Origin of the sequence: Clostridium sp. (assembly GCF_029258205.1) — a bacterium.
Classification (GTDB): Bacteria; Bacillota; Clostridia; order Clostridiales; family Clostridiaceae; genus Sarcina.
Window position 1 is genome coordinate 57672 of sequence record NZ_JARHZJ010000026.1, and the last position, 83064, is coordinate 140735.

Here is an 83064-nt window from a genome sequence, read left to right on the forward strand (position 1 = left end):
ACTCAGGCAAAATATTTTTTTATACAAGCAAAGAAGAATCAAAGAAAAGAGAGTATTTATCTTTATTATTTAGAGAAAAAGAAATAAATTTTGTAATTGGAAATAAGAATGAAATAGAAAGTTTAATTGAAGATTGTTATGGTGGGAAAAGTTTTTCTAATGATAAATTTCTGGATGAAGAGTTAGTAAGTCTTATATCTTTAGGGATAGAAAAAAATGCTAGTGATATTCATATTGAGCCGTTAGAAGAATATGCTAACATTCGCTTTAGAATAGATGGAACATTAGTTTTAGTTAAGAGAATAAAGAAAAATCTTTATGAAAATTTAGTCAATAAGATAAAGTTAAAAGCTGATATGGACATAAGCGACAAATTAAGATGTCAAGATGGTAAGGTATCATTTAAAAATCATGGATATGATTGTGACTTAAGAATATCAAGTATTCCAAGTGCTTTTGGTGAAAAGTTAGTAGTTAGAATTTTATATAAGAAAAATGAGTTTATGAATATTGATAATTTGAGTTTAATGGAAGAGCAAAAGAATAAAATTAATAAACTTTTAAAATTGAAACATGGAATGGTAGTTATAAATGGGCCAACAGGAAGTGGAAAATCAACAACCCTATATGCATTATTAAATTCAATAGATAAAGAAGGGATAAATATAAGTACTATAGAAGATCCAATTGAATTTACCATAGCAGGAATAACACAAACAAATGTTAATGAGAAAGTTGGATTAACCTTTGCTAATGGATTAAAGCATATATTAAGACAGGATCCAGATGTTATATTAATTGGAGAAATAAGAGATGAGGAAACTGCTAAAATTGCCATAAGGGCTTCCATAACAGGGCATAAAGTATATTCAACAATTCATGCTAACAGTGGAAATGAAGTTTTTAATAGATTATTAGATATGGGAGTAGAAGGATATTTAGTAAAAGAAGGAGTAAGTTCAATAATAACTCAAAGATTAGTAAGAAAAAGTTGTGAAAAATGTAAAGTTAAGATAGAACTAAAAAATGAATTAATTGAAAATTTAAAAGGTGTAGAATTAAGTTTAAAAACTTACTATAAAGGAACTGGATGTGAAATTTGTAATTGGACAGGTAATAGTGGAAGAAAAGCAATTTGTGAAATTATATTTCCAAGAGAGCATAAAAGTACAGAAGAGATTGTTTGGGGAGAAGAACTCTTAAAGTCATGTTTTACATTAGTTAAAAAGGGAGAAATATCTTTAGAAGAATATTATTTGTTAAAGGAATGTGAGGGGTTAGATGTTTGGGTTTAAAGATGAAGCTTCATACATATGCTTAAATTTAAGTACATATGTAAAATCAGGAATGTCTATAGGACGATCATTAGAACTAATAAAGAATACTGTGAAAGATAAGAAATACAAAGAATCCTTAAAAAGAATTGAGAAAAAGGTTTTAAATGGAGATTCTTTATCAAAGGCTTTTGAAGATGAAGGTAACTTATATCCAGATTTAATGAAAGATATGATGAGGATTGGAGAAGAAAGTGGAAACTTAGAAGGTGTATTGGAGAAGTGTGCTAGAAATATATTAGCTGAAAAGGAAATAAAAAATAAAATTGCTAAATCCTTGAGATATCCAGTTTCACTTCTTATAGGTTTAATTATTATGATTTTTTGTTATGTAACTTATATTTTGCCACAGTTTGCAGATATGTATGAGTTAAGGGAAGTTGAAGGTTCTAAGATTATGACTTTGTTAAATAATTATATTAAGTTTGTAGAAGAAAATCCAAATGTTGAGGTAATAGTTTTTTGCTATTTTTTATGTATATTAATTTCACTTTATCTATTATTTAAAGTAATAAGCTTGGAAAAAATATTAGAAAACATAGAATTATATAGCATGTATTATGAAATTAGAATATTATTTTTAATAAACATGATATTAAATAGTGGAATATCTCTTAATAATGCTTTGAGTGTCTTTGAAGAAAGCTTAAGTGATATAAAGCTTAGAAAATATATTAAAAGTATAAATGAAGAATTAACAAAAGGATCTACTTTAAGTAATAGTATAGGGAAAATAAATGTTATTTCTCATGTATCAAAGGGATTTTTAATAACTGGAGAAGAAAGTGGATTGTTTAGTAAAAATGTTGAAGAACTTTTGAAAATAAGAGAAAAAGATTTTGATAGGGTGTTAAATAAAACTGTTGGGAAAATAGAGCCAGCAATGTTTATTATATTAGGATTTGTTATTTCAGCTATGATGCTTTTAATTTTAATACCTACCTTTGAGGGAATGAAATATGTATAGAAAAAGAAAAGGATTTACTCTTAGTGAAGTAATAATATATTTAGGAGTAACTTCTCTTATTTTAGTAATACCAACATCATTTATGATTATAAAAGATAGAGGTTATGAATTAAAAGTTGAAGGTGAAATAAGTAAGATTCATGATTTTTTAATGGAAGCAAAACAGTTATCTAAGAAAGATAATTTATATGGGGAAATAATTTTTGACATATTAGATAATAAATTAATCTATCAAAATCAGATTAGGACTACTTCTTTGAGGTTAGATTCAGTTAGAGTAAGTTTCAATAGAAATAATTTAATTACTATAAATGAGACCGGTATGATTAGTATAGCTGGTACTATAACAATGATTGATAAAAATAATAAGAAAAGAGAAATAACAATAGTTCCAGGTTTGTGGAAAATTAATGTTAAGTGATTCATGAGGAAATATAAATATGGAAGATGAGAGATATAAAAAGAAAGGATATCTATTAGTAGATATAGTTTTAGCATTGGCATTAGTATCAATACTTTTCTTAGGAATAGGAAAAAGTTATAGAACTTATATTAACAATAACTATTATATTAAAGAGAAAATAAAAGTAGTAGAAATTATTAATTCTTTAGCTATGGAGCTAAAATATAATACATCCTTTGAAGATTTAAGACGTATTGATAGTGGAATATATAAAATAGATGATTTAAATGTAAATGATTTAATAAACAATGATATTGAAGAAGTTCTTAGAAAAAATTTAATTCTAAATAGTGAGCGAAATTATGGTTTAGGCTGGACTATTAATATAATCCATGTTGATCAATATGAAAGTATTATTAATATAATTTATAAAAATGAAAAACCATATATAAGTGAAAATAAGGAGGTGAAAATATACAAATTTTTAGAAAAATCTCCTCAAAAATTAGAAAAACTATTTCAAAAAGAAGAAGAAAAGCATATTTATTAATTGAACTATGTATTTATTTAGGTGCTTTAGGAATTATAACCTTGAGTTTAACAAAGAATTTGATTTTTTATGTTAAGGAGTATAAAAGATTTATTCCAAAAGAGAAACAACTAAATTATTTGTTAGATGCAGAGATGTACTTAAATCATAGGTTTTGGGATAATATGGTTGAAGATATAAAGATAAATAAAGATAAAGACTATATTGTAGTTAAATTTTGGAGAAATGGTATGGTAGCAGAAGATAAAATAGAAATAATAAAAAGTAAATTATATGTTTATTATAATTATACAGAATATGGAGGAAATTATTCACCTGCGCTTATAGAAAATATTGAAGAATTTGATGTGGTAGAAAAGGAAAATTTGTTTTATATAAAATTAAAGGTTAAAAATCAAGAAGAAAGGGTATATTGTTATGAAAAGGTGTAAGGGATTTGTATCTATAGAGGTTATGTTAGTTTCACTAGTTTGTAGCATGATAGTTACAATACTTATGGATAACTCATTTCAAAGAAGAAAAGAACTTGATAGAAGTTTTAAAATAATAGGTGCTAATATAGATAAAAATAACTTAGAGGAGGAGTTTATAAATTATATGTTAAAAGAAAATGTTTTGAATAAGGATAATTTTCAAGAGCTAAAATTTTCTTTGAATAATATGAAGGCTGAGTACAGTGAGGAAGATAAGATTTTAAATATTAAAAATAAGGATAAAATAAGCGGACTTTTTAAGGAAACTTATTATGAAATAAAAGTTATAAATGATGATATTATCTTGTCAAAAAGGGGAAATTATGAGTTTAGTAACAAAAACTTTAGTAATTAATGATACAAATGATATTTCAAAACTCAAGGATTTAAAAGATAAAAGAGTAAAAATTATTCTTTTAAATGAAAGGATATTTATAGAAACACTTAAGGTGAATAAGAAGTGTAATATCCAAGAAAAAATAGAACAACTTATAAAAGATAGATTTTTTAATTACACACCATTAGTTCATTATGAGGTATTAAAATATAACAAAAGTTTATTTTTGATAGTATATTTTATTGGTTGTGATGAGAATTTTAAAAATTTATTATATGAAAGAAAGGATTTTGTTTTATCCTTTCCTGAACTTAAAAATAAAAATATATCAGTTTTTAATAAAGTTACTTTTGAACTTAAAAATTTGAAAATAAGTATTTATATAAAAGGTAAACTAGTTTTATTAAAGAGTATAAAAAATTCTAATGTTATTGAAGCTATAGAAGAGAGTCTTAAAAGTATAGAGAATGATTTTAGAATATCTGTAAAAGACTTTACTTTTAAAATCCAGAAAGAGTATTTAACAGAAGAAGTAAAAGAATGGTTTAATGGTTTAAAATTAAATGAGATTAGAGGTGAGGACAATTTATATTAAAAAATATAAAAAATTTTTACCAATTGAATATGTAGATGAATATAACAAAAAAATAAAGAAAAAGCTAACTATATACATATTACTTTTATTAGTATTTAATTTGTTTTTTTATGGAAAAATTAAGACTGAAGATAATAAAATAGAAAATTATTTAAGTGAAACAAATGTAGTTGATAGTGAAAAGTCTTTAGACGAAGGGTTTTTAGAAGATATAAATAAGTTAAAGAAAATAATTGAAGGAGGAAAAATATTGAATTTAAATCTAGAGAGAAAAAGTTTTGAAGTAGAAGTCAATAGTAATTATAAAAATTCTGTTATTAATGATATTAATAACATCAATGGAAGAGTAGAAGATATAAGATTAAATGAATCTAATAATACTTATATACTAAGAGGAGAATTAATTTGAAAAAGTTAAAATTAGATGTAACTTTAGCTAATATTTTAATAGTTATTTTATTGATACAAGGCATAGATCTCTTCAACTTAAGAAATTATGAACTTCCAGTAGTAAAAAATTCTATGGAAGAAGATAAAGATTTAAATACAGTATTAAAAAATATAGAAAATAAAGATTGTACTGTTTTACAATTTGAATATAAAGATGGATGGACAGGTGAAGTTTTGTTCAGAGGTTCTTTAGAGGATTTGATTAATTATGTGAACTTATTAAAAAATAATAATATTCATATAAAAAATTATAAAATAGAAAAATCGGAAGAATTAAAGTGCTTTTTAGAGCTTAAGGTTGTATAGTCTTGTAAATTTAATGAAAATAATTGCATTTATTATTAGCTTTTGATAAAATATGATTGTTGTTTTACACTTTAAATAGTAAATAAGTAACAAGGTAACTCTAGAGGGTATTAATTTATCTTAAAGGGTTATAATATAAAATGAATTAATAGATTTTGGAGGGATACTTAATGATATCAGGAAGTGATTTAAGAAAAGGAACTACTTTTGAACTGGATGGACAAGTATACACAGTTATAGACTTTTTACACGTTAAACCAGGAAAAGGTGCTGCTTTCGTTAGAACTAAATTAAGAAACGTTATAATGGGTGGTGTTACAGACAGAACTTTCAACCCAACTGATAAATTACAAGAAGCTATAATCGAAAGAAAAGAAATGCAATACCTTTATTCAGATGGAGAATTATACTACTTCATGGATCAAGAGACTTTCGAGCAAATTCCTTTAAACCATGAAAAAGTTGAAGATGCTATAAAATTCTTAAAAGAAAACATGAACGCTGTAATCAAATTCTACAAAGGAGAAGCTTTCTCAGTAGAAGCTCCAAACTTTGTTGAGTTATTAATAACTGAGTGTGAACCAAGTGTTAAAGGAAACACTGCTACTACAGCTATGAAAACTGCAGTTGTTGAAACTGGTGCAACAGTTATGGTTCCTATGTTCGTTGAAGAAGGAAACACTATAAGAATAGATACTAGAACTGGCGAGTACATGGAAAGAGTTTAATAAAAAACTCGATTTAAATGTATTTAAGTCAAATTTATCTAGTGAATATAGATAAAAATAAATTTATGCTAAGCTTTTGAAGCTTAGCATATTTAATATAAGGAAGTGATTTCAGTGAAGGATATTAAAAATAATATTAGCAACTTACTTAAAGCTATGGATAAAAACACTGAGTTAGATAAAGAATTTAAGGATTCCTTACTTAATGTAATTTCATCTTTAGTTGATAAGGTTGAAGAGTTACAAGTTAATGTTGAAACTTTAGATGAAAATGTAAATCTACTAAATGATGATTTAAGTGGAGTACAGGATGAACTTTTTGAAGAGCTAACTTTAGAAGAGCTTGAAGAATATGATGATGAATATTGTGAAGTAGTTTGTGATAAATGTCATAAGCCTATATACATAGAAAAAGATATATTAAACAGATCTGAAAGTATACCTTGTCCTTATTGTGGAAATGAATTTGAAGTTTAATAAACTGTGCCTTATAAAAGGTACAGTTTATTTTTTTATCCAAAATTAGAAAATAGTTAGAATAGTTTTTTATGTAAAGTAATACATTTAAATATATTCAAAAAAGATGTACCAAAAAGATTTATTATTTTAAAAATAATTAGAATAATTTCTTATGTAAACTAATAAATTTTAATAGAAAGGGAGGAGGTACTTTGAAAGAAATATTTGCTGTATTACCAGAAAAGATAAATTCTTGTTTAAAAGACAAAAGTAATTTAAGTAAATTACAAGAGATTAGAGTTAAGGTTGGAAAGCCTCTTAACATAGTTTTAGATAATACAGAAACAATTTTCAATTATGTAATAACGAGAGAGGATGTTAAAACCATAATTCAAAAAATAAGTAACTACTCTTTATATGCTTTTGAGGAGGATATAAGACAAGGATATATAACTATCCAAGGAGGACATAGAGTTGGATTGGCAGGTCAATGTGTAATAGAAGATAATTGTATTAAAACTATTAGGAATATAACTTCTTTAAATATAAGAGTTTGTAGAGAAATATTAGGTTGTTCAAATAGTTTAATGAATAGCTTAGTAGAAAATAATAGAGTGAATAATACTTTAATAATATCTCCACCTAAATGTGGTAAAACCACACTTTTAAGAGATATTACAAGAAATATATCTAATGGAATTTCTCAAATTGGTTTTAAGGGGAAGAGAACAGTTGTAATTGATGAAAGAAGTGAAATAGCTGCTTGTTACAATGGAATTCCCCAAATGAATGTAGGAATAAGAACTGATGTATATGATAATTGTATAAAAAGTGAAGGTATGATGATGGCCGTAAGAGGGCTTTCACCAGAAGTTATTATATGTGATGAGATTGGAACTTATAAAGATATGGAAGGATTAATGATGGCATATAATTCAGGAGTTAGTATTATAGCTACCTTGCATGGAAGAAATATTGAAGAATTGTATAAGAGACCTGTTTTTAGGGAAGTTGTAAAAAATAATATAATAAATAAAGTTGTAGTTCTTAGCGCTAAAAAAGGAATTGGAACTATTGAAGGTATATATAATGTTTAATGATATTTAACATAATAAAATTAATTTTTCATAGATCTTTTATAAAGAGTAGTTATATATTTTTTAAAATTGAATGTTTAAAATATTAAGCTAAAAGGTATAAAAATAACATATATATTATCAAAGTTATCTTTAATAGGAGGATAAAATGAAAATTTTTTTTCTGCTTATTATAGTTCTGCTTAGCTCCTTAATTGGATACCTATATGGAGAAGGATTTAGAAATAGACTTTTACAACTTAGAGAGTTAAAAAGAGCTTTAATAGATTTTGAAAATGATATTGTTTATACTTATACTCCTTTACCAGAGAGTATAGAGAGTATAGCCTTAAAAGCTAAAAGTCCAATAAAAGAGTTATTTGATGAAATTTCTTTAAAATTAAAAAATAATCAAGTGGAAAATGTATATATGGCTTTTAAAGAAAGTATAAATGAACATAAGAAAGAAATGAATCTAATGAATAAGGATTTTGAAATTTTATTAGATCTTTCAAAGTCTTTAGGAGAAACCAATGTAGAGGGACAAATTAAGATATTTAATTTAGCAAAAGAAAAGCTAGATATAGAATTAGAAGTAGCTGAAGATGAGTGTAATAAAAATACTAAGATATATAGATGTTTAGGCGTTGCAATAGGTGCAATGATAGCTATTTTTCTTGTTTAGTCTAATAGATTTTTAGGAAAGAAATTTTGATTTTGGACTATTTATAAGAGTTAAGTTTTAGGGGGAGGCCATATATGTCGGATTTATCTTTGATTTTTCAGATTGCAGGAGTTGGTATAGTGCTTGTTATACTAGATAAAGTTCTTGAACAAAGTGGAAAAAAGGAATATGCAACTTTAGCGAATATAGTTGGGGTAGTGATAATACTTACTATGATGATTCAACTTATAAGTAGATTATTTTCTTCTGTTAAATCTATGTTTTTATTTTAATAGATTTATGAAATACATTCAGAAGGGGGTGGCTATGACAGTAATCTAAGGTTCAAATAAAGAAAAGATTACTGGCAAAATTAAATATGGATATAGTTATACAAGTAATAAGTTTTGTACTCATAAGTTTGTTTTTATATCTCGTCTTACAAGATAATAAGAGCACCTTTGCAGTTTTTCTTCTTTTAGGAGCTGGCATAGTAATTTTTCTTTTTGTAATGCCTTATGTTAATGAAATAATAGTATTTATGCAGGATATAGCAAGAGAGTCTGGAATGGATTCATCATATATTGCTATAGTTATGAAAATTATTGCCATAGCATATCTTTCTACTTTTTGTAGTTATATATGTAATGATGCAGGGGTCACATTACTAGGTAAGAAGGTAGAGTTTACAGGAAAAATCATGATTCTCTTATTAGCTATACCAATAATGGCTAATATTTTGAATTCTATTTTAAGTATAATGTAGGAGCTAAGATATGAAAAAGTTAATAAACATAATATTATTATCTCTTATCTTTGTATTTTGCTTTAACTTAAAAGTTTTGGCGAATGATAACTTAGAGAGTTCAAAAGAAAAAATAGACAATGACTCAAGAATAGAAAGATTTTATGATTATATAAATAATTTAGAAACAGAAGAAGATATATTAGGTAATATGTCTGCTAAGGAATATATAATGAATTATTTAGAAAATGGAGAAGATCCAATAACATTAAAGAAAATAGGGGCTTCAATACTTAGCTATATGTTTAGAGAACTTAACATAGTTTTAAAGTTTATCGCTTCAATATTAGTAATTGCCCTTTTAAGTGCCTTGCTTAAAAATTTACAAGATGCTTTTAATATTGAAGAGGGAGTAACACAGGTAGCATTTTTTGCTTGCTATGCCCTACTTATAATGCTTTTAACTAAAAGTTTCTTTATATCTCTTAACTTAGGAAAAGAAGTCCTAACTTCAATTATAGATTTTATGAATGTTATTGTTCCTGTTATTGTAATGCTTATAGCTACATCAGGTGGAGTAACATCAGCTGTTACTATAGACCCAATAGTACTAGGAGCAGTTTCTATAACTCCTAGAATTTACACATACTTTTTATTCCCATTAATACTAGCATATTTTACATTACAGTTTGTTAATAATCTTTCTAGCGAATTTAAAATAGAGAGAATGTGTACTTTTATAAAACAGCTTGTTATGATATCTCAAGGATTTATATTGACAATATTTATTGGAATATTAACTTTAAGAGGAATGACTTCAGATACCTTAGATGCAGTAGCTGTAAAAACAGTTAAGTTTGCTGTAGATAATTTTGTACCTATAGTGGGAAAAGCATTTTCAGATGCAGTAACAACAGTAGCAGGATATTCTTTAGCATTGAAAAGTGTAATAACTTCTTTAGGAGTAATAGTTCTAGTTGTAATTGTAATTTATCCAATAATAAAAATAGGTCTTATGGCTATATGTTTTAAACTTACGTCAGCAGTTATTGAGCCTGTTGTCGATTCAAAGATTTCTAGCAGTGTAGAAACCGTTGGAGAAGCATTATTTATGATAATGTCATGCATAATAAGTGTAAGTATAATGTTCTTTATTATGGTATCTATGATGGCTACGGCAGGTAATTTTATTGTAGGAGGATAGAAAAAATGGAATTTTTAAAAAATTGGATTTCAACACTTTGTGTTGTTATAGTCATCATATCTATTGCTCATATAATTTTACCTAATTCTTCGATAAAAAAACATGTTAAGTTTGCATTTTCATTAATAATACTTTCTGTAATGTTATCACCAATAATAGGGCTTTTGACTTTGAATAAGGATATAGATGAAACTGTTTTTGAGGATAAAATAAGTTATGTTGGAATAGAAGATAAAGAAAAAAAGTCATTGTATGATGAAGAGTCCATTTTAAAAAGTGTTGAGAAAAACTTAGAAAAGTCATTAAAAGATGAATTCTATGAGAATGAATTTGGGGTTAATTTAATTGGAAAGATAGATTTTGATGAAGTGAAATTTAATATTGAAAAAGCAGAAATTACAGTTTTAGATAAAAAAAAAGTAAAAAAAGTAGATAAGGTTGTTGTTGGAAAAGAAATGGTTAATAAAGAAGAGGAAAAAGATTCTTTTTTAGAAAAAATTGAAAAATTTGTTGAAAAGGAACTTGAAATTTCTCATGAAAATATAATTGTTTCATATGCATAGGAGGGAATATAAAGGTGCTGGGGTTAAAGGATAGAATATCTAAAATTTTAAAACAGAAGAATATTACTAATTTAATAATATTACTTTTATTAGTTATAATGATTTATTTAGTTGTGTCATATTTTACAGGTGTAAACAATATAACTAAGAGTGAGAAAACTAATTTAGAAAAAGTATCAAAAGAAGATGTCAATAGTAATAGTCAAAAAGATTCAGAGGTTTTAAGTTATCAAGAAAAGCAAGAAAAAGATTTAGAGAGGATATTAGGAAAAATAAATGGAGTAGGATCAGTAGATGTAGTAATAAACTTTCAAAGTAGTGAAGTAAAAGTACCAGCATTAGATAATTCTTCTCAAAAAAGTACTACAGAAGAAACTGATAGCGAAGGAGGAAAAAGAGTTAATTCACAAGAAACAGATGGAGATAAAATAGTTATGTCAAATAGTTCAAATGGAAGTGAACCAGTTATATTAAAGACAGAAAAACCAGAGGTTTTAGGGGTCATGGTTGTGGCTGAAGGAGCAGAAGATAGCAAAATAAAGTATGAAATAACAAAAGCAATATCAAGCTTATATAACATAAGTGTAGATAAGGTAAATGTATTAGCTATGAAAAAATAAAATTGAAATTTATGGAGGGTTCATTATGAATAAAAAACAAGCAGGGATAATTTTAACACTTTTAGCATTAATAGTTTGTACTGGAGTTCTAGCAACAAGAGTTAACAATCAAATCAAAGAGAGTATGGGAGAAGTTCCTACAGCTTTTGGAGAAAATGATGACAATGCAACTGAAACATCTTCAAATTATTTTTATGAATCAAGAAATTTAAGAGAACAAAAAGATTCTAAAACTATTGATAACTTAAAAGCTATAGTAGAAGATAAAAACACTTCAGCAGAGCAAAAAGAAGAAGCTGAAAAAGAATTAACTGAAAAGACTATGGCAAGAGATTATGAAACAAGAATAGAACTTAGTATAAAGAGTAAAGGTTATGAAGATGTAATATGTTTTATAGATGGTGATAATGCTAAGGTTGTAGTTAAGACTAATGAAGAGTTAACTAAAGAGAAAATGGTTGAAATTCAAGATATAGTTATGAATGTATCAAAAGTATATGACGTTGATATAGAAAAAAAATAATTAATTGTATTGTAATTAGTTATTTGCTATAATGAACCTATAACTAATTAAGTTTCGTGAAGATTAGTAGGAGGGTTCAGCTTTATGAATGAAATGAATAGAGATGAAGCTAACTTAGGTATAGTTAATATATCTGATGAAGTTATCGGTGTCGTAGCTGGTATAGCTGCATCTGAGATAGACGGAATACTAGAGATAAATCATAATAATAGCACTGGAATAGGACATAAATTTTCAAAGAAAAGTTTAGGTAAGGGCATTAAGGTTAATGTAGAGAATGGTGAAGCTGTTATTGAGATTGGTGTTACTGTTCAATACGGAATTAAGATCCCTGATGTAGTTTCTCAAGTGCAAGAAAACGTAAGAAGGACTGTTGAAGCTATAACTGGACTTAAGGTGGCACTAGTGAACATATATGTGCAAAACATAATTATCTTAAAAGAAGAAGATAAAAATGAAATATTAAAAAAATAGTAGTCACCCTCTGATTTCAGAGGGTGTTTCATTGTGTTAAATCATTAACTATATGATTAATAATATAAATTAAGACAATAATACTAAATAGAGTATTTTCAAAACATAGGAGGATATAATGAATAGAGTAAAATCAAGAGAATATTTATTACAATTAGCTTACCAAATGGAAATAACTTCAGAAACTGCATCAGAAACTTTCAATTCTTTTATTGAGAACGAAGATATTTCTAAGGATGATTTAGATTTAGAATACATAAAATCAGGATTATTAGGAATAGAAAAAAATAAAGAAAAGTTAGATTCTCTAATACAAAGTCAACTTGTAAAATGGAAATTAAACAGAATTTCAAAAGTTAACTTATCAATTTTAAGAATTTCTACATATGAAATGTTATTTACAGATGATATACCAGGAAAGGTATCAATAAATGAAGCTATTGAATTATGTAAAAAATATTCAGATAATAAATCAGTTTCATTTATAAATGGAGTTTTAGATAAAGTATATAAGAATATTCAATAAGGATAAAATTTATATTTACTAGAATTATAGATTTGGAGGGGCAGGTAATGGATAAGATTTTAAGCGGAAAAACAGTGGCTATAGACATAAAGGGGCAAATTAAGAGTTATACAGAGAAATTAAAAGCTTCTGGAAAGTCTTTAAAGATATCGTCTATACTAGTTGGGGATGATGGAGGCTCAGTATATTACCAAAACTTCCAAGAAAAATTAGCTAATAATTTAGGAATAGATTTTGAGAAGATAAAACTAGATGAAAGTATTTCAGAAGAAAATCTAAAACTTAAGATAGAAGAGTTAAATAAAGATGATAGTGTAAATGGAATAATGCTTTTATTACCTTTACCAAAGCATATTGATGAGAGAGAAGTTACAAATTTAATAGATGTAGATAAAGACTTAGATTGTCTTTCAGATGTAAGTGTAGGTAGATTTTATAAGGGAGAGAAGTGTTTTATGCCATGCACACCAAACAGTGTAATAACTCTTTTAAAAGCTTATAACATTGAAATTGAGGGGAAAGAAGTTGTTATTATTGGAAGAAGTAATATAGTTGGTAAACCTCTTTTTCAAATGTTTTTAAATGAAAATGCTACAGTAACTGTATGTCATTCAAGAACTAAGAACTTAAAAGAAGTTTGCAAGAGAGCTGACATATTAGTAGTAGCTATTGGAAGGGCTAATTTCATAGATTCTTCTTATGTTAGAGAAGGAGCGGTTGTTATTGATGTAGGAACTAGTGAGGTTAATGGTAAAATAACTGGAGATGTTAATTTTGATGATGTTTATGAAAAAGTATCATTAATTACACCAGTTCCAGGAGGCGTAGGGTCTTTAACTACGACTCTTCTTTTAAAAAATGTTTGTAAGGAGTTAGATTAGAATGAAACTAAAGACATTATCTGTTAGTGAAGTTAATAACTACGTTAAAAAGTTAGTTGAAAATGACTTTATATTAAAGAATCTTAATGTCAAAGGTGAAATATCTAATTTAAAATTCCATTCAAGTGGTCATATTTATTTTTCATTAAAAGATGAAAATAGCAAGGTTAACTGCATTATGTTTAAAAATAATGCAGTTAATTTGGATTTTAGACTAGAAGAAGGAATGAAGGTAGAGGTAAAAGCTAGATTAGGTGTTTATCATAAAGAAGGAACTTATCAGCTTTACTGTGAGAATATTAAAAAAGCAGGTATTGGAGAACTTTTTGAAGAATTCCATAAATTAAAAAAAGAGCTTAGTAAGGAAGGGATTTTTGATGAAAAATATAAGAGAGAATTACCAAAATTCCCTAAGAGAATTGGAATAATTACAGCAAGGACTGGAGCGGCAATAAGGGATATAATAAACGTAATTCAAAGAAGAAATAAATCTTTAGATATTATTTTATATCCAGCAAAGGTTCAAGGAGAAAATTCAGCAGATTCAATAATTGAAGGTATTAGATATTTTAATAATAAGAAATCAGTTGATGTTATCATATTAGGTAGAGGTGGAGGATCTATTGAAGAACTTTGGGCTTTTAATAATAGAGAATTAGCATATGAGATATTTAATAGCAGAATACCTACTGTATCAGCTGTTGGTCACGAAGTGGATTTTACTATTAGTGATTTTGTAAGTGATATGAGAGCACCTACACCATCAGCAGCAGGAGAGTTAGTGTCTCCATCATTACAAGAAATGATAAATGATCTAGCAAATAAAAAAGAGTTCTTACAAAGGGCTATTGACAGAAGATTTTTAAATGCAAAGAGTAATATAGATTTATTATACAAAGAATTAAAAGCTAATAATCCTAGACATATAATTGAAAAAAGAATAAAAGAAGTACATACTTTAGAAGAAAAGCTCAATTTTTTAGGAAAAAGAAAAATTGATAAGACAAAAGATGAGGTTATTGCTTTAAATAGCATATTACAAACTTTAAATCCATTAAGCACCTTAGGAAGAGGGTATTCAGTAATAATGGATAAGGAAGATAAAGTAATTAACGAAGTAAGTGAATTAAAAAATAATGATATGGTAAAAGTGATAATGAAGGATGGTTCCGTTAATATAGATATAAAAATTATTAATGAATAAGGAGCAAAGAGAGAGAAAATGGCTAGAAAAGAAACTAATTATGAAAGTATGGTTAGTGAATTAAATGAAATCGTAAAGCAACTTGAAAATGGGGAGTTGACCTTAGAAGAGTCTATAAAAAGCTATGAAAATGGCGTTAAAATAATAAATAAACTATACAAAAAGCTCAACACTTTAGAAGGAAAGATAAAAGTTGTTGAAGATGAAAAAGAGGAAGACTTTGGAGGATACAGCAATGAATATTAATAGCTTAAAAGAGGAAATTGACCAGTCTTTAAAAGCTTATTTTAATAAAGATAGAGAATACAATAAAGTTTTATATGATTCAATGTCATATAGTATAAATGTAGGGGGAAAAAGAATAAGACCAATATTGATGCTTTTATCTTACTATATTTATAAAAGCGATTATAAAAAAATAGTAACACCTGCAATGGCCATAGAAATGATACACACTTATTCTTTAATACATGATGACTTACCATGTATGGATGATGATGATTTAAGAAGAGGGAAGCCTACAAATCATAAGGTTTTTGGAGAAGCTATTGCTGTTTTAGCTGGAGATGCTCTTTTAAATGAAGCTATAAAAATTTTAGTTGATTATTCTTTAGAAAAAGGAAGAAATGCATTAAAAGCAACTAAGATAATTGCAGATGCCGCAGGATCAGATGGTATGATTGGCGGACAAATTGTTGATATAATAAATGAAGATAAGGAAGAAATTTCTTTAGAAGAATTAGACTACATGCACTTAAAGAAAACAGGCGAACTTATAAAAGCTTCAATAATATCTGGAGCAGTTTTAGCAGAAGCTTCAGAGGGAGATATTAAAAAATTAGAGGACTTTGGATATAAGTTAGGCTTAGCATTTCAAATAAAAGATGATATATTAGATGTAGTGGGAAATGCAAAAGATTTAGGGAAGAATGTTCACAAAGACCAAGAAAGTAATAAAAATAATTATATAACCATTTTTGGATTGGAAGAATGTAAGAAAAAATGTGTGAATATAACTGAGGAATGTATAGAGATATTAAATTCAATAGAAGGAAATACAGAACCTTTAAAAGTGTTAACTATGAAACTTCTAGAGAGAAAATTTTAATAATAAAGGATTTGGTTTAAATGAGTGAAATTCTACAGAGAATAACTGATCCTAAAGAAATAAAGGATTTAGATGAGAAAGAATTAGAAATATTAGCTAAAGATTTAAGAGAGTTTTTAATTGAAAGTGTTTCAAATACTGGAGGACATTTAGCTTCAAACTTAGGAGTTGTTGATTTAACAGTAGCATTATTTAAAAATTTTGATTTTAGTGAAGATAGAATAATATGGGATGTTGGACATCAATCTTATGCCTATAAGGTTTTAACAGGAAGAAAAGATAAATTTAATACTTTAAGACAATATGGCGGATTATGTGGTTTTCCTAAGAGAACAGAAAGTGAATATGATTTCTTTGCTACTGGACATAGTAGTACGTCACTATCTTCAGCAGCAGGGATGGCGAGAGCTCAGAAGCTGCTTGGAAAGCAAAATAAAGTTATAGCAGTTATAGGAGATGGAGCATTAACTGGAGGAATGGCTTTAGAAGCATTAAACGACATTGGATATAGAAAAGATAATCTTATAATAATATTAAATGATAATCAAATGTCTATATGTAAAAATGTTGGAGGACTTGCAACTTATTTAAATAAGCTTAGAATGGGTGCAAGTTATAATAAATTAAAATCAGATATTGGATCAACTTTAGATACTACTTATATTGGAAAAAGAGTAAAGAGCTCTCTTTCAAAAGTAAAAGAGGGTATTAAAAAAATTGTTGTACCAAGCATGTATTTTGAAGATATTGGATTAAAGTATTTTGGTCCAGTAGATGGACATAATATTAGAGAGTTAAATGAGATTCTAAGTATAGCTAAAAATATAAAAGGCCCAGTAATAATACATACAGTTACTAAAAAAGGAAAAGGCTATGAATTAGCAGAAAAAAATCCTAATAAGTATCATGGAGTATCTCCTTTTGATTTAGAACAAGGAATAATTTCAAAGTTTGCAAGTAGAAATTATTCTTCTACTTTTGGGGAAGCCATGATTAAATTAGCTAAAAATGATGATAAGATTGTTGCAATTACTGCTTCTATGCCAGATGGAACAGGATTAAAGGAATTTAGAGAAGAATTTCCTAATAGATTTTTTGACGTAGGAATAGCAGAGCAACATGCTGTTACTTTAGCAGCTGGAATGGCAGCTGAGGGATTAAAACCATTCTTTGCAGTTTATTCAACTTTTCTACAAAGAGCTTATGATCAAGTTTTACATGATGTGTGCATGCAAAATTTACCTATTAAACTTTGTTTAGATAGGGCTGGATTAGTTGGGGAAGATGGAGAAACGCATCAAGGAATATTTGATATTTCATTTTTATCTCCAATGCCTAATATGACTATTGTTGCTCCTAAGTGTTTAGATGAAATGGAAGTTATTTTAAAATGGGCAAGTGATTTTAATGAACCTTTAGCTATAAGATATCCAAGAGGTGGAGATATTGATGTTAATTTAAAACCATTAAGTAAAATAGAATATGGAAAATGGGAAAAAGTTAAAGATGGAGAGAAAATAGCAATAGTTGCTAATGGTAAAATGGTTCAACATGCTATGATTGCTACACAAAAAATAAAAGAAGAAAAAAATATAGATATTTTAATTATAAATGCAACATTTATAAAACCTATGGATAAGGAAGTATTAAATTCTTTATCAAAAGATGGATTCAAGATTGTAACTATTGAAGATAATATTAAAAAAGGCGGTTTTGGGGAAGGTGTTCTAGAATATTTAAATGAAATTGGACATAAAGAAAAAGTTGTTACATTAGCATTTGATGATAAGTTCATAGAACATGGTAAACCTGATATTTTATATGAAGTTAATGGATTAGATGCAGAAGGCATAAAAAATACATTAATTGAATTACTTTAAAGGAGAACATTATGGCAGAAAAAAAAGAAAAAAAAGAAAGACTTGATGTACTGCTTGTTGAACAAGGTATTGCTGAGTCACGAGAAAAAGCTAAGAGATATATAATGGCAGGTATGGTATTTATAGGAGAAAAGAGAGTTGATAAGGCAGGAGAAAAAGTTCCAGTAAGCTCAAATATCATATTTAGAGGAGAAAAATTACCTTTTGTTAGTAGGGGTGGATTTAAACTTGATAAAGCAGTTAAATCTTTTGGAATAGATCTTAAAGGAAAGAGATGTTTAGATATTGGAGCATCAACTGGTGGATTTACTGATTGTATGCTTCAAAATAATGCTTCAAAAGTATTTTCAATTGATGTTGGTTATGGACAATTTGCTTGGAAACTTAGAGTAGATCCAAGAGTTGTTTGTATGGAAAGAACTAATGTAAGATATGCAACTCCAGAGCAAATAGGAGAATTATGTGATTTTGCATCAATAGATGTATCTTTTATATCACTAACAACTGTTTTGCCAGCTGTACTTAATCTTTTAAATGAGAATGGAGAAGTTATGGCACTTATTAAGCCACAATTTGAAGCTGGTAGAGAAAAAGTTGGTAAGAAGGGTGTTGTAAGAGAAGCTTCTACTCATAAAGAAGTAATTAAGAAAATTGTAGATTTTGCCTTATCACATAAATTAAATATATTAGGCCTTGATTTCTCTCCTATAAAAGGACCAGAAGGAAATATAGAATATTTAATATATTTAAAGAAGAATAACAATATAGACGAGTTTGATTATAATATTATAGATAAAGTTGTAGATAAATCTCATAGTGATTTATAAAAATTAAATTATTGAATAATAAATATTAATTTTATAATTGCTTTGAATAAGCTTTATAGTTAAAGTAAAGGTGTGTTTTGGGGCATGAGAAATATAGGAATTATAATTAATAAAGAAAAAGATAAAGAAAATAAAATTTTAAACTTGGTTATTTCAAAAGTTAAAGAATATTTAAATCCTGATAACATAAGAGTTATAGATCAGTTTTATAATGGTGATTATAAAGAATTAAAGACTTTAGATCTTTTAATAGTTCTTGGTGGAGATGGAACACTTTTAGGTGTAGCTAGAAAATTCTCTACAGTTATAGATACTCCAATTTTAGGAATTAACATTGGAAATTTAGGTTTTTTAGTTACAGCTGAGATAAGCGAGTTAGAAGAAGCTTTGTACAGAATAAAAGTTCGTGACTATAAAGTAGAGGAAAGAATGTTACTTTCTTGTACTATAGAAATGGGAGAATGTTCAGAGGAAAGAGCTTTAAATGATATTGTGGTTGCTAGAGGTACTTTATCTAGAATGGCACAATATGAGGTCTTTATAAATGATGAACTTTATGCTACTTTTAAAGGGGATGGAGTTATAATTTCTACTCCAGTAGGATCAACAGCTTATTCTTTTTCAGCTGGAGGTCCACTTATAATGCCAGATTTACAAATAGTATCAATAGTACCTATATGTCCGCATACACCAAATTCAAGACCTATGATAATAGACGGAAATAATACAGTAAGAATTAAGCCACTTATTAATGAATCAGATGTCTTTGTTACAATAGATGGACAAAAAGCATTAAAATTAGAAAAACATAATGAAGTTTTAATAAAAAAAGCAAAAGAATTTTTTAGAATAATTTCTTTTGATAATAAAAGTTACTTTAAGGTACTAAGGAAAAAATTGTTTAAGATAGAATAAATATTATGAAGGTGATTTGAAGATGAAATCTAAGAGACATTCTAAGATAATTGAAATTATAAAATCAACAGCCATAGAAACTCAAGAAGAGTTAGCAGAAGAATTAAAAAAAGCTGGGTTTGATGTTACTCAAGCTACAGTATCTAGAGATATAAAAAATTTAAAACTTGTTAAAAAACAAGATAATAAAGGGCACTATAGATATACAATCATAGAAGAAGAAAAAAATGAAATGGTTGATAGATTAAGCAATATATTAGCTAATACTGTAACTTCAGTAGAAAATGTTGATAAGATGGTTGTTGTTAAAACAATATCAGGTTCAGCATCTGCTGCGGCAGAAGCAATAGATACACTTCATTTAGGTGAAATTGCTGGGACTATAGCAGGAGACAACACAATATTTATATTAGTTAGAAGCTTAGAAAAAGCAGAAACTCTAGTTTCTAGGATACTAGAAATGATAGAATTATAGTTAAGGAGGAGAAGTATGCTTTTACAATTAACTATAAATAATTTTGCTTTGATAGAAAAAGCATCTTTAGATTTTAAAGAAGGTTTCACTATTTTATCAGGAGAAACTGGAGCTGGTAAGTCTATTCTTATAGATGCAATAAATTATGTTCAAGGAAGTAAGTTTAACAAGGACTTAATTAGAACTGGAGAAGAAAAGACTTTTGTAGAGGCTATATTTTCAATAGATGATAATGAGAGACTTAAAGAAATTTTAAATGATTTAGAAATAGAGTATGATGATACTTTAATAATTTCTAGAGAAACTTTTATAAATGGTAGAAGTAATATAAAGGTTAATGGAAGAAGTATAATAGTAGCTACTTTAAAAAAAATAAGTAGCACACTTCTAGATATACATGGTCAACATAATAATCAAAATTTATTAAATAAAGAAAATCATATAATGTATTTAGATGATTTTGGAGATTCTAAGTTAAGTGAAGATTTAAAAGAATATGGAGAAAAATTCTTAGAGCTTAAGTGTATAGAAAGACAAATAAGTGAACTGAGCAATGAAGGGAAAGATGAAAAACTTTTAAATTATTTAGAATATCAGTTAAATGAAATTGAAGAAGCCAAGCTTAGAAATGGTGAAGAAGAAGAATTAACAGAAAGATTTAATATTTTATCTAATGCAGAAAAAATAAAAAATTCACTAGGAATATCATATAATTTATTAAATGGTGTTGAAAACAGTGTAGTAGATTCTTTGTCAGTAGTAAATAGAGAACTTTCAAATGTTGAAGAGCATTTAGAAAAAATTAAAATTATAAACTCTAAAATAATGGAAATGTATTATGAAATACAAGAAATGGCTAGAGAAATTAGAGATATATGTGATGAAAGTGTTTATGATGGTAATGAATTAGAAGAAATAAATAGCCGTATGTTTAAGATTGCTGCCTTAAAGAAAAAGTATGGAAATACTATAGCTGAAATCTTAGAATATAAAAATAATATTCTATCTCAAATAAATAATATTAAAAATTCAGAAAAAATAATTGAAGATCTTTTAAATGAAAAAAGTAAAGTTGAGAGTGTTTTAAGTGAAATAGCTAATAGAATTCATAATAAGAGAATAGAACTGGCAAAAGTTTTAGAAGAAAATATTCATAAAGAGTTAGCCTATGTTGGTTTAGGAAAATGTAGATTTGAAGTTCTTATTGAGGAAGATGAAACCTTTAACTTTAAAGGTAGAGACAAAGTACAATTTCTTATATCAACAAATCCTGGTGAACCTTTAAAACCTATGGAAAGAATAGTTTCTGGTGGAGAACTTTCAAGAATAATGTTAGCTTTAAAAGCTGTGTTCATAGATAAAGATAAGATTCCTACTGTTATATTTGATGAAATAGATACAGGTATAAGTGGAAGAGTAGCTCAATCAGTAGGAGAAAAAATGTATGAAATATCAACAAAGCATCAAGTTTTTTGTATAACACATCTTCCTCAAATAGCAAGTATGTCAGATAATCATTATATGGTTAGAAAAAAAGTAATAGATAATAAGACTTTTTCAAAGGTTGAACCTATAACTTATAATCAAAAAATTGAAGAGGTTGGAAAAATGCTAGGTGGCGTTGAAATGACAAGCAATACATTACTAAGTGCTAAAGAGATGATAGATTTAGCTGACACAAAAAAAGAAACAATTAAGACTTTTCATACATAATAAAGTGGTTTTTAATACAAAATAGAACTGTTAAACAGTTCTATTTTTTTTTATTTTAAAACTAATATGAGAATTTTAGTATATTTTAAATTGATTTGGCTAGAATAACAAAGTTAATATAGGATATTATGATTTTGAAAGGGGCAAATTAAGAATAGAAAAGGAGGAGATAGTTAATGAAAAATATCAACAAAAGAATAAAAATTATATCAATAATAATGATTTCTTTAATATTACTTTTATCCTCTGTAACATTTGCAAGGGATTATTGTGAGAGTAATAATGTTTTTGCAAGTAGCAATTTCTATTCTTTAAATTCTAAGAGTAGTAATGATGAAAAGTTTAAGAACAGATATGGCGTAGCTCTTGTAAATAGTGAACAGGAAAAAAGAGATATAGAGCTTTGCGCTGGAGGTAGTTCAGTTGGTGTAAGAGTGTCAACAGAGGGTGTATTAGCAGTGGGTTATTCAGATTTAACAATAGGAAATAGAGAAATAGCAAGTCCAGCTCAAAATGGTGGTATACAAATTGGTGATAGACTTATAAGTGTAAATGGAAATAAAATAAAAAATTCTAAAGATTTATCAAAAAAAATTAATGAGAGTAAATCAGAAAATGTTGAAATTTTGATTGAGAGAAATGGTGAAGAAATAACAAAAAACATAAATTTATCAAAAAATCAAGATGGTGATTATAAAATAGGTCTTTGGGTAAGAGATTCTACTGCTGGTGTAGGTACACTTACTTTCTATGATAAAGAAAGTGGAAAATATGGAGCAATAGGTCATCCAATAACAGATAGTGAAACAGAAAAAATTCTTTCAATAAAAAATGGAGATCTTTTAAATTCTTCAATAATAAGCATAAAAAAAGGAGTTAAAGGTAATCCAGGAGAATTAAGGGGAATTTTTTCAAGTGATAAGATGCCTATAGGAAATGTTACAGAAAATACTCAATGTGGAATATTTGGTAAAATAAACACAAAAAATTTAAAAAATATTAATAATAAAACTTATAAAGTAGGGTGGAGAGATGAAATTCAACCAGGACCAGCTCATATTATAACTACTATTGATGAAGAAGGTCCTAAGTTATATGATGTTGAAATTGTAAAACTTGCAAAACAAGATAGTATTAGCACGAAAAGTATGGTTATTAAGATTACAGATGAAAGATTATTAGAAAAAACCGGCGGTGTTGTTCAAGGAATGAGTGGAAGTCCAATTATACAAAATGATAAAATAATTGGGGCTGTAACTCATGTTTTAGTTAATAAACCTGAAGTAGGATATGGAATATATATAGAATGGATGTTAAAAGATGCCAAAATTATATGATATAAAATAAGTGTGATTAATGTAAATATGTGTTATAATAAATACTAGGAAATTAAATGAATTTTTTAGTATTTATTTTTTTTTAGAAGGAAATAATTTAGTTTTGTCGAATATAGTTAAAGAAGAATTAATGTAAAAAAATGGATATATATAGTTGGTTAAGGAGAGGGAAGCATGAAGGAATCAAAAATATCTGTATTAATTGCTGATGATAACAAAGAGTTTTGCAATATTTTAAATGACTATTTATTAAGTCAAAGAGATATTGTTGTGACAGGAATTGCAAAAGATGGATTAGAAGCTTTAAAACTTATAGAAGAGAAACAACCAGATTTAGTTGTATTAGATATAATTATGCCGCATTTAGATGGATTAGGTGTGCTTGAAAGAATAAATTCTCTAGTATTAGAAAAAACTCCAAGAGTAATAGTATTATCTGCTGTTGGACAAGATAAAATTACTCAAAGAGCCATAACTTTAGGTGCAGACTATTATGTTGTTAAGCCATTTGATATGGATGTGTTTACAGAGAGAATAAGACAAATGTTTAATAGCACAATATCAGAGGAACCTACTAATAGTAAACCTAAAATCAGTGTAGTTGAAGGGGAAAAAAGTGAAGATATATCTTCAGAAGATAGTAAAGAACCTATGGATTTAGAGGTTGAGATAACTAGTATAATTCATGAAATAGGAGTTCCAGCTCATATAAAAGGATATATGTACTTAAGGGAAGCTATAACTATGGTTGTAAATGATATGGAATTATTATCAGCTATAACAAAAGAATTGTATCCTTCAATAGCGAAAAAATACAATACTACTGCAAGTAGGGTTGAAAGAGCTATAAGACATGCTATAGAGGTTGCTTGGGGAAGAGGACAAATAGATGCTATAAATAAAATATTTGGACATACTATTCACAATGATAAAGGTAAACCAACAAACTCAGAGTTTATAGCTATGGTTGCAGATAAATTAAGACTAAAAAATAAGGTTAGCTAAATTATAAGGTAAGCTATTTGTTAGTATTTAAATACAAGTAAACTTTAAAAATTGAGTATAATTTATAAAAATAATTTTATAAAAATATTAATATGATTAACTTTAATATGAATATATTTGTATGCATTTATATTTATGGAGAAAGCACTTTTTATCAGCGAAAATATTGCGTGGTAAAAAGTGCTTTTTTATAAAGATATGTTTTACATATATGATTGGTATATATTAAAACAGTTTAGTTAAGTTATAGATTATAAATTGATTTCATATATAAATAATAATATTTAAGTGATGCTATATAGAGAAAGGAGGAATTTAATTGAGAAAAGCAGTATATGTAGAAGGAAATGAAAAAAAGATTATTTTAGCTAATTGTATAACTAAATCTGAATATGAAAAAATATATAAAAAAAATTTAATTTGTCCAATAGATGGATGTAAAGCAAAACTTGGGTTTAGGGAAGTAAAGAAGCATAGAGATGGAAAATATTTTTATACATTACCTAATAATAAACATGTTGATGGGTGTCCTTATAAAATTCAAAAGAAAAAGAGAAGAGTAAGAAGAAAAATAGATACTAATTTAGGTGAGGATTTTTCACAGATATCTTTTAAAATTTTATAATATTTTATATAAATTAAAAAGAATACTTGTAGAATTTTGCAAGATTTAAAATTGAGGTGAGAGATATGGATTTATATGAAAAAGCAGCCTTGAGAGAATTTAAAGAAGAAACAGGATATTTAGCTAATAAGATAACATATTTAGGAAAAATAGCACCATCACCAAGATTTTGCGATGAAGTGGTGCATATATATAAAAGCTCATGAATTTAAAAAAGGTAATACAAACTTTGATTAAGATGAGTTTTTGAATTTAAAAGAATATTATTTAGAGGAAATTAAAAATATGATTATAGCAGGTAAAATAACTGACGCAAAAACTATAGCATGTTTATTTTTCTATGAAAATATTAAATGATAATAAATAAGAACTAGAGGTGTAACATTGCTTTAGTTCTTATTTTTTTGTAAATTTAAAAAAGTATGTATCTTTTTATTATGTTAATCATATCTTTTAATAAATAGCTTTAATGGAGGGGAAGAAGAATTTATGAGGATTTTTTTTAGTAGACTTATGGAGTCATTAAAGGAAAATAAAATCACTTTTTTATGGGTACTTTTATTCTTTTTAGTTGGAATAGTTTTAGGATCTTATACAGTTTACTATATGAGTGATTTTAATAGAGTTGAAATTACTACTTATTTTAACAACTTTTTGGAATTTTTAGGTGGGAATTCTGTATCTTACACAAGTATTCTTGTAGATAGTATAAAAAGTGTTCTTCCAATGGTTGTAATAATAGTTTTATTAGGTTACACATCCGTAGGAACTCCAATAATTCTTATGATGGATTTAGTTAAAGGTTATGTTATTGGATTTACATTTTCTTTAATAGTTAGTATGTTAGGGAGCAAGGGTATTATGTTAGTTTTATCAGGATTAATGCTTCAAAATTTAATTTTTATTCCAATAATAATGTTAATCAGTGTTTTGGCTATAAGACATTCAGTTACAAAGTTGAAAATGGGAGTATCCAGAGATAGAGTAAAACTTGATATTAGTAGATCATATTTAAACTTTCAAGGGATGTTAAGCTTAATTATAATATCAGGAATACTAATTGAAACATATATATCACCTAATTTAATAAGATTAGTAATTAGTAGGTGATTTCTGTAATATAAATAATTATGTAATAACATTTTGGTTAGGAGTTAATATGAAAGATTTAGTAAGCAAATACGAAGTATATCTAGAATCAATAGGAAAGAGAAAGAATACCGTAAGTGCATACATTACAGATGTCTCTATGTATTTAGATTTTGTAGAGGAAAAAGGATTTAAGGTAAATGAGGACGCATATCCTTTAATATCTTATGTACAACATCTAAAAGAGAGCCACAAGTCTCCATCATCAATTCAAAGAACAATAATATCTTTAAGAAATTTTTATAATTTCTTAGTGGCTGAAGAATTTTTAAATAAGGTTCCAAATTTAACTATGAAAAAAGAAAGAGTTGAAAAGAAAAAACCTTTAGTTTTAACTGTTGAAGAGATAAATAAAATAATGAATTCTACTAATGTTTTAACTGAAAAGGGAATACGTGATAAAGCCTTATTAGAACTTATGTATGCCACTGGAATGAAAGTTTCAGAGCTAATATCTTTAAAAATTGAAGATATTAATTTGGATTCATCTTTTGTAAATTGTAGAGATAATAGAGGGTATGAGAGACTTATACCAATAGGAAAAGCAGCCAAGGAATCTCTTAAAAGATATATTGTGGTAAGAGAAGATAATTCTAAAGGATCAGATAAGCTTTTCTTAAATATGAGTGGAGAACCTATAACTAGGCAAGGAGTTTGGAGAATTGTTAAGGAGTATGCTGTTATTGCAAATATTGGAAAAGATATAAATTTAAATACATTTAGACATTCTTTTGCAGTGCATTTATTACAAAACGGAGCAAATGCTAAGGTGGTACAAGAACTATTAGGAAATCAAGTTATGACTTATATAGATATGTACTATGATATTATAAACAATGAAAAAATTAATAATATATACAGAAAAGCTCATCCAAGAGCATAATATATATAAGAAAAGGCTTTCATAAAAGTCTTTTCTTTTTATAATTTTTACCCTAAAAATATTATAGTTTATTAAAAAATACATAAAAATAATTTGAATTTTATAATTAATAAAAGAAAAATTGATTAATGTTGAAAAAAATATAATGTTCTATAATTTGAAAGTACTTGTAAATAGGGAGTCTCTCTGATAAAATAAGTTTATGAAAAGGTTATCACAATTTAGGAGTGTGGAGGAAAGAAACTTATGAGAATGTATGATTTAATATTAAAAAAGAGAAATGGTGGGGAATTAAGCACTGAGGAAATAAACTTTTTTGTTGACAAATATACAAATGGTGAAATACCAGATTATCAAGTAGCAGCCTTATTAATGGCTATATATTTCCAAAAAATGAATAAGAGAGAAACCTCAGATTTAACCATGGCTATGGTTAATTCAGGAGATATATTAGATTTAAGTGAAATACACGGGGTAAAAGTAGATAAGCATTCAACAGGTGGAGTTGGTGATACTACTACTTTAGTTTTAGGACCTATGGTTGCAGCTTTAGGAATTCCTGTTGCTAAAATGTCAGGAAGAGGTCTTGGACATACTGGTGGAACAATAGATAAATTAGAAAGTTTTGATGGATTCTCAGTAGAAATGACTAAGGATCAATTTATAAATAATGTTAACAATATAAAATTAGCAGTTGGTGGACAAACAGGAGATTTAGCTCCAGCTGATAAAAAACTTTATGCTTTAAGAGATGTTACAGGAACTGTTGATAATGTATCATTAATAGCTTCAAGTATTATGAGTAAAAAAATTGCAGCAGGTGCTGATGCTATAGTATTAGATGTTAAAGTTGGAGACGGAGCATTTATGAAAACTCCAGAAGCAGCTAGAGAACTTGCAACTGAAATGGTTGGAATAGGTAAACATGTTGGAAGAAATACTGTTGCCATAATTTCAGATATGGATCAACCTTTAGGATTTGCTATAGGTAATGCTTTAGAAGTTAAAGAAGCCATAGAAACTTTAAGAGGAAATGGTCCTAAGGATCTTTTAGAGCTTTGCTTAACACTTGGAAGCAATATGGTTGTTTTAGCAGGTGCTGCTAAAGATACTGATGAAGCAAGAAAAATGTTAATGGAAACAATAACTTCAGGAAAAGCAATTGAAAAATTAAAAGAATTTGTAAAAGCTCAAGGTGGAGATGCATCAGTTATTGATGATATATCAAATTTCCATAATGCTAAATATATAATTCCAGTTAAAGCTACTAAATCAGGAGTTGTAAGTAAAATTCATGCTGAAAATCTAGGATTAGTTGCTATGGAACTTGGAGCAGGAAGAGCTACTAAAGAAAGTATTATAGATTTATCTGTTGGTATTGTTCTTGAAAAGAAAAGAGGGGACAAAGTTAATGAAGGAGATATCATAGCATATATTCATGCTAATGATGAAGAAAAAGGTAATAAAGCAGTAGATGGAATATTAGCTAATTATGAAATCTCAGATTCAGTAAAAGATATACCATTAATTTATGATATAGTTAAATAGTTTAAAAACAAAAAGTTTTAGAGATGGTTGGATTCTTGTCAGGTATATTTAATATTTATAGTTATGCATCGTAATCTGTGAATAACTATATCTAACAAGAAATCCAACCACTTTAAATAAATAGATTTTAGTTAATCATTATATATTATCTCGTTAAAGTTATCTTATACAAACTAAAGTATAGGATAACTTTTTCTTTTTTTGCTTATAATTTATTTCTTTTGGGAGAAAATAAGCAAGAAAGGAGGAGATATTATGAAAAGATACATAAGAAAAATAGCAACATTTGCAATGTTTTTATCTTTATTTAGCATTGTTTCTTCTGTTCCTGTAAAAGCTGAAGAAGTAATAGATGTAGAAGCAAGATCAGCTCTTCTTATGGAAGCTAGTACAGGAAAAATTATTTATGAAAAAAATGCTAATGAAAAATTTGCACCTGCATCAGTAACTAAAATTATGACAATGCTACTTGCCATGGAAAAAATAGATAGAGGAGAGATGAAACTTTCAGATCAAATCACAGTAAGCGAAACTGCTAAGAAAATGGGTGGTAGTACTATGCTACTAGATATTGGAGAAGTAAGAACTGTTGAGGAGATTATAAAAGGTATAGGAATAGCTTCAGGTAATGATGCTGCTGTAGCTATGGCGGAATATTTAGGTGGAAGTGAAAGTGGTTTTGTTGAAATGATGAATAAAAGAGCTCAAGAGCTTGGAATGAAAAATACAACATTCAAAAACTGCACAGGTCTTCCTATAGAAGGACATCTATCTACTGCATATGATATTTCTATTATGTCTAGGGAATTATTAAAACATCCTACTATATTAAAATATACTGGAACTTATATGGAAACTATATCAGAAGGAAGAAAATCTCCTATTGAACTTGTTAACCATAATAAATTAGTTAGATTCTTTAAGGGATGTGATGGTCTTAAAACTGGATTCACTAATGACGCTAAATATTGTATATCAGCTACAGCTACTAGGGATGGAGTTAGAATGCTTTCAGTAATAATGGGAGCTCCAACATTTAAAATAAGAAATAGAGATGCTAGTATGCTTATGAATTATGGATTTTCTAAGTTTGAAAGCAAGCAAGTAGCTACAAAAGATGGTGATGTAGAACAAATTCCTATGAGTCAAATAGAGGATAAGTTTATTATCGGAAAAGCTAAAGATGATTTAACTTTAGTCTGTCCAAAGGGTATGGGTGACAGAATAGAGAAAAAAGTTGTTTTAGATGAAAGTAAGAAAAAAATTAAAGAATTTGATACTGTTGGATATTGTGAATATTATCTAGATGGTGAACTTTTAGGTAAAGTTGAATTATATTCAGATAGAGATATGAGAAAAGGTGGAATTATTGATAGTGTTAAATTCAAGGTTAAGAATTTCTTTAATGGTGAAGAGGAAGATAAAGTAGAAGAGAAAACAGAAGAAAAGAGTAGTGAAAAATAGAATATTATTTAGACATTTTATTGTATTGATTAGAAATTAAAAATAAATACCTATAAGTTAAAAGAAGAACAACTAGCATATAGTCTCCTTATGCTAGTTGTTTTTATATATAATTAAAGGATTTTATATTTATCTTTATATCTATTAACTAAGAAATTTTTTTTAGAATAATTCTTGATATTTTTAATTTTTATAAAATCAAATTCTTTTATGTATTGATTTTAGTGTTAATTGCTTTTTTATATGATAGTTGTTATGATATTATGTGAAGTTTTGAATAGTAGGAGAAAAATAAACTATGGAAATGCCAATTATCAAACTAAAAAACTTTGATGGACCTTTTGATTTGCTTTTGCATTTAATCAAAAAAAATGAAATGAGTATTACTGAGATAAAGATTCATGAAATCACAAAACAGTATTTAGAATATATAGCCTTAATGAAGGAACTTGATTTAGAAATAACTTCAGAGTTTATAGTTATGGCAGCTACTTTAATAGAAATAAAATCGAAATCATTACTTCCTAAAGTTAAAGTTGAAGATGAGACTTGTGAGGAAGATCTTCAGAAAATATTAATGGAAAAACTTCAAGAGTATAAAAAGTTTAAGAAAATAAGTGATTATTTAAGAGAAAGAGAACTTTCTACTGGAGAAGTATTTACCAAAAAAGCTGAAATTATTCAGGTTGAAGTGGACAACAAACTTGATGAGGATTATTTTAAAAATATAACTATGCTTGATCTTTATCAGCTTTATAATAATCTTATGAGAATTTATGGTGAAAAACAAAACGTAAATATTATGGAGAAAAAGATAAGCGTAGATAAATATAAAATTACTGATAAAATAAAATTCTTAAGGTGTAAGCTTAATGAAAAGAGCGTTATTAGATTTTCAGAATTTATACCACAGTGTGAATGTAAGTTGGAGGTAGTTGTTACTTTTATGGCAATGCTTGAACTTATAAAAAGCAGCGAAGTTAAAGTTGTCCAATATGAAAACTTTGGTGAGATTATGATGGAAAAGGTGATAGTAAATGAGTGATATAAATCAAATAGAATTTAGTGAAATATCTAAAAAAGACGAACTTAAGTCTATTATAGAATCCCTTTTATTTGTTAGTGGTGAACCTCTTGATTTAAAAGATATATGTAGAATAGTAGAAGAAGATTTTAAATATGTAGAAGATTTAATGAGAGAATTAATGAATATATATAATGGAGACAGTTCAAGAGGGATAAAAATTATTAGTTTAAATGGAACTTATCAGTTAGTTACTAAAACAAAAAATAGTGAATATGTTCAAAAACTTTTAAAAAAGAATGTTAGACAATCATTATCTCAGGCTTCTTTAGAAAGTTTAGCAATAATATGTTATAAGCAACCTATTACTAGAGTTGAGATAGATGAGATAAGAGGAGTAAAAAGCGAAAGTGCTATACAAAGACTTGTTGAAAAAAATTTAGTGGAGGAAACTGGTAGATTAGAAGTTCCAGGAAGACCGATACTTTATGGAACTACAGATGAATTTTTAAGACATTTTGCACTAAATGATTTAGGGGAACTTCCATCTATAGAATTATTTGAAACTGATGAGGAAATTGAAGACACTGTTGAAGAATAGATAATAATTAGTAAGGGTAAATGAAAAGGGAGGGAATATAAATTATTCTCTACCTTTTATTATTTAAATAGCGAATTAACTCACTAAATTATGAAGTTTCTAGCTCTTACTCCCTGCGAAGTAAGAATATTATTTTTTAGGTTTTAGGTTATTTTATTATGGAGTTTGATTGGTTAATTTTATTGCATTAGAGGGTATTTATAATGTTTAACTCTTCAATAAAATCAGGAATAATTAAGAAACTATTTGAATGAGTTAATAACGCTATAGCAGGCTTTTAATCACAATAATTAGAATCTTCTTTTCTATCCTTACATTTTTTGTTTCCCATATCCTTAAATATTTCAATTATTTGAGGAATATTGTCTACTATTCTGTCATAAGTGTTATTCTGATTTACAGGTAATAGTCTTACTGAATCACCTTTAAGAACCAAGAAAGCAACTGGTTTTACACTAACACCTGCACCAGAGCCTCCACCAAAGGCGAATCTATCTTCTATTTTTTCTGATTCTTTATTTGGAAGTTCTGAGCCTCCAGAAGCAAATCCAAAGGAAACTTTTGATATTGGAATTATATAGCTTCCATCTTTAGTTTGTATTGCATCTCCAACTACAGTATTAACATCTATCATGTCTCGGATATTTTCCATTGTTGTGCCCATTAGATTTTCTATTGGGTGATTTGAGTTTATCATAGTACAAACCTCCTAAGTTTTTTTACTCTATTAAAAATAATATCTATAATTTCTTGAAATTTAATAAGTATAGAAATCCTATATATATAATTTGAGCAAAATTTATGGTTATTATACCTTCAATTTCAAATAATAAGTAATTTTCGTTGTTAAATTTAGGTCTTATGCTTCCAGAAAATTCTTTTAATTTAAAAAAGTAATTTAAACATAAATATGATAGAGATAAAACTTGATGAGTAAATCCATATAATAAGGCAGTTAAAGCTGCATCTTCAGTTGAATAATTTAAGTTTAATACAACTTTTAAATAGGGTTTAAATTTACTTTTGTTTAGCAATTTTATTAATTTCATAATGGTAAGTTTAGATGGAGGTTTTAAAAAGGTTCTTTTCTTTTTAGAAGATTTATTTATTTTAGTTTCAGTATTTATTTCTTTTGAAATTTCTTCTTTTTCTTTATGTGCTTCTAATATTTTATTTAAAGATAATATTTCGAATTTATAGAAATTAATCTTTAAATCTTTCTCTGAAATTAGTAATTTAAATTTTAAGTTGATTGGAAAAAACAATAAAACTAAAAGTATTAATAATAGAAATATAAAAAAAAACTTCAGCACATTATAAACCTCCTTACCATTTATACATTATTGACAATAATAGCTTTAATTATCCAAAAATATACTAGGTTATTAAATTTATAACTTGGAAAGCTAATAAAAGAAGGTTTCATAAGAAAAAAGCTTAGTTTAAGGAGAGATATTTTATGAAAAAGAAGATTTCAATTCTTATGTTTTTTTTAATAACAATATCTATATGCTCTAATGTTATTGTTCTTGGAAAGGAAAGTTATATTCCAGATGAAACTTCAATAGAGACTATGGATATAAAAGATGGAGATGGAAAGCAGTGTAAGGATATTACTCCAGATGCACATTTTGCTATTGCATATGATGCTAAAAATAAAAAAATTTTATATGAAAAGAATGCCTTTAGAAATGTACCTATGGCAAGTACTACGAAAATATTAACAGCTTTAGTTGCCATAAATTATTCTGACTTGGATGAGGAAGTTATAATATCTAAGACTGCAGCAAGTATTAGAGGATCTAAAGTTGGATTTAGAGCTGGAGAAAAAGTTACAATGAGAGAACTTCTTTTTGGGCTTATGTATAAATCAGGAAATGATGCTGCCATAGCAATTGCGGAACATATTGGTGGTAGCATAGAGGATTTTTCTATACTTATGAATGATTTTGCTAGAATGTTAGGGCTTAAAGATTCAAACTTTCAATCTCCTCATGGATTAGATAGCCAAATGCATTTTTCATCTGCTTATGATTTAGCAGTTTTAATGTCGAAAGCTATGGAAGAACCTTTCTTTAGAGAGATATCAGGGACTAAAGAAGTAGGAGCTGAAAAATATAATTTTACTAGAAGCTATAACAACATAAATAAAATGCTTTGGAAATTACCTAATGCAAATGGTGGAAAAACAGGTTATACTGGTCAAGCAGGAAAATGCTTAGTAAGTTCTGTAGATCATAATGGGAGAAACATAATTATAGTAGTTTTAAATTGTCCAACTAGATGGGAAGCTACTGAAAGAGTTTATGAATATGTAAAAGAGAATTATTCTTAAAATAAAAGGTGTTATATTAATGTTTTGATATAACACCTTTTATTTTTTAAAAAATTTTATAAAAAATATATAAAATAAGAATTTTGTAACATTTTTAATCTCTTACGGATATTTTAATAGTAAGAATTCAAATGGGAGGGTTTTTATGGATTATGAAGTAATTGATTGTATAGATGCTGGTACGGAATTTTGTCCTTGTCACTTAGCAGAGGAAGGAGAGTGCATACTTTGTTCTCAACTTCACGGAAAGTGTTTTTGTGATTGTGTAAACTGGAAGGGCGTTTGCATATATGAAGAATTTGCAAGTAATGGTTTTAAAGCTAAGGAAGGAAGAAAAACTTTTACATGTGATATAATAGATGTCTTAGAAGTTGAAGAAGGATTGTTATTTATTGAGTTTAAGGCACCACATAAACTTTGTATTGATTTACTTGGACCAGGTAAATTTATTTTTATAAGAACTAAAGATAATCCATTTTTTGATGTACCTATATCTATTTTAGAATCTGATGCAGATAAAAATGTAATAAAAGTACTTATTGAGGTTAGAGGAATAAAAACTAAGAGGCTCTTAAATACTGAGGTTAAAGGAGAGATAACAATAAGAGGGCCTTATTTCAATGGAGTTTTTGGAATAAAAAATATAGATTCTACTAAGAATGGAGAGGTTCTTGTACTTTGTAGAGGAATTGGTTTAGCTCCTGCTATACCAGTTGTTAAAAAGTTAGTCAAGGAAGGAAATAAGGTTAAAATTCTTTTAGATAAGGCACCTTTTAAAGAAAGTTATATAGAAAAATATTTAGAGGAATACGATATTGAATATATTCCTATGAATTTAATTAATAAAGGTGAAATATCAAATGAAGCAAAGGAAGCTATTAAAAATGGACAATGGGATTTAATTCATTGTGCTGGAGCGGATATATTAACTTATAAACTTATAGAATATTTAAATGATTTAAAAGATGAATCTACAAAAGTATCTTGTTGCAATAATGCTAAAATGTGCTGCGGAGAAGGGGTATGTGGAAGCTGTACAGCTAGATTTGCTGGTCACAAGGTAAAAAGACTTTGTAAGGTACAAAGTGATCCTAGAAAGATATTTCAAGATAGAAGATTCATTTAATAAAGATTAATTTATAGAAGGGAGAGTTTTTATGAAGGTTGTTGTTATTGGTGGAGGATGGTCAGGAGTTGCAGCTGCTATTGAAGCAAAAAAAATTGGGGCAGATGTAGTTCTTTTTGAAAAGACAGATTTATTATTAGGACTTGGTAATGTTGGTGGAATAATGAGGAACAATGGAAGATACACAGCCTCAGAAGAATTAATAGCTATGGGAGGTGGAGATTTAATAAATATAACTGATAAGGTTAGTAGACACAAAGATATACCATTTCCAGGACATGAACATGCTTGGCTTTATGATGTTAATTTAGTTGAGGGAGAAGTTAAGAGATATATAGAAAGTCTAGGAATTGAAACAAAAATGGTTTCTAGAGTTATTGATATAAAACAAGAAGACAATAAAATTTTAGGAGTTTACACAAGTGATGGACAATATTATCCAGGAGATGTTTTCATTGAAACTACTGGGTCAACAGGTCCTATGGGGAATTGTTTGAGATATGGTAATGGATGTTCTATGTGTATTTTAAGATGTCCTTCTTTTGGTCCTAGAATAAGTATAAGTTCAAGATGCGGAGTTGATGATATTCAAGGAGAAAGAGTTGGAGATGAACTTGGAGCTTTTAGTGGTTCTTGTAAGCTTGCAAAAGAAACTCTTTCAGAAGAAATAAGAAAAGAGCTTGATGAAAAAGGATGTGTTGTTATTAAAATTCCAAAAGAAGATGTTAATTATGATAAATTAAATGCCAAGGTATGTCAGCAATATGCTCTTAAGGAGTTTGCAGAAAATGTAGTTTTATTAGATACTGGACATGCTAAACTTATGACCACTTATTATCCTCTTGAAAAACTTAGAAAGATTAAGGGGCTTGAAAATGCTAAGTATGTTGATCCGTATGCAGGTGGAAAGGGTAACTCTATAAGATATTTATCAGTGGCTCCAAGGGATGATAATATGAAGGTTAAAGGAGTTACTAATTTATTCTGTGCAGGAGAAAAATCAGGACTTTTTGTTGGACATACAGAAGCTATAGTTACAGGTACTCTAGCTGGGCACAATGCAGTAAGGCATGGTTTAGGAATTCCCTACTTAATTCTACCAAGAGCAACTGTATTAGGGGATATAATAGCCTTTGCTAATGAGGAATCTCAATCTAGAGAAGGTAAGAAAAATAGATATACTTTTGCTGGTTCAGTTTACTTTAATAGAATGAAAGAGTTAGGACTTTATACAATAGATAAAGATGAAATTCAAAAGAGAGTATCTCAATTAAATTTAGATGGAGTTTTTAGTAAAAAGCTTATGTAAATTTAAGATTTTATAAAATTATTATACTTAAAATATAGTTTAAACACAAAAAAAGTATCTTTAGAGTATTATAAATATTAGGTTTATTTATATTCTTTAGATACTTTGTTTTTTATAAAGAAGTTAAGAAATTTGAAATAAGTAAAGAGTATTATAGAAAAAATAAAAAAAATGAATTAAAATATATTTAAAAAAGTGTGATAATTATCATATTATTATGGAGAATATAATGATATACTTCAAAGAAGTGTGATAAAATTTTAACAAAGTTATGTTTGTAAACGGAGGAAAAAGTATGAAAAGAATACAATCTACTTGTAACTATTGTGCTCTTGCGTGTAATTTAGATTTTTACACAGAGGATGGAAAAATAAAAAAAGTAGTTCCAACTCCATATTATCCAGTTAATAAGGGGTTTTCTTGTATAAAAGGACTTAATTTAGATAAACAATGCACTAAGTTTAATGGCTCTAAAAAGCCTTTACTTAAAATGAAAGATGAAGAAAGAAAAGATATAGAATGGAAAGAGGCTTTTGATTTATTTGCTAGTAAGATGACAGCTATTCAAAAAAAGTATGGTAAAGAAAGTGTAGCTTACATAAGTACAGGTCAATTACCAACAGAGGAAATGGCTCTTTTAGGTCATGTAGGAAGAAATTACATGGGTATAAATGGAGATGGTAATACAAGACTTTGCATGGCATCAGCAGTTGTAGCTTATAAACAAAGCTTTGGATTTGATGCACCTCCATATACTTTAAAAGATTTAGAACTTTCAGATACTATATTCTTTATTGGAGCAAATCCAGTTATAGCTCATCCAATAGCTTGGGGAAGAGTTAGAAAAAATAAGGATGCCAAAGTAATTACTATAGATCCAAGAAAATCTGAGACAGCTATGAATTCAGATATGTGGATTGATATAAAAACTAAAGGAGATTTAGCTCTTTTATATACTTTAGCAAATGTTCTTATAGAAAAAGGATGGATAGACGAAGATTATATAAATAATTACACAGAGGGCTTTGAGGATTTCAAAAAACATGTTAAAAAATATACATTAGAAGATGTTGAGGAAAGAACAGGAATCTCTAAGATGAGAGTTTTAGACCTTGCAAAAATAATCCATGAAGGAAAGAGGGTTTCATTCTGGTGGACAATGGGAGTTAACCAAAGCTATGAAGCTGTTAGAACTGCTCAAGCCATTATAAATCTTGCTTTAATTACAGGAAACATTGGGAGAGAAGGAACAGGAGCTAACTCTTTAACAGGACAATGTAATGCTATGGGATCTAGAATGTTCAGTAATACAACTGGGCTTTATGGTGGTGGAGAATATAATAATCAAGAGAGAAGAAAAGTAGTTGCTGATATATTAGGAATGGATGAAAATATGCTTCCAACTAAGCCGACTTTAGATTATGAGCAAATAATAAAAGGAATAAATAAGGGAGAAATTAAAGGGTTATGGGTAATTTGTACTAACCCTAGACATTCATTTAGTAACAATGAAGAGTTTAAAAAAGCTATGAAAAACCTAGATTTCTTTGTAGTGCAAGATATTTATCAAGACACAGATAGTTCTAAAGAATGTGATTTATATTTACCTTCAGTTCCAGCTATTAAAAAAGAAGGTTTCTTAATAAATACTGAGCGTAGACTTTCAGCGTTAACTCCTGTTTTAGAGAAGGAAGAAGATGAATTAAGTGATTATGAAATATTCTTAGGAATTGGAGAAGCATTAGGAATGGGAAGTCTTTTAGATAAATGGAGAACTCCAGAGGATGCTTTTAAACTTCTAAGAGAATGTAGCAAAGGAATGCCTTGTGATATTACAGGAGTATCTTATGAAAGATTAAGAGATTCTAAAGGGATTCAATGGCCCTGTAGAGAAGGAGAAGAATTAGAGTCTGATGAAAGAAGATTATTTGAAGATGGAAAATACTACACTCCAAGTGGAAAAGCTAAGTTTGTTTTTGAAGATGTAACTGAAAATCCAAATGCTATAAATGAAAAGTTTCCATTTAACTTAAACACTGGTAGAGGAACTGTAGGACAATGGCATACTCACACTAGAACTAGAGAAATACAAGCTGTAACTAATATAGTTTCACAAAAAGCTTATGTAGATATAAATAGAAAAGATGCGGAAAAGCTTGATATAAAAGAAAATGATGAAGTTTTAATTCATTCATCAAATGGGCAAACATCTAAATTTATAGCAAGATTAACTGATAATGTTAAAGAAAAAACTTTATATGCTCCAATACACTATATAGAAACAAATGCATTAACACCATCTGTGTTCGATCCTTATTCTAAGGAACCTTCATATAAGACAGTTCAAGTTAATATAGAAAAGGTTAGAAAGTAGGAGGAGATTATTTTGAAAAGAATAAAAATTAATAGAGATAAATGTGTGGGATGCTTAACATGTACAACTGCTTGTATAGTTTCTCATGATTCAGAGGATACAAGAAGTAGAATTGCAATAACAAGTGAAGGAAAATATACTCCTATTTTTTGTAGACACTGTGATAGACCTGAGTGTGTTTATACTTGTATGAGTGGTGCTATGAAAAAAGATAATGAAACTGGTTTTGTCACTTATGATAAATCAAGATGTGCAAGTTGCTTTATGTGTGTAATGGCTTGCCCATATGGAGTATTAAAAGCTGAACATGAAATGAATAAATATATAATGAAATGTGATATGTGTGCAAATACACCAGAAAAAACTCCTCAATGCGTTGCAAAATGTCCAATGGGAGCAATAACTTTAGAGGAGGTAGAAGAATAAGATGAGATATATTGTTGTGGGGGCATCAGCTGCTGGAATAAGTGGAGCAAAAACACTTAGAGAACTTGATAAGGATGCAGAAATAATATTAGTTTCAAAAGACGAAAATGTTTATTCAAGATGTATATTACATCATTACATAAGTGGCCATAGAGATATTGAGGCTTTAGATTTTACAGATAGAAATTTCTTTGAAAAATATAATATAGAGTGGAAAAAAGGTTTGGAAGTTAAATCTATAGATGACAAAGAGCATTTAATAGTTCTTTCAAATGGAGAAAGTTTAAAATATGATAAGATATTATTAGCAACAGGAGCTTCAGCTTTCATTCCTCCAATAGAGAATTTAAGAGAAGCTAAAAATGTTGTTGGCTTAAGAAACTTAGATGATGCTATTAAAATAAGAGAAGAGGCAGAAAAAGTTAAAAATGTAGTTGTTTTAGGCGCAGGACTTGTTGGTATAGATGCCATAGCAGGACTTGTAGGAAAAGATTTAAATGTTACTTTAGTTGAAATGGGTGATAGAGTTCTTCCAATTCAACTTGATAAATATGCTTCTTCTAAATACGAAAAAAGATTTGAAGATGCTGGAGTTAAATTAAAACTTGGAGTTAGAGCAGAAAAAGTTTTAATAGATGAAAATAAAAATCCAAAGGCATTACTTATAAATACAGGAGAAGAAATTCCTTGTGAGCTTATAGTAGTTGCAACTGGAGTTAGATCAAATGTGGCATTCTTAAAAGATAGTTCTATAGAAATAGATAGATTTGGGTTAATCATCAATGAAAAAGGAGAAACTAATGCAAGAGATGTCTATGGAGCAGGAGATATTACTGGAAGAAATCCTATATGGCCAACTGCTGTAAAAGAAGGTATAATAGCAGCAAACAATATGGTTGGTAATGAAATATTCATGGAAGATTTCTTTGGAAGTAAGAATACAATGAATTTCTTAGGGCTTACAACAATGTCTTTAGGTGTTGTTAATGTTCCAGATTCTTCTTATACAGAAGAAGTTGATATTTCAGGAGAGAATTATAAAAAAATAATCCATAAAGATGGTAAAATTTATGGAGCTATAATTCAAGGTGATTTATCTTATACAGGAGTTTTAACTCAGATTATAAAAGAAAAGATACATGTATCAAAGGTTAAAAAACCATTATTTGAAATTGACTATGCAGATTTCTTCAATATAAAAGAAAACTTAGAGTACACATATTAATCTAAATTATAATTTAATATAAGTATTGAAATTTTAATTTAGAAATAATATATTATATATAAATTATATATAAATTATATAGGAGGAAAAGGCTTTGGCTAAAATTGTGAATGTAGTTGCGAGCTGTTCTAATACAGGAAAAACAGTTTTAATAGAAGGTCTTATAAAGGAACTTAAAAATAGAGGATATACTGTTGCTACTATAAAGCATGATGTTCATGGTTTTGATATAGACAAAGAAGGAAAAGACACTTGGCGTCATAGAAAAGCAGGAGCTGAGGTAGTTATAATTTCCTCAAGTAAAAGAATGGCTCTTATAAGAGAAGTTCAAGAAGAAATTTCTCTAGAAGAGTTAATAAAGCAAGTTGAAGATTTCGATTTTATAATAATAGAAGGTTATAAAAAGAGTGATTATAGAAAACTTGAAATATATAGACAAGGTGTTAGTAGAAATATAATAACTCCAAAAGAAAAGCTTATAGGAGTTGCTAGTGATGTTAGCTTATTCTTAGAGGGAGTTAGAGTTGTTGATTTGAATAATTACGAAGAAATTGCTAATCTTGTAATAGAAAATTAGTATAAATCTCCAAGCTTAAAAATCTAAGGAGAAGGTTCTATGATTTTTAAGCCTGGATTACTAAATTATTAATTTGAACTTTTAACATTAAGTTTAATAAGAAAAACACTTAAATTGTTAATTGGTTTAATTTAAGTAATCCACAGGGTAAGGTTTGAAAGAATTTTACCTCCACGTATTTTGGGAAGGAGAATAAGCAAAACTAAAAAACATAATAATTATAAAAAATTATTATTAATTATTATTTTGGTTTTAATATTAAGGTCTAAAAAGACTATTTAATTTAATGCTTATTATTCTTGTTATTATAACAAAAATAATAAGCATTTTATTTTATAAAGGGATGGTGATATTTTGAAAAAATTTATAGCTTTAGAAGAAGCACTTGAAATATTAAATGAAAATACTAAGGCTTTAAAAAGTGAGGTTGTTAGCATAAAGGATTCTTTAAAGAGAGTTTTGTATGGTGACGTTAAATCTAAGATTAATAATCCTCCCTTTAATAAGTCAGTTTTTGATGGATATGCTTTTAGATCAGAGGATTCTAAGAGAGCATCAAAAGAAAATCCTATAAAGCTTAAAATAGTAGATGAGATATTTGCTGGTATGTGGCCTGAAAGAGAAATTAAATCTGGAGAGGCTGTTAGAATTATGACTGGGGCGCCAATTCCTATAGGAGCTGATTGCGTATTGAAGCAAGAAGAAACTGAAAGATATGGAAATTTGGTTAAAATATTTAAGGAAATGAAAGCTTATGAGAATATATCTTTTATTGGTGAAGATATAAAAATTGGAGAAATTTTAATTAAAGAAGGTAAAAGACTTGATTATGCTGATTTAGGTATCATGGCTAGTTCTGGTATAAGTGAGATTCTTGCTTACAAAAAGCCAAAGGTTTCAATAATTAGTACAGGAGATGAGGTGTGTGATATACATTCAACCTTAAAACCAGGAAAAATATATGACAGCAATTTATATAGTTTAAGTGCAAGGGTAGAAGAACTAGGATACAATGTTTTATCTATGGAACATGTAGGAGACAATATAATAAAAATAGGAGAAGCTATAGAAAAAGCCTTTGAAAAATCAGATATAGTATTTACTACTGGAGGAGCTTCTGTGGGAGAAAAGGACCTTATGCAAAAGGTTGCTGAAAGTATAGGTTTTGAAAGGTTATTTTGGAAAATAAAAATTAAACCTGGTTCTGCAGTTGTTTGTAGTAAAAAGAAAGAAAAAATATTGATTAGTCTTTCAGGAAATCCAAATGCAGCCTTAACTACATTTGAATTATTAGGAAAGCCAGTACTTAAAAAACTAGAGGGAGAGGAAGAGGAAATAAATATTAAAAGAGAAAAGGGAATATTAAAGGATTCTTTTAATAAAAAAAGTCCTCAAAGAAGATTTTTAAGAGGTAATGTTATATATGATGAAAATGGAGCAAAAGTTTATATAACTCAAATTAAGAGTGGAAATGGTATATTAAGTTCTCTTCTAAATGCTAATTGCTTAATAGAAATTGAAAAAGGAAATGAAGGCTTAAATAGAGGAGAAGTAGTAAACATAATAAAATTATAATAAATAATTAGTTTAAAAATAATAAGTTTATAGGAGGTGTATTAAGGTGATAAAAAAGAGTGCTGCTATTTTAGCAGGGGGGAAAAGTAGTAGAATGAATTATAAAAATAAGGCTTTTTTGAAATATGAAGATGATTATTTTATAGAGAGAATAATAAATGCTCTAGAAGATTATGAGGAAATAATAATAATATCTAATAATCCAGAAGAGTATAAGGAGTTTGGACTTAAAGTTTTTAAGGATATATATCCTAGTCAAGGGCCTTTAAGTGGTATTCATTCAGCTTTAAATTATATTAAAAATGACTATTGCTTAGTTGTTGCCTGTGATATGCCTTTTATAAATAAAGCTGTGGTTAATTATTTAGGAAATATAGAGGAAGAATATGAAATTTTAATTCCTAAGTTTGAGGAAAGACTACAACCTCTTTGTGCTATATATAAAAAAAGTTGCAAAGATGTTATTAAAAAAGAACTTATAAATAATAGTAATAAATTGATAAAAACATGTTTGAATTTTTCTATGAAAGTAGTTGAAGAGTTTCCTTTTATAGAAAAAGTGCATAAAAAAGAAATAAAGAATTTTTATAATATAAATACAATTGATGAATATGAAGATTTAATAAAGAAAAGAGAAAAATAGGAAATCTTTTATATACTCAAAACATTAAGAGGAGGTGAACTGTTTAAAGTTATTTAGTTTTAAATGTATAATTTAGATGGAAATTAATTTAAAATAAATAACTTATAACAGGATTAATATGAAACAAATAAGAGTTGAAGATGCTGTTGGAACAATATTATCTCATGATGTAACTCAAATAATACCAGGTAAGTTTAAAGGAAGAGCTTTTAAAAAGGGTCATGTTATAAGAGAAGAGGATATAGAAAAACTTTTATCAATAGGAAAAGAACATGTTTATGTATGGGAAAAAGAAGAGGGAATGCTTCATGAAAACGAGGCTGCTGAAAGATTAAAGAATTTAGTTTGTGGAGAAGGGTTAAGTTTTGGAGAAATAAAAGAAGGAAAAATAGAATTTTTAGCTGATAAAGACGGGCTTTTAAAAATAGATAAGGAAAAATTATTAGAATTAAATATGTTAGGTGAAATAATAGTTTCTACAATTCATGGGGATTTTCCAGTTAAAAAAGGTGATAAAGTGGGAGCTACTAGAGTAATTCCACTAGTTATAGATGAAAATAAAATAATAGAAGCAGAAAATCTTATAAAAGATAAGATCATAGAGGTTAAAGAGATAAAAAATAAGAAGACTTTTGCAATAACTACAGGAAATGAAGTTTATAGTGGAAGAATAAAAGATGCCTTTGGTCCTGTTCTTAAGGAGAAGCTTAAAGAATTTAATATAGATCTTGAAAGACAAGTTATTCTTCCTGATAACAAGGAAAAAATTATAAATGAAATAAAAAGAGCATTAGATGAAGGAGCGGAACTTATACTTTGTACAGGAGGAATGTCAGTTGATCCAGATGATGTTACTCCAACAGCTATAAAGGAATGTGGAGGGGAGTTGATAACATATGGTTCACCTATACTTCCTGGAGCTATGCTTCTTTTAGCTTACTATAATGATGTTCCTATTATAGGAATACCAAGCTGTGCAATGTATTCAAAGAGAACAGCTTTAGATTTAGTGCTTCCAAGAATTTTAGCAGATGAAAGATTAACTTTAAAAGATATAGCTAAATATGGTCATGGGGGACTTTGTTTAAATTGTCCAGTTTGTACTTTCCCGCATTGTTCCTTTGGAAAGTAAGTAGATTATTATTCACCTATAGAAAATAGAATGGAATTTGTATAAAGAAGAAGGTGAGAAAATGAAAGATAAGTATGGAAGAGAGATTGATTATTTAAGAATTTCTTTAACTGATAAATGTAATTTAAGATGTGCTTATTGTATGGAGAAGGATCATAATGATTTTATTCATAATGATAAGCTTATGACTTTAGATGAGATTTTAAGAGTTGTTAAAGCGTGTGCTTCTATTGGTATAAAAAAAGTAAGACTTACAGGAGGAGAGCCTCTTGTAAGAGAAGGTGTAGTAGATTTAATAAAAAATATAAACAAAGTACCTGAGATAGAAGAGATTTGTTTAACAACTAATGGAATGTTACTAGGAGATAAAGTAAAAGAACTTAGTAAAAATGGATTAAAGAGAGTAAATATAAGTTTAGATACATTAAAAGAAGATAGATTTAAGAAAATAACAAGGATAGGAACATTAGATAAAGTTCTTTATTCAATAGAAAAATGTTTGCAAAATAATGTTAAGGTAAAGATAAATGCTGTAATATTAGAAGATTTCAATAAAGATGAAATTTTAGATTTAGTAAATTTAGCTTGTAAAAACCCAATAGATGTTAGGTTTATAGAGCTTATGCCTATTGGAGAAGGTAAAAGGTTTAAAGGAGTTACTAATAGCGAGATTTTAGAAATTATAAAAAAATATAAAAATGTATTGAGTGATAAGAAAACTTTAAGAATGAATGGACCAGCTAAATACATAAGGATAGAAGGTTTTAAAGGAAAAATCGGCTTTATAAGTGCTATGAGTGATTGCTTTTGTGATGATTGCAATAGAATAAGGGTTACTCCTGAAGGCTTTATGAAACAATGTTTACATTGGAAGTATGGAATAAACCTAAGAGATAAGATGAGAGCGGGAATAAGTGATGAAGAACTTAGGGAGATAATCAAAAAAAGTATTTATGAAAAGCCAGAAAAACATAATTTTAAAATGAATGAAAAAGATGAAGATAAAAGATTTATGTATGAAATAGGAGGATAATCATGAGTAATGTAAGAGCTATTTGTATAAGTGAAAAGAAAGGTACATCTAAGGTACAAGTTCCTAAAGCTGAGTTTATAGAAGATTTCGGAATTAAAGGCGATGCTCATGCTGGAAAATGGCATAGACAAGTAAGTTTATTAGCTTTTGAAAAAATAGAAGATTTTAGAGCTGATGGTGGAAATGTAGATTTTGGAGCTTTTGGAGAAAACTTGGTTGTAGATGGAATAGAATTAAATAAACTTCCTATAGGACAAAAAATAAAAATAGGAGATGTTCTTCTAGAAGTAACACAAATAGGAAAGAAGTGTCATGATAAATGTGCAATATACTATCAAGTTGGAAGATGTATAATGCCTGCTTATGGTATATTTACAAAGGTATTAAATGGAGGTGAGATTGTTTTAGGACAAGAGGTAGAACTTCTTTAAAAGAAAATTTTAATATAAAGATTCTGATAGTTTTTATTAGAATCTTTTTTTATTGTATAATTGTTAATAAAGAATGTACCTTTAAGAAATAGAATTGATTAAATAGAATTAATTATAAAAGTATAGGAAGGGAGGAAAATTATCAAGTTTTATATTAACATAATATGTTATAGAAATAAGAGTGTTTTTAATGAATATGAAAAGTAAGAAAAGTCTTATTGTAACATAGTAATGTTGTTAAAAATTTGATGATTACGAAAACTTTGAGACCTTTAGCGGATATTATGCGTCCTAAAAATTTAGAGGATATAGTTGGACAGAAACATATTGTAGGAGAAGGAACTCCTTTAAATAAACTTATAAAAAACAAAAATATAATGAATTGTATTTTTTATGGGCCACCTGGGGTTGGAAAAACTACTTTAGCTAATATAATTTCAAATTACACTGATAAGAAATTTTATAAAATAAATGCCACTACATCTTCAATAAAAGAAATACAAAGTATAACTTCTGATATAGATAATTTATTGAATTTTAAGGGAATAATACTATATATAGATGAACTTCAGCATTTTAATAAGAAACAGCAGCAAGCAATTTTGGAGTTTATTGAAGATGGAAGAGTTGTATTAATAGCAAGTACTACAGAAAATCCATACTTTGCTATACATAAGGCTATACTAAGTAGAAGTACTATATTTGAATTTAAGCCAGTGAGTACTGAAGATATAATAATAGCCCTAGAAAGAGCTATAAGTAAACTTGAAAAAGAAGGATATGAGATTTCACTTGAAGAAGGTGTTTTAAAATATATTGGAGAGATTTCTCAAGGAGATGTAAGAAAGGCTTACACGGTATTAGAGTTATCTATTAAATCTCAAGAAAAAAATAATATTATTTTAAATAAAGATTATGTAGAAAAATTAGGACAATCTAACTTGAAATCTGATTCATCAGGAGATGATTACTATAATTTGTTAAGTGCTCTTCAAAAAAGTATAAGAGGAAGCGACCCAGATGCGGCAATTCACTATTTAGCTAGACTTATTAAGGGTGGGAATATGGATAGCGTAATTAGGAGAATAGGAGTAATTGTAGCTGAAGATATAGGGCTTGCTCATCCAAATGCCTTGCAGGTTGTAAATAGTGGAATAGATCTTTGCTTGAAAATAGGAATGCCAGAGGCAAGAATAATATTAGCTGAATTAGTAATTTATTTGGCTACCTTACCTAAGTCAAATAGCGCTTATATAGCTATTGATGATGCTTTGAGAGATTTAGAAAGAAATAATGCAGGGGATGTCCCAAAACATTTAAAAGATGCTCATTATAGTGGGGCAAGTAATTTAGGTGTTGGTGGTTATTTATATCCTCATAATTATCCTAATAGCTATATTAGTCAAGAATATATGCCAGAAAATATGAGCGGAAAAGAATATTATAAGCCTAAGGATAATAAATACGAAAATAGTATAAAAGCTTACTGGAATAATGTTAAAAATAAATAAATGTTGATTATTGTTGACAAATTTACTCGGTTTTGATATTATAATCACATAAAGTACATCGAATTAGTCAGATTTAGAGGTGATTAAATGAAATTATCTACCAAAGGAAGATATGGTGTAAAAGCAATGGTTGATTTAGCTATACATTATGGTGGATCACCTGTGTCAATAAAGTCAATATCGCAAAGACAAAATATATCTGAATATTACTTAGAGCAATTATTTAGTTCTTTAAGAAAAGCTAAGCTTATAAAGAGTATTAGAGGTGCTCAAGGAGGATATATTTTAAATAGACAACCAGAAGATATAACAGTTTCAGATATTATTGAGGTTTTAGAAGGTCCAATAGAAATATCAGATTGTTTAGATGGTGTAACTTGCAATAATGTTGATTGTTGTGCAACTAGACTTTTATGGAAAAAGATAAAAACAAGTATAGATGAAGTTACTAATTCAGTAACACTTAAAGATATAGTAGAAGATTATAAAGCTATGAAAGAAAAAAGTGAAGCTTTAAAAATTGTTAGTAGGAGTGAAGAAAATGAATAATAGAGTTGTTTATATGGACTATTCAGCAACTACATATGTTAAACCAGAAGTATTAGAGGAAATGTTACCATATTTCACAAATAAGTTTGGAAATCCATCAGCATTTTACGGAGTTTCAAGAGAATCAAGAATGGCTATAGATACTGCTAGAGAAAGAGTAGCTAAAGTATTAAATGCTGATACAAATGAAATCTACTTTACTGGTGGCGGATCAGAAGCTGATAACTGGGCAATAAAAGGAATAGCTTTTGCTCATAAAAATAAAGGAAATCATATAATAACTACAAAAATAGAACACCATGCTGTATTACATACTTGCCAATGGCTAGAAAAACAAGGGTTTGAAGTAACTTACTTAGATGTAAATGAAGAAGGCTTTGTTGATTTAGAAGAATTAAAAAATGCTATTACTGATAAAACTATCTTAGTTTCTATAATGTTTGCAAATAATGAAATAGGAACTATAGAGCCAGTTAAGGAAATAGGAAAAATTTGTAGAGAAAGAAAAGTAATATTCCATACAGATGCAGTTCAAGCTGTAGGAAATGTAAAGATAGATGTTAAAGATATGAATATCGATTTACTTTCATTAGCTGGACATAAAGTTTATGGACCAAAAGGAATCGGAGTTTTATACATAAGAAAAGGTATAAGAATAGATAACTTAATCCATGGTGGTGGTCAAGAAAGAGCTAGAAGAGCTGGAACTGAGAATATACCTGCAATAGTTGGATTAGGAAAAGCTATGGAAATAGCTGGAGAAAATTTAGATGAGCATATAGCTAAAGTTTCTAAATTAAGAGATAAGTTAATAAAAGGATTATTAGAAGTACCATTTACAAGATTAAACGGACCAAAAGACGGTAGTAAGAGATTACCAGGTAACGTAAATGTATGCTTTGAATTCATTGAAGGTGAAGGAATACTTCTTTCATTAGACTTTGAAGGAATTTGTGGTTCAAGTGGAAGTGCTTGTACATCAGGATCATTAGATCCATCACATGTGTTATTATCAATAGGTTTACCTCATGAAATAGCACACGGATCATTAAGATTAAGTTTAGGTGAAGGTACAACTGAAGAAGACGTTGATTACGTATTAGAAAAAGTACCACCAATAATCGAAAGATTAAGAAGTATGTCACCATTATGGAAAAATCATTTAAGAGAAGTAGAAGTAGAAGGAGAGAATTAATCATGATATATAGTGAAAAAGTTATGGACCATTTCAAAAATCCAAGAAATGTAGGAGAAATTAAAGATGCTAACGGAATCGGAGAAGTTGGTAACGCTAAATGTGGAGATATAATGAGAATATATCTTAAAATAGAAAATAATATTGTAGAAGATGTTAAATTCGAAACTTATGGATGTGGATCTGCTATAGCTTCATCAAGTATGGCTACAGAACTTATAAAAGGAAAAACTGTTGAAGAAGCTTGGGAATTATCAAATAAGGCTGTTGCAGAAGCTTTAGATGGTCTTCCACCAGTAAAAATGCATTGTTCAGTATTAGCTGAGGAAGCTATACACAAGGCTATAAATGATTATAGACAAAGACAAGGATTAGAGCCTTGGGATATGAAAGAACATTCACATGACATACATGAGCATGTTCATGGTTAAGAATAATATTAAAGTGGTGATTTTGTGACAAAGAAAAAGGTTGTTATAGGTATGAGCGGCGGAGTTGATAGCTCCGTTGCTGCTTACCTTTTAAAGGAACAGGGATACGATGTAATTGGTGTTACAATGCAAATATGGCAAGAGGATAAGGAATATGAGGAGAGAGAAGGTGGATGTTGTTCACTTTCAGCAGTTGATGATGCAAGAAGAGTTGCTCAAAAACTAGATATTCCTTTTTATGTTTTAAACTTTAGAGATAGTTTTAAAAGAAACGTAATAGATTATTTTGTAGATGAATATATACAAGGTAGAACTCCAAATCCATGTATTGCATGTAATAAATATCTTAAATTTGATGAGCTTTTACAAAAAGCTAAAGGTATAGGTGCAGACTATGTTGCAACAGGTCACTATGCTAAAATTGAAGAAAGAGATGGAAGATTCCAACTTATAAGATCAAAAGATGATAGAAAAGATCAAACTTATGCTTTATATAATCTAACTCAAGAACAGTTAGAGCATACTTTAATGCCTTGTGGTGAATTCACTAAGGATAAGATTAGAGAAATAGCTAAAGAAATTGGTCTAGATGTACATAATAAAAAGGACAGTGAAGAAATATGTTTTATTCCAGATAATAATCATGGAAGATACATATGTGAAGTTGCTCCAAACAAAGTTAAATCAGGAAACTTTGTTGATAAGTATGGAACTGTCTTAGGAAAACATAAAGGAATAGTTTATTATACAATAGGTCAAAGAAAAGGCTTAGGATTAGCTCTTGGAAGGCCGGTGTTTGTTACTGATATAAATCCTGTAACTAATACAGTTGTAGTAGGACCAGAAGAAGATATTTTTAAAACTGATTTAGTTTGTAAAGATATAAACTTCATATCTATAGATAAACTTGAGGGACCTATGGAAGTTGAAGCTAAAATTAGATATTCAGCTAGACCAGCTAAGGCTACTATAAGTCCTATGGAAAATGGAAGAGTTAAAGTTTCTTTTGAAGATAAGCAAAGAGCTATAACTAAAGGTCAATCTGTTGTTTTCTACAAAGATGATTTAGTTGTAGGTGGAGGAATAATCGAAAGCCTGCTTTAATATAAAGCTCCCGAAAGGGGGCTTTTTTTTATTTTGTCTAAAAACTTTTTAGAATAATACAATTTATAACATATTAGGAAAAGCTAAAATTATTAAAATGATAAATAGAAAATTAAATTTAGTATTTTGATATTAATCTATACTTTTTAATAAATAAAAAAGTGTGTATATTATATAATTTATTGTGTAGTGATTATTTATTAATTTTTCTTAAAAAATCGTTAATAAGTATATATAGCTAAGAAGAAAAGTTTGGTTTTATATAAGTTTTTGGATGAAAGATACACACATGTTATTAAAAGTAAAATTCTGTGTATAAAATAAGGAAAATAGGTAGTTTGACAGTATAATTTTAATTTGTTAATTTTAAAATGACAAAGGAAATGGAAATAACTTTTAAATTTAGTGGGGGTGATATTCATGAAAATGAATAAAGATTTAATTTTAGAATTTATTCAAAATTGGTCTGTAGCTGCACAAGCGCGCGAAGGTTTATCCACTCAGTTTTTGTCAGATAGTCTTAAAATAGATCGAGCAAATGTTAGTCGTATTTTGAATCAATTAGTAAAAGAAAAAATTATAGAAAAGGTTGTAGGACGTCCAGTTCTATATCGAATTATTGATAATAAATCAATTGTTGAACAATCTTGTTTTCATAATTTAATAGGATACGATGGAAGCTTACGGGAATCAATTCAATTTGCAAAAGCTGCAATTATGTATCCTTCCCATTGCTTATCCACATTAATTATGGGCCCTAATGGATGTGGAAAAAGATATTTTACTAAAAAGATGATTCAATACGCTATAGAACAAGATATCTTATCTCAAGATGACAATCATATACATATTAATTGTTTAGATTATCCTGATGATTATAAGAGAATTAAAGAAGTATTTAGTTTGGCAATAAATGAGTTAAATCAGGTGAAAAAGGGAGTCATATATATTGAACATATTGAATTATTATCAACTTCTTTAATAAATGAAGTTATAGGGTCGATCGATTACAATTCTAAGAATATTGTTATTATTGCTACTTGTGATGATGAAATTTCAGAAAGTTTCAAGAACACATTAATAAAGAATTTTGATATTAATATAAAATTACAAGGATATCAAAGTAGACCAATATTAGAAAGATTTCAACTTATTGAAAAGTTCTTTACTGATGAATCAACATCAATGCAAAAAGAGTTACATGTAAATGCAAAACTTATTTATTGTTTGTTGATGTATGATTGTTTAGATAATATTGCACAATTAAAAAGAGATATTAAAATTGGATGTGCTAATGGTTATGTACGTAAATTAGATTCTAATAAATCGTATATATATTTAGCTATTAATGATTTCCCTAATTATGTTGGAAGAGGAATTCTCAAATACAAGACTTATCACCAGGAATTGAAATCAATTATTTCAGAAAATTCTAAGTATGTATTTACAAAGGGAGATGTTAAAAGAGAGGAAGCTTTGGATGAGTCAGAAAGTATTTATGATGTTGTTAATAACAAGGTAAGTGATTTGGAAAATCAAGGACTAAATAGAGAAGATATTTCTATGATAATTAATGCTGACATTGAAAAGGAATTTGAAAAATATAGTAATAATCTTAGTGAACAAGTTATTAATATTGATCAATTATCAAAAGTTGTCAGTGAGAAATTGATTTATATGGTTTCACATTTTTTAAGAAAAGTAAGTGTTGAGTGTGAAAGATTCTTTCCAGAATCAATTTTATATGGTCTATGTTTACATTTACATGAAACTATTCTGAGAAGAGGTGAAAGACGTAAACTTAAAAAATCACAGATTCATGAAATTCTTGGCAAATATCCTACTGAATATGCTTTGACAATTGATTTTGTTTCATTAATTGATGAAGAATTTAATGTGGATCTACCAATTGATGAAGTTGTTTTTATCACTATGTTTTTATGTGATCATTTTTATGAAAATAAAGAAACTAAAAAACCTGTACTGCTTATAGGTATGCATGGGGAATCTACAGCAACTTCAATTTGTGATAGTGTAAACAATTTAGTTAAAGAAACAATAGCATATGGTTTTGATATGCCATTAGAACAATCACCAATGGAAGCTTATGAACGATTGAAATCGTTAATATTAGATATTGATAGGGGAGCAGGAATACTATTTATGTATGACATGGGTAGTCTAAAAACAATGGTTGAAATGATTTCAGAAGAAATTGATATACAAATAAAAGTACAAGAAGTTCCTGTAACATTATTAGCTATTGATTATGCAAGAAAATGTTTAATGAGTCATACTTTGAAAGAGGTATTTGATAAGATTAAACCACTAAGTTTTGAATCAGATGTTTATTATGAAAAGGCTTCTGAAGAAAATGAAAAGAAGACTATTATTACATTATGTATGAGTGGGCAAGGTGGAGCAGTTCAAATGAAAGAATATATAGAGGAAGTTTTAGGGGATTTTCCAGTAAAAGTTATTCCTTTAGCTATTTCTGATGATAAAGAACTGTTATTAGAGATTAATGAAATAAGAAAAAATACAAGTATATGTTGTGTTGTTGGAACGTTTAATCCTAATATTTATCCATATGTTCCTTTTGTAAGTGTTTCTGAGTTGTTTGAAACAGATAGAAGACAATTGCGTAAGTTATTACATTTGCATCATCCAGATTATTTAAGTGAATCTAGTATTTACAATAATTTAGAAGAATCTCTTTTAATGATTGAAGGTAGTGAAATTAAGAAAAATTTACCTCCAATTATAGATAGATTAGAGTTGCTAATAGATAAAGATTTTTCAAAAGATCAGTCAATTGGATTATTTATGCACATGTCAGCACTAATAGATAGACTTATTCAAGGAGAAAAAAGTCAAAGCAATAATAAAACAGCAAAAATAAAAGATGAATATTATAAATTATTTGAAGAAATTAAGAAAATACTTAAAATATTAGAAAGAAAGTTTAAAATACGATTTTGTGATGATGATATTGCAATTATTTTAAGTTATATAAAAGAAATATAGGAGGTTTAAATAATGGAAGAAAATAAATCAATTGAGCAATATGCTTTTGAGTTAATTGCTTATGCAGGAGATGCAAGAAGTTCTGCTTTTAATGCTTTATATGCTGCTAAAAAAGGAAAGTTTGATGAAGCAAAATTATTACTTGAAAAATGTAAAGAAAGTACAATTATGGCACATAAAATCCAAACAGAAATATTAACTTCAGAAGCTGGAGGAAGTAAGTTTGATATTAATGTTTTATTTGTACATGCTCAGGATCATTTAATGACTTCTATGTTAGCTAAAGAATTGATTGAAGATATGATTGATATTAGAAAAGAATTAGACAAATTAAAAAATAAATAGGAAAAGAAGGAGATGTTAAATATGAAAATTATGTTAGTTTGTGGTGCAGGAGTATCAACAAGTATTTTAATGAAAAAAATGATGGACTATTCTAAAGAGAATAATATGGAATTAGAAGTGAAAGCATATGGATTTGAAGATGCTATTGGACATTTTGAGGAATATGACTGTGTTTTAATAGGACCTCAAATAGCTTATCGTATTGATGATGTTAAAGAAGCTTGTCAAAAACCAATTGCAGCGATTAATGCTATGGATTATGGTATGGGGAATGCGGGGAATGTAATTAAAGTTGCTCAAGATTTATTAAAATAGAGGTAGATATATATGGATAAATTTATGAAAGTACTACAAAAGTATTTGGTACCTTTGGGACAAAAAATTTCCAAAATTAAGTTTTTAAATGCAATTAGTGCTGGTTTAACAATTTCATTTCCAATGATTATGTTAGGCTGTATTGTTAATATAATTGCTAATCCTCCTGTCACTGAACAATTATTAGTTGGAACTGGATTTATTTCAAACTTTTTAAGAGGATGGAACAATTGGGCAACAACATATCACGATATTATTATTACACCATATAATATGACAATGGGAATATTAGGTTTTATTGTTGTTATTTCTACTGCATATAATTATGCAAAAAGTTTAAAATTAGATCCATTAATGACTTCGCTTATGGCAATGACTGTTTTCTTAATGGTTGCTGCACCAATGCAAGATGCAGTCTTATATACTGAAGTTGCTAATGCTTTTAATAATGGAAGTGCTTTAGATGTTATCAATAAAGTTAGTATGATGGCTGCAACGTTTATGGGATCTACAGGAATGTTTGGTGGACTGTTTGTTGTGTTTTTAAGTGTTAATATTACAAAATTCTGTCGTGACAAGAATATTACATTTAGAATGCCTGATTCAATTCCTCCATATGTTGCTTCATCATTCTCATCAATTATCCCGTTTGCTTTGAATGTTATTATTCTTTATGGTATTAATGTGATACTATTAACTTTTTTAAAAGCTTCTTTACCGGCTTTAATTATGGGAATTGTTATGCCTGTTGTAGATAAGATTACAAATCCATTAATTATGTTTGGATTAGGATTACTAAGTAGTTGTTTTTGGGCTATTGGTATTCATGGCGGGTTAGTCAATGCACCGTTAATTCCAATTTATATTGCAGGCTGTTTACAGAATGCTGATTTAATTGCTGCTGGACAAGCGCCTGTTTTCCAACCTATTTTTATGATGACTTATGGTTATGCAGGTGGTATGGGATGTATGTTAGCGCTATCGATTGTTTTATCAAGATGTAAATCAGTACAATTAAAAACTGTAGGTAAAATGGGATTAATTCCAGGTTTCTTTGGAATTAGTGAACCAGTTATGTTTGGAACACCTGTTATATTAAATCCAATGTTAGCTTTACCTATGATTATTTCAAGTGCTGTTGTTTGGATTTTAGGTTATATTGGTTTCTCTACTGGTATTCTTTCTATACCATTTGCACCAATCTTATCAAATATGCCATTAGGATTAGGTCAGTTATTATCAACAAATGGAATTACAAATTTCTTATTTCCTTATTTAGGAACAATTATTGCTATATTTATATATTGGCCATTTGTTAAAGTTTATGATGCTGAAAAATTAGCGGAAGAACAAAAAACAGTTAACATAACAAAAAATAATTAATAAAAATAAATTATAAGTGGGTGTATGAAAATATATCCACTTATAATATTCAGGAGAGGAGAATTTATATGAGATTTCCAGAGAATTTTTTATGGGGTGGAGCAACTGCTGCAAATCAATGTGAAGGTGGATGGAATCTTGATGGAAAGGGTATGACTTCTGTTGATACTGATTTAGCTGGTTCAGCAAAAATGCCAAGACGTGCAACATATATTATGCCAGATGGAACAACAGGAAAGGCAGCTTGGTTATTTGAACCATTACCAGAAGGGGCCAAAAGAACAGTCTTAGATGGAGAGTTTTATCCTAACCATGAAGCTATTGATTTTTATCATAGATATAAAGAAGATATTGCTTTATTTGCAGAAATGGGATTTAAAGTTTTTCGTATGTCAATTGCATGGGCAAGAATTTTTCCTAAAGGAATTGAAGAAAAACCTAATCAAGCAGGATTAGATTTTTATAGAGATGTATTTTTAGAGTTAAAGAAGCATGGTATTGAACCATTAGTAACATTATTGCATAATGAAACACCTCTTTATTTAGAGCAAGAATTAGGTGGATGGTCAAATCGAAAATTAATTGAATGTTTTGATCGTTATACAGATGTTGTTTTTAATGAATATAAAGGATTAGTAAAATACTGGTTGACGTTTAATGAAATTAATAGTTTAACATTAATGTTAGATTTCTTTAGAACACCTCCAAGTAAAAAAGTTATAAATAAACATTATCAGGCTTTACATAATCAATTTGTAGCAAGTGCACGTGCAGTTAAGCGTGCTCATAAAATAGATTCAGATTATAAAGTTGGATGTATGGTTGCAGGAATTTGTACTTATCCATTAACTTGTGACCCTTTAGATATGTTAGCAGCTCAAAAGAGAAGAGAAGAAACTGTATATTATTGTGGAGATGTTATGGTTCGTGGTGAATATCCTTTTTTCGCAAAACGCATTTGGAATGAAAAAGGTATTCAGTTAGATATAACGGAACAAGATAAGAAGGATTTAAAAGAAGGTACTGTTGATATTTATTCTTTCTCTTATTATAGCAGTACATGTGCAGCTGGATGTAAAAATGAAAATATTGATAGAGGAAATATTTCTTTAGGTATAAAAAATCCAAAGTTGAAATTTAGTGATTGGGGATGGGCTTTAGATCCAATAGGATTACGTTTTTATTTAAATGAGTTATATGCTCGTTATCAAATTCCATTAATGATTGTAGAAAATGGGTTAGGAGCTATTGATGAATTAACAGAAGATAATAAGATACATGACCGATATCGTATTGATTATATACGTGAGCATGTTGAAGCTATGGCTGGAGCTTTAGAAGATGGAGTTGATTTAATTGCTTATACGCCTTGGGGATGCATTGATTTAATTAGTGGATCAACAGGTGAAATGAAAAAACGTTATGGATTTATTTATGTTGATAGAGATAATAATGGACGAGGAACATTAAATCGTTATCGCAAAGATTCTTTTTATTGGTACAAAAAGTGTATTGAATCTAATGGAGAAGATTTGGATTAATATAAAAGGAGACTAATATGAAAAAAAGATTAGGTATTTCTTTATATCCTGATTTAGCATCTAAAGAAGCTAATATAAAATACCTAGAAATGGCAAGATTTTATGGGTTTGATATTTTATTTATTGCTTTTTTAGATGCTAAAGGAACAAGAGAAGAGATTATAGAGAATTATTTACCTTATACCTCAAAAGCTAAAGAATTAGGTTTTGAGATTATTGCTGATGTGAATCCACAAGTTTTCGATAAGATTGGTGTGAATGCCTCTTTATTTAAAGGACCTTTAGATTTAAGTTTCTTTGAAATATTACATGTTGATGTCATGCGTTTAGATTATGGAATGTCTTCATTAGAAGAAGCCTTTCTTACAAAAAATAAATATGGTATTAAAGTTTGTATGAATGCTGGTGGAACAGCTGACCATGTTGCTACTGTTTTGGCTGCTGGTGGAGAAAAGGATATGATTATGGGATGTCATAATTATTATCCACATCGTTTTACAGGAATTGCTTTAGAACGTTTTATTGAATCAACACATATATGGAATAGACATAATATTAGATGTTCTGTATTTATTTCATCTCAACAAGAAGATGCATTTGGACCTTGGCCAGTTACAGAAGGATTACCGACTATTGAGATGCATCGTAATCTTCCATTAGATATTCAATTTAAACATTTGATGATGATGAATATTGTAAATGATATTATTATTGGAAATTGTTTTGCTAGTCAAGAAGAATTAAAAGCTATAGCAAAATCAAATACTGAACATATTGAATTTCATGTAGAGCTTGCTGAAGGTGTTCCACAATTTATGGTCGAACGTTTACATATGCAATTATCATGTAGGAATGATGTTAATGAATATCTTATTCGTTCTTTAGAAAGTCGTTTAATTAAGGGTGAAATACCACCGTTTAATACTGTTGATATTCATAAAGGTGATATTTTGATTGATAATGATCTTTATGGACAATATGCTGGTGAAGTTCAAATTGCTTTACAGGATATGCCTAATTATGGGAAAACTAATGTTGTTGGGCATATCAAAGAAGAAGAAATTATTTTAATTGATTATTTAGCTGGTGGACAACAATTTGTTCTCAAAGATAAATAAAATTATTGAAAAGGGATGAGATTTTCTTATTCCTTTTCAATAATAAAGGAGATGTTTTATGGGGAAACAAAAAATATTTAAAGATTATATATATATATTGTTAGGTTCATTTCTTTTTTGTGCAGGATTAAATTGGTTTATAGTACCAATTGGTTTATATAATGGAGGGACTGTAGGAATTTCTCAAATTATTCGTACTTTAATACAGTCTAGTGTAGAATTGCCTAAATCTTTTGATATAGCTGGAATAATTAACTTTATAATTAATTTACCTTTGTTATATCTCGCTTATCGACATTTTGGAAAATCACTTTTTTTAAAAACAGTTTTTAGTGTAGTTACACAAACGATTTTATTTTCTTTTATTCCTATTCCACAAAATCCTATTATAAATGAATATATAGCAGCATGTTTAATAGGTGGGATTATGGCTGGTGTAGGTGTAGGAATAACTTTGCGTTTTGGTGGAACTGGTGGAGGAGCAGATATTTTAGGATTGTATTTTACACAAAAATATAAGAACTTTAGTGTTGGTAAACTAGTATTAATTATTAATGCATTTATATATGGAACATGTGCAATTTTATTTGAATTACCTGTAGCTATTTATTCAATTATTTATTCAGCAGTATACTCAATGGTTGTTGATAGAATTCATTTGCAAAATATCAATACAAGTGTCATGATTTTCACAAAAAAGAAAGATATTCATAAAAAAATTATAAATGATTTACAAAGAGGAACAACGTATTGGAAAGGTGTTGGCGGTTATACCGAAAGTGATACTTACGTTGTTATGAGTGTGCTTTCAAAATATGAAATTCAATATCTTATACAATTTTTAGAAGAAGAAGATCCAGATGCATTTGTTGTAATCACGGAAGGTACCCAAATTGTTGGTAATTATGAAGTGAGAGTGTAGGAGGTTTTTATGAAGAAGATATTTTACAATGGAGCTATAATAACAATGGATGAATGTAATCCATATGTGGAAGCTTTATGTATTGAGAATGGAGAAATCATTTCTTTAGGATTAAAGAAAGATATTTTATCTATGAAAGACAATGGAGATGAGATTATTGACTTAAAAGGAAAGACCTTGTTGCCAGGATTTATTGATGCGCATAGTCATTTTATTGGGTTAGCTAATTCATTGTCACAATGTGATTTATCACAAGCTCAATCTTTTGAAGATGTGGTTTTATTAATGAAAAAGTTTATTAATGATAATCATATTCCTAAAGGAGAATGGGTTTACGGAAGTCATTATGATCAAAACTTTCTTATTGAAAAAAAACATCCAGATAAATTTTTATTAGATAAAATTTCAACTGAACATCCAGTGGTAATTGTACATGCATCTTCACATATGGGGGTAGCTAATACACTAGCAATGCAATGTCAAAATATTTCAGTTGAAACAAATGATCCAGAAGGTGGAAGATATGGTCGTGTAGGAAATAGATTAGAGCCTAATGGATATATGGAAGAAAATGCTTTTATAGGTTTTCAAAATAAGGTACCTATGATTAAAACGGAACGTATGATAGAACTTATTCAAAAAGCTCAAGATATTTATGCAAGTTATGGTATAACTACAATTCAAGATGGTATGATTACAAAACCACTATTTAATTTGTTACAATATGCATCATCTTTAAATATATTGAAGTTAGATGTAGTAGGATATATAGATTTAGCTAATTGTCGAGAGTTAATGAAACAACAAGATACTTATAAAAATCAATATAAAAATCATTTCAAATTAGGTGGATATAAAACTTTTATAGACGGTTCTCCTCAAGGACGTACTGCTTGGATTACATTCCCATATAGAAATAGTGATAATTATTATGGATATCCTGTTTTGTCAGATGAAGAATTATATAAGCTTATTTACCAGGCTTTACAAGATCATCAACAATTATTAGCACATTGTAATGGAGATGCAGCGGCTGAACAATATATAACACAGTTTGAAAAGGTTATTTATGATCATCCTGAGTTAGATTCTATGCGTCCAGTTATGATTCATGCTCAACTTGTTAGGAAAGATCAATTAAAACGTATGAAAAAGATTAATATGATTCCAAGTTTTTTTATTGCACATACATATTATTGGGGAGATATTCATATACAAAACTTTGGAATTGAAAGAGCTAGTTTTATTTCACCAGCTAAAGATGCTGTTGATTTGAATATACCATTTACATTCCATCAGGATACTCCTGTATTACCACCTGATATGTTAAAAACATTATGGTGTGCTGTAAATCGTAAAACAAAAAATGGAGTTAGTATTGGTGAAAATGAAAGAATAACAATTCAAGAAGCACTTAAGGCTATAACTGTATATCCTGCTTATCAATATTTTGAAGAAAATCAAAAAGGATGCTTGAGAGTTGGTAATAAAGCTGATCTTGTAATTTTAGATCAGAATCCTTTAGAAGCAAATAGTAATGAAATTGATAAAATTAAAGTTATAGAAACAATTAAGGACGGAAAAACTATTTATGTATATGAGTAACTATCTCTAGAGATAGTTACTTTTTTGATTTTATGAAAAGTAAAAGAATACTTTATTGTTTTGGTATTATTAATAAAGAAAATGTTTAAAATATATTTTAAAATATGTATTTTGGGGAGGGATTTAGATAATACTAGATATATTACTGATGGCTTTACTTAGATTAGAAAGGAATGAATTTTAGGTGTATAGAATAAGAGATTTAATTGGGCTTAAAGTTTTTGATTCTAATGGAAAAAATGTTGGAGTAGTTTGCGATCTTGCTATAGATTATTTTAATGGAAAAGTTATTGGTTTTATAATAACAAAAAAATTATTTTCAAATAGAGATTATGTGGATTTAACTAACGTTATTTCTTTAAGTGATACCATTATGGTGGAAGGAGTGCATGTGCATAGAGGATTAAAATTTAGCCAGATAAAAAACTTTGATATTATAAATAAGGATGGTCATATGATAGGAATATTAGAAGATATTTTAATAGACTATGACTTTTATATAAGAGGACTAATAGTAGTAAGTGGATTGTTTGATAAATTTAGAAATGGCAAAAGAGTCATACAATTAAAAGAAACTATTTTAGGGGAAGAAAATATCTTATTTTTTGGTAATAAAAATATAAATTTCAGAATGATTCCAAGAAAATATTTTGGTTGAAAAAAATTAAAAGGGAGGAGTAGGGATGTTTATAACTTTAAAAGATAAAAAAAGATTTATAAAAAGTTTAATACTAACATTTGTGATTATCTTATTTATATTCCTTTTATATCAATTTGAAGCTTTTAGGGATATTAGTTTTATAGTACTTGTATCAGGAATTTTTTCATACATTCTTAGACCTCTATATAGATTTTTATATGAAAAAACAAAAATAAATAAAAATTTTTTAGCTATGTCTATAGTGCTTAGCGTAATTTTTTTTATGTTATTTTTTTTAACAGCTCTAATTCCAAGTATGTTTAAGGAGGGAGAAAGTTTTGATGATTTAATAAATGGTATAGAAGTCTTTATAAATGATTTAATTATGAAGATGAAGTTTATGGAATTAGGAGTTTGGGATGTTGTTGAAAGTCAAGTTATTGAGAAATTAAATATATTATTAGTTAATTTTGCAAATGATATTATAAATAATTTAATCAGTTTTTCAGAGAATATTTTAGCTTTTGCTGTTATACCTGTATTAGCATATTATTTTTTAGCTTATGGAGATTTGTTATCTAATAAATTTTTATATTGTTGTCCAATGGATAAAAGAACTCTATTGAAAAACTTAGGAAGAGATATTGATAAAGTATTGGGTAAGTATATTTTAGGACAATTAATTTTAAGCTTAGTTGTTGGAGTTATGACATTTATAGGAATGCTTATATTAGGAATAAAGTTTCCTCTATTATTAGCAGTTTTAAATGCATTACTTAATATTATACCGTATTTTGGAGCGGTTTTAGGTGCAATACCTGCTATAGTTGTGGCACTAGTAGAAGGACCGAATAAAATTTTATGGGTTATATTGACATTTTTAATAATTCAACAAATTGAAGGGAATTTAATAGCACCTAAAATTACAGCCGAAAGTATAGATATGCATCCAATATTAATCATAATATTACTTTTAATTGGAGAACAAATAGGAGGTCTTATGGGAATGGTTTTTATAGTTCCTATAGCTGTTGTTATTAAAGTTTTATTTGAGGATTGTGATTATTATATGTTTTTATGATAAAATATTAAGTAAAGATAGTTTTTAAATAGATTAAATTATTCATATTATAGATAAGGAATAAGAATTAAAGAAATAGATATATAAGAAATAGAGATATATAATTGGTAATTATATTGACAGGTAAAGAAATTTTTTTTATAATTTGCCTATAATAACTTAATGAAAAGCGTTGACGAGAATGAGTAGGCATTTATCTTTTAATCAGAGAGGAAGTGGTTGGTGAAAACTTCTTAAAAGATATGTTGAAGCTATCTTTGAGCTATATTTTTAGAGTGATGTAGTTTTACATAATTAGGGTGGTACCGCGGAGCATAGGATTTCGTCCCTTTTTAATTAGGGGTGTTTGTTTTATGGTCTTTTTTTATGTGTGAAACTAATTATAAAATAAAACAATATCTAGAGCTAAGTAGAGAGTTTGATCTTATTTTATAAATATCATATTAAACTTGAAGTCTAAAGGATAAATACATAAAATTTGGAGGGATAAATTATGAAATTCATGGGAGCAAATGAATTAAGAGAAAAATATTTAAGCTTTTTTGAAAGCAAAGGTCATTTAAGATTACAGTCATTTCCGTTAGTACCTAAAAATGATAAGAGTTTATTATTAATAAATGCAGGAATGGCACCACTTAAACCTTATTTCACAGGTTTAGAAGAACCACCAAAAAAAAGAATAACAACTTGCCAAAAATGTATAAGAACTGGTGATATAGAGAATGTTGGTAAAACATCAAGACATGGTACCTTTTTTGAAATGTTAGGAAACTTCTCATTTGGAGATTACTTCAAATCAGAAATAATTCCTTGGGCTTGGGAATTCATAACAGAAACTCTAGGAATTCCAAAGGACAAATTATATGTAACTATATATTTAGATGATGATGAAGCTTATGATATTTGGACTAGTAAAACAGACGTAGATCCAAGTAGAATATTCAGATTAGGAAAAGATGATAACTTCTGGGAAATAGGAGTAGGTCCTTGTGGTCCTTGTACAGAGATTCACTTTGATAGAGGAGAGGGAAAGGTTGAAACTGTAGAAGAATTCTTAGAAGCTTCAGATGCTGATAGAATAGTTGAATTCTGGAACTTAGTTTTCACTCAATTTGATAAAGATGAAGAAGGAAACTACAATGAATTAGCTCAAAAGAACATAGATACAGGTATGGGCTTAGAAAGAATAGCCACAATAATGCAAGGTGTAGATAATATCTTCGAAATAGATACAGTTAAAAACATATTAAATAAGGCATGTGAATTAACAAATTCTAAATATGGAGAAGATAAAGACAAAGATGTATCATTAAGAATAATAACTGACCATGGAAAAAGTGTTACTTTCTTAATATGCGACGGTGTTCAACCATCAAATGAAGGTAGAGGATATGTTTTAAGAAGACTTCTTAGAAGAGCTGCTAGACATGGAAGACTTTTAGGAGTTAAAGATATATTCTTAAATGAAATGGTTGATGCTGTAGTTGAAAATTATGGTGAAGCTTATCCAGAATTAAAAGAAAAAGCTGATTATATTAAGAAAATAATTAAATTAGAAGAAGAAAGATTTAACGAAACAATAGACTCAGGTATGGATATACTTATGAGTTATATTTCAGAAATGGAAGAAAAAAATGAGAAAGTTTTATCAGGAGCTAAAGCTTTCAAATTATATGATACTTATGGATTCCCTCTAGAGCTTACTCAGGAAATATTAGAAGAAAAAGGATTAGAGTTAGATATAGAAAACTTTAATAAAGAAATGAAAGAGCAAAGAGAAAGAGCTAGAAATGCTAGAGGAGAAAGTAGCTACATGGGAAGTGAAGAAAGTCCAGTTAACAAAGTGGATGCTTCAATAGTTACTGAATTCGATGGATATGTTAATTTAGAACTTAATTCAAAAGTTATAGTACTAGGAAATAATGAAGAGTTTAAATCTGAACTTTCAGAAGGAGAAGAAGGTTTCTTATTAACTGACAAAACTCCTTTTTATGCTGAAATGGGAGGTCAAGTTGGAGATAGAGGAAATATAACTTCAGCAACTGGAATGGCAATAGTTACAGATTGTAAGAAGAATGTTGGTGGAAAATTTGTTCACTATATTAAGGTTATAGAAGGTAGCTTAAAAGAAGGTCAAGAAGTTAAATTATCAGTTGATGCTTCAAGAAGATCTAACATATGTAAAAATCATACGGCTACACATATGTTACATGAGGCTTTAAAAGAAGTTTTAGGAGATCATGTAAATCAGTCAGGTTCATATGTTGATGAAGAAAGATTAAGATTTGACTTTACTCATTTTGCAGCTTTAACAGAAGAAGAATTAGAAAAAGTTGAATTATTAGTAAATGAAAAAATTATGGCTGTATCTGTAGTTGATACAAAAGAAATGTCATTAGATGAAGCTAGAAACAGCGGAGCAACTTGTCTTTTCGATGAAAAGTATGCTGAAAAAGTAAGAGTTGTTTCAGTTGGAGATTTCTCAAAAGAATTATGTGGAGGAACTCATGTAGCTAACTCAGGAGAAATTGGATTATTTAAGATAGTTTCAGAATCAGGAGTTTCTGCTGGAATAAGAAGAATAGAAGCTGTTACTGGAATAAGTGCATTAAAATTCATGGAAATTAAAAATAATATGCTTAAAGAAGCCGCTTTAATGCTTAAATGTAATGAAAAAGATATTGCTAAGAGAATAGCAGCTCAAGCTCATGAATTAAAAGAAAAAGATAAAGAAATATCAGAACTTAAAGCTAAATTAGTTCAGGGTGCTGAAGATGACATATTAAAAGATAAAGTTGAAATAAATGGAGTTGAATTAGTTACAGCAGAATTAAAAGATGTTGATGGAAATTCATTAAGAGATTTAGCTGATAAAGTTAGAAATAAATTAAATAATGGAATAGTTGTTTTAGCAAGTGATAATGGTGGAAAAGTAAACTTAGTAGCTATGGCAACTAAAAATTCATTAGCAAATGGAGTTCATTGTGGAAAAGTTATCAAAGAAGTTGCAGCAGTTGTAGGCGGCGGAGGTGGTGGAAGACCTGACATGGCTCAAGCTGGTGGAAAAAATCCAGAAAATATAGCTAAAGCGTTAGAAAAAGCAAAAGAAGTTGTAGAATTACTTGTAAAATAGTTGTACTTTTATGCAAATATAGTTTATAATGATTATAAAGTAAAGCGTGAATAAAAACTAATTTAAAAGATAATAATATATGTAAATATATAAAGTTAAAATATATTTACTGTAAGGGGGTGAGCTGCTAGTAAGCAGCATGTTATGAGCAACAATTTTGATCACACAATGCAGTTTGATTTTAGTAAAAATAAGGAAGATTTAACTAAATCAATATTAACTGATGTATACAACTCACTAAAGGAAAAAGGCTATAACCCGGTTAATCAGCTAGTTGGATACTTAATTTCAGGTGACCCTACTTACATTACTAATTACAACGGGGCAAGAGCTTTAGTAAGGAAACTGGAAAGAGATGAAATACTTGAAGAAGTTATAAAATCTTATCTAGATATAAAATAACAAGGAGTGCCCGAAAGGGTACTCTTTCGTTTATGTAAGGAGATTCAATGAGAATTTTAGGTTTAGATATCGGAAGTAAAACTATAGGTGTTGCAGTAAGTGATCCACTTGGATGGACAGCTCAAGGTGTAACAACTATAAAAAGAGATTGCTACACTAAAGATGTAGAGTCAGTCATGAAAATATGCAAAGAGTATGGAGTGGAAACTATAGTTGCAGGTATGCCCAAAAATATGAATGGAACAATAGGACCATCTGGAGAAATGGTTAAAAATTTATGTGAACAAATTGAAAAATCATTTGATGGTAAAATAGAGTTTTGGGATGAAAGGCTTACAACAGTTGCTGCTCATAGAGCAATGCTAGAAGCGGATTTATCAAGAGCTAAGAGAAAAAAAATAGTCGACAAAATAGCGGCTACTTATATATTACAAGGATACTTAGACAGAATATCAAAATAAAAAGGAGAAGTTAAAATGAATAACGATTTACAACCAATAGTTTTAGTTGATGAAGAAGGAATAGAAACAACATTCAACGTAGTAACTAAATTAGATATAGAAGAAAAAGAATATTTCTTATTATCACCAGAAGGTGAGGAAGACGTAGTTATAGCTATGCAAGTTGTTCAAGATGAATATGGAGAAGAAACTTTAGCTCCAGTTGAGAATGATTTTGAAATTGAAATGATAGAAGAAGCTTATGCAACTTTATTCGCAGAAGAAGAATAACGGTAAAGTGAGGTTTTAATATGGTAAATACAGCTTCAGTAGATTTTGATGCTTTAAAAGAAGAATTAAAGAAGAAGGGTTATAAGTTAACTCCTCAAAGAAGAGCTATAGTTGATACTATAATACAAAATGAGGGCAAACACTTAACTGCTGAGGAAATTTATGACGAGGTTAAGAAAAGTTGTCCAGAGATTGGATTAGCTACCGTATATAGAACAATAATTCTTCTAGAAGAGATGGGTGTAATCTATAAGTTAGATTTAGAAGATGGATGTAGTAGATATGAACTTGCTCATGATGATGAACAGCATAGACACCATCATTTAGTTTGTAATAAATGCGGAAAAGTTTATGAGGTTGAAGCGGATTTATTAGATGAACTAGAAGAAGAGATTGAAACTAAATATGGATTTGAAATATTAGATCATACAGTAAAGTTTTTCGGAATATGCAAGGATTGTAGAAATGAATAGAGAAATTTTCTCAAATGAGGAAACCTCTTTTATACATAAGCGTACTACTACAAAAAAGAGGAGGGAAAATATGAAACGTGAAAAGCTAAAGGTTAAAATTATACCTTTAGGTGGTTTGAATGAGATAGGTAAAAATCTAACTGTTATAGAATTTAAAGAGGATATAATTGTAGTTGACTGTGGACTAAAGTTCCCAGACGAAGATATGTTTGGTATTGATATAGTTATTCCAGACGTATCATATCTTGTTAAAAATGCAGAAAAAGTTAGAGGAATATTTTTAACTCATGGACATGAAGATCATATTGGTGCTTTACCCTATGTGTTAAAAAATTTAAATGTACCTGTTTATGGAACAAAACTTACTTTAGGAATAGTTGAAACAAAACTAAAAGAACATGGTTTATTAAGTACGACAGAGCTTATAAGAGTTAAACCAAGAGATATTATAAAATTAAAATCATCATCTGTTGAATTTGTAAAAACTAATCATAGTATAGCAGATTCAGTTGCTATAGCAGTGCATACACCATTAGGAGTTGTACTTCATACAGGTGATTTTAAAGTAGACTATACGCCAACTGACGGAGAGGTAATGGATTTTGCTAGATTTGCAGAATTGGGAAGAAAAGGAGTTCTTGCAATGATGGCTGATTCTACTAATGTAGAGAGACCAGGATATACAATGTCAGAGAGGGCTGTAGGAGAAAATCTTAAAAAAATATTTATTGGAGCAAAGGGAAGAATAATAATAGCAACATTTGCTTCAAATATTCATAGAATACAGCAAATTGTTGAAGCAGCAGAAATGACAGGAAGAAAGATTGCTGTTTCAGGAAGAAGTATGGAAAATATAGTTCAGGTTGCAATAGAGCTAGGATATTTAACAATAGATAAAGATTCTTTTATTAGCATAGATGCTATAAATAAATATCCAAATGAGCAAGTCACTATAATAACTACAGGAAGCCAAGGAGAACCAATGTCAGCATTAGCTAGAATGGCATCTTCAGAGCATAAAAAAGTTAATATCATTGAGGGAGATACAGTAATATTATCTGCAACACCTATACCAGGAAATGAAAAGTTAGTTTCTAAGGTTATCAATCAACTTTTCAAAAAAGGAGCAGAAGTAGTGTATGGAAAATTAGCAGATGTCCATGTTTCAGGTCATGCTTGTCAAGAGGAGCTGAAACTTATGCAAGCTCTTGTTAAGCCTAAATTCTTTATACCGGTTCATGGTGAGTATAGACATCTTAAACAGCATGCAGAGTTAGCTGTTGATGTTGGATTATCAGAAAATAATTTTATGATAGCTGAAAATGGAGATATTATAGAAATTACTAGAGATTCAATTAAAAAGAATGGATCAGTTACTTCAGGACAAATTTTTGTTGATGGACTTGGAGTTGGTGATGTAGGAAACATAGTTTTAAGAGACAGAAAACATCTTTCACAAGATGGAATTCTTACAGTAGTAGTTACTATTTCAAAAGAAACTGCTTCAGTGGTAGCAGGACCAGATATTATATCAAGAGGTTTTGTTTATGTAAGAGAATCAGAAGACTTAATGGATGAAGCTAAAGAAATAGTAAAAGATGTTTTAAGAGATTGTGAGAAAAAGGGAATCTGTGACTGGGCTACTATAAAATCTAACATAAGAGATGGTCTTAGAAGTTTCCTTTATGAAAAAACCAAGAGAAAACCAATGATATTACCAATAATAATGGAAATATAAAAAAATTAGATGATAATGTAGAATGTAACTGTTTAAGTAAAAAATGTTGTGTTGACTTTTTTTTAGCTTAACAGTAGAATCTAATAAGGTAAAGAAAATTGGGTACTTAAATAGTATCCAATTTTTTATGCACATAAAATTGGAGGAATAAATATAATGAGTAACGAATTTACAAGAAATGATATTAGAAATATAGCTATAATCGCTCACGTTGACCATGGTAAAACAACTTTAGTGGACGCATTATTAAGACAAAGTAACGTTTTTAGAACAAACGAAAAAGTAGAAGAGAGAGTAATGGACTCAAATGACTTAGAAAAAGAAAGAGGTATCACAATACTTTCAAAAAATACAGCAGTTCATTATAACGGAGTTAAAATAAATATAATAGATACACCAGGACACGCTGACTTTGGTGGAGAGGTTGAACGTGTGCTTAAAATGGTAGAAAGTGTTTTACTTGTAGTAGATTCATATGAAGGAGCTATGCCTCAAACAAAATTCGTTTTAAGAAAAGCTCTTGAGTTAGGATTAAAACCAATAGTTGTTATAAACAAAATAGATAAACCAGATGCTAGACCAGAGGAAGTTATTGATGAAATATTTGAATTATTCTTAGAGCTTGGTGCAGATGATGAGCAATTAGATTTTCCAATAGTTTATGCTTCAGCTAGAGATGGAGTAGCTACAATTGACATAGATGATCCAAAAGATAACATGAAGGATCTATTCGATACTATAATAGAAAAAGTTGAATCACCAAAGGGATCTATAGAAGATAGCTTACAAATGCTAGTTACAACTTTAGATTCAAGTGAATATGTTGGTAAAATAGCTATAGGTAAAATAACTAGAGGAATAGCTAAGAAAAACCAACAAGCTGCTATTGTAAGACAAGATGGAACAGTAACTAAATTCAAAATATCAAGTCTTTACACTCATGATGGGTTAAAAAGAATAGAGGTTGATGAAGCACAATTAGGAGATATAGTTGCAATAAGTGGTATATCTGACGTAAATATTGGAGAAACTATAACAGATGCACAAAATCCAGAAGGATTACCATTTGTTAAAATAGACGAGCCTACATTAAACATGAACTTTATGGTTAATGACTCACCGTTTGCAGGTAGAGAGGGTGATTTCGTAACTTCAAGACATTTAAGAGACAGATTATTAAAAGAGTTAGAAACTAACGTAAGTTTAAAAGTTAAAGAAATAACTCCAGATTGTTTCGAAGTAAGTGGTAGAGGAGAATTACATCTTTCAATACTTATAGAAACAATGAGAAGAGAAGGGTATGAATTCCAAGTCTCTAAACCAAACGTTATAACAAAGATAGATGAAAATGGTGTTAAGGTTGAGCCAATTGAGCATTTAACTATAGATGTTCCAGAGGAATTTATGGGACCTGTTATGGAAAAATTAGGACCTAGAAAAGCTGAAATGGTAAATATGACTTCAGCTGTTAATGGATATTCTAGATTAGAGTTCAAAATACCTGCAAGAGGACTTATAGGATTTAGAAATGAATTCATGACAGATACAAAGGGTAATGGAATAATGAACCATGTATTTGATGGATTTGAGAAATACAAAGGAGAAATCTCAGGAAGAAGTAGAGGATCAATCGTAGTATTTGAATCAGGAGAAGCAGTTACATATGGATTATTCAATGCTCAAGAAAGAGGAACTTTATTCATAGAACCAGGTACAGAAGTTTATGCTGGAATGGTTTGTGGAGAATGTTCAAGAGCAGATGATATAGATGTTAATATTTGTAAGAAAAAACAATTAACCAATACAAGATCATCTGGAGCTGATGATGCTTTAAAATTAACTCCAATAAGACAAATGTCATTAGAGCAATGTTTAGAATTTATAAACAATGATGAATTAGTTGAAGTTACTCCAATAAATGTAAGAATGAGAAAGAGAATCTTAGATAGTGCTGAGAGAAAGAGAGCTATAAATAGAAGTAAAAAATAATAAGTTTTTTATAACTTTGTTTACATAAACAAAATTTAGTAAAACGAGTTTGTTTTTATGAGAAAAAGATTTATAATAAGATAAATGGCTTCATGGTCATTTATCTTAAAATATAAGGGGGTACTACTGTGAAAAGGCTAAAAAACTCTAAGAGTATGGTTTTAATATCCATATTCATAATTTTACTTGTGATTAACTTAGCTGTATTTGTAGTTAAATATAACTCCATAAAACAAAGCCCTTTACAATCTAATCAAGCTGAGATAACATTTAAAGTTAAAGATGGAGAGTCACTAAATGGACTTTTTGAAAGATTAAACAATGAAAATGTACTTAGAAGTTCATTTTTTTCTAAGATATATATAAAGTTTAATAACATAAAAGAAAGCATAAAACCAGGTACGTATACCGTAAATAGTGACATAAGTTTTCAAGATTTTTTAAATGTATTAATTAATGGAAAAGTATCAGAGGCTAAGATAACATTTCCAGAAGGATATACTATAGAGGATATAGCTAAGAAATTAGAAGAATCTAAGATATGCACAAAAGATGAGTTTTTAAAAGTAGTAAAAGAGTATCCATTACCATCTTATATAAAGCCTAATAATGAAAGAAAATATGAGTTAGAAGGATTTTTATTTCCTGACACATATGCAATTCCTAAAGGCACAACAACGAAACAAATAATTGAAATGATGCTTAATAGGTTTGAAGGAGTAATTAGTGAGATACAAAGTGAACTAGGTATTACTATTCCAAAGGAAGAATATGAGAAATATGTAATAGTAGCTTCAATGGTTGAAAAAGAGGCTAGGGATGATAGTGAGCGAGCAGAAATAGCGTCTGTTATATACAACAGACTACAAAAAGGCATGCCTTTACAAATTGATGCTACAGTTTTATATGCTTTAGGAGAGCATAAAGATACTGTGCTTTATAAAGACTTAAAAGTGGATTCACCATATAATACATACAAAATTAAAGGACTTCCAGTTGGACCAATATGTAATCCAGGAAAACCGTCTATTTTAGCTGCTATAAAACCAGCTAAAACAGACTACATATATTATTTATTGAATCCATCAAATAATAAGCATTATTTTACTAATAATTATGAAGATTTCCTAGCTAAGAAGAAAGAATTTGGATACTAAGATTTGGAGGAGTAAATGAGTGGAGTAACCTTTGAATATATGGAAAAGTATCTTAGAGATCTTATTCCAGATAGAGATGACGAATTAAAAGAATTAGAAGATTTTGCAAAAGAGAATAAGGTGCCAATAATACAAAAGGAAGGTGCTAAGTTCCTTGAGTTTATGGTGTCTATGAATAAACCAAAGAAAATATTAGAATTAGGAACAGCTATAGGTTATTCTTCAATACTGATGAATAAAGCTACTAATGGAGAATGTCATATTACTACAATCGAGAGAGATGATAATATGATAAATTACGCTACAGAGAATATTGAAAAATTTGGATTAGATGAAAAAATCAAGATTTTACAGGGAGATTGTTTAGAAGTTTTAGAAAGTCTTGATGATGAATTTGATATGATATTTATGGATGCAGGTAAAGGACATTATAATCATTTTTTACCGGAATGTTTAAGACTTTTAAAAGAAGATGGAATTATAATAGCAGATAATGTTTTGTTTAGAGGAATGGTTGCTTCTGATGACTTAGTAAAGAGAAGAAAAATAACTATTGTTAAGAGAATGAGAAAGTATTTGGATATGGTCTCAAATGATGAAAATTTAATAACAACTGTTATTCCTATGGGAGATGGAATTGCGTTAACTAAGAGGAGGTAGCAAACATGAGAAAACCAGAAATATTAGCTCCAGCAGGTAGCTTAGAAAAATTAAAGACAGCAATTGATTTTGGAGCAGATGCAGTTTATATTGGAGGAAGTAAACTTAACTTAAGAGCTTTTGCTGATAACTTTACAAATGAACAGATTGCAGAAGGTGTAAAGTATGCTCATGATAGAGGAAAATACGTTTATGTTACTATGAATGTATTTCCTCATAATTCAGATTTAGAAGGATTAGAAGAATATATTATAGGACTTAATGATTTAAATGTAGATGCAATAATAGTTTCAGATCCATCAATAATAATGACTGCAAAGGAAGTTGCACCAGATTTAGAAATACATTTAAGCACTCAAGCAAACAATGTAAACTGGAAATCAGCTAAGTTTTGGCATAGTTTAGGAGTTAAAAGAATTGTTTTAGCTAGAGAGCTTAGCTTTAAAGAAATTGAAAAAATACATGAGAATTTACCAGAAGATTGTGATTTAGAAGCATTTGTTCATGGTTCAATGTGCATGGCATATTCAGGAAGATGCTTAATATCAAACTACATGACAGGAAGAGATTCAAATAGAGGAGCTTGTTCACAAGCATGTAGATATAAGTATTATTTAATGGAAGAAAAGAGACCTGGAGAGTATTTCCAAGTTATAGAAGATGATAAAGGTACATACATAATGAACTCTAAGGATTTATGTATGATAGAATATATACCAGAGCTTGTTAAAAGTGGTATATACTCATTTAAAATAGAAGGAAGAATGAAGAGTCCATATTATGTTGCTGCAATTGTTAAAGCTTACAGAGAAGCTTTAGATAAGTATTGGGATGATCCAGAAGGATATGAATTTGATCAAAAATTAATGGATAATCTTTTAAAGGTTAGTCATAGAAGATACCACACAGGATTTTACTTTGGAAAATCAGGAGAGCAAGTTTATGAATCATCATCTTATATAAGAGATTATGATATTGTAGGGGTTGTTAGAGATTATAACGAAGAAACTCAAGTAGCAACTATAGAACAAAGAAACAGATTATTCGAAGGGGACACAGTAGAAGTATTAACTCCAGTAGGAGATTATTATGAAATTCAAATGAATGATATGAAAGATGAAAAAGACGAAAAAATAGATGTTGCTAACAGAGCTCAAATGATATTTAAGGTTAAAATAGATAAGCCTGTAAAGGTAAATGATATGTTAATTAAGTGCAAGGAGGCAAAGAGCTAATGAAGAGACCGATTTTTATAGGAATAACAGGAGGCACTGGCTCAGGTAAAAGTACAATAGCTAAGGAGATATATAGACAATTTGGTGAAGATTGTATAGCAATGATAGAACAAGATTCATACTACAAGGATCAAAGCCATTTATCAATGGAGGATAGAGTTAAAACTAACTACGATCATCCAAATGCTTTTGATAACAATCTTTTAGTTTCACATTTAGAATCACTTTTAAATGGACATTCTATACAAAAACCTAGTTATGATTTTTCTATACATAATAGAATTGAAGATACAACTAAGGTTGAGCCAAAGGAAATTGTTATTGTAGAAGGAATATTAATCTTAGAAGATCCAAGAATAAGAGAGCTTCTAGATATAAAAATTTATGTTGATACAGATGCTGATGTTAGAATCATAAGAAGAATGGTCAGAGATATAAATGAAAGAGGAAGAACTATAGAGTCTGTTATAAATCAATACTTAAATGTAGTAAAGCCTATGCATAATCAATTCACAGAACCTACAAAGAAATTTGCTGATTTAATAATACCAGAAGGTGGACATAATAAAGTTGCCATAGATATTATTGTTGCAAAAATAAAAGAGGTTTTAGGACAATACGAATAATATATTAGTTGAAATTTTATATTATAATTTTTACTTCAATATAAGATAAAACTAATGATTTATTATTGAATAAAACACCCCTAACTTGGTTAGAATTTAGCCAGGAGGGGTGTTTTTATGTTTAATAGAAAAAGAAAAATTGAAATTAAAAATAGATTAATAAGCTTAGTTTCTTTATTATTATTAGCTTTAATATTACTTGACATGAGAATTTATTATGTACAGAAAAAGTATAGTACCAAAGAAATAGGAAATTTCAAGGGAAATCACAAGCAATATGAAGATATTTCTGACTATAACTATTCTCTTTTAGATAGAAATGGAGAAAGCATATTTGAATATGAAACTAAATACAAAGTTGTTATAGATTCTATGGCTTTTAGATTAAATAATTTAAATCAAAACTTAGAAAATATAATGGCCTTTAATTATATTATGCAATCTGAAGAAAAGAATTTTTCTTTTGATAGTATAGTAAAAAGAGGTGGGAAAGTATATTATGATGTTTCACAGGAAAGCTTTGATAAGATAAATAGCTTGAAAAATATAAAAGGAATTTATACTTATAAGGCGCAAGAAAAGAAAAAAGATGATAATTGGAAAATCGAGAATATGTTATCTTCTACTAAAGGTTTTGCTTTGGTAGAGAATAAAGATAAGAAGATGGAAACTCAAGAGGTTGATAAGTCAAAAAACTCTCTGGAAATGATAATAAATAAGGAGTTAGAAAATAATAAAGACCCTAAAATAATTTTTGAAAGAGATCATGAAGGATTATATGGAGAAGGACAATATGATATTCCAGAGACTAATTTAAATGTTAAGTTAACTTTGGACAATAGATTTCAAAAAATAGTTAGGGATGTATTAGCTAAGGAGGATTATAAAACTTTTAAAAATGCAGGAGCAGTGCTTATTGATAGTGATAGCGGTGAAGTTTTAGCTTTAGCTCAAAAGGATGAGTCAGCTCCAAATGTTGTTTTAGGATCAGGTAGTATTAATGGCTATGAGGCAGGGTCAATATTTAAAATTCTAACTCTAGAGGCTGCTATGGAATCAAAGGGAATTAACCTTTTAGATAAATTAAGATGTGATGGGTTAGTGTGTAAAAAGGAGAAAATACATGGAACAATAAGTATTAAAGAAGCTTTTGAAGTTTCATGTAATGATGTTTTTTCTAAATTAGGCTCTCAAATAGGAACAAAGGAATTATTAGATTTTGCAAAAGAACAAGGAGTTTTTTCTTTAGCTTTAGGATTAGATGAAAAAACTGGGATGGAGACTAAGGGAGAGGTTCCTGAAAATGTTAGTATAACAAATCTTTCTATAGGTCAATCTATGCAGACTAGTTTAATTCAGATGGCAGGTATAATATCTACTGTTGTTAATGAAGGAGAATATGTACAACCATATATATTAAAAGATTTTGAAAATCAAAAAGGAGAAATGAAAAAAGAATTTAATGAATTTAGAAAAAGTGTAATATCTAAAGAAACAGCAGATAATTTGAAAAATGTAATGAATTCAACTGTTAGGGAAGGAACTGCAAATGTAACTAAAATTGAAGGAGTAGAGATAGGAGCTAAGACTGGAACTTCTGAAACTATAGGTGGAGAATTACATGGATGGTTTTTAGGATATTTTAAATATGAAGGAAAATACTATACTTTAGGAATTATGGTGCCAAATATAAAAAATGTTTATGAAGATAGAAAACCAGGTGGTGGAAATACTGCAGGACCTATTTTCAGAGATATAGTTTTAGAACTTACAAAAAAATAAGTGAATTTAGCAATATTTTAGTTGTCAACTCATATTATAATAATAAGCATTAATAGGGGGAACAGCATGTTCATGTTACAATACTTATTAGAATTAGTTGGTAGTAAAATATTTTTAACTGGCTATGTAACAGGAAATTCTACTTTTCCAAAGCCTTTAAATGAAAAGGAAGAAAAAAAATATTTAGAAAAATTAAAAGATGGAGATATTGAGGCTAAAAAGGTACTAGTTGAACGGAATTTAAGACTAGTAGCACATATAGTTAAGAAGTATTCTTCAAATTATCAAAACTCAAAAGAAATGGATGATCTTATATCTATAGGAACAATAGGTTTAATAAAAGCTATAGATTCTTTTGATACTAGTAAGGGAATACGACTTGCAACATATGCTGCTAAGTGTATAGATAATGAAATACTTATGTTCTTTAGGAATAATAAGAAGACAAAGGGAGAAGTATTTCTTCAAGATCCTATAGGCGTGGATAAGGAAGGAAATGAAATTTGTCTGATAGATATTTTAAGTAGTGACTCTGATTCGGTTTTAGAGACAGTTGAAAATTCATTACAGGTTAAGGAGCTTTATAAAAAAATGTCAGATGTTTTAAGTACTAGAGAAAAAGAAATAATTCAAATGAGATATGGTCTTTTGGATGGTGATATAAAAACACAGAGGGAAATAGCAGGAATTCTTGGTATATCAAGATCATATGTATCTAGAATAGAAAAAAAAGCATTGAAAAAATTGAATAAGGAATTCAAATATTAAATGGTACTTAATAAGTTGTATAAAAAAAAATAAGTTTTATAAAATTATGGAATTGATATATCATATAGTTTATAATATTTATTATATGATAAAAAAGGAGAATTCTTCTATAAATAATTTGTTCATTTCTTCATGAAGTGAACAAATTATTTATTAAGAATTAAGTTTAGGAGGAGAGTTATGCAAAGTTTAGCAGAACTTTTAGAGTTAACAGTTAAAGAAGGAGCATCTGATTTGCATTTAACAGTAGGTATTTCTCCTATAATAAAAGTTAATGGGAAATTAGTAAGGCTAGAACATGAAAAATTACGACCTGAAGATACTGAAGCATATGCTAGAGAGATATTACAGGATGCATATGAAAAATATGATGCTATTGGAGAATACGATACATCATATTCAATACATGGTAAAGGTAGATTTAGAGTTAATATATATAAACAAAGAAATAGTACAGCTTTAGCTATAAGAGTTATATCTTTAGATATGCCGACTCTAGATATCTTAGGATATCCTGATACTTTAAAGGATATATGCAATCTTAAAAGAGGACTTGTATTAGTTACAGGACCTACTGGAAGTGGTAAAAGTACAACTTTAGCAGCTTTAATAAATGAAATAAATAATAATAGAGAATCTCATATAATAACAATAGAAGATCCTATAGAGTTTCTTCATAAACATAATAAATCTATTGTAAATCAAAGAGAGATAGGTAAGGATACTCTAAGTTATGAAAGAGCCTTGAAAGCAGCTCTTAGAGAAGATCCTGATGTCATTTTAATAGGAGAAATGAGAGATTTAGAGACTATTTCAATAGCTATAACAGCCGCAGAGACTGGACATTTAGTATTTTCAACTCTTCACACTATAGGAGCAGCTAAGACTATAGATAGAATAGTAGATGTCTTTCCACCACATCAACAGGAGCAAATAAGAATACAGTTAGCTTCTGTCTTACAAACAATTATATCACAGCAATTAGTAGAAACAGTTGAGGGAGATAGAACAGCGGCATTAGAAATAATGGTTGCTACACCAGCTATAAAAAATTTAATAAGAGAAGGAAAAACTCATCAAATAGAATCATCCATACAAACAGGAAGTAAATATGGAATGAGAACGATGGATATGGAACTTGCTAATCTTTACAGACAGGGTGTAATAACACAAGAAACTGCAATGAATTATGCTATAGATAGAGAGATTCTAAGTCGATTATTGATGTATTAAATATAAAGGGAATTTTAATTTGTAAGAGAATATATATATTATCACAATTTTTAGATAGGGAGGTACACATAGAAAAAATGTCTAAAAACATAGTGGGTCTAGATATTGGAAACAGAAATATTTGTGCAGTAATATCAGGTGAAAATGAAAATGAAGAATTCGAAGTATTAGATTTTGTAGTAAAAGATTTGAAAGGTGTATCTAAAGGTAAAATAATAGATGAAGAGTCTGTTGTAAAAACCATTAAAGAATGTCTAAAAGAACTAGAAGAAAAAAGTGGACATAACATTCAAGGTGTTTACTTATCATTGAAAAATAATGATTGTAGAATAGTAGAAAATAAGGGATATTCTTATACAGATAATGATGATTCATTAGTTTTTAAAGAAAATATAGAAGAAGCTTATATAGAAGGAAGAACATTAAAACTTTCAGATGAAGAATGTGTAGCTGATAGTACAATAAATTCATTCTATACTGAAGAATTTGGCTTTGTTCAGAATCCAATTGGAATTAAATCCGAAAGAGTAGAAATAGATGAAGATTTAATTATTGCTCCTAAATCTAAAATTAGTACTTTAAATAAAATTATTTTAGAAGCTGGATATGAGGTTTTAGGAACAGTTTTATTAGGTTTTGGATTTAAAAATATTTTTTTAAGCAAAAAAACAGAGACTTCAAATGTTGTAATTATAGATGTAGGTGCAGAGGAAACACAAATATACAATTATAAAGGGAATACCCTAAAGGATATAGATTATATACCATTAGGCGGAAGAAATATTAGCAAAGATTTATCTATATGCTTATCTATATCAGAAGATGAAGCAGAGAGATTAAAATTGCAATATTCTTCAAAATATTATAGTATTAGAAAGGATTATAATAATATTTCATTTGAGGAATACATATTAGATACCTATTTAATTCATGATATTATAGATGCAAGATTAAGTGAAATAGTAGAATTAGTTAATAGTAAATTGATGGAAAGGGATATTCTAAATACTACAGATATGATAATATTAACTGGTGATGGTATTAGCTATTATGAACATATTAAGGAAAGAATAGAGTATACAACTGATAAGAATGTAAGAATTTTCACTAAAGAGCAATTTTTATTTGATAATTCTTCAATAATTAATGCAATTAGTATTGTTAAAGAGGTATATGATAGGTTAAAATTAATATGTGATGAAGAGTTACTTTCAGGTAGAAAAGTAATAGTGGATAAAGAAAATAAAAGTGAAAATAAAAGTGTAAAGAAGAGAGGGCTTTCCAAAATAATGGCTTTCTTAGAGGAGCTTTTTTAAAGGAGGAATTAGTTTGTTAGATTTTGATGTAGATATACAATCATTTACTAATATTAAGGTAATTGGATGTGGAGGCGGAGGCGGAAACGCTGTTAATAGGATGATTCAAGAAGGATTAAGAGATGTTGAATTTATTGCTATAAATACAGATAAACAAGCCTTAACATTATCTCATGCCCAAAATAAAATTCAAATAGGTGATAAACTTACGAAGGGACTAGGTGCAGGGGCTAATCCTGAAATAGGAAAAAAAGCTGCTGAGGAAAGTAGAGATGAAATAACAGAAGCTATAACAGGAGCTGATATGGTATTTATAACTGCTGGTATGGGCGGTGGTACTGGTACAGGAGCTGCACCAGTAGTTGCTGAAATAGCTAAATCAATGGGAATATTAACAGTAGGTATAGTTACTAAGCCATTCCCATTTGAAGGAAGAAGAAGAATGACTCATGCTGAAATGGGTATAGCAAATTTAAAAGAAAAAGTTGATACATTAGTAACAATACCTAATGAAAGACTTTTATCAATGGTAGATAAAAAGACAACTTTATTAGAATCATTTAAGAAAGCTGATGATGTTTTAAGACAAGGTGTACAAGGTATATCAGATCTTATAACTAATCCAGGATTAATAAACTTAGATTTTGCAGACGTTAGAGCTGTTATGTTAGATAAAGGTTTAGCACATATGGGTGTTGGATATGGTAAAGGAGAAACAAGAGCACAAGATGCTGCAAGAGAAGCAATATCATCTCCACTATTAGAAACATCAATAGTTGGTGCTACTGGAGTCTTATTAAACGTAACAGGAGATTCTGAATTAGGATTATTAGAAATAAATGAAGCTGCAGAAATAGTTCAAGAAGCTGCAGACCCAGATGCTAACATAATATTTGGTACTGTTATTGACGAAACATTAAAAGATGAAATAAGAATAACAGTTATAGCTACTGGATTTGAAAAAGAGCGTCAAAGAATGGGAATGGGAGCTCAAGGAGTAACAAATAGAGATTCTCAAGCTCAAAGAGAAGTTGTTGTTGAAAAAGTTGAAGAAAAAGTAGTAGAACAAGAAGTTGCTGCATCTTCACAAGTACAACAAGAAGATAGATATAATGATGATTTAGAAATACCTATGTTTTTAAGAAGAGGTAGAAGATAGTATTTTTAAAAACAAAAGCACTTATAGTAATTAATTACTATAAGTGCTTTTATTTTTACTTTAATTAGAAAAAATATATATATTTATAATGGAGTTTATATAGAAATAAAAAATGATTTATTTTTAATATTTTTGGATGTAAAACTCAGTAAATGAAAAAAAATATTGAATTTTATAATTTATAATTTAACAAATTATGAACTTATGTTTAATGAATATGTTTTCATTGCAAGAATAGACATATAAAAAATAATTATAATATTAAAAAAAATTAATTTAGCAGAAAAATGTAGAATAATAAAGGAAAAGAAAGATAGAAAATATGCATATAGAATATATAATGACAAAATTTTAGAATAAGAAGTTTTATAATTATAAATAGGGAGTGAGTCGATTTATGACTGTATATATTGACATTGTCATATTAGAAAATTTTTTAATTAATTTTTTTCTACTTTATTTAACTTTACAGACCTTAAAAGAAAGAATAATTTACAAAAGAATACTGCTAGCAGCTTTTTTAGGAGCAATATATACTTTATTTATTTTTATTCCAGGATTAAATATACTCACATCATTGCCTTTAAAACTGCTTTTTTCTTTGGGAATGATTACTATAATATCAGAAAGAAGAGAGTTAAAGACAATAATAAAAAGGTATATAACTTTTTTAGTGATAACTTTTGCATTTTGTGGTACTTGTTTTATGTTTGCTTTAGTTGAAAATCAGTATAATATTTCAGAATCTTTTATAATAAATGATTATTCAACTAAATCTACAATATTCTCATTAATTATAAGTTATATACTTGTTAGTGGAGTTATGGATTATTTTAAAAATAGAGCTATTATAAATAATTTTATATATGATTTAGATGTATGTATTGATTCTGAAATTATTAATATTAAGGCTTTTTTAGACACAGGAAATGGACTTGTGGAGCCTGTAACTGCATTGCCTGTAATAATAGCAGAAAGAGAAAAGTTTAAAGGTATAAACATTAATGAAAAAGATCAATTTAGAATACCATACAAAGTAGTTGATGGAAATTCAGGATATATGAAAGGGATTAAGATTGACAATATAAAGCTTTGTAATGTTAATGGAGAAATCATGACAAGAGATGCAATCTTATGTTTTTGTGATAATAAATTAAGTAAAGAGGGAGAATATGAAGCTTTATTGTCTAGAGGAATTATATAGGGGTGATTAGGTTATGTTAAATATAAGACTTTTGCTTAATAAGTTATTTGCTAAATTAGATATTAATGTAGAACCAATTTATTATGTTGGGGGAAATGATGTTCTTCCAGCACCTCTTAGTAAGGAAGAGGAAGAGAATTTAGTCAATAAATTAGGGGAAAATGATGAAGCTATTAGAAGTATTCTTATTGAAAGAAATTTAAGATTAGTTGTATATATAGCTAGAAAGTTTGAGAATACTGGTGTAGGTGTTGAGGATTTAATTTCTGTAGGAACAATTGGACTTATAAAGGCAGTAAATACATTTAATCCAGAAAAAAAGATAAAGCTTGCAACTTATGCATCAAGATGTATAGAAAATGAAATTCTTATGTACTTAAGGAGAAATAGCAAGGTTAAAGCAGAGATATCATTTTATGAGCCGTTAAATATAGATTGGGATGGAAATGAACTTTTACTATCAGATATACTTGGGACAGATGAGGATATTGTTTATAATTTAATAGAGGATGAAGTTGATAAGGAATTATTATTTACTGCAATGAAAAATCTTTCAAATAGAGAAAAAGAAATTGTTGAATTAAGATTTGGACTATGTGGATATAAAGAAAAAACTCAAAAAGAAGTAGCTGATATGCTAGGAATATCCCAATCTTATATTTCAAGATTAGAAAAGAAAATTATAAAAAGATTAAAGAAGGAAATTAACAAAATGATTTAAGAGTATAAAATTAACCTCTACAGGTAATAATTAAAATGCGGAAGGGAATTACTTCGAAGGGGTTGATTTCAATTATGATGATAAATAAAGTAGAGATATGTGGAGTCAATACAGCTAAATTACCAGTTTTAAAAGAAAAAGAAATGAA

General features: G+C 28.3%; 87 protein-coding genes, 1 pseudogene, 1 riboswitch and 1 other annotated feature (1 of these 90 cut by a window edge). Of the genes and pseudogenes, 86 read left to right on the top strand and 2 right to left on the bottom strand.

From position 1 onward, the window contains the following. The 40 genes from Q1J60_RS03670 to scpB form a co-directional block, all read left to right on the top strand. Window positions 1-1295: the 3' portion of a GspE/PulE family protein gene (locus Q1J60_RS03670; RefSeq protein WP_300258651.1), read on the top strand. Its footprint begins 94 nt before the window's first position; the window shows 1295 of its 1389 coding nt (coding positions 95-1389); its start codon lies beyond the left edge, outside the window; it ends in the stop codon at window positions 1293-1295. Continuing rightward, a complete protein-coding gene (locus Q1J60_RS03675; RefSeq protein ID WP_300258652.1) occupies window positions 1282-2301 on the top strand; it encodes a type II secretion system F family protein in 1020 nt (339 codons plus the stop codon). Before Q1J60_RS03670 ends, Q1J60_RS03675 begins: the two co-directional genes overlap by 14 nt. Beyond that, entirely contained in the window at window positions 2294-2722 is a 429-nt protein-coding gene (locus Q1J60_RS03680) for a prepilin-type N-terminal cleavage/methylation domain-containing protein (protein WP_300258654.1), read from the top strand. The genes Q1J60_RS03675 and Q1J60_RS03680 overlap by 8 nt, the downstream gene beginning before the upstream one ends. Window positions 2723-2741: 19 nt before the next feature. Next, entirely contained in the window at window positions 2742-3254 is a 513-nt protein-coding gene (locus Q1J60_RS03685) for a type II secretion system protein (RefSeq protein WP_300258656.1), read from the top strand. Between the two features lie 41 nt (window positions 3255-3295). Then, window positions 3296-3685 carry a hypothetical protein gene (locus tag Q1J60_RS03690; RefSeq protein WP_300258658.1) on the top strand — a complete coding sequence of 130 codons (390 nt, stop codon included), beginning with the start codon at window positions 3296-3298 and terminating at the stop codon, window positions 3683-3685. Further along, window positions 3672-4082: a type IV pilin gene (locus Q1J60_RS03695; RefSeq protein WP_300258659.1), complete on the top strand. Its 411-nt coding sequence runs from the start codon at window positions 3672-3674 to the stop codon at window positions 4080-4082. The genes Q1J60_RS03690 and Q1J60_RS03695 overlap by 14 nt, the downstream gene beginning before the upstream one ends. Then, window positions 4051-4659: a hypothetical protein gene (locus Q1J60_RS03700; RefSeq protein ID WP_300258660.1), complete on the top strand. Its 609-nt coding sequence runs from the start codon at window positions 4051-4053 to the stop codon at window positions 4657-4659. The genes Q1J60_RS03695 and Q1J60_RS03700 overlap by 32 nt, the downstream gene beginning before the upstream one ends. Next, the gene (locus Q1J60_RS03705) at window positions 4640-5068 is read left to right on the top strand and encodes a hypothetical protein (RefSeq protein ID WP_300258662.1); all 429 of its coding nucleotides are present in this window, start codon (window positions 4640-4642) and stop codon (window positions 5066-5068) included. The genes Q1J60_RS03700 and Q1J60_RS03705 overlap by 20 nt, the downstream gene beginning before the upstream one ends. Beyond that, window positions 5065-5415, top strand: a complete 351-nt coding sequence (locus tag Q1J60_RS03710) for a hypothetical protein (RefSeq protein ID WP_300258663.1) — start codon at window positions 5065-5067, stop codon at window positions 5413-5415. Before Q1J60_RS03705 ends, Q1J60_RS03710 begins: the two co-directional genes overlap by 4 nt. Before the next feature lie 170 nt (window positions 5416-5585). Next, entirely contained in the window at window positions 5586-6143 is a 558-nt protein-coding gene (gene efp / locus Q1J60_RS03715; protein WP_003451649.1) for an elongation factor P, read from the top strand. Between the two features lie 114 nt (window positions 6144-6257). Beyond that, window positions 6258-6620, top strand: coding sequence for a CD1247 N-terminal domain-containing protein (locus Q1J60_RS03720; RefSeq protein WP_003451464.1), 363 nt, complete (start codon window positions 6258-6260; stop codon window positions 6618-6620). Between the two features lie 194 nt (window positions 6621-6814). Beyond that, window positions 6815-7699, top strand: a complete 885-nt coding sequence (gene spoIIIAA, locus Q1J60_RS03725; protein WP_300258664.1) for a stage III sporulation protein AA — start codon at window positions 6815-6817, stop codon at window positions 7697-7699. 148 nt (window positions 7700-7847) lie between these two features. Continuing rightward, entirely contained in the window at window positions 7848-8363 is a 516-nt protein-coding gene (gene spoIIIAB / locus Q1J60_RS03730) for a stage III sporulation protein SpoIIIAB (RefSeq protein ID WP_300258666.1), read from the top strand. Window positions 8364-8437: 74 nt separating this feature from the next. Then, window positions 8438-8635, top strand: coding sequence for a stage III sporulation protein AC (gene spoIIIAC, locus Q1J60_RS03735; RefSeq protein WP_011592695.1), 198 nt, complete (start codon window positions 8438-8440; stop codon window positions 8633-8635). 86 nt (window positions 8636-8721) lie between these two features. Beyond that, window positions 8722-9108: a stage III sporulation protein AD gene (gene spoIIIAD / locus Q1J60_RS03740; RefSeq protein ID WP_300258669.1), complete on the top strand. Its 387-nt coding sequence runs from the start codon at window positions 8722-8724 to the stop codon at window positions 9106-9108. A gap of 10 nt (window positions 9109-9118) precedes the next feature. Then, window positions 9119-10291, top strand: a complete 1173-nt coding sequence (spoIIIAE, locus tag Q1J60_RS03745; RefSeq protein ID WP_300258672.1) for a stage III sporulation protein AE — start codon at window positions 9119-9121, stop codon at window positions 10289-10291. A 5-nt stretch (window positions 10292-10296) separates the two neighbouring features. Further along, window positions 10297-10854 (top strand): stage III sporulation protein AF, encoded by a 558-nt coding sequence (gene spoIIIAF, locus Q1J60_RS03750; RefSeq protein ID WP_300258675.1) that lies wholly within the window; start codon window positions 10297-10299, stop codon window positions 10852-10854. Window positions 10855-10868: 14 nt separating this feature from the next. After that, window positions 10869-11474, top strand: coding sequence for a stage III sporulation protein AG (spoIIIAG, locus tag Q1J60_RS03755; RefSeq protein WP_300258678.1), 606 nt, complete (start codon window positions 10869-10871; stop codon window positions 11472-11474). 25 nt (window positions 11475-11499) lie between these two features. Beyond that, the gene (locus Q1J60_RS03760; RefSeq protein ID WP_300258681.1) at window positions 11500-11997 is read left to right on the top strand and encodes a SpoIIIAH-like family protein; all 498 of its coding nucleotides are present in this window, start codon (window positions 11500-11502) and stop codon (window positions 11995-11997) included. Window positions 11998-12081: 84 nt separating this feature from the next. Further along, window positions 12082-12471 carry an Asp23/Gls24 family envelope stress response protein gene (locus Q1J60_RS03765; protein WP_003451410.1) on the top strand — a complete coding sequence of 130 codons (390 nt, stop codon included), beginning with the start codon at window positions 12082-12084 and terminating at the stop codon, window positions 12469-12471. Between the two features lie 118 nt (window positions 12472-12589). Next, window positions 12590-12997, top strand: a complete 408-nt coding sequence (gene nusB, locus Q1J60_RS03770; protein WP_300258684.1) for a transcription antitermination factor NusB — start codon at window positions 12590-12592, stop codon at window positions 12995-12997. A gap of 47 nt (window positions 12998-13044) precedes the next feature. Then, window positions 13045-13878, top strand: a complete 834-nt coding sequence (locus Q1J60_RS03775; protein WP_300258686.1) for a bifunctional methylenetetrahydrofolate dehydrogenase/methenyltetrahydrofolate cyclohydrolase — start codon at window positions 13045-13047, stop codon at window positions 13876-13878. Between the two features lies 1 nt (window position 13879). Then, on the top strand, window positions 13880-15082 hold the full coding sequence (xseA, locus tag Q1J60_RS03780; RefSeq protein WP_300258688.1) for an exodeoxyribonuclease VII large subunit: 1203 nt from the start codon (window positions 13880-13882) through the stop codon (window positions 15080-15082). 18 nt (window positions 15083-15100) lie between these two features. After that, on the top strand, window positions 15101-15328 hold the full coding sequence (locus Q1J60_RS03785) for an exodeoxyribonuclease VII small subunit (RefSeq protein WP_300258690.1): 228 nt from the start codon (window positions 15101-15103) through the stop codon (window positions 15326-15328). After that, window positions 15318-16190: a polyprenyl synthetase family protein gene (locus tag Q1J60_RS03790; RefSeq protein WP_300258692.1), complete on the top strand. Its 873-nt coding sequence runs from the start codon at window positions 15318-15320 to the stop codon at window positions 16188-16190. Before Q1J60_RS03785 ends, Q1J60_RS03790 begins: the two co-directional genes overlap by 11 nt. Before the next feature lie 20 nt (window positions 16191-16210). Further along, on the top strand, window positions 16211-18070 hold the full coding sequence (gene dxs / locus Q1J60_RS03795) for a 1-deoxy-D-xylulose-5-phosphate synthase (RefSeq protein WP_300258694.1): 1860 nt from the start codon (window positions 16211-16213) through the stop codon (window positions 18068-18070). Window positions 18071-18081: 11 nt separating this feature from the next. Next, the gene (locus Q1J60_RS03800; RefSeq protein WP_300258697.1) at window positions 18082-18897 is read left to right on the top strand and encodes a TlyA family RNA methyltransferase; all 816 of its coding nucleotides are present in this window, start codon (window positions 18082-18084) and stop codon (window positions 18895-18897) included. A gap of 84 nt (window positions 18898-18981) precedes the next feature. After that, window positions 18982-19812: an NAD(+)/NADH kinase gene (locus Q1J60_RS03805; RefSeq protein WP_300258699.1), complete on the top strand. Its 831-nt coding sequence runs from the start codon at window positions 18982-18984 to the stop codon at window positions 19810-19812. 22 nt (window positions 19813-19834) lie between these two features. After that, a complete protein-coding gene (locus Q1J60_RS03810) occupies window positions 19835-20287 on the top strand; it encodes an arginine repressor (RefSeq protein WP_300258701.1) in 453 nt (150 codons plus the stop codon). 15 nt (window positions 20288-20302) lie between these two features. Beyond that, window positions 20303-22000: a DNA repair protein RecN gene (recN, locus tag Q1J60_RS03815; protein WP_300258702.1), complete on the top strand. Its 1698-nt coding sequence runs from the start codon at window positions 20303-20305 to the stop codon at window positions 21998-22000. A 176-nt stretch (window positions 22001-22176) separates the two neighbouring features. Further along, a complete protein-coding gene (gene spoIVB, locus Q1J60_RS03820; RefSeq protein ID WP_300258704.1) occupies window positions 22177-23337 on the top strand; it encodes a SpoIVB peptidase in 1161 nt (386 codons plus the stop codon). A 174-nt stretch (window positions 23338-23511) separates the two neighbouring features. Further along, on the top strand, window positions 23512-24342 hold the full coding sequence (gene spo0A / locus Q1J60_RS03825; RefSeq protein WP_300258705.1) for a sporulation transcription factor Spo0A: 831 nt from the start codon (window positions 23512-23514) through the stop codon (window positions 24340-24342). Window positions 24343-24661: 319 nt separating this feature from the next. Then, entirely contained in the window at window positions 24662-24967 is a 306-nt protein-coding gene (locus tag Q1J60_RS03830; RefSeq protein ID WP_300258706.1) for a hypothetical protein, read from the top strand. A gap of 65 nt (window positions 24968-25032) precedes the next feature. After that, the gene (locus Q1J60_RS03835; RefSeq protein ID WP_300258707.1) at window positions 25033-25173 is read left to right on the top strand and encodes an NUDIX domain-containing protein; all 141 of its coding nucleotides are present in this window, start codon (window positions 25033-25035) and stop codon (window positions 25171-25173) included. Window positions 25174-25456: 283 nt separating this feature from the next. Next, entirely contained in the window at window positions 25457-26077 is a 621-nt protein-coding gene (spoIIM, locus tag Q1J60_RS03840) for a stage II sporulation protein M (RefSeq protein ID WP_300258710.1), read from the top strand. Window positions 26078-26126: 49 nt separating this feature from the next. Then, complete coding sequence (locus Q1J60_RS03845; protein ID WP_300258712.1) at window positions 26127-26999, top strand: site-specific tyrosine recombinase; 873 nt, start codon at window positions 26127-26129, stop codon at window positions 26997-26999. A 246-nt stretch (window positions 27000-27245) separates the two neighbouring features. After that, entirely contained in the window at window positions 27246-28547 is a 1302-nt protein-coding gene (locus Q1J60_RS03850; RefSeq protein ID WP_300258714.1) for a pyrimidine-nucleoside phosphorylase, read from the top strand. 255 nt (window positions 28548-28802) lie between these two features. After that, window positions 28803-30011 carry a D-alanyl-D-alanine carboxypeptidase family protein gene (locus Q1J60_RS03855; RefSeq protein WP_300258716.1) on the top strand — a complete coding sequence of 403 codons (1209 nt, stop codon included), beginning with the start codon at window positions 28803-28805 and terminating at the stop codon, window positions 30009-30011. Window positions 30012-30309: 298 nt separating this feature from the next. Then, window positions 30310-31056, top strand: a complete 747-nt coding sequence (locus tag Q1J60_RS03860) for a segregation/condensation protein A (protein ID WP_300258719.1) — start codon at window positions 30310-30312, stop codon at window positions 31054-31056. Continuing rightward, window positions 31049-31636, top strand: coding sequence for an SMC-Scp complex subunit ScpB (scpB, locus tag Q1J60_RS03865; RefSeq protein WP_300258720.1), 588 nt, complete (start codon window positions 31049-31051; stop codon window positions 31634-31636). Before Q1J60_RS03860 ends, scpB begins: the two co-directional genes overlap by 8 nt. Before the next feature lie 277 nt (window positions 31637-31913). On the opposite strand, the gene ytfJ is transcribed toward scpB, so the two are convergent. Beyond that, window positions 31914-32333 (bottom strand): GerW family sporulation protein, encoded by a 420-nt coding sequence (ytfJ, locus tag Q1J60_RS03870; RefSeq protein ID WP_300258724.1) that lies wholly within the window; start codon window positions 32331-32333, stop codon window positions 31914-31916. Between the two features lie 43 nt (window positions 32334-32376). Continuing rightward, window positions 32377-32949 carry a DUF2953 domain-containing protein gene (locus tag Q1J60_RS03875; RefSeq protein WP_300258727.1) on the bottom strand — a complete coding sequence of 191 codons (573 nt, stop codon included), beginning with the start codon at window positions 32947-32949 and terminating at the stop codon, window positions 32377-32379. A gap of 146 nt (window positions 32950-33095) precedes the next feature. Here Q1J60_RS03875 and Q1J60_RS03880 point away from each other — a divergent pair, with 146 nt between their 5' ends. The 46 genes and pseudogenes from Q1J60_RS03880 to Q1J60_RS04105 all read left to right on the top strand — a co-directional run. Further along, a complete protein-coding gene (locus Q1J60_RS03880) occupies window positions 33096-33971 on the top strand; it encodes a D-alanyl-D-alanine carboxypeptidase family protein (RefSeq protein WP_300258730.1) in 876 nt (291 codons plus the stop codon). 145 nt (window positions 33972-34116) lie between these two features. Next, the gene (locus Q1J60_RS03885; RefSeq protein WP_300258732.1) at window positions 34117-35097 is read left to right on the top strand and encodes a sulfide/dihydroorotate dehydrogenase-like FAD/NAD-binding protein; all 981 of its coding nucleotides are present in this window, start codon (window positions 34117-34119) and stop codon (window positions 35095-35097) included. A gap of 31 nt (window positions 35098-35128) precedes the next feature. Then, entirely contained in the window at window positions 35129-36406 is a 1278-nt protein-coding gene (locus tag Q1J60_RS03890) for an FAD-dependent oxidoreductase (protein ID WP_300258735.1), read from the top strand. A 295-nt stretch (window positions 36407-36701) separates the two neighbouring features. Continuing rightward, window positions 36702-38780, top strand: coding sequence for a nitrate reductase (locus tag Q1J60_RS03895; protein WP_300258738.1), 2079 nt, complete (start codon window positions 36702-36704; stop codon window positions 38778-38780). 12 nt (window positions 38781-38792) lie between these two features. Further along, a complete protein-coding gene (locus Q1J60_RS03900) occupies window positions 38793-39206 on the top strand; it encodes a 4Fe-4S dicluster domain-containing protein (RefSeq protein ID WP_300258741.1) in 414 nt (137 codons plus the stop codon). Window position 39207: 1 nt separating this feature from the next. Further along, window positions 39208-40431, top strand: coding sequence for an NAD(P)/FAD-dependent oxidoreductase (locus Q1J60_RS03905; RefSeq protein WP_300258744.1), 1224 nt, complete (start codon window positions 39208-39210; stop codon window positions 40429-40431). Window positions 40432-40525: 94 nt separating this feature from the next. Continuing rightward, window positions 40526-41008: a molybdopterin-guanine dinucleotide biosynthesis protein B gene (gene mobB, locus Q1J60_RS03910; protein WP_300258746.1), complete on the top strand. Its 483-nt coding sequence runs from the start codon at window positions 40526-40528 to the stop codon at window positions 41006-41008. Next, window positions 41004-41215, top strand: a riboswitch (molybdenum cofactor riboswitch). It overlaps the preceding gene by 5 nt. A gap of 147 nt (window positions 41216-41362) precedes the next feature. Next, on the top strand, window positions 41363-42583 hold the full coding sequence (locus Q1J60_RS03915; protein WP_300258748.1) for a molybdopterin molybdotransferase MoeA: 1221 nt from the start codon (window positions 41363-41365) through the stop codon (window positions 42581-42583). A 46-nt stretch (window positions 42584-42629) separates the two neighbouring features. Continuing rightward, a complete protein-coding gene (locus Q1J60_RS03920) occupies window positions 42630-43226 on the top strand; it encodes a molybdenum cofactor guanylyltransferase (RefSeq protein WP_300258751.1) in 597 nt (198 codons plus the stop codon). Window positions 43227-43344: 118 nt separating this feature from the next. Next, window positions 43345-44358, top strand: coding sequence for a molybdopterin-binding protein (locus tag Q1J60_RS03925; RefSeq protein ID WP_300258753.1), 1014 nt, complete (start codon window positions 43345-43347; stop codon window positions 44356-44358). Between the two features lie 61 nt (window positions 44359-44419). Next, window positions 44420-45391, top strand: coding sequence for a GTP 3',8-cyclase MoaA (gene moaA, locus Q1J60_RS03930; RefSeq protein ID WP_300258756.1), 972 nt, complete (start codon window positions 44420-44422; stop codon window positions 45389-45391). Window positions 45392-45393: 2 nt separating this feature from the next. Continuing rightward, window positions 45394-45822 carry an MOSC domain-containing protein gene (locus tag Q1J60_RS03935; RefSeq protein ID WP_300258759.1) on the top strand — a complete coding sequence of 143 codons (429 nt, stop codon included), beginning with the start codon at window positions 45394-45396 and terminating at the stop codon, window positions 45820-45822. 263 nt (window positions 45823-46085) lie between these two features. Further along, entirely contained in the window at window positions 46086-47333 is a 1248-nt protein-coding gene (locus Q1J60_RS03940; RefSeq protein WP_498038022.1) for a replication-associated recombination protein A, read from the top strand. Window positions 47334-47420: 87 nt separating this feature from the next. Next, window positions 47421-47882, top strand: coding sequence for an RrF2 family transcriptional regulator (locus Q1J60_RS03945; protein WP_300258763.1), 462 nt, complete (start codon window positions 47421-47423; stop codon window positions 47880-47882). Further along, complete coding sequence (gene nifS, locus Q1J60_RS03950; protein ID WP_300258766.1) at window positions 47875-49077, top strand: cysteine desulfurase NifS; 1203 nt, start codon at window positions 47875-47877, stop codon at window positions 49075-49077. Before Q1J60_RS03945 ends, nifS begins: the two co-directional genes overlap by 8 nt. A 2-nt stretch (window positions 49078-49079) precedes the next feature. Further along, the gene (nifU, locus tag Q1J60_RS03955) at window positions 49080-49508 is read left to right on the top strand and encodes a Fe-S cluster assembly scaffold protein NifU (RefSeq protein ID WP_003451659.1); all 429 of its coding nucleotides are present in this window, start codon (window positions 49080-49082) and stop codon (window positions 49506-49508) included. 51 nt (window positions 49509-49559) lie between these two features. Then, complete coding sequence (mnmA, locus tag Q1J60_RS03960; protein ID WP_300258847.1) at window positions 49560-50612, top strand: tRNA 2-thiouridine(34) synthase MnmA; 1053 nt, start codon at window positions 49560-49562, stop codon at window positions 50610-50612. A 420-nt stretch (window positions 50613-51032) separates the two neighbouring features. Then, complete coding sequence (locus tag Q1J60_RS03965; RefSeq protein ID WP_300258769.1) at window positions 51033-53639, top strand: PRD domain-containing protein; 2607 nt, start codon at window positions 51033-51035, stop codon at window positions 53637-53639. Between the two features lie 12 nt (window positions 53640-53651). Next, window positions 53652-53984 (top strand): PTS lactose/cellobiose transporter subunit IIA, encoded by a 333-nt coding sequence (locus tag Q1J60_RS03970; protein WP_300258772.1) that lies wholly within the window; start codon window positions 53652-53654, stop codon window positions 53982-53984. Window positions 53985-54005: 21 nt separating this feature from the next. Next, on the top strand, window positions 54006-54299 hold the full coding sequence (locus Q1J60_RS03975; RefSeq protein WP_300258775.1) for a PTS sugar transporter subunit IIB: 294 nt from the start codon (window positions 54006-54008) through the stop codon (window positions 54297-54299). Window positions 54300-54323: 24 nt separating this feature from the next. Further along, window positions 54324-55682, top strand: a complete 1359-nt coding sequence (locus tag Q1J60_RS03980) for a PTS sugar transporter subunit IIC (RefSeq protein WP_300374955.1) — start codon at window positions 54324-54326, stop codon at window positions 55680-55682. A 68-nt stretch (window positions 55683-55750) separates the two neighbouring features. Next, window positions 55751-57223, top strand: a complete 1473-nt coding sequence (locus Q1J60_RS03985; RefSeq protein ID WP_300258782.1) for a family 1 glycosylhydrolase — start codon at window positions 55751-55753, stop codon at window positions 57221-57223. A gap of 17 nt (window positions 57224-57240) precedes the next feature. Continuing rightward, entirely contained in the window at window positions 57241-58341 is a 1101-nt protein-coding gene (locus Q1J60_RS03990; RefSeq protein ID WP_300258785.1) for a DUF871 domain-containing protein, read from the top strand. A 58-nt stretch (window positions 58342-58399) separates the two neighbouring features. Continuing rightward, entirely contained in the window at window positions 58400-59263 is an 864-nt protein-coding gene (locus Q1J60_RS03995; RefSeq protein WP_300258788.1) for a YitT family protein, read from the top strand. A gap of 9 nt (window positions 59264-59272) precedes the next feature. After that, window positions 59273-60868, top strand: coding sequence for an amidohydrolase (locus tag Q1J60_RS04000; RefSeq protein ID WP_300258791.1), 1596 nt, complete (start codon window positions 59273-59275; stop codon window positions 60866-60868). 184 nt (window positions 60869-61052) lie between these two features. Next, entirely contained in the window at window positions 61053-61526 is a 474-nt protein-coding gene (locus Q1J60_RS04005; protein WP_300258794.1) for a PRC-barrel domain-containing protein, read from the top strand. Between the two features lie 25 nt (window positions 61527-61551). Further along, window positions 61552-62589, top strand: coding sequence for an AI-2E family transporter (locus tag Q1J60_RS04010; protein WP_300258797.1), 1038 nt, complete (start codon window positions 61552-61554; stop codon window positions 62587-62589). Window positions 62590-62752: 163 nt separating this feature from the next. After that, window positions 62753-62922, top strand: a binding site (T-box leader). A 160-nt stretch (window positions 62923-63082) separates the two neighbouring features. Then, a complete protein-coding gene (alaS, locus tag Q1J60_RS04015) occupies window positions 63083-65722 on the top strand; it encodes an alanine--tRNA ligase (protein ID WP_300258800.1) in 2640 nt (879 codons plus the stop codon). Window positions 65723-65866: 144 nt separating this feature from the next. Further along, on the top strand, window positions 65867-66124 hold the full coding sequence (locus tag Q1J60_RS04020) for an IreB family regulatory phosphoprotein (RefSeq protein WP_300258803.1): 258 nt from the start codon (window positions 65867-65869) through the stop codon (window positions 66122-66124). A gap of 47 nt (window positions 66125-66171) precedes the next feature. Further along, window positions 66172-66585 (top strand): Holliday junction resolvase RuvX, encoded by a 414-nt coding sequence (gene ruvX / locus Q1J60_RS04025; RefSeq protein WP_300258806.1) that lies wholly within the window; start codon window positions 66172-66174, stop codon window positions 66583-66585. Between the two features lie 15 nt (window positions 66586-66600). Further along, window positions 66601-66855: a DUF1292 domain-containing protein gene (locus tag Q1J60_RS04030; protein WP_300258809.1), complete on the top strand. Its 255-nt coding sequence runs from the start codon at window positions 66601-66603 to the stop codon at window positions 66853-66855. 20 nt (window positions 66856-66875) lie between these two features. Next, complete coding sequence (locus Q1J60_RS04035; RefSeq protein ID WP_300258812.1) at window positions 66876-67328, top strand: Fur family transcriptional regulator; 453 nt, start codon at window positions 66876-66878, stop codon at window positions 67326-67328. Window positions 67329-67398: 70 nt separating this feature from the next. Continuing rightward, window positions 67399-69066 (top strand): ribonuclease J, encoded by a 1668-nt coding sequence (locus tag Q1J60_RS04040; protein WP_300258814.1) that lies wholly within the window; start codon window positions 67399-67401, stop codon window positions 69064-69066. Between the two features lie 156 nt (window positions 69067-69222). Beyond that, on the top strand, window positions 69223-71055 hold the full coding sequence (gene typA / locus Q1J60_RS04045) for a translational GTPase TypA (protein WP_300258817.1): 1833 nt from the start codon (window positions 69223-69225) through the stop codon (window positions 71053-71055). Between the two features lie 128 nt (window positions 71056-71183). Continuing rightward, a complete protein-coding gene (gene mltG / locus Q1J60_RS04050) occupies window positions 71184-72212 on the top strand; it encodes an endolytic transglycosylase MltG (RefSeq protein WP_300258820.1) in 1029 nt (342 codons plus the stop codon). Between the two features lie 15 nt (window positions 72213-72227). Further along, a complete protein-coding gene (locus Q1J60_RS04055; protein ID WP_300258822.1) occupies window positions 72228-72872 on the top strand; it encodes an O-methyltransferase in 645 nt (214 codons plus the stop codon). A gap of 5 nt (window positions 72873-72877) precedes the next feature. After that, the gene (locus Q1J60_RS04060; RefSeq protein WP_300258825.1) at window positions 72878-74107 is read left to right on the top strand and encodes a peptidase U32 family protein; all 1230 of its coding nucleotides are present in this window, start codon (window positions 72878-72880) and stop codon (window positions 74105-74107) included. After that, on the top strand, window positions 74107-74733 hold the full coding sequence (gene udk / locus Q1J60_RS04065) for a uridine kinase (RefSeq protein ID WP_060794470.1): 627 nt from the start codon (window positions 74107-74109) through the stop codon (window positions 74731-74733). The genes Q1J60_RS04060 and udk overlap by 1 nt, the downstream gene beginning before the upstream one ends. Before the next feature lie 117 nt (window positions 74734-74850). Then, complete coding sequence (locus Q1J60_RS04070) at window positions 74851-76515, top strand: penicillin-binding transpeptidase domain-containing protein (RefSeq protein ID WP_300258828.1); 1665 nt, start codon at window positions 74851-74853, stop codon at window positions 76513-76515. Between the two features lie 66 nt (window positions 76516-76581). Beyond that, on the top strand, window positions 76582-77283 hold the full coding sequence (sigK, locus tag Q1J60_RS04075) for an RNA polymerase sporulation sigma factor SigK (protein WP_300258831.1): 702 nt from the start codon (window positions 76582-76584) through the stop codon (window positions 77281-77283). 180 nt (window positions 77284-77463) lie between these two features. Beyond that, window positions 77464-78516, top strand: coding sequence for a type IV pilus twitching motility protein PilT (locus Q1J60_RS04080; protein ID WP_300258834.1), 1053 nt, complete (start codon window positions 77464-77466; stop codon window positions 78514-78516). Between the two features lie 77 nt (window positions 78517-78593). Next, window positions 78594-79832 (top strand): cell division FtsA domain-containing protein, encoded by a 1239-nt coding sequence (locus Q1J60_RS04085; RefSeq protein WP_300258837.1) that lies wholly within the window; start codon window positions 78594-78596, stop codon window positions 79830-79832. 13 nt (window positions 79833-79845) lie between these two features. Next, entirely contained in the window at window positions 79846-80991 is a 1146-nt protein-coding gene (gene ftsZ / locus Q1J60_RS04090; protein WP_300258839.1) for a cell division protein FtsZ, read from the top strand. Window positions 80992-81388: 397 nt separating this feature from the next. Next, window positions 81389-82195 carry a sigma-E processing peptidase SpoIIGA gene (spoIIGA, locus tag Q1J60_RS04095; protein WP_300258842.1) on the top strand — a complete coding sequence of 269 codons (807 nt, stop codon included), beginning with the start codon at window positions 81389-81391 and terminating at the stop codon, window positions 82193-82195. 13 nt (window positions 82196-82208) lie between these two features. Continuing rightward, window positions 82209-82916: an RNA polymerase sporulation sigma factor SigE gene (gene sigE, locus Q1J60_RS04100; protein WP_300258844.1), complete on the top strand. Its 708-nt coding sequence runs from the start codon at window positions 82209-82211 to the stop codon at window positions 82914-82916. Window positions 82917-82951: 35 nt separating this feature from the next. Further along, a pseudogene (locus Q1J60_RS04105) lies at window positions 82952-83064 on the top strand (RNA polymerase sigma-G factor); the annotation flags it as partial.

Coding starts and splice junctions, on each gene's coding strand:
- Q1J60_RS03675 (WP_300258652.1), top strand. CDS start 1,282: ATGTTTGGGTTTAAAGATGAAGCTTCATACATATGCTTAAATTTAAGT.
- Q1J60_RS03680 (WP_300258654.1), top strand. CDS start 2,294: ATGTATAGAAAAAGAAAAGGATTTACTCTTAGTGAAGTAATAATATAT.
- Q1J60_RS03685 (WP_300258656.1), top strand. CDS start 2,742: ATGGAAGATGAGAGATATAAAAAGAAAGGATATCTATTAGTAGATATA.
- Q1J60_RS03695 (WP_300258659.1), top strand. CDS start 3,672: ATGAAAAGGTGTAAGGGATTTGTATCTATAGAGGTTATGTTAGTTTCA.
- Q1J60_RS03700 (WP_300258660.1), top strand. CDS start 4,051: ATGAGTTTAGTAACAAAAACTTTAGTAATTAATGATACAAATGATATT.
- efp (WP_003451649.1), top strand. CDS start 5,586: ATGATATCAGGAAGTGATTTAAGAAAAGGAACTACTTTTGAACTGGAT.
- spoIIIAB (WP_300258666.1), top strand. CDS start 7,848: ATGAAAATTTTTTTTCTGCTTATTATAGTTCTGCTTAGCTCCTTAATT.
- spoIIIAC (WP_011592695.1), top strand. CDS start 8,438: ATGTCGGATTTATCTTTGATTTTTCAGATTGCAGGAGTTGGTATAGTG.
- spoIIIAD (WP_300258669.1), top strand. CDS start 8,722: ATGGATATAGTTATACAAGTAATAAGTTTTGTACTCATAAGTTTGTTT.
- spoIIIAE (WP_300258672.1), top strand. CDS start 9,119: ATGAAAAAGTTAATAAACATAATATTATTATCTCTTATCTTTGTATTT.
- spoIIIAF (WP_300258675.1), top strand. CDS start 10,297: ATGGAATTTTTAAAAAATTGGATTTCAACACTTTGTGTTGTTATAGTC.
- Q1J60_RS03760 (WP_300258681.1), top strand. CDS start 11,500: ATGAATAAAAAACAAGCAGGGATAATTTTAACACTTTTAGCATTAATA.
- Q1J60_RS03765 (WP_003451410.1), top strand. CDS start 12,082: ATGAATGAAATGAATAGAGATGAAGCTAACTTAGGTATAGTTAATATA.
- nusB (WP_300258684.1), top strand. CDS start 12,590: ATGAATAGAGTAAAATCAAGAGAATATTTATTACAATTAGCTTACCAA.
- Q1J60_RS03775 (WP_300258686.1), top strand. CDS start 13,045: ATGGATAAGATTTTAAGCGGAAAAACAGTGGCTATAGACATAAAGGGG.
- xseA (WP_300258688.1), top strand. CDS start 13,880: ATGAAACTAAAGACATTATCTGTTAGTGAAGTTAATAACTACGTTAAA.
- Q1J60_RS03785 (WP_300258690.1), top strand. CDS start 15,101: ATGGCTAGAAAAGAAACTAATTATGAAAGTATGGTTAGTGAATTAAAT.
- Q1J60_RS03790 (WP_300258692.1), top strand. CDS start 15,318: ATGAATATTAATAGCTTAAAAGAGGAAATTGACCAGTCTTTAAAAGCT.
- dxs (WP_300258694.1), top strand. CDS start 16,211: ATGAGTGAAATTCTACAGAGAATAACTGATCCTAAAGAAATAAAGGAT.
- Q1J60_RS03800 (WP_300258697.1), top strand. CDS start 18,082: ATGGCAGAAAAAAAAGAAAAAAAAGAAAGACTTGATGTACTGCTTGTT.
- Q1J60_RS03805 (WP_300258699.1), top strand. CDS start 18,982: ATGAGAAATATAGGAATTATAATTAATAAAGAAAAAGATAAAGAAAAT.
- Q1J60_RS03810 (WP_300258701.1), top strand. CDS start 19,835: ATGAAATCTAAGAGACATTCTAAGATAATTGAAATTATAAAATCAACA.
- recN (WP_300258702.1), top strand. CDS start 20,303: ATGCTTTTACAATTAACTATAAATAATTTTGCTTTGATAGAAAAAGCA.
- spoIVB (WP_300258704.1), top strand. CDS start 22,177: ATGAAAAATATCAACAAAAGAATAAAAATTATATCAATAATAATGATT.
- spo0A (WP_300258705.1), top strand. CDS start 23,512: ATGAAGGAATCAAAAATATCTGTATTAATTGCTGATGATAACAAAGAG.
- Q1J60_RS03835 (WP_300258707.1), top strand. CDS start 25,033: ATGGATTTATATGAAAAAGCAGCCTTGAGAGAATTTAAAGAAGAAACA.
- spoIIM (WP_300258710.1), top strand. CDS start 25,457: ATGAGGATTTTTTTTAGTAGACTTATGGAGTCATTAAAGGAAAATAAA.
- Q1J60_RS03845 (WP_300258712.1), top strand. CDS start 26,127: ATGAAAGATTTAGTAAGCAAATACGAAGTATATCTAGAATCAATAGGA.
- Q1J60_RS03850 (WP_300258714.1), top strand. CDS start 27,246: ATGAGAATGTATGATTTAATATTAAAAAAGAGAAATGGTGGGGAATTA.
- Q1J60_RS03855 (WP_300258716.1), top strand. CDS start 28,803: ATGAAAAGATACATAAGAAAAATAGCAACATTTGCAATGTTTTTATCT.
- Q1J60_RS03860 (WP_300258719.1), top strand. CDS start 30,310: ATGGAAATGCCAATTATCAAACTAAAAAACTTTGATGGACCTTTTGAT.
- scpB (WP_300258720.1), top strand. CDS start 31,049: ATGAGTGATATAAATCAAATAGAATTTAGTGAAATATCTAAAAAAGAC.
- ytfJ (WP_300258724.1), bottom strand. CDS start 32,333: ATGATAAACTCAAATCACCCAATAGAAAATCTAATGGGCACAACAATG.
- Q1J60_RS03880 (WP_300258730.1), top strand. CDS start 33,096: ATGAAAAAGAAGATTTCAATTCTTATGTTTTTTTTAATAACAATATCT.
- Q1J60_RS03885 (WP_300258732.1), top strand. CDS start 34,117: ATGGATTATGAAGTAATTGATTGTATAGATGCTGGTACGGAATTTTGT.
- Q1J60_RS03890 (WP_300258735.1), top strand. CDS start 35,129: ATGAAGGTTGTTGTTATTGGTGGAGGATGGTCAGGAGTTGCAGCTGCT.
- Q1J60_RS03895 (WP_300258738.1), top strand. CDS start 36,702: ATGAAAAGAATACAATCTACTTGTAACTATTGTGCTCTTGCGTGTAAT.
- Q1J60_RS03905 (WP_300258744.1), top strand. CDS start 39,208: ATGAGATATATTGTTGTGGGGGCATCAGCTGCTGGAATAAGTGGAGCA.
- Q1J60_RS03925 (WP_300258753.1), top strand. CDS start 43,345: ATGAAACAAATAAGAGTTGAAGATGCTGTTGGAACAATATTATCTCAT.
- moaA (WP_300258756.1), top strand. CDS start 44,420: ATGAAAGATAAGTATGGAAGAGAGATTGATTATTTAAGAATTTCTTTA.
- Q1J60_RS03935 (WP_300258759.1), top strand. CDS start 45,394: ATGAGTAATGTAAGAGCTATTTGTATAAGTGAAAAGAAAGGTACATCT.
- Q1J60_RS03945 (WP_300258763.1), top strand. CDS start 47,421: ATGAAATTATCTACCAAAGGAAGATATGGTGTAAAAGCAATGGTTGAT.
- nifS (WP_300258766.1), top strand. CDS start 47,875: ATGAATAATAGAGTTGTTTATATGGACTATTCAGCAACTACATATGTT.
- nifU (WP_003451659.1), top strand. CDS start 49,080: ATGATATATAGTGAAAAAGTTATGGACCATTTCAAAAATCCAAGAAAT.
- mnmA (WP_300258847.1), top strand. CDS start 49,560: ATGAGCGGCGGAGTTGATAGCTCCGTTGCTGCTTACCTTTTAAAGGAA.
- Q1J60_RS03965 (WP_300258769.1), top strand. CDS start 51,033: ATGAAAATGAATAAAGATTTAATTTTAGAATTTATTCAAAATTGGTCT.
- Q1J60_RS03970 (WP_300258772.1), top strand. CDS start 53,652: ATGGAAGAAAATAAATCAATTGAGCAATATGCTTTTGAGTTAATTGCT.
- Q1J60_RS03975 (WP_300258775.1), top strand. CDS start 54,006: ATGAAAATTATGTTAGTTTGTGGTGCAGGAGTATCAACAAGTATTTTA.
- Q1J60_RS03980 (WP_300374955.1), top strand. CDS start 54,324: ATGAAAGTACTACAAAAGTATTTGGTACCTTTGGGACAAAAAATTTCC.
- Q1J60_RS03985 (WP_300258782.1), top strand. CDS start 55,751: ATGAGATTTCCAGAGAATTTTTTATGGGGTGGAGCAACTGCTGCAAAT.
- Q1J60_RS03990 (WP_300258785.1), top strand. CDS start 57,241: ATGAAAAAAAGATTAGGTATTTCTTTATATCCTGATTTAGCATCTAAA.
- Q1J60_RS03995 (WP_300258788.1), top strand. CDS start 58,400: ATGGGGAAACAAAAAATATTTAAAGATTATATATATATATTGTTAGGT.
- Q1J60_RS04000 (WP_300258791.1), top strand. CDS start 59,273: ATGAAGAAGATATTTTACAATGGAGCTATAATAACAATGGATGAATGT.
- Q1J60_RS04010 (WP_300258797.1), top strand. CDS start 61,552: ATGTTTATAACTTTAAAAGATAAAAAAAGATTTATAAAAAGTTTAATA.
- alaS (WP_300258800.1), top strand. CDS start 63,083: ATGAAATTCATGGGAGCAAATGAATTAAGAGAAAAATATTTAAGCTTT.
- Q1J60_RS04020 (WP_300258803.1), top strand. CDS start 65,867: ATGAGCAACAATTTTGATCACACAATGCAGTTTGATTTTAGTAAAAAT.
- ruvX (WP_300258806.1), top strand. CDS start 66,172: ATGAGAATTTTAGGTTTAGATATCGGAAGTAAAACTATAGGTGTTGCA.
- Q1J60_RS04030 (WP_300258809.1), top strand. CDS start 66,601: ATGAATAACGATTTACAACCAATAGTTTTAGTTGATGAAGAAGGAATA.
- Q1J60_RS04035 (WP_300258812.1), top strand. CDS start 66,876: ATGGTAAATACAGCTTCAGTAGATTTTGATGCTTTAAAAGAAGAATTA.
- Q1J60_RS04040 (WP_300258814.1), top strand. CDS start 67,399: ATGAAACGTGAAAAGCTAAAGGTTAAAATTATACCTTTAGGTGGTTTG.
- typA (WP_300258817.1), top strand. CDS start 69,223: ATGAGTAACGAATTTACAAGAAATGATATTAGAAATATAGCTATAATC.
- Q1J60_RS04055 (WP_300258822.1), top strand. CDS start 72,228: ATGAGTGGAGTAACCTTTGAATATATGGAAAAGTATCTTAGAGATCTT.
- Q1J60_RS04060 (WP_300258825.1), top strand. CDS start 72,878: ATGAGAAAACCAGAAATATTAGCTCCAGCAGGTAGCTTAGAAAAATTA.
- udk (WP_060794470.1), top strand. CDS start 74,107: ATGAAGAGACCGATTTTTATAGGAATAACAGGAGGCACTGGCTCAGGT.
- Q1J60_RS04070 (WP_300258828.1), top strand. CDS start 74,851: ATGTTTAATAGAAAAAGAAAAATTGAAATTAAAAATAGATTAATAAGC.
- sigK (WP_300258831.1), top strand. CDS start 76,582: ATGTTCATGTTACAATACTTATTAGAATTAGTTGGTAGTAAAATATTT.
- Q1J60_RS04080 (WP_300258834.1), top strand. CDS start 77,464: ATGCAAAGTTTAGCAGAACTTTTAGAGTTAACAGTTAAAGAAGGAGCA.
- Q1J60_RS04085 (WP_300258837.1), top strand. CDS start 78,594: ATGTCTAAAAACATAGTGGGTCTAGATATTGGAAACAGAAATATTTGT.
- spoIIGA (WP_300258842.1), top strand. CDS start 81,389: ATGACTGTATATATTGACATTGTCATATTAGAAAATTTTTTAATTAAT.
- sigE (WP_300258844.1), top strand. CDS start 82,209: ATGTTAAATATAAGACTTTTGCTTAATAAGTTATTTGCTAAATTAGAT.